Here is a 92581-nt window from a genome sequence, read left to right as displayed (position 1 = left end):
GACCGCACCCTGCCAGATCAAATCATCAGCTCAATTTACCCCTTGCAGCGCAGGGGCCATCCACAGATGACACCACCCCAACAGACATTGACCATCGAGATGGGCGAGGAAATGTTCCTTTCCGCCAAGCCAGAAACCTTGCTCGATGCGAAAAACGTCATCTGCCTGTGTCATAAGCCCGACTCCTCTCCGGATCGGAACGAGAGTGGGACAAACCTGTTCCAAAAACGCGTGGAGCAGCGCTCCTGGTCCCGCCGGCAACATCGACCTGATCAAGCGTCCGATCGAGGTGGCTCTTGATCGATCATTCGTCGCCTCGCTCATTTTCGCGCGGCTTGAGCGGTGCGAGCACCCAGAAAGTCAGGAGCACGAACAAGGTCATGGCGACCGCAACGTCATAGCTGCCAAGCCCGGCGGCGACCCCGACCGCGCCGGTGGCCCACAGACTTGCCGCGGTCGCCGTTCCCTTGACCGAGTTCTTCTGCTGCAGAATGGCGCCGCCACCCAGAAAGCCGATGCCGGCGATGACCCCCTCAAGGACGCGGGCGATCGCTGCCGGGTCATCGGCCATCATCGTCTCGACGGCCTGGACGAAGCCGCAGCTCGCCACCGCGACCAAGGGAAATGTGCGCAAACCCGCGCTGCGCTCCTCGCGTTCGCGATTCCAGCCGATCGGAATCGCCAGGCCATAAGCGACACCGAGGGCGACAAGATGCGGAATGAACGAGATTGGGTCGGTCATAAGGACGCAACGCGCCGCTGAGCAAAGCGATGCAACGGCCCTCAGATCTCCTGCCCGACCGCCCCCTTCCGCTACTTCAATTCATCGCCCGACATGATCTGCCTTGTGGTGATGATGTATGTCCGTTTCCCAGTCCGGGGGCGATCGATATTAAGATTCAGACGGATGAAGTCGTTACGGACATTCGCCTCCGTCCACACCAATCCACTTTACAAAGCGGTGATGCACAAGCTCGCCGAAAATGGCGGGGTCGCGCCCTATAACCTCTGCAATTGACTTAGCGGCGCTTCCTGCGCGAATGCCCTGCGGTCAATGGATCAGGCTTTGGCGGCGGCGTCCAACCCGCTGGCGGCGTCATGCGCTGCTGACTGGTGCCCAATCCCATTTTCCCCGGCTGCTGGCGAACGAGACCGGCCGTGTCCGCTTTCGCCGCATCGGCCGGCGTCGCGCCGCTCCGGATAAGTGAAAGCATGTCCCGCAACCGCCGGGCTTCCTCGAAGTCGAGTGCAGCGGCAGCAGCCTCCATCCTGAGGCGGATATTCTCGATGTCATCGCTCATCGGTTGGCACTCGGCGGAATGTCGCTTTCAGTCGGCACCGGTTTTTCCGTGCGGCGCGGCGACAGGCTTGGACTCTGGCGATTCTCTCTGACGGAGGAAGATGCTGAGCACGACCAGGACCGCGGTCGACAGGAATTCGCTTTGCCAATTCTGGAAAGATTCAAACCAGAGCTGCGCATTCGACAGATAGGCCATGGTCGACAGAACCGGCTCGCCATGACTTGCGGCTTCTGCCGCGGCCTCACGCGCGCTGAACAGCCAGTGCAGCACGAAAGACAGGGCGAACAGCATCAAAAGGGCAATGCCCAGCGAATGCGCGTAGAGCCAGCGCATCGCAACGCCTGCCTTCAGAATCGCCGGTGCGCCGGCCTTGCGCGATTGCGCGACCAGATCGGCATCGCGTGGCGGAGCGTCCGGATCCTTGGACTCGGCAGAGCCCTTCTGGAAGAGAATTGCCGTCAGCACGACATAGGCCGACATTTGCAGGAACTCGCTTTCCCAATTTTCAAAGACCGTCGAGATGAAATGCGGGTCGGTCGCATATTGCCCCAGGGTGATCGCAGCTTCACCATGGCGGACCAGATCCTCATTGGCGACACGCCAGCCCATGAACCAATGGCCGAGAAGGCTCGCCACGAACAGCACCATCAATGCGATCGTCAGGCCATTGTTGCGCCAGATTCTTGCCATTGCGCTAATATCCTCATGAGATGCCCTTACCGCTCCGAGAACGCGCCGGACGGGACAATGGTTCTTATCGAACCGGCCTTGGCGCCATTAGTCGTCCAAGCCGTATCATCGATCGAACGGGCGGTGCCATGGAGCTTGCGGAACGGAACAGGTCACTCTTCCGACGGGTTTAATCTCCGTGCAGGTTTTTCGACACGATCAAGGATGCGCCCCATGCCCGAACAGACCCGGGAGACATTTGCTTCACAGGACGAGCAAGCCAAGCCCCTGCCGCGGCGCGGCGCCGCCGGCGACGTGCGGCTCAACGAGAGTGATCCCGATCCGGGGACGCCTGGAGGACAGCAGCAGGTCGGGACCGCCCCGGGGTGAGCATCGTCCCGCCGGAAGATTGTTCGGAAGATCAGCGCATTATGGGAAGGACAGTCTGATGGATATCTCGAAAACGCCCGCCATCCAGCGCATCGCCCGCGTGCTCGCAGCGCAACATCTGAGCAGCAATGCCGAGGGTAACGAACCATCGGCGGCGCCCGACGTCGACGATGCGTGGCCGGACTATGAGGAAGATGCGATCGCGGTGCTCAAGACGTTACGCGAGCCCGACGAAGATATGGCGAAAGTCGGCGATGTGGCGGTCTGGGAGCGAATGATTGCCGCAGCCCTGGGATCCCCCTTGGACACGCCGGCCATATCGGCCAACGCGCCGCCGGAAGAGCCGACGGCGTAGGGCACAGGCAACCGCTCCGAATAAGGCAAGACCAAACTCGATAGCGATCGATTTCAGTATAAGAAAACGTTTGGCACTAGGAGATTCTGATAATAATTCTCACGAATTCTGCTCACTCATTTGACATCTTTTTTACTTTATCACCCGATGTACGTGGAACAAACAAGTCCAAGCCCTTGTTGAGCGATTGGTGCAATTAGGAGAGTCTCATGGCTGATTACAACACAACGGATCCCGTCGTGGAGAAACGCCGTGGCGGCGGCAGAACTATTGCGATCGTTCTGATCGTAATCGCGGCCATTGTCGGCGCACTGTTCGCTTCCGGATTCTGGAGCGCAGACGTGAAGAAGGAAGGCGCATTGCCGGAAGTTTCGGTCAAGGGTGGCGAATTGCCGACGGTCGATCTCGACTCGAAGGAAGTCGTGGTTGGCACGAAGAAAACGGACATCGAAGTTCCCAAACTCAAGACCGAAACCGAATCGATCGACGTGCCGACGGTCGCCGTGAAGGACAATGGCGAGAAATAAACCGCTTGCAGCTTGAATTGGAAAAGGGCCCCCACCACCCGGCGGTGGCCCTTTTCATTTTGGCAGAATTCGCGATCAGCCCCCTTCTAAGTTACCGCAACGGCAGATTTCATCACCCTCCTTGCGTCCTGGGCCGTTCGAACTCCCTTGAAAAGCGGACAATCTCAGATCTTCACAGACCCGAGCGGGTAAGCCGGGCACAAAAATTGGGGACAAATTGAACCAAAGGAGCGTGCGATGCGCTTTAGGGGAGCCGATTATGGTCGGACAGCGTTCAGGGTCGCCGGGTTGCGTGTTTGGCGACCCTGTTCAGCGCATATCTCGATCGAGACCACTCACGACGGTCAGGGCGCACTGGTATTCTTCATCGATATCAACCACCCCGTCGCAACGTTCGGAGGTGCTGATAGCGGAGCCGATCAGTGGAGACTCATCATGTCAGTTCGTAAGCAACATGCCTAAGCTGAAGGTCTTTCGCACGCCAATCGGATTCCACGACGCCTATATCGCTGCTGCGCTTGAAGCCTGGGGCGCGGACAGCAATCTGTTCGCGCGTGGCGTTGCCGAAATCGTCACGGATCCCAAGCTGACGGGCGAGCCGCTCGCGAAGCCCGGTGTCGTGATCAAGCGGTTGCGAGGCAGTGCCGCCGAGCACATGGCCGCACTCCCCCGCGAACCGCGCCGTCAGGCCGTCACTCACAGGCCGGCAAGCCAAGCTGTGAAGGGGTTCAAGACCGCGCCCAAGCCTAAGCCGCGACCGAGTCGGCAGAGCCTGGACAATGCGGAACAAGCATTGGAAGCGTTGGAAGCTCGACACGGAAAGGCATTGGAGAGGATCGCCAAGGAAGAAGCCCGCGTTGCAAAGGAACGCCGCTCGCTCGAGCAAGCGCATGCAGCCGAGATCGCCAAGTTCGACAAGGCCATCGCTGCCGCCCGCCGCCGCTACGATCATTCTATGATGAAATGGCGCGAATCGTGACGCCTGGGCACGAGCGCCGGTATTCGCGACTTGGACGGAGATGCCGAGCCGCGCCCTCGTGCTCGCTCTTGATCGACATCAAGACTCCGGCTGCGATTCAGTGTATGCAATCACCATCGGCGCCGCGGCTACCGCAAGCTGGCGCCGATTGACGGTAATTCTGTTGAGCCGCCGCTTGTCAGCTGGAGGCTCATCATGCCCCAAGAGAACCAGCACGACTATTACCTTCGCCGTGAACGCGAATGCCGCGAAGCAGCAGAGCGCGCTGCCGACCCCGCCATCCGACAGACACATCTGACTTTTGCTCAGAATTATGCCGATCGGATCGGAAGTCCGCAGCAGAAAGGGCCGCTCCGATGATCGGCGCGAGCCCTATCCGGGAAACCCGTGAAATCTTGATCACCCGTGCCCGGCACGCGATGCGGCAAGCAGAGGCTGAAACCCTGCCGAATCGCGCTCGAATCCATATCGATGCCGCGGAAACGTGGTTGCGATTGGCAGCGCGCAAGGTGAAGCACGAAAACCCTGCGCCAACAGAGCAAGAGGCGGCGTCGCTTTAAAAGCGCGTAGACGGACTCGCTCTACCAGCCCTCGCAGGATTCGAACCGGAGTTGCGCGTTCGACAGATGGGCTACCGTCGACGGAGCCGGCGGCCATGCGGATTAAAACCCAGCGCCGGACAGGAGACTCCTGCCACGGCGCGCCCACCGCACTGCGCGAATTCGAGACTTTCGGTGAACGGTCTTCATTATTCGACGCGATATTGAATGGGCTTGAATGATCCATTGTTAGACTGCGGCGCGGAACAGGCGGTCAGTCCGATGATGAGATCCTCTTCGGCGCGGAAAACGATGCGGTCCCCCGCCTTGCTGAGTGGGGCTTCCACGCGCAACTCGCCAGTCTCACCATCGATCGGGACGTTCATGAAACAGTTGAATGCGATGGGAATGTCGTCGGGCGTGATGCCATAGGGCGCCAACGCTTCAGCGAGATTGCCGAAGCAGCCATGGTGAGGATCATTGTCGCCATAGATGATCCGGAACGTGTCGCTTGAACAGGGAGTCAACAAAAAGTCGTGGCGGCCCACATCGTCGCGGGTGATGGTCAGCAGGACGTTGCTACGGTTGGAATAGAGCCTGTCGCCGGTCGTCAGGTAAATGCGGCTCGCATAATCCAGGGTCCGACCCGAAGATATGACTTCGCCGATGTCGCTGCGACGATAGGCGAGCAGATCCGCCACCTGCTCACCGAGCGGGTCGATAACCGACAGGATCTGGCCTCTGTCGAGAGTGAAGGCGGTGCCAGTGCGCGGCGCTATCTCATTGAGCATGGGTGGCTCCACGACCTGAAAACGGACAAACCCAATTGTCACCGACGGCACGCCCGGAGTATTGTCGCGCTTCCGATATCGAGCCGTGCCTCGCGAGCATGGGATTGGGTGTGCCGGCCAGCGCGACGTCGCGGTCGATGATGGTCCCACGCATCTTTTCGTAAAGACCCGACGCCCGCAATGTCTCGAATTGATTGTGCAGGTTGAATACGAGCGCGGGCCGTTCAAAGCGGCGCGCGGGACGGCTCGCGCGTGGATGCAGGCCAACGACGAAGAACGCTTCGCCACCGAAGCTCAGCGAGAAATGCGGATCGTCGGGATCGTCGCTCACGCGCGGATCCGCGTCCTGTCCCAGCCAGCCATCCTTGTCGGTGAGCGACTGGATGCGCTCCCAAAGGACCGTTTCGAAAGCTGCTTCATCCAGTTCGGAATCCTCTTCGAACAGGACGGCCAGCGACTGAAACAAAGTGGGTTTCCGCGAATAGCTGTGCGCGAGCTCCAGCAGATTTGGATAGATGCGCAAATCGTCCCAGGCCGAGCGCATGTCGCGTCCGATCACGATCCGCATCTGTCCCTTGCCGAGCGCCGATTTCGCACCGACGCAGGGAAAGGACGGATGTTTGATGAACTCTATGAAGCGTTTGGCGAGCGGGTGCTGACTGTCGTCTGTTGGTTTAAGCATGGGCGGGCAAACGGTCGGACGCACGCTAAGGTTTCACCAGTTGATCCAGGTTGTAACGATTTGGAAATTCGTTGCTTTCCCATCCGGCTGCACGGTGCGCTCCGGAACCTTTCAGGCCGATGGCTCATTCAGGCGGCAAGGAGATCAGGCCATGATGGATCGGAAACATTATGGGGCTTCGCCCTTAGCAGTGGGCCGATCGTGTTCATCGCGGTCATGATCTGGGTGATCTCGAACAACCGGCAAACGCGCGAGGCCCCGGTTTCGAATGACAGGAAGCATTGATCATGTCGCTGAGTGAAGCCGTCGCCGCTGCCCGCGATTTTCGGCAAAAACTGGATCCCGGCGATTTGATCGACCAGAGGTCTGCATTTTCGGCGAGCCATCTCGATCTCCTCATCGAGTGGGCCGCCACTTGTTCGAACGATCCGGCCGACGGCGCGGACCCGCTCCGCGACATCGACGTGACGCAGCTTGGCGATCCGGGCCTGGCGCATTTCTATTTCAGCGAACTGGATATCGATCCTGACCTGCAAAGCGAGACCGGACGGCGGCTCCGCGAGGAAATCGAACGACGCGGACTGACCCAAGAACAATTGGGAGCACTGATTGAGCGGACACGTCAGACGCTGGAGGCGACAAGAGCGCTTGAAGCAGCCGAACGTGACGCTCCGCCTCATTTCCCTGAGGACGTCGAGTTACCCCCACCAAGCTGACGCATTGCGGCGCCTCCAAGACGTACCAATTGGATATCTGTAATAAATTCGGTCCACGCGATCGGTGGAACCTGTGCCTAGAGCGGAAGGACGACGCCATCGGCGTCGGCAATAAACCCAGGTTAACACGATTCCACGCCTGACATTTGCGTCCCGTCGCATCGCAAAGCGTTGTGTGGTCACACTCGCGAGCAAGGGACAGGCGTTGGATAATTTTCTTTTTTCTTCGCCGGATACACCAGGTGATGCGCCATCGGCTCATGCTCTCATGTTACGACCTCATGGTGGGATCACGATCATCGAACGCGGCGTCTATCGCGGACCCAATCGATATAGCCGCCGTCCGATGGTGCGTATCCGGGTCGACCTGGGCGCACTTGAGGAGCGGCCGACCGATAGCCTGCCTGGCTTCGTGAACCGCCTCATGGCGATATTGCCTGGCCTTGGGCGCCATCATTGCAGCACCGGGCGCAGCGGCGGGTTCGTCGAACGGCTCAAGCAGGGAACCTGGCTCGGCCATGTCGCCGAACATGTGGCGATCGAGCTGCAGAGCCTTGCCGGTGCCGCAGTGACGCGCGGCAAGACCCGATCCGTAAGCGGGCTTAGCGGGGTCTATGACATCCTCTACGAATATCGCGACGAGCGCGCAGCGTTGCTTGCCGGTCTCCATGCGCTTCGGATCGTCAGCGCTCTCCTGCCCCCGGAACTGTCGCACTTGGCGGGTGAAAACCTCCTCCCGTCCACTGATGTCGGTATCGAGGCCGGGCTCGACACGGTCATCGCGGACATCCGGACTGCCCTGCGCAAGACCGCCTTTGGTCCCAGCACCCAGGCTCTTGTCGATACGGCGCAGAGACGCGGCATTCCGGTCCTGCGGCTTGACGACCGCAGCCTGATCCAACTCGGCTATGGGCGGCGTCAACGACGCATTCGGGCGAGCGTGACCGGGCAGACTTCGCACATCGCCGTCGAACTTGCCGGCGACAAGCAGTTGACCCGCCAATTGCTGCGCGACGCTGCGCTGCCCGTGCCGCGCGGCGCGGTTGCGCGCACGCTCGAGGATATCCGGCGCGAAGCTGCGCGCCTGAAGATGCCCCTCGTCGTGAAGCCGCTCAACGCCAATCACGGACGCGGAGTCACACTCAACATCACCGATGGCGAAGCACTTGCCGCCGCTTTCGAGACAGCGCGTGCGCATGCCTCACGCGTGATCGTCGAGGAGCAACTGCCGGGCGACGACTACCGGCTCCTGATCGTCGACGGAAAGATGGTGGCAGCGGCGCGCCGGATGCCAGCAGCCGTCATCGGTGACGGCACGCACGACATCGTCGCGCTGGTCGAACGCGAGAACGCGGATCCGCGGCGCGGATCGGGCCATGAGAATGTGCTGACCCGGCTGCGTCTCGATGCGAATGCCGAGGCCGTCCTTGCCGGTCAGGGGCTCACATCCACCTCGATCCCCAAAGCCGGGCACCGCGTCAGGATCCGCGACACCGCCAATCTTTCGGCCGGCGGCACGGCAGAAGACTGCACCGAATTGGTCCATCCCGACACGATCTTCGTCGCCGAGCAGGCAGCCGCGATCATCGGTCTCGATGTCGCCGGTATCGATTTCCTTTCGCCTGACATCACGCGTCCGGTCAGCGAAACCGGCGGCGGTATCGTCGAAGTGAATGCGGCACCCGGCTTGCGCATGCATCTAGCCCCGTCGCTCGGACAGGCACGCGATGTCGCCGCCCCCATCGTCAACCTGCTCTTTCCCCACGCCCGCGCGAGCCGTATCCCGATCGTGGCAATCACCGGCACGAACGGCAAATCGACGACTGCCCGCATGGTCGCCAGGATCTTGCGCGAGCAAGGCAAGACGGTTGGACTGACCACAACCAGCGGTGTCTATATCGGTGACCGGCTGGTGCGCCCCGGCGACGCCAGTGGTCCCAAAAGCGCGCATATGGTCCTCACCAATCCCACGGTCGATGCCGCGGTGCTCGAAACGGCGCGCGGCGGCATATTACGCGAGGGCCTCGGTTTCGACCGCTGCGACGTCGGTTGCGTACTCAACGTCACGGAGGACCATCTCGGCATCAAGGGTATCAACAATGTCGAGGATCTCGCCGATGTCAAATCGGTGGTCGTCGAAACCGTGTCACGACGCGGCTGCAGCGTGCTCAACGCCGATGATCCGCTAACCCGCCAAATGGCCCGACATGCCCGTGGCCGCCTGTGCTGGTTCGCGATGTCGGGGAAGGACATGTTCGTCGATGCCCATGTTCGGGAAGGTGGTATGGCGGTCGTGCGCGAAGCCGAAAGCGGGCATGATCATATTGTCCTCTACCGCGACGGTACGCGGCAGGTCGTCATCGACGCGTGCGACATTCCCGCGACCCAGAAGGGCGCGGCGGCCTTCAACACCGAAAACGCGCTGGCAGCGACCGCGATGGCAGCCGCGCTCGGTGTCGATCCGCCGACGATCGCCAGGGCGCTTGCGGGCTTTTCCACCACGTTCGCCGAGAGTCCGGGGCGGCTCAACATCGTCGATAGGCATGGGATTACCGTGATCGTCGATTATGCGCACAATCCTGCGGCGGTCACTGCGCTCGGCAGATATCTCGCAACCTTACGCCTGCCAGGCCGGAGGATAATCGGCACATTCAGCGTGCCGGGCGACCGGCGCGACGAGGACCTGGTCGGTATGGGCACGCTTGCCGCATCGATCTTCGACGAACTGGTCTTTCGCGAGACGCCGGACGGGCGCGGGCGGCCACGGGGCGAGATCAACGCGCTGATGTCGCGGGGTGCCTTTGCAGGCGGCCTGCCACCTGATCGCGTGCATCGCATCGTCGAAGAAGGCGAGGCTACACTCTTCAGCCTGGCGCTCGCGCGCGCCGGCGACGTCGTCGTGCTCAGTCCGACACAGATCAGCCTTGTCTGGAAGCTGGTCAACGGTTTCACACCCCAATGGGCAGACGCGATCGCGAGCGAGACATGCGATGACTGACGACCGCTGGTCGCTCATCGTCCACGGTGGCGCCCGGACCATCGCTTCGGACGGGCATGAAGCAAATCGCCAGGGTTGCCTCGCAGCCGTCCGGCGCGGCGCGGCGATCCTCCGACATGGCGGAAGCGCGCTCGACGCTGTCGAGCAGGCCGTACGGGCGCTCGAGGATGATGTGACGTTCAACGCGGGAAGCGGCTCGGTGCCGACCGCCATGGGCGGGATCGAAATGGACGCCGCGATCATGGACGGCACGACGCTTGATATCGGCGCGGTCGCAGCGCTCGTCAATGTCCGGAATCCGGTCAGCGTTGCGCGTCGACTGCTCGGCGAAGCAACCGTCCTGTTGGTGAGCGAGGGCGCACAGGCCTTCGCGCGCGCGCAGGGCATCGCGTTCCACGATGTGCCGGCCGCGATGCACGCCGATCCGCAGCACGATACCGTCGGATGTCTCGCGATGGACCGCCAGGGTGCACTGGCGGTCGCGACCTCGACCGGCGGTTTGCCCGGCCAGCGCTCCGGCCGCGTCGGCGACGCTCCGATTCCCGGTTGCGGCTTTTATGCCGATGATCATATCGGTGCCGTCGCTATCTCCGGCGATGGCGAAAGCATCCTGCGCGTGCTGCTGGCAGGGCGGGTTATCGACGAGCTCCAGCGGCACCCGCCATCCATGGCGGCGACCTCGGCCCTACTGCGCCTCGAAAGGGTCGGCGGCGAGGCCGGCATCATCGCGCTGGATACGACGGGACGGTTCGGCCTCGCGCACAACAGCGACCATTTCGCGGTCGCATTGGCGGCGAGTTGGCTGCCCGAGGCCCTTGCCGGCGTTCATCACGACGAATTCAAAGGATATATACTGCATGGCTGACACACCGGGTCCGCTCATCGTTATCGGCGGCCATGAAGACAAGGAAGGCGACCGGCTCGTCCTGAAGGAAGTGGCTTCCCGGCTGGGCAAAGGCGCGCTCGTCATCGCGACGGTCGCCAGTCACGAGCCTGAGGGCTATTTCCAGGCGTACAGACAAGCGTTCGCCCCGCTCGGCGTCACCGACCTGGTCGAACTCTATGTCAGCGAACGCGGTGAGACGCATTCCCCCGAAGCACGCGACATGCTGAGCAGGGCCGCCGGTATCTTCTTCACCGGCGGCGATCAGCTGCGTATCTCGAGCCAGATCGGCGATACGCCCATTGAAGATATGGTTCGCGAGATTCACCGCCGCGGCGGGCTGATCGCCGGCACATCGGCGGGAGCATCAGTCATGAGCGAGACGATGCTGGTTCGTGGTTCGAGCGCGGAATCGCATCGAATCGGTGACCTCAACATGGCGCCGGGGCTCGGCTTCATTCGGAATGTGATCATCGACCAGCATTTCGCGGAGCGTGGACGGATCGGCAGACTTCTGGGCGCCGTCGCGCAAAATCCGCGAGTGCTGGGAATCGGCATCGACGAGGATACTGCGATCATCGTGGACGACGGAAGTTTCAAGGTGGTCGGCTCCGGCGCAGTCTATGTCGTGGACGGGGCCGGCGTCACACATTCGAACGTCGCGGAAGCACGGCAGGAGGAGGCGCTGTCGATGTTCGGGGTCCAGCTCCACATTCTCACCGCGGGAAACCTGTTTGATATGGAAACGCGACGCCCGTCGCTTGACGAGTCCGCCAATGCCCGCCCAGGATCCTGACGCATGTTCCGGCGGCTCACTTTACCGATCGCCGCGACGCTCTGCTGGAGCAAAGGCAGCCGCGCGCCTGTGAGTTTGCATGACTGACATTGCCGACATCGAGCCAGCCTGGCTCACCCATCATCCCCTGCCCGTGCATGACGCGGGCACCGACAAGAATTCCCGTGGCCGGGTACTGCTCGTCGGCGGCGCCGAATTCGTGCCCGGCGCGCTACGCCTGACCGGCGAAGCGGCCTTACGCGCCGGCGCCGGCAAGCTGCAGATGGCGACGGTGAGTGCCGCGGCGACCGCGCTCGGCGTTCTTGTGCCCGAAGCAGCGATGATCGCGCTGCCCGCCGATGCGGAAGGCGAGATCGCACCGGCGGCGACCGATCGCCTGCTGCATCTGCTTGACCATTGCGACACATTGGTGGCCGGTCCGGGAATGGGCGTGACACGACGAACGGCCGAGCTGGTGGCCGGATTGCTCGCGCGACCGCGCGATGGCTTGACGGTGCTGCTCGACGCCGGCGCGATCTCTTGTGCGGGGGATCTTGCGGACGTCATCCGCGCGCATCGCGGCCGGGTGGTGATGACGCCGCACCATGGCGAGATGGCCGCGCTTCTCGAGCGCGAGATCGAGCAAGTGGCGGCCGATCCGGTGGCTGCAGCGCGGCAGGCCGCAATGAGATTTGGCGCCACAATCGTCCTTAAAGCCGATCGAACGGTGATCGCGTCACACGATGGCGGGCTGTTGCGATATGGCAGCGATTGCGTCGGACTCGCGACCGGTGGATCGGGCGACGTGCTTGCCGGCATCATCTCCGGCCTTCTGGCGCGTGGCGCTTCGCCATCGGTCGCGTCGGGCTGGGGCGTCTGGCTGCATGGAGAGGCCGGACGCGAATGCGCCCAATCGCTGGGACCAATCGGGTTTCTCGCTCGCGATTTGGTCGGCCATATCCCGCGACTGATGTACGAGCACTGACACACAGCGACATCCGGTCCGGATGTTGCCTTTTGCGACGACCGAGCCGCAGATCGTGTTTTCCGGAACAATCGCGGCGGCGAACGCAGCGGGCGACGCAGCAAAACTGATCAGGTGTCCGAACCTTCCGGTGCGGCCGATGGAACAAAGCGGCGCGCCCGGCGATGGCACCTCATGGCAACAACTCGGATCGGCGCCGTCATCAAGGCGAACATTGTGCTCTTCGGGGCACTGTTCGCCAATCTGGGTATCGCCGTCGCCAAATTCATCGCGGCAGGGATCACAGGCTCGTCCTCAATGTTATCCGAGGGCTTCCACTCGCTCGTCGACAGCGGCAATCAGATCCTGCTTCTCTATGGCCAGCATCAGGCGAGACGCCCGCCAGATGCGCGCCATCCCTTCGGCTATGGGCGCGAACTTTATTTCTGGGCGTTTGTCGTCGCGATCATGATCTTCGCACTTGGTGCGGGCATCTCGATCTATGAGGGCTGGGAGCATATCCGCCACCCCGAGCCGCTTCGCGATCCGAAGGTCAACTATGTGGTGCTGGGCCTGGCGTTGATATTGGAAGGTGCGTCCTGGGCGCTTGCGGTGAAGGAGTTCTCCCGTGCGAAGGGCACCACCGGGTGGTGGCGTGCACTCCGCGACTCGAAGGATCCGGCAAGCTTCATCATATTGTTCGAGGATAGTGCCGCCCTCGCCGGCCTGGTTGTGGCCGGCCTGGGTATCTGGGCTGCCCATGCCTGGGACGAGCCTCGTATCGATGGCATGGCTTCGGTCTTGATCGGTTTGATCCTGGCATGCGTTGCAGTGCTCCTGTCGCGCGAGGCCAAGGGATTGCTGATTGGCGAGCGCGCCGATCCTGCGGTGATCGCACGCGTGCGGGACACCGTGGCGGCACGGCCGGGTGTGACCGCGGTCAATCATGTACGCACCATCCATACCGCTCCGGATGCGGTGTTTGTCGCGCTCAGCGTCGATTTCGACGATGCGCTGACAATGGGCGAGGGTGAAGTCCTCATCGAGTCGATCGAGCGGGAGCTGAAGGCGGCATTGCCGCAGCTGTCCTCCATCTACATACGGCCCGAGAAGCGGTCGGACGCGGTGTTGGATTGAATTGTCGGCGATGCACGACAAACAAAATTTCCCACGACCTGCGATCCGCCCGCAAATCGTTCCGTGTCGATCGCATCAATCATACCGGCATCTCCACTGGCTGTTGAAATCCAACCGCTCGCCTTGGCGCGTTGTCGCGCAGAGAACCGGATAGGATCTCGATCGGACAACCCTGTCGGGCGCCCGGAGTTGCGCGGGATCGAATGAATTGATCTGCATCATCACGATTGACGAACAGGCGTGGCAACGCGCACGCAGTCCATCCGTTATGGTGAGGCTTGGACACTCGTTGCCGATGCCTGTCGAGCCCGAACGGAGGATGGTCGACCATGTTCACGGAACGCTTCCTCAGAGACAAACGCGGCGTGCGCCTCGAGCCCAGCGAACGCGCGCGGCTAGAAGCCGCAGTCAGGGAGGTTCAGACGCTCCAGCCACGCAAGACGATCGTGCGCGCCGGTGAGCCGCTTCAGCAGAGCATGCTGCTGGTCGACGGTTTCATGTCGCGCTATATCGACGACAGAAACGGGTTGCGCCAGCTGGTCGCAGTTCATGTTCCCGGCGACTTTGTCGACCTCCATGCCTTTCCATTGAAAATCCTCGACCATGATGTCGAGACCATGACTGCCGCGACCGTCGCGGTCATGCCGCATCATGCACTCGACCTGATCACGCGGGAGATGCCCGAGCTGGCACGCAAGCTGTGGTTCGCCACGCTCATCGACGCTGCGATCCACCGTGCCTGGTTGTTTCGCCTGGGGCGCCTGGATGCGATCGGACGCGTGGCCCATTTTCTGTGTGAGACCAATGCGCGCCTCGTCTCTGCGGGCCTCAGCGATGGCCGGCGGTTCGCGCTCGGCATTACCCAGAATGATCTCGCGGAAATCTGCGGGCTTACCAATGTCCATGTAAATCGCGTGCTGCGCCATCTTCGCGAGCATCGGCTATGCGTGTTCCGATCATCCTTGGTCGAGTTGATCGACGCCCGAGCGCTCGCGGTGCGCGGTCAGTTCAACCCATCCTATCTTTATATCGAAGATTGCCCATCCGACGACACGCTCACTGCTTCAAAGGCTCAGCCATGACCAAGCACTCCACCGTTCCTCAGCCACAGACCGAGCCGGGTACGGCCAGCGCGGAGGACGGCATGGTGATACTCGATGGCCCAAGCGGAGTCGCGGTGACCATGACCCCCGACGCCGCGGCGAAGACCGGGCACAGTCTGATCTCTGCGGCTGCTCTCGCCACGGAACAGGGGGTTGGACAATCCGAGTGATATGACATGGTACAGGAAAGGCCGCCCTTCGGGCGGCCTTTTGTCGATCCGGTTCGGCAGCATGATAAGCCGCGAGCTTTCGTTCAAGCTGGCGATGCCGCCTTGCCGGTTTTCGCCTTGGCAGTTGCAGCCCGCTTGGGCGCAGGGTTGGCTTTGGCCGTCCGCGGCTTCCGTGCTGTTTTAGCGCGAGAGGGCGTCGCGCGCCTGGCGGCCGACCGAGCTGATCCGGTGCGCCCGCTCTTGCCACGGGAAGACAGGAAGAGCGCAGAGATTCCAGCGATTGCGCCGAGTCCGACTGCAGCGCCGATGCCAATTGCGGTCCGGGTGTCCAGACCAATTCCATCGAGAAAACCGGCGAACGAGAAGCTCTCGGCTTCGTCGTCGCTGTCAACGCCGAAAGCGTCGATCGCAGGGCTGTGGGGCGGTTCCTCGATAGGATAGGGCGACTGGCTGGCTTCAGGAATAGGTGGCTGGTAGGTCATGGATTTTCCTTCGGAGTGAACGATACCCGGCCTCAACGCGCCACCCGCTCGCCGGGTTCACTCTCAAACCTGCCTCACCATCGGCCCGGAGCGCCTGGACGCAATATCGTGCGGCACAGTCCGATGTGCCTTGCCTTGGCCGGGTCGCCACTCAGGCCCGGGAGATCGACGCGATCTAGGCGTGCCGGCAAGGTTCCAATGCTGGTGGAGGCGTGCCTGCCCGATGCGGATATGATCGTCAGCATGCAGGTCGTACTCGTCGAGTCCTATCCTCAAGGGTGCATTGACGCGCTCGCAATGCCACACTGCCATCATGCGACAGACGACAGCGATTTTAACATTCGAAACCCGAGGTCAGGGCCTCGCCGAGATCACCCGCACGGTCGGCGACTGGGTGTGTGATCAACAGATGCGGGATGGCCTCCTGACACTGTTTTGCCGCCATACCTCCGCCTCGCTTCTGATCCAGGAGAATGCGGCCCCGGAGGTACGCAGCGATCTCGAGGCCTATTTCGCGCGCATCGCCCCGGAAAATGTCCGCCTCTACACACATGACGACGAAGGCCCCGACGACATGCCCGCGCATCTTCGCACCGCGCTTACCCAGGTCCAGCTGTCGATACCGCTGATCGCGGGCGCGCTGGCGCTCGGTACCTGGCAGGGCATCTATCTGTTCGAGCATCGCCGGCGACCGCACCGACGCGAGATCGCGCTGCATCTGATCGGCCAATAGGTCACCGCCATCTCAGGTCGCCTATGGGTGCGATGGCCCCGGCAACACGATGTCGGTCACGTCCACTGCCCGCGATGAGGCAGATCGAACGAAGCCCGGCGCTTGTCTTGCCCGCAGGCGCGACCGAAAGACCGATCTCCGTGGCCGGAGCTGAAGAACCACCGGCCGCCGCCTTCGGTTGCGGCCGGTGGCAAGTGATCAGATGCGAACCTTCAGCGAACCGAACCCCGACGAACGAGATTGACGATCGCGAGAAGAATGATCGCGCCAGCCAGCGAGGAGAGGAACGAATAAAGCGTGAGCGGAGCGTTGTTGATCGTACCGCCAGCGAAGATCAGCCCGGCGATAAAGGCGCCGACGATACCGACGACGATGTTCAGGATGATCCCCTGCTGGCCATCGGTTCGCATGATCATGCTCGCGAGCCAGCCAATGACCCCGCCTATAACTAGCCAAATAATCAGGCCCATGACTTCCTCCTGTGGTCGACGCCGAGATCGACGTACCGCCAATACCCCTCGTCCCACCTCATGGTTCCCGCAGCATTCGGATTTCAGCGAACGGCGGGCATCAGCCGTGCGCGCAAGGCAAGCGCGTCGCTCGTTGCCGCGCCGCCGGCGGTGTTGTCGAAGATGCACCACGACGGCGCCGCCAATTGAGCTTCGATTGCAACGGCGAGATCGTCGAGCCGCCCATCGTCATACGAGGACCGATAAATACGCGGCGATCCGTGCAGACGGCGATAGGCAAGGCCGCGCCATCCTCCCGGCCGGGCCGCAACAGGCACGCAGGCTGGATCGGCTGCGGCGCGCGCAACGCCAAGCCGATCGAGCGCACGATCAGCCGCATGCTCGAACCAGCTCGGATGGCGTGGCTCGCACACGAGCGATAGCGGGGTGAGGTCGTGGACCCTGCTTAGGAATTCTTCGACGAGAATGGCATCAAAGGCGAAGCTGGGTGGCAGCTGCAGCAGCAGAACGGAAAGCTTGTCGCCCAGTCCGCTGGTCTCGTCGAGGAAACGAGCCAGAGCATCGTCGCAGTCGACGAGCCGGCGTTCATGACTGATGACCCGCGGCATCTTCACCGCGAACCGAAATCCTGGCGGAACGCTGGCACCCCAGCGCACCCAGGTGGCCGCACGGTGCGCGCGATAGAAGGAAGAGTTGACCTCCACCCCGTCGAAGCGCTGCGCGTAGCGTTCGAGCGCGGTCCCCTCGTCCGGAAAGTGAAGCGCGTGTTCCCCTGAAATGCTCCAGCCCGCCGCGCCTATGATCATCGTCATCACGGTTCAACGCAGCGCTAGGCGAGGAGATGCCTTGGCGTGATGTTCGGTACGATTTTTAAGAATGGGCAATGTTACCGCCGGTCACAGCGGGAGCACCGTCAACGTCGGCCACCCGGCGATATGTCGAAAAATCAATCTCGATCAATACGATCGTCGGGAACGCCGGCAAACGCCAAACCGTTGTCCCCCCGCAGTCTCTCGCCTGCTCAACAGGGAAAACATGTCATGGCTCGCATAGCATATTTTACGATATCGGCGTCGGCCGTGCTGTCGCTGACCGCTTGTGGCCCGAAGGCCGATACGCCCGCGGCGAATGTCGCCAATGACACCGTCGTCGACGCGAACGAAACAACACCTACCGAGATCGCGCCGGGGCAGGCCTTCGCCAACACCGCAGCATCCAGCGATGCCTTCGAGATCGAGGCGTCGAAGCTTGCTGCGGAAAAGTCGGAAAGCTCCGCGGTCCAGGCTTTTGCACGGCAGATGATCGCCGCGCACACTGAGTCGACCACCAAGCTGAATTCGGCCGCGACGAGTGCGCGCCCCGCGATCACGCCCGATCCCGCGCTGACTGCCGAACAGCAGGAAACACTGACCGCGCTTCAGGTAAAATCGGGTGCCGATTTCGACACGGCCTATGCTGCCGGGCAGGTCATCGCACACCAAGCGACGCTCGATAGCCTTCGGGCCTATGCGAGCACCGGCGATGTTCCGCAACTCAGGGAATTCGCAGGGAGTATGACGCCCATCGTCGCGGCGCACCTCAACATGGCGAAGTCGCTCAAGCCCTGAGATCGCAAAGGACGGAACGATGAAGGAATACTCGCGCGACTATTGGGTCGAGCGTGCCAGACATTGCCGTGCTTTTGCCGCGGCACAGCCGAACGAGGCGGTGCACGCGCGCATGCTCAGCTTCGCCCGAAACTATGACGCGCTCGCCGAAGCCGCACAACCGGGCGCGGGCGACATGACCTATGAGGCGGAGACCGTACCCATGCCGGTCGGATCTTGTGAGGCGACAGCGACTCCATCGCGGTCGATCGGTATCGGCGATGCCCTGCTCCGGGGGAGGACGACCGCGCCGCAGCCGGAACGCTGCTCTAGGGCTCCGGCCCAGCGGCACTCTGGCCATCGACAGAACACTGAAACCAAGGGAGAATCTCATGGACGAACCTGATGTGCCCGGCCTGCCTGGCCGCAAGGACAGCACCCGGCCGGAAGCGGCCCAGGCTGTTGACCAGACGCGTAGCGATGCGTCAACCGGCCGCCAAGGACACGCACTGCCACAGTTCGCGCTCGATGCTGCCAATCGTCAGGTTGCGCGTTTGTCCGCAGCGCTGGCCGGGGCAGCGGATACGATCGACGAACTCGGGGGTGGGGTTGATCCTCCGCTGCCGGAAGCATTTAAAGGGTTCGCAGCCAACGCGTCCGGCACATTGCGCGACCTTGCGGATCGCGCCGGTGAGCAGGATGCGAGCCAATTCGTCCGGAACCTGCAGCGTATTGCCGCCAGCCATCCGGTCGCCACCGCGGGAATTGGGGCGGCGATCGGCGCCGTTCTGGGCCTGGTGCTCGTCCGCCTCGGCAGCACAAGAGACGGCGAGGACGCATCCCTGCCGACTTGAACAGACTGATATGTGCTCGAAGATCAGCTCCGTACATCAGCGTCCGTTGGTGACTGGGAGTGATCTTCGGGAGGTTTGACAGAAATAGGCGGCGCAGCGCGTCGAGTCACATGAACAACCGACGGGAAACGGCCCGTGCCGCCTCCCCCTCCAGCGAGACAGACTGTGAGTGAAACAAGGACAATCAGCGCTACGACAAGCGAGGCGGCGAGCGCGTTCGTGATGGCGCTGCGCGAAGCGTTGCGTGAGGGCACAATGCGGCAATGGGGACATTTCGCGCTTGGCGATCTCCAGGTCGAGATATTGGGCGAACTGGACTCGCTCTGGGCAATTGTGCGCCGGCCGCGTCGCGGCGGCGTCGCATTGCGGCTCGCGTTCTTGCCTGGCGGAATCCGGCACTGCAAGCCCCTCAAGAACAAGCCTGGCGAAAGGATGCGCCTTTCCGTCGAAAGCGCGCTGGGCCGGCATATCATCGCCATCTGCACCGACGGGCTCGACCTTCAGCGCCTGCGTGTCACCGTCTCGGTCATCCCCACCGCGCCGCTGCTGGTCCCATTCGCTCCGCGCGACCTTTACCCCCTTGATGCAAGGGACGATCCGCTGGGTGCAAAAGGAACCGTCGAAGCGGCGCAGCGCGGGATGAACAGCGGACTCATCTATTTTCGCCTCGATGAGCCTCAATTCGGCAGCGTACTCTATTTCCAAAACCTGACCGCGATGAACCCCTATTACCGAATGACGAAGACCAAGCCTGACGGCGCGGTGGGCGGTGAGTGGCCCGAACTCGGCTATCTGATACCGACGCCACCGCAGAACGGCATGCCTCCGGCCGATCCGGTGCCCGCGAACGAGGAGACCGTGATCTCCGACGCGATTATGATCTTCCGCGACATGTCGGCGCCCAACGAGCGCGAGAATGCACGCCACTTTATCCAGATGCTGGGCGCGGCCTATACCGCGCTTGACCTGCCAGTGCCGGATTATCGCGACTGGGTGGGACGCGCTGAACGAACGTTGCGCGACCTCGAGCACTCGCCCAAGGCGACGATCCGCCATTACGACAAGCTCTATGCGCACCCCTATACGGCATCCGAATATCCCGACAGCATGGTTCAGCTCGCCCTGCTCGCTCCGATCCGCGATTTCTGCACATGGCGGGGCAAGACCTCCCGGCTCGACGGCGCGTTCTCGAAAGGCCTTGATAAATTCTACGATGCGAAGCTCGGAACGCTGCGGCGCTATCTGCCCAATGTCGGCGACGACAAGGACGCGGACGCGGTCGATAGCTGGTATCTCTACCACCCGATGATGAACCTGGCGCACCTCGCGCTCGCAGGAGACGATCATGCGCGCGCGCTGCTCCTCAAGTCGATCGATTTCGGCATCAAGGCCGCGCATCATTTCAAGTATAAATGGCCGATCCAGTACAAGGTGACCGACTTCACGGTCATCACCGAAGTGGCGGGCGCCGACGATCGCGGCCAGACCGATGTCGGCGGCATATATGCATGGGTTATGCTCCAAGCCTATGAGCTTACGCGCGAGGTACGCTTCCTCCACGAAGCCCAGGCCGCCATCGATGCCGCCGAGGGCATGCGCTTCCATCTCAATTACCAGGCCAATCTCACTGCCTGGGGCGCCGCCGCGTGCCTTCGCCTTTGGCGTATCACCAATGTCGAACGCTATCGCGAGCAGAGCTACGCTTATCTCGCGAGCTTCTTCCACAATTGCGCGATCTGGGAATCCGAGATCGATCATGCCGCAAGCTACCGTAATTTTCTCGGCGTCACCTGTCTTCAGGACGCTCCCTATATGGCGGTCTACGAATGCTTCGACAGCTTCGCGGCATTCGAATGTTATCTGCGCGACAGCGGTCCCGAGCTCGAGCCCGCGGCCCGCATGCTGATCAGCGAATATTGCAAATATGCGCTGGATCGCGCCTGGTTCTTCTATCCCGACGCACTTCCCGCGGAAGCCGTGGCGGAGGAGCAGCGCAACGGGCATATCGACCGCACCCTCTCCTTCCCGCTTGAGGATCTTTATGTCGACGGCCAACCGGCCGGCCAAGTCGGGCAGGAAATCTATGGAGCGGGCGCCGCGATGGTCTTTGCCAGCCGCTCATATCATTTCGTCGACGATGCGCCGTTCCGGTTGTTTTGCGATCACTTCATCATGTCGAGCGAGCGCACCGGTGATCAGGCTCTGAGCCTCAAGCTTGACGGTGGCGAAACCTGCATCGCAGCGCTGAGCCTGATCCGGCTGCCGCGCAAGAAGCTCCCCGGTTTCACGCTGATGACCGCGGGCGGTGACATCTTGCGTCCGCGCAGCCGGAAGGCGGACCGGGTCGAATTTCGGCTGCCCGCCAATGGACGCGTCATCCTCAGCTGGAGCTGAGCGGAGGGAGATCGGCGCGCGTGATTCCGGGATGGCCCGACAAGTCGACATTGCCCGGGCTCACGATTCCGACCAACTCCTGTCGGCAGTTTGCAATCCGGGCTGAATCGCGTCAGGTGCTTCCGCCTGGCGCCTTGTCGCGTGCGTGACCGTCAGCCTCAGCTTCTTTCTTTTCATCTGTCGGCAGGGCACCGCCGCCGCCGATAGGATCGTCATCATAATCCTCACCGGGATTGCCACCACCCGCGCCCGAACCGCTTCCATGAACCGTTCCATCACGGTCGATATGCGCGCGTTTACCGCGCTCGCTTTCGTCATTTTGCATGTTCGTCTCCATTCAAGGGAAATCAGGCGAGCTTGAAGCCCTCCTTGTTCATCGCGAGGGTCACATGCCTGTTGCCCTTTTCACCCAGTGCCTGGTGCAGCGCGGGAAAGAGGACATCCTCTTCCTCACGGATGTGCTTTTCGAGATCGACGCGAAAGGCACGAACCTTGGCCAACCAGGCGGGACTGTCTTTGGGCAACTCGGTCAGCTCAAACAAATATTGCTTCACATAAGCATGGTCGTGGCTGAGCCCGTCGGCAGCCTCGGTCTGACCATGCTGGCGCATCGCCGGGTAGACCACATTCTCTTCCTGGAAAGCGTGTTTGCCCAGTGCGTGCTTCAACTGCATCAGCAGCATGCCGCGCCGGCGGACTTGGCTATCGTCGGTCCTTTCGATCGTGTCGAAAACCTTGAGTGTAAGGCCGTGCTCGGCCTTTAAGCCTTCCATCCAGTCGCCCGCAGTCGCGGTAAGCCCCTGGACGGCCAACTTGCGCCCCAGATTGGCCGCGAGCCCGGCAGCCGCGCCAAGCGCCGCGGCGCCGATCAATGCCCCCGAGCCACCGGTACCGGTCACCTTCAATTTTGTTGCCGTCGCCATGATCGCTGTCCTTGATCGTGTGTGTCCCCATGCAACGCGCGGGGCGGATCGCTGTTTCCCTTGAACTGTCAACCGATCGATCGACCCAGCTTGTCCCTGCGCGTGTCGATCGCGGGGAACCGCAGCACTCCGTCACCGCTTTGAAGGGGACGATGAAGGGATTCCCGACATGACCAGTTTGAAGGACGCGCATACCGAACAGCCATCACTTGAGGGCCGCAGGGCGATCGTCACTGGCGGCACCACCGGCATAGGGCGCGCGATCGCCGTCTTGCTGGCGAGCGAAGGCGTGAAGGTCTTCGTCTGCGGACGAACGCCCGAGCATCTCGATGATGCGCTCACGCGCATCCGGCAGGTTGGCGAAGGTGACGGCATCGCCGTCGATCTCGCCAAATCGGGCGATATCGACCGCTTCTACACCGCGGCGGACGCCTGTCTCGGCGGTCTCGATATCGCCGTGATCAACGCGGCCGTTCCCGCCGACGCACTGGGCGAGACCGAAGAGAGGGACACGCGCTACCAGATAGAAACCGACTTTACCGCCTACCTGATCGCCAGCCAGAAGGCCGCTGCACGGATGAAGCAGGGCAGCGACATCGTCCTGATCGGATCGATGTCAGCAGTCTCGCGCAAGGGCGGCTCGTCAATCTATGTCGCAGCCAAGTCCGGCATCCAGGGTTTCGCCAAATCGCTGCGCGAAGAGTTGGCCGAACAGGATATCAAGGTCGGGCTGATCGAGCCCGGCTTCACCGGTGCGGATTTCCAATATCCCGACTTTCCGCCTGAAAAGCAGATTGAGCTGATTAATGCCCACAGGATGCTGCGTGCCGAGGATATCGCGGTCGCCACGCATTTCATGCTCACACAGCCGCGGCGCGCAGCGATATCGCTGATGCGGGTCGAAACACGGCTGGAACATCCATGAGCGATTATGCCGTCGATCGGCTGGTCCTCCTTCCCGACGATATCGATCTTTCGCGCTCGCCACTCGTCGGCCATCTCGATGCCGAAACCTATGTGCTGGGCGCATTCAATCCGGCGCTGACACGCCTGGCGAACGGCAATCTTCTCATGATGGTCCGCGTCGCCGAGGCGCTACGCACTCCGGTGCATGACGGCCATGTCCACGCGATACGCTGGGCCGACGGCAAATATCTGCTCGACGCCTGGCCGCTCGAAGCCGTCGATACCGCAGACCCGCGCAAGTTCACCATCCCCGGTGGTGGATGGACGGTGATGGCGCTGACCTCCCTGTCCTGGCTGCTGCCTGTCGAACTGACTCCCGATGGGCTCGACATGATCGCGATCCATTACGATCGGGCGGTCGCGCCCTGCCACGTGGTGCAATGCTATGGTGTCGAGGATGCGCGCATCAGTCGGGTCGAAGGACATTACTGGATGACGACCTGCTCGGTCAGCCCCGAACGGCACTCGACCACATTGTACAGTTCCGACAACGCGCTCGACTGGCGATTCGAAGGGATCGTGCTCGATCACCAGAACAAGGACATGTTGATCTTCGAAGGCCTGATCGACGGCCAATATTGGGCGCAGACCCGGCCGCTCGGCTCGATCTATTTCGCCTATCCGCCCGGAAGCGAATGGCGTGCCGGCCCGTCGATCAACCTGGCGACCTCACCCGACGCGCTGCACTGGAAGCCGCATATTAATCCGGGCATCCGTCCCCATTCGGGCACGGTCGCGACTGCGCGCATGGGCGGCGGCACGCCGCCGATCCTGACGCCGGAGGGCTGGCTGTCGCTATGGCATGGCGTCGAACCCAAGGAAATCGTCGGCATCTACCGTACCTATTGGTCGCTGCTTGACCGCGATGATCCGAGCCGGGTCTTGCGCACCGACCATCGCGCCCTGCTCGAGCCTAATTCCGAACTCACCAAGCCGATCGAGCATCAGATGTATCTGCGCGATGTGGTATTCACGACCGGTATCGCCGATGCGGGCGATCATTATGTCGTCGCGTCGGGCGAGGCCGATCTGGCCTGCCGGATCACGCATGTTCCCAAATCGACCTTCGCGGCAGGTTGAACGCCGACGGCTCGATCAATGTCCCTCATCGCGGCCCGTTGGCCCGGATTGAACCGGTCGCTTCGACGGCAACTGATTTTATTGTGCGGCGCAGCAACGTTCCGGACGCGGTGCGCGTTTTCGAATTGCGATGCTCTCGTCGCAACCGGAGACATTGCATGACACGACGTGGTTCAACGATCATTCGATTGTCCGCGCTACGCGCCAAAGGACTGGCGGCGGTGGATGCCAGCCCGGATCATTTGAGCGACCTCGCCACCTTCGGCTCCAATCCGGGTGCGTTGCGCGCCCGCAGCTATGTTCCGAAAGATCTACCATCGGGTGCACCGCTTGTTGTGATCCTGCACGGCTGCACACAATCGGCGGCCGCCTATGATCGGGGCGCGGGCTGGTCGCAGCTCGCTGACGAACTGGGTCTGGCATTGCTGCTTCCCGAGCAGCAGCGCGCCAACAACGCGAACCTCTGCTTCAACTGGTTCTCGCCTGCGGACAGCCGCAGGGATATGGGCGAAGCCCTGTCGATTCGTCAGATGATCGCCGCGATGGTCGCGACACATGATATCGATCCCAACCGAATCTTCATCACCGGACTTTCGGCGGGCGGCGCGATGACCTCGGTGATGCTGGCGACCTATCCCGAACTGTTCGCGGGCGGCGCCATCATCGCCGGACTCCCATATGGTTGCACAACCTCTGTCGCCGATGCGTTCTCGCGCATGGCCGGGCAGGGATATCCTTCCGAAGCGCAACTTGCCTCACTGGTCCGCGAAGCCTCCGGACACAAGGGTCACTGGCCCGCCATTTCGGTCTGGCAAGGCACTGCCGATGCAACCGTGCATCCCTCCAATGGCGACAGGATCGTCGAACAATGGCGGCTGCTCCATGGCGTGGCAGCGGAACCGTCTTCGCTGAAACATGGCCGCGACCATGTCCGCCGATCATGGTCCAACAGCGACGGCATGACCGTCATCGAACAGATGACGATCATTGGAATGGGCCATGGCACGCCACTCGACACACGCGGTCCGGACGCTTGCGGAAAGCCCGGCCCCTTTATGCTCGAAGTCGGCATCTCTTCGACCCGGCAGATTGCCGCCTTCTGGGGGGTAGGCAATAGCTCCAAGCACAAGCCCGCCAGCCAGCCCCCGGTGCAGGATCCGAAGTTTGCCTTGCAGCCAGTGCCAACCATACACCTGCCGCGGCCGGAGATCGAACCACCGACGACGACGGAACCCGCCAGGTCACGAGAACCAGTGCGCGCGATCATCGAGGATGCACTACGCGCTGCAGGGCTGATGCGATGACCAGTTCTGGAAGGCGCGCGATGGTCAGACGAGTTGCCGCTCGCGCAACAGGGGCGTCTCATCGGGATCTCGCCCTGCAAACGCCCTGAAGGATAGCATCGGATCGCGGCTGTTGCCGGACGCGAGAACCTCTGTGCGGAACCGAATTGCCTGTTGGCGATCGAAAATGTCACCCGACGCGGTGAAGATCGAAAACGCGTCGGCATCCAGCATTTCCGACCAGAGATAGCTGTAATAGGCGCTTGCATAGCCGCCGTCGAAGACGTGCGTGAAATGAGTGAGCCCTTGGCGCGGCGCGATTGTCGCGGGCATGCCGAGTTCGCCGAGAATATCGGCGGCGCACTCGCTGGCTGCGCCAGCGATATCCTGCCGCCGATGAAGGCTGAGATCGATGATCGCGGATGCGAGAAATTCGACCGTCGCGAACCCTTGGCCGAAATCGTCGGCCCGTCCGATCGCCTCGATCAGCGCGAGAGGAAGCCCGAGCGTCGACAGCGTCTCGGGCGCAACGATCCAATGCTCCATAAACTTGCTGGGAAATTCGACGAAGTCGCGTGCGACTGCGGTCCCGGCCTGGCTCGGATAAATAACGTCGGACAGCAGCGCATGCAGCGCATGGCCGAATTCGTGGAAAAGCGTTCGCGCCTCGTCGATCGAAAGGCCGGTGTCGGAGCCCGGCGGCGCTTTCGCGAAATTGGCGACCAGATAGACGATCGGAAGCACCGCGCCGTCGAGCCGCTCCTGAACCCGAAGCGATCCCATCCAGGCTCCACCCCGTTTTTCGGCGCGCGCGAAATAATCGGTGAAGAGCAGTCCGAGTGACCGCCCATCGGCTTCGCTGACGGCCCAGGCGCTGACCTCCGCGTGCCAGCCGGCCAGGTCTTCGCTGCGTTCGAACCGAAGGCCGTAGAGCTTGCCGGCCGTTTCGAAGGCGGCGTCCCGGACGCGATCGAGCGTCAGATGTTCCTTCACCGCGCCGCCGTCGAGCGCGTATCGGTCGCGGCGGATGACTTCCGAATAATAGCGCCAGTCCCATGGCTGGATCGCGATATCATCGCCGGCTTCCATCGCCGCGCGGCCGAGTTCGGCCTCTTCCCCTTTTGCCTTTTCGATCGCCGGTGCCCAGACGCGCAACATCAGTGCCTCCGCGGCATCGGGCGTCGTCGCCATGCTATCGACCAGGACATAGTCGGCGAAGGTGGCATAGCCGAGCAGTTTCGCCCGCTCCGCGCGCAAGGCGAGCATCTCGTCGATGATCGGATTATTGTCGTAGGGACCGCCATCGCAGCGGCTCACAAAGGCGCGCCAGATCGTCTCGCGCAAATCGCGGCGCCGTGCGAAGGACAGGAAACCCTCCACGTCGCCGCGATCGAGCGTGATCAGAAATTTTCCGGCATGGCCGCGTCCCTCTGCGCGCCGCGCCGCAGCCACCCTCATCGGTTCGGGCAGGCCGTCCAGATCGGCATCGTCCAGATACAATTCCCAGCCGGCGGCGCAGGCTAGGACATTCTGGCCGAAGTGCGTCGATAGGGCGGAAAGCCGCTGGTCGATCGCCGCGAAACGCGCCTTGTCCGCTTCACCCAGCCTGGCGCCTCCATTCACGAAACCCCGGTGATAATCCTCAATCAATCGTTTTTGCGTCGTGTCCAACGCCGGGTCTTCGCGATTGCCCCACACCGCCTCGATGCGCCTGAAAAGCGCTATGTCGTGCGAAACCTCAGTGGCGTGACGGGTCAGCATGGATGCGATATCCAGCTCGACGGCCCTGATAATCTCATCACTTTGTGCCGAGGCAATCGTCCCGAAAATCCGGCGCACGCGCGCCAGGCGCGTACCCGAGCGTTCGAGCGCGGCGATCGTGTTCTCGAAAGTCGCAGGCTCGGGGTTGGCCGCGATCGCGGTGATATCGACCGCGGCTTCGGCAATAGCCTGCTCGAAAGCGGGTTTGAACTGCGTCGAATCGATCCGCCCGAAATCGGGCGCGCCGAGGCGAAGATCGCTCTCGTCGAGCAGCGGATCGGGTGCATTGGTCTGGTTCATGCGGCCACCACCTCATCCGTATGCACGTCAAACCCCACCAGTCGTGCCGGTCCGAATGTGGTGGTGAGCGCCGTGTCCGTGGCATCACGGCCGCGTGCCATGAGGATGCGGCCGATGCGCGGCCTGTTGTGGCGCGCGTCGAAACTGTACCATGCGCCGCCAAGATACACATCGAACCAAGCCGAGAAATCCATCGGAACATCGCTCACCGGCATGCCGATATCACCAAGATAGCCGGTGCAATAGCGCGCCGGGATATTCATGCATCGACACAGCGTGATCGCGAGATGCGCGAAGTCCCGGCACACGCCGGTCTGTTCCTGATGCGCGTCCCATGCCGTCTTGGTGGCACGCGCATGATGATAGCCGAACTCGATATGATTGTGGGTGAAGTCGGCGATGGCCTGGACACGCGCCCAGCCCGGCTCGACGGCGCCGAACAGCGCCCACGCCGTTTCGGACAGCCGGTCGGTTTCGCAATAACGACTGCCGAGCAGGAAGATCAGTACATCGTCGGGCAGGTCCTCGACCGCGTGCTGGATGGCATCGGGCGCCGCGATATCGGGCAATCCGTCATCCTCGATCGTGAAATCGCAGGCGAGACTGAGGCCGCCCGGCGGCACGGTCGCCCGCGTGCACACATTGCCGAACGCATCGAGATAGTCGTAGATCGGGATATCCGGAGATGCCGTAATGCGGTGCGGGGTCTTCAGGTCTTTGTGACGTGACGGATGAATGCTCAGCATCGCCATCATCGGCGTCGCGACCTCCGTATCATATCGGATCTCATAGCCTGCGCGAATCAGCATGTCTGGGGCTTTCGGGCGCCGGTTTCGGCGGTGGGAGAAATGGGAGCGGATGCCTCGACCCGGGTATCGACGGTCACCGTCATGTCGAGGAAGCTGCCGGGAAAGCCGATCCAGCTTCCGGAGATCGGGACTGCCTGGTAAATGTCGCGCGTGACCGCAACCCGGATCAATCCCCGGCTGCCGACGATGCCGTTGGTGGGGTCGAACTCGACCCAACCCGAACCCGGCAGATAGACCCGGACCCAGGCATGAGTGTTGCCGCCGCCGGTTCGATGGTCCGCGACAGTGGGGTTATAGACATATCCCGAGACGAACCGAGCGGCGAAGCCGAGCGCGCGTACCGCCTCGATCATGAGCATGGCATAGTCCCGGCAGGTGCCCTTGCGCCGGCTCAGCGTTTCGATCGGCGTCTGCGTGCCCTTTTCCGGGCGGGACACATAAGTGAAGTCTCGCTTGATCGTCTCGGTCATCGACGAAAGGAGCGCGAGCGTGTCGGTATAACCGTCGGGCTCCAGGAACCCCCGCGCCCATGTGTCGATCTCCCGCAACGGATCGAGATGCTGCCGCTCGATCGAGCGCAACAAATCGGGCATTTCTTCCGAGGAATAGGTGAAGGGATAAAGCCGCGCATAATCCTCGATATTGACATTCTGCACCTCGGCGGGGTCGTGGCGAACGACGACCCGGCTATCGAATATGAGTGTCTTTGCCCGGCGATCGAAGGTCGCGATCGCGACCGAATTGCCGAACACGTCCTGGAGCCAGCGCAGATCCGATGGCGGCGGATCGATGAGCAGGGAGGCGTCGAGAAGATGCTGGTCGTAACTCTCGCGCGGGCGCACCATGATCCTGTGTTCGCCGAACGCGACTGGCTGCCGATAGCTGTATCTGGTTACATGGGACAGGTTCAGCAGTGGCATTGGAGGTCCGTGCATGATGAGCGAAACGGGCGAGTCGCTCCTGTCGGCCGGCGATCCACCGGCCGTCACCGTCATCAACCCCGGCGGGCGCTCATCGTTCCTGCTGCTGGGCGATCATGCCGGAAATGCGATTCCCTCCGGGCTTCGATCGCTTGGTCTCGCCGAGGCCGATCTGCGGAAGCATATCGCGTGGGACATCGGTGTCGGCGCCTTGGGCGCTACACTTGCGGTCGCGCTCGATGCGCCTTTCATTCGCCAAACCTATTCGCGACTGGTCATCGACTGCAATCGCGACCCCGCCCGGCCCGATGCGATCATCGAAACGAGCGATGCGATTGCGATCCCCGGCAATGCGAATTGCGATGAAACCGAGCGGACCGCGCGATATACTGAAATCCATCGCCCCTATCATGACACCATCGCGACGGAACTTGCGCGAAGGGACAAGGATGGGCGCACCACGATCCTGATCGCCCTCCACAGCTTCACGCCGGTGATGGATAAGCGACGAAGGCCATGGCAGATAGGCATTCTCCACGCCGATGGCGACGCCAGATTTGCGCAAGAATTGCTCAGGCTTCTGGGCATGCAGGACGCCCTCGTCGTCGGCGACAACCAGCCCTACCGGATGGACTCGACCGATTACACGATCCCGCGCCATGCCTATGGCGCGTACCGCCGCTATGCCGAGATCGAGATTCGCCAGGATCTGCTGTCGACGCAAAAGCAATGGGCGGACTGGTGCACCTTGTTTGCCGAGGTCTTCGAAGCGGCAATATGAGGAGCCTATTGTCGTCTAAATTGTTCTCCTTATGCAAATAGGAGGCCTGAAATGCCGGCAACATACAAAGCGCAGAACGGTTCCGGCCCGACACCATTGGGCTCGATGAAGTCATCGCTGCCGGCGCTTCGGCCCGCAGCATCCAAGCGGAGATCCATATGACCGACCCAAGTACGTCTACGCCCCAAAAAAGCGCATCCAAAACCGCTTCGGACAGTACCGACAAAGAAACCTCGAATGCCGCAAAGCGTGTCGAAAAAGGCGATCCCAAGCCGAAGGACGTTAATCCGCTGGCGCCACCGGTCAATATTGAAGCGGGCAGCTGAGGATGTGCTGAACAGCGCCTGTTTCCGGTGATCGAGACCCGGCAAGGGCGAAGAGCAATCGGTTATTTCTTCTCTGCCAATTGAAGTCAGAATGGGGGCCTGGATTGTGCGGCGCAACATACGCCATGCCGTATGAACCACGACGCACGCGGCCATCGCATCCGGGAACTTTAGCCCGGCCTCCAAATTCAACCCTCTACCGTCCATAATGCGGTGACATCCCCCGAAAGGAGCTGCCATGCCCATGAAGCTCAACGGATCGTGCTGGTGCGGCAGCGTGCGGTTCTCAGCCGACAGCCATGCCCCCGTGCCGTTCATGCGCTGCTATTGTTCGATATGTCGCAAGACCGCCGGCGGCGGTGGATATGCGATCAATCTCCACGCCGACATGCGGACGCTGGAGGTCGAAGGCGCCACCAGCGTATTTCACGCGAAGCTCGACGACGGGCATGGCGGGTGCCGCGTCAGCACGGGCGAGCGGCATTTCTGCGCGCGATGCGCGAGCGCGCTATGGGTCTTCAGCCCGGAATATCCCGAGCTCGTCCATCCCTTCGCATCGGCGATCGATACCGAACTGCCGAAGCCGCCGTCGCTCGTCCATATGATGTTCTCGTCAAAGGCGACATGGGTCGAGCCGGAGATCGGCCCGCAGGATCAGTGTTTCGAGGAATACCCCGAAGACGCGCTTGAGGACTGGCATCGGGCGCATGGTCTCTGGATCGACTAGGCGTCCAGGACCGCGAAAAGCGACTGCTCAAGGATAAGGTGAGGATTTCAGCAGCCCGGCGAGATGGGCCGCATTGCTCGTGACGGCTCTGTCAGACCAATGAGGCAGCTGTTAGCAGGCGGGAATGACTCGCAGATCCAGGGCGAAGCCGCCTAGCCCGTTTCGCTGTTTCAACTCGTCACCCGAGGTGATCCGGCTCGTGGTGCTGATGTATGTCCGCTTCCCGCTTTCGTTGCGGAACGTCGAGGATCTGCTTTTCGAGCGTGGCATTGACCTTTGCCACGAGACGGTGCGCTACTGGTGGAACCGGTTCGGTCCGATGTTCGCCGGCGATATCCGCCGCCAGCGCGTCAGCCGGATGCGGGGCTTTCGCCACTGGCGATGGCACCTCGACGAGATGTACGTTAAGATCAACGGCGAGATGGTCTACCTCTGGCGGGCGGTCGATCACGAGGGCGAGGTGCTCGAGAGCTACGTCACCAAAACCCGCGATAAAGCCGCTGCGCTGACCTTCATGAAGAAGACCCTAAAACGGCACGGCAGCCCTGAGGCGATCACGACCGACGGGCTGCGATCATATGGTGCCGTTATGAGTGAGCTTGGAAACCGCCACAAACAAGAGATTGGAAGGTGGGCGAACAACCGGGTCGAAAATAGTCATTTGCCACTGCGCAGGAGGGTGCGGGCGATGCTCAGGTTTCGAAAAATGAAGAGCCTGCAGAAGTTCGCATCGGTCCATGCCAATCTCCACAACCACTTCAATCTGGAACGCCACCTCGTCGACCGACAAACCTACAAAGAGCGCCGCTCAGCTGCCCTTGCTGAGTGGCAAAACCTGGCGCCTTAGGCTGCCAGCTTCAAAGACCCAGCCCCGCCATGTGGAGAACGGTTCGCGTTAGACTGACAGCACCGCCAAACCCTTCAAAACGGGCCGAATTCTCAAGAATCGGCCCCCTGGGTGAGCGTTTTAAGGCAAGCGCCATCTCGTCGATCGGCAAACGTACAAAGAGCGCCGCTCAGCCGCATTGGCCGAGTGGCAAATCCTTGCGAGCTAGGCCGCCAAATTCAAAGACCGAGTTCCGCCAACTGGAGAGCGGTTCGCGTAAGGCTGACAGCACCTCAGCCGCTATTTCGGCAGCACCCATTTGATTGTGCGGCTGGATCGCGATTCGATCGGCATACCATATTGGTCTATCGCCGGCGTATAACGCGCGCGCCGCATGATCGTATCGCAGCTCGCGGCATCCAGATCCGCATTGCCGCTGGACTGGACGACCTTGCAATCAGTGGCGAAGCCAAGAACCGTGATCTTCCACTCGACACGTACACTGCCCTCCGCCCCCGCACGGATCGCAGCGACGGGATAATCCTCCGAGCCCAGCCAACGTGCAGGCGGCGGCGGTTGCGGCGCCTCATCCGCTTCCTGTGCCGCAACCGGCGGTGCCACGATCAGGGCGGCGAAAAGAAGATGTTTGGTGCGTCGGTGCATCAATTCTTTAAACACCGAATTTCGGCCTATCGTCAAATCGTTACGCTTCAAGACCGCCGCCGCCATTCCATATCGCTGTCCGTCGTCCGAGCACAAATTCCCACGCGCAGCAGGATCACGGATGCGAGCACTCAGTTCGTCAACGCGATGCCAAACCCACAGCCGGTGAGACGCGAGGCATTGCATCTCCTTGGCGAAGTCGCCGAGCGCCCGGGCAAAGATCTGCCGATATTGCCTGATGTCCAACCATGTACATGTGATCGCGATGTCATCCGATGAGGACGGACTGCGCACCTTCGCTGACATGCATCGACGCTTACCGGCTTCATCAATGCCCGGAACCGCCGGACCGGTCCTTTATGACAAGGCCATTCCGGCGCCATGGTGATGGACGAAGAGCATCTGGCACGTGCAGTGCGCCTGCCTATCACCGAACCCAGCCAAGCGCCCGCCGGAGTCAGCCGTGCACGAGCGCCAGGGCCGCCGCGAGCGGCCGTTCGTCCACCCAGGACGAAAGATCGAAATCCGCGTCGAGGAAGCCGTGGACGAGCAGGAATTTCTTCTGCTGTTCGAACAGCTCCAGCCGGTCGACATCGAGCGTCGGGTGCAGGGTGCGGTGGAAATCCTCGCCATAGGCGCTGATCACCGATTCGACGCTGCCGCGCGTCTCCGACTGGAGAAAGCCGCGCAGTTCGTCGACATTGTCCGCCGCCCAGTCGGCGGCGCGCAGCGTCGCGGCGAGGAAACGGACGAGATGATCGAAATGATTGTCGATCAGATCCTGGTGAACGGTGATCGGCCGCGGCGTGCCGTTATTAACGCGGAACCGGGGGTCGGGAAGCCTGTCGAGATCGATGCCAACGACGACACCCGCTTCACGCGCACCGTCGAGCGCCGCCGCGCCCTTGACGTAGACGGCGTCGACCCGTCCGTCGGCAAGCGCATCGATCGCCCAGATCCGGTCGAGCCTGTCGCGGCCCGGCTGGCTGTCGCGCCCGCTCCCGCCGATATTGCGGATCGTGCCCGGCACCTCGACGAAATCGACATCGTCGAAAGTCAGGCCAACCGAGGCCAGCGCACCCTTGTATCCGTGGAGCGACATGCCGCGCGTGATGCTCGTCCCGCGGACATGGCTGGGAATCTCATGTGCGGTCCAGGCCGGAAGCGCGAGCCGCTTGCCCTTGAGATCCGCGGCGCTCGATATGCCCGACTCCGGCCGGACAAGGATGACCTGGCTTTCCTCGATCCAGGTCAGCCCGACGAGACGCGTCGGCTCCCCCTGCGCGCGCGCCGCGATCGACAGCATGTTGCCGCCTTCGCGGATGAGCGTCGGCAGGCGATGGTCATAATGATGCCGGCCCAGTTCGGGCCCCGATTCCTGGAGCGTGCGCACCGGAATCCCTTCGGCTGCGAATTCATCCTCCAACCATCCGAGCTTGTACGCGATCCCCGTCGCGGTCGGCACAGGGCAGCGGGTGAACCAGATTTCCGACGGCGCCGATTGCGGGGATGGAGCGAGTTGCGTGGCCATGGGATCAATTCCTCTCGTTCAGCAGGCCCGAACAGGCCCTGCGTCCCTTTCCGCAAAGGCCATGCCAGTTCAGATCCCGCACGAATCCGCGGTTCGCAATGGGCGCGAACGCCGTGAGGCTGCACAGATCTGCGCATCGCTGTTGATATCTGCGTGGCGCGCGTGCGCGTCAGATCAGGTCGAAATTCTTGAGGTGAGTCCGGATCACGTTGCGGGTCACACCGAGCGCCGCCGCCGTCCGGATCTGGTTTCCGTCGCTTGCGCCATGCGCCGTGCGCACCGTCGCGGCGACGAGGCGATCCAGGAGGTCGGCCTGCTCTTCCTTCAAAAAGGCCGCGACCAGCGGCACCAGCCGGTCCTCCAGGCTCTTGCCGGCGGCATCATGCGACGGCGCGCTGTCCCATGATATGGCCGATGCCAGCCCTAGATCGGGAACCTCGATCAGGCCGTCGCGGCTGGTGAGCGTCGCGCGATGGATGGTATTTTCGAGCTCGCGGATATTGCCCGGCCAGGAATAGGCGAACAGGGCCTCCTCGGCGGTCGGGCTGAGGTCCAGCCGCTCGGCCTTGATGCGATCACCATAGATTTCGAGGAAATGGCGCGCGAGCGGAAGGATGTCGGCCCGCCGCTCGCGCAAAGGGAGCAAGGGCAGCGACACGACCTGGAGCCGATAGAAAAGATCCTCGCGAAACCGGCCGGCGGCGACGGCCTTGCCGAGGTCGATATTGGTGGCGGCGATCAGCCGGATGTCGAGCGGCACGGCCTGGCGCGAGCCGAGCCGGACGACCTCGCGCTCCTGAAGCACGCGCAGCAGCTTGACCTGAAGCGCGAGCGGCAGATCGCCGATCTCGTCGAGAAAGAGCGTGCCGCCATTGGCGGCCTCGAACCATCCGGCCCGCATGCCCGCGGCCCCGGTAAAGGCGCCCTTCTCATGCCCGAACAGTTCGGATTCGATCAGCGTCTCGGAAAAGGCGCCGCAGTTGATCGCGACGAAGGGTTGATGCGCGCGCTTGCTGAGGCGATGGACATAGCGCGCGACCAGCTCCTTGCCCGTGCCGGTCTCGCCGGTAACCAGGATCGTCGCATCGCTCGGCGCCGTCCGTTCGATCAGCGGTATCAGCGCACGCGAGCGCGGATCGGAAAAGACGAAGGCACGGGCGCGGATCGTCAGCGAGTTGGCGCCGTCGCGATCGAGCGACAGCACGCGTGGCGCGCCTGGCCAGCCCTCGCCCGTCCCTTTCATGCCCGTGTCCCTGTCGGGCGCATCGTTCGGCGCTGTTGCCGTCATATCGCCTCCGAAGCCTTGGATTCGGAATAGCAGATTCTTCTCAATCACTTTAGTAGAAAAAGCTTGGCAAGGGCAAAGCTGGCTTGTCGGCCGGGGTGCGCATTCCGTTTATTCGTCATTCCGGCGAAAGCCGGAATGACGTGATAGGTCAGCGGCGGCAGCCCATTACGCCACCTTGCGCGCGGTCCTGAGAGCGAGCGCGGCGTCGAGGGGGCGGCGGTCGACCCAGGCATCGATATCGACCGCATGTTCGAGAAAGCCGTGGAGACGGAGAAACTCCTCCTGGATCCGCAGCAGGTCGACCCGTTCGGCCGAGATGTCGGGGTGAAGCGAGCGGTGGAAATCGTTGCGATAGGCCTCGGCCACGCCCGCGGGCCCGGCCAATGTCTCGCGTTCGAGGATCGGCTTGAGCTCGGCGAGGTGCGTCGCCGCCCAATCGGCGGCGCGCAGCGTCTGGTACAGAAAGCGGACGACCAGATCGAAATGCGCCTCGATCAGATATTCGTCGACCACGATCGGCCTTGGCGTGCCATTGTTGATCCGCGCGAACCGGCTTGGATAGACGTCGAGATCGACGCCGACGACCAGGCCCAGGCGCTGCGCGGCCTCCGCCGCCGCCGCGCCCTTGACATAGACCGCGTCGACCCGGCCGTCCGCCAGCCGGTCCAGCCCCGCCCAGATCCGTTGCATGCCCTCGGGTATCTCGAAATCGACCCGTGGGGCGGGCACGTCGATGAAGCGCACGTCGCGCAGGTCGAGCCCGGCGAGCGCCAGCGCGTTCTTGATGCCGTGCAGCGACATGCCGCGCACGATGCTGTTGCCGCGCGTGTCCGCATAGGCGGGAAGTGCGACGCGCAGCCCCTTCAGGTCCCTGGGTTCGAAGATCTGCGACCCTGGCCGGACCATGATCGCCTGTCGCTCGTCGATCCAGGTCAGCCCGATGACCCGGGTCGGCGCACCGAGCGCGCGTGCGGCGAGCGCCTGGATATTGCCGCCTTCGCGAAACACCGCTTTCGATTGATGTGCGCCGTCGGGACGCACGATCCGCATCCGATCCTCGCGTTCCCACGCCACATCGATACCGTCGCGCGCGAATTCCTCGGTGAGCCATCCCAGCGACCAGGCGACACCCGACGCGGCGGGCACCGGACAGCGTGTGATCCAGATCCGCTCCAGCGGCTCTCCACCGCGCTCCGCCTTCGCCATGCTCTCCGATCCTTTCCGCGCGGTTCGCCGTCCGAATGGGTTCGTCGGCGCACCTTGAGTGTTTCGCCGCCCGCCGCTTATGGCTTGTCGGTATAGTCGAGCGCCGGCGCGCGGTCTCCGAGCAGGGGCTTGTAAACGAAGCCTGCGCCCCGGCTCTTCTCGAACTCGGCCTTTGCAGCGGCAAGCGTGTCGGGGCTGCGAAACAGTTCGGCGCCCGCCAGCGCCAGCGTCTTGGCCGCGACCACCGCGCCCTTCACGCCGATGCTCGTGCCGCTGGCCGACGCCGCCTGCCAGCTATGCGGCGGGGTGCCGCCGACCCAGGTCGCGGTGCTCAGGCTGCTGGTCGGCACGACCCAGGTGATGTCGCCGACATCCGACGATGCCGAGCTCTTGCGCCCGAAACTATAGGGCTCGATCCTGCCCGGATCCGATGGCGGCACCTTGCCGGGAAGGCTTGCCGCGATTGCCCGGGCATATTCGGCCTCTGCCGGCGAATAGCTGTAGCCGCCGACCTTTTCGAGATTGGCCTGGACGACGCGGCCGAGCGTGTCGTTGGGCAGATGCGCATAGCTGCCGCCGATGATCTCGACCGACACGGTGGTGCCGGTGGCCAGCGCCGCGCCCTCGGCCGCCTGCTTCACACGGCTCCAGACATCCTGGACCACCGCCGGGTCATAATGGCGGAAATAATAGAAGCTCTCCGCCTCGGCCGGCACGATATTGGGCTGATCGCCGCCATTGGTGATCGTGTAGTGGATCCGGGTTTCCTGCGGCACATGCTCGCGCAGGTAATTGACCGCGACATTGTGGATTTCGAGCGCGTCGAGCGCCGAGCGGCCACGCTCGGGCGCGGCGGCGGCATGCGATGCCACGCCGTGGAAACTGAATTTGGCGGTGAGCATCGACAGCATCGTGCCCTGCGATCCACTGTTGCTGCCGCTCGGGTGCCAGGTGAGCGCGGCGTCGACATCCTTGAACAGGCCGTCGCGCACGAAATAGACCTTGGCGAAACCGCCTTCCTCGGCGGGACTGCCGTAAAGCCGGATCGTGCCCTTGGTGCCGCTTTGCTCGAGCCATTTCTTGAGCGCAATCGCCGCGGTGACCGAGGCGGCGCCGAGCAGATTGTGACCACAGGCATGGCCGGCGATGCCGCCGGCCGATTTGCGTTCGGCGCTGCTGTCCTGCGACAGGCCGGGCAAGGCATCATATTCGGCGAGCAGCGCGATCACCGGCCCGCCCGACCCCGCCGTGGCGACGAAGGCGGTGGGAATGCCCGAGATGCCGGTCTCTATCCTGAACCCCGCATCCTTCAATTCCTTCTGGATGCGCGCCGTGCTCCTGCTTTCCTTGAAGCCGATCTCGGCGAGTTTCCAGACGTCCTGGGCGACCGATGACAGGCGCGGCGTGAGCGCATCGACCGATTGCTCGATCGCCCTGGTCTCCGCATCGCCAAGCGGCGCCGCGATCGCGGTACTTCCCCAGAAAGCGCCCAGCATCAGCGCGGCAATGGCACGGGTCGTTTTCATGTCCGATATCTCCAGTTCGCGAACCGCTTAGAAATGCGTGCTCAGATTGAGGCCGAAGGTGCGCGGCGCCGCGGTCGTCACGGTCTCGATCGATCCGCCGAGCACATTGCCGGCGGCCACGCGCGCGACCGTGTCGAACAGGTTGTTCACGAACAGATAGGCGCCCCAGCGTTCGGTCCGCACGCCGACTCGCAGGTTGGTCAGCGTATAATCGCCAAGGCGGCGATAGTTGATCGAGTTGGGACGGAAATCCGCATAGGATTTACCGACATGGCTGGCATCGGCACGCACCAGGCCCTGAAGATCGCCCGACAATGCCCATTCATATTGTGCCGACACGCCGAAGGTCGCGGCGGGAATGAAGGGCACCTTGTCGCCCGCACGCGCGGTGGTCGGTGCCGGGTTGATGCCGTCGGGCACCTGATCTTGGGTCAGTTTCGCATTGGTGAGCGCGATATTGCCGGTGAATTGCAGGCCTGCGAGTGGCCGCAGCGCCAGTTCGAACTCGCCGCCCTTGATATGCGCGGCACCGGCATTGCCGAGATAGACGAAGGTGCCGCTGTTGATGCTCACCTGCATGTCGGACCAGTCGGTGAAATAGCCCGACAGATTGGCGACGAGCGCGCCGTCGAGCAGGCTGGCCTTGATGCCGCCTTCATAGGTGACGAGCTTGTCGGGAGAATAGGCCAGCGCCTGGGCGAGGCCGAGCACCTGATTCACGCCGCCGGGGCGGTAGCCGTTCGCGACCTGCGCATAGAGCAGCAGATTGTCGGTCGGCGCGTAGCTGAGATTCGCCTTGTAGAGCCAGCCATTGTGGCTGCTGCGATAGACCGCGAACGGCGTCGGGCTGGTGCGCAATATGTCGAGCCCGATGATCGTGTCGCCGCCGACGACCTTCTGATAATCATAATAGCGGAACCCGCCGGTCAGCTTCAGCCCGTGCAGGAATTCATAGGATGCCTCGCCAAAGACCGCTTTCTGCTTGAGCGAGTCGGTGACGTTGCGCTGGAGCAGCGGCGCGGCGCCGTCGATCTGGCTGCCGTCGCTGGGCGAGGTCCGTCGCGCTTCCGACAGCACCCTGGAATCGCGATCCTGGTAGAAGCCGCCGATCGTCCATTGGAACGGCCCGCTGCCCGAGGATTGGAGGCGGATTTCGCTGGTCCAGTCCTTCACCGACTGGGGCTGGTAATAGATGACGGGCGTCAGGCTATCGACATAGGCGTCGAAGGCGGCGACGCCCTGCGGCGTCGCGCAGACCGCGGTGCTGAAATGCGTCCGGCAATTGGCGGCCGATCCCTTGAAGCTGCGGAAAAGATAAGTGGGGTCGCGCGTCACCAGCGTGTCGCGATCCTGATAGGCGGTGGTGAGGACAAGATTGGCGAAGCCCAGATCGGCATTGCCGGTCAGGCTGTAGAGTCGCTGCTTGTCCTCATAGGGCACCTGCGACCGGTTGACCGCATTGTACGGACCCGCGCTCGGCGACCAGGTGCTCGCTCCGCCCTTGCTATATTGCAGGTGCACCGCGCCATCGATGGTCAGCCAGCTCGCCGGAATGAATCGCACCAGCAGCCGCCCGCCATCGGTCTTTTCCGAATTGATGCCGGTGAGCCCAAGGCCCGGATTGTCGACCCAGCCATCGATGTCGCGGCGGAAATAGACGGCGCGCGCCGCCAGCACGTCGGAGACGATCGGGACGTTGACCGCCAGGTTGAGCTGATAGCCCTCGCCGCCGTCCTTGGTCGTGGTCGCGGTGACGTCGGCCTTGGCCTCGAAGTCGAAACCCGGCTTGCGATTGACGATGCGGATCGTGCCGCCGACCGAGCCCGCGCCGTAAAGCGTGCCCTGCGGACCGCGCAGCACCTCGACCCGCTCGATATCGAACAGTTTGAAATCGGACTGGCTGCCGCCCGGATCGCTGGTCGTACCCGGCGGTCCGGATACCGCCGTATCGTCGTAATAGATGCCGACCTGCGCATCCCCGGCACTGCGGATACCGCGCAGGGTGATGCGGCGCTGGCCCGGCCCCTGATCGGTGACGGTCAGGCTCGGGACCGCGCGGGTCAGGTCGTTCACCCCGTCGATGCTCGCCGCGCGCAATGTCGAGTCGCCGATCGCGGTGATGCTGGCGGGCGCGTCCTGCAGCCTGGTCTCGCGCTTGAGCGCGGTCACCACGATCGTGTCGTCGCCCGCACCGCTGTCGCCGGCGTCCGCCGTCTCCTGAGCCTGGGCGGACGCGGCGAAAAGCAGCGCGGACGAACCGGTCAGCAGGATATGCAGTAATGGACCCGATTTGCGCATTGGATACTCCTGGAATGGGTTGGTCGGCCGCGCAGGCGCTCGGCCTTGGTCGCTTTCGCGAGGTCGTCAGGACTGGAGGGCGAGCTCGCCGGCTGGCACTTCAACGGGGACGGCCTTCACCGCCTCCCGCGCGCGGCGCTCGACCTCTTGCTGGACCGCCGGAATGATCCATCGGCCGTAATCGACGGTGTCGTAGAGCGGATCGTACCCGCGGTTCAGAAAGGTCGTGACGCCGAGATCGACATAGTCGAGCAGTGCCGCAACCACCTGATCGGGGGTGCCGACCAGCGCGGTGGTGTCGCCATAAGCGCCGACGGCGCTCGCGGTCGGCATCCACAGGCAGCGATCATGCCGGTCGCCCCGCGCCGCGGCGGCAAGCAGCCGTTCCGACGCCACCGCCTTCTGCTTGCCGTGTCGTGGGCCGCCGGGGCGGAACATCGGGTTCGCCTCGATCCCCGCGAGGATCTCGCGCGCCCTGGCCCAGGCCAGTTCCTCGGTTGGCCCGAGGATCAGACGGACCGAAAGGCTGACGCGCGGCGGCGCCACCCCGGCCGCGGCGGCGGCGCTCCTGATCTTGCCGATATGCTCGCGCGCGTCGGCAAGCGGTTCCCCCCAGATGCCGTAGAGATCGGCATGTTTCACGCCGACATGGAAAGCCGCTTCCGACGCGCCGCCGAACGAGATCGGGACATGCGGCTTCTGCAGCGGCTTCACCGGCGAGAAGGCATCCTTGATCGTGAAATATCTGCCTTCGAAGCTGAACGGCTCCTCGGCGGTCCAGGTCTGGCGCACGATCTGGAGATATTCGTCGGTGCGCGCATAACGTTCGGCCTTGTCGTAGAGTTGATCGCCCTCCATCGGCTCGGCGCTGATGCCGGTGATGGCGTGGAGACGGATCCTGCCGCCAGTGGTGTGATCGAGCGTCGCGAAGGCGCGCGCGGCGGCGGTCGGCGCCCAGAGCGCGGGGCGATGCGCGATCATGAAGCCGAGCCGCTCGGTCTGTGCCGCCGCGAAGGCCGCGATCTGAAGGCTGTCCGCTCCGCCCGGCCCGCTCGCGATCAGGACCCGATCGAACCCCGCATTCTCGTGCGCGCGTGCATGGAAGCGAAGGAAATCGAGGTCGAAACCGCCACCACGGTCGCCATGGGTTTCTGACCATTGGCGCGGAAAGACCATGCCCACAAATTCGATCGCCATCGCATTGCCCCAGGGATGAGTTCAGTCACGCATCCCCTGCAGAGCAACAGCCGTGCCAAATGGAAGGAAGCGCGGAAAACCGGGGGCCACGTGTTTGCCGGGTGGTGTTGTGCGATCGCCGATTTGCGCAGTGAGCGGCCTGCGCTGGTGGAAAATCAGCGATGCGGCGTTGCAGGTCGGGAGTGTGCGCAAATCCTGTTGCCGTTATTGCGAGCGAAGCGTGGCAATCCAGCGATGCATCGACCGCTGGATTGCTTCGTCGCTACGCTCCTCGCAATGACAATAGCAGAGCGGAAGGAGTGCGGAGCGAGGCCGGCCCCTCAGGCCAGAACCAGTGACGGCTGGCTGACGGCCGGCGTCCAGAGGCTGGGCGAATCCGCCACCAGCGCGCGGGTATAGTTGTCGGTAGGGCGATCGAGGACAGCGTCGACGCTGCCCTGTTCGACGATGTGACCGGCGCGCAGCACGACGACGCGGTCGGCGATCGCGCGGACCACCGCCAGGTCGTGGGTGACGAACAGCAAGGTCAGGCCTTCCCGCGCAAGCCCCGCGAGCAGATCGAGGATCGCCGCCTGAACCGAGACGTCGAGCGCCGAGGTCACCTCGTCGCAGATCAGGATCTCCGGTTCGCAGATCAGCGCGCGGGCGATCGCCACGCGCTGCCGCTCGCCGCCCGAAAGCTCGCCCGGATAGCGCGCGGCGACGGTGGCAGGCAGAGCGACGCGATCGAGCGCGGCGGCGACGCGGCGCTCCGCCTCGCGTGCGCTCACCGCGAAGAAATGACGCGCCGTCCGGCCCAGTATCTGGCCGACCCGTTCGCGCGGATTGAGCGCGCGATAGGGATTCTGGAAGATGTACTGGATCCGCCGGCGCAGATCCCGGCTGCGCGTGCCGGTATCGAGTGCCCGATCGATGCCGTCGAACAGCAAGCGCCCGTCGATCGCCTCGCCAAAGCCGACGATCGCGCGCGCCAATGTGGTCTTGCCCGATCCGGACTCGCCGACCAGGGCGGTGCATTCCCCGCGCCAGAGCTCGAGATCGGCGCCGAACAGGATCTGCTGGCTGCCATAATAGGCAGTCGCTCCCCCGATCGACAGCAGGGGGGCATCGATCGCGTCGCGTTCAGCGGACGGCGGGGATGCAGCCGGCAGAACGAGCGGTGAATCGACCGGATGATGGCACGCCGCGCGATGCTCGCCCGCAACGGCCGAGAGCGACGGTTGCACCGCGCAATCCGCCGTCGCGAGGTCGCATCGCGGCGCGAAAGCACAGCCGGCGGCGCGTTCGGCGGGCGCCGGGGCATGCCCCGGGATTGCGGCAAGCGGCCGCCGGACGGCGACATCGGGAACCGACGACAGCAGGCCGCGGGAATAGGGATGCGCGGGCCGCCGGAAGAGATCGTCGCGCCGCGCGGTTTCGGCGACGCGGCCCGCATAAAGCACGACCAGCCGATCGACCAGATCGCGGACGACCGCGAGATCGTGCGAGACGTAGAGCGCGGCGATGCCCTGATCGCGGCACATCCGCCGGATCGTCGCGAGCACCTTTGCCTGGGTGGTCACGTCGAGCGCCGTGGTCGGCTCGTCGAGGACGATCAGCCGCGGCCGCAGGACGAACGCCATCGCCAGCAGCACGCGCTGCTGCTGGCCGCCGGACAGCTGATGCGGAAACCGTTTGAGGAAGGGTTCGTCGGCAGGCAGGCCGACATCGTGCGCGACCTGGACGATGCGTTCGCGGCGGGCCGCGCGATCGAGATCGGGTGCGTGGAGGCTCAGCAGTTCGTCGAGATGCGCGCCGATCCGCATCATCGGATTGAGCGCCGTCGCGGGATCCTGCGCGACATGCGCGACGAGCGGACCGCGCACCATGCGCCGTTCGGCTGGCGAAAGCGCCAATATCTCGCGCCCGCCGATCCACACCTCGCCATCGGTGACCCGCGTACCCTGCCGCGCATGGCCGAGCAGTGCGGTGGCGATGGTCGTCTTGCCCGAACCCGATTCACCGACAAGGCCGACGATCTCGCCCGCGGAAACCGAAAAGGAAATGCCGGTGACGATATCGATCCCGGGCGCCAGCGAGACCGCCAGGTCGCGGACGTCCAGCAAGGGAATGGGCGCGGGCGCCACGACTGCGATCGCGCCCGTCATGCTTCGTCGATCCGCGCCGTCGCGCGCGCGACGCCTTCGGCCAGCAGGTTGGTGCCCAGCGCGAACAGCGCGATAAGCACCACCGGCGCCAGCACCGCCCAGGGCTGGACCATCAGCCCCGCGCGATTCTCGTTGATCATCAGCCCCCAGTCGGCGGCGGGGGGTGCGACGCCATAGCCCAGGAAGCTCAGCCCCGAGAGCATCGCGATCGCCCAGGTCAGCATGATGCCGAGATGGACGAGCAAAGGCGTCGCGATGTTCGGCAGAATCTCCCGCGCCAATATGGTACGCCGCCGATACCCCATCATCCGCGCTGCCTCGACGAATTCCTGGCTGCCGATTCCCAGCGTCACACCACGCGCCAGGCGGATGACGCCGGGCACGAATGCGACCGAGACGGTCAGCACGATCAGCCAGGGTTCGCGCCCGAGCATCGAGACGACGAGCAGCACGAGAATGAGATCGGGAAAAGCCAGCACGACATCGGTCAGCCAGACGATCGCCTGATCGATCTTGCCGCGCGCAAGGCCCGCGAGCATGCCGACTGCCACGCCGGCAACAAGTGCGATCAGCGCGGCCGCAACGCTCATCCAGAGCACCGACCAGCCACCGTCGAGCACACGCGACCAGACGTCGCGCCCCAGATAGTCATGCCCGAGCCAGGCCCCGGCAGCCGGCGCGCCATAGGTCGGGCCGACCAGCGCGTCATGGGCATGCGGCGCCAGCCAGGGACCGACCAGCGCGAAGAGCAGCACGCCCGCAAGGATGGCGCCGCCGATCCGGATCTGGCGCTGGCCCGTCCATCGACCCCGTCGGTTCATACCGCACCACCCTTGAGCTTCCAGCCGGCACGGGCGCCGGGGCGAAGCGCCGGCGCATGGGCGGTGCGCATCTTCGGCGTGACGAACATGGTCGCGACGTCGGCGATCAGGTTCACGAGCACGACGGCGCTGGCGAGCAGCAAGGTGACGGCCTGGATCACCGGGATGTCACGCATCTCGATCGCGGCGTTGAGCGCGGCGCCGATGCCGGGATAGCTGAACACGACTTCGATGATGAGCGCCCCGCCCAGCAGCATGCGGGTTGTCATCGCGATGCCCTGGATCGTGGGGACGAGCGCGTTCGGCATGGCGTGACGCCAGAGTATCCGGCGCTCGGGCACGCCGCGCAGCCGGGCAGCCGTCACATAGTCGCTCTCGAGCACTTCGATCACGCTGGCGCGCACCAGCCGGACCAGGAAGGGCAGCACGGTGAGGATCAGCGTGGCGGCAGGCAGGATCAGATAGGCCGGCTGGAGGAACGGCGACACGCCGGGTTCGAGCAGTGAGACCGCTGGCAATATCGGCAGGACCGAGGTCGAGAAGATGATGATCAACCCGATCGCGAGGATGAAGCCGGGCAATGCCTTGAACAGGATGAGGCCGGTCATCGCATAGCGATCCGCCCGGCTGTCGCGGCGGGCGGCAAGCGAAGCGCCGACAAGCACCGAAAGCGGAACCGCGACGGCAAGCACGAGCGCCATCAGCGCGAACGAATTGGCGAAGCGCTCCGCGACGATCTGGCCGACCGCCACGCCGGAGTCGAGCGAGTCACCGAAATCTCCGGCGACTGCGCGCCCGATCCAGTTTGCATATTGCACGGCGATCGGCCGATCGAGCCCGAGCTGGCTTTGCAGCACGGCGATCGACTCCTCGGTCGCCTCGGGCCCCAATATCACCCGCGCGGGATCGGAAGGCAGGATCTGGGTCGCGCCGAAAACGATGATGCTGATCAGCAGGATCGTGGCCAGGCCACCCGCGAGCCGGGCCGCCAACCAGGGCAGCCAGCCGGGCAGTCTTGCGCGCCACCCACGATCGGCAACGGCCGCCGGTGCCTCCCGGGTGACTTCCACCGGCAGGACAATATCCGCCCCGCCGTCGACCACCGGCGCTTCCGGAACGATGGATGCGGGCGTCGATCCCATCACCCCCGCCGCCAGAAATCGTCGAACCGCCAGCCCGCGAACTGGGTCTGCTCGGCGGCGATCCCCCCGATCTTCGTGCTGGCGGCGGCGCGGACATGGGCGAAGCCCCAGATCAGCAGGCCGCCGCGATCATATTGGATCCGCTGCGCTTCGTGGATCAGCGGCTTGCGCTTCTCGACATCGGGCTCGGAAAGCGCTGCGTTGATCAGTGCGCCGAAACGCGGATCGTGGAAGTTGGTCCGGTTCGAGGTCGCGGTCGGTGCGTCGTAATGCAGCGCGCTCGGCAGGAAACCGCGCGAGGGGATTCCACCGGTGCTGATCGCGCGCTTGTTCTTGAGCGGCCCGTTGAAGCTTGCGGCGTCGAGTTTCTGGACCGCCAGCGTCACGCCCGCCCGCTTTGCCTGTTCGGCGAAGACGAGCGCGGCGGCGGAGCCGGCCTGGCTTGCGGTCAGTTCGAGCATCAAGCCGGCCTGGCCCGCCTGCTGGAGCAGCGAGCGTGCCTGGTCGGGATCGAACGCCCGCTGCGGAATCGACCGGTCATAGGTCGGATCGTGCGGCGCGTAGAGATCGTTGCCGACAGCACCCTCACCATGCAGTGCCCGCTTCACGAGATCGGCACGATCGGCGAGCAGGCGAAAAGCCTGACGCACGCGCACATCGCGGAAAACCGGATGCGCGACGTTCATGTCGAGCGACTGGACGTTGTTGGTGGGTGAGACGATCACCTTCACGCCCGGGCTGGCGCGCAGCAGCCGCGCCTGTTCGGGCGCGACGAGGTCCGCGACATCGATCTGGCCGGATTGCAGCGCATAGGCGCGCGAGGTGTCGTCGCCGAACTCGATGATCTCGAGCTCGTCGACATAGGGCTGGCCCGGTTTGAAGTAGTTTTCGAAGCGCGTGTAGGTCGATCGCTGGCCCGGCTGGAAGCTTTTGAGGCGGAACGGGCCCGCGCCGACGACATTGGTCACCGGATGATAGTCGGTCGGCACGATGCCGCCAAAGCTGATCCAGGTCTCCGGCAGGGCGACGAGCCCTTGCCCGTTCTTCGAATGGATCCTGACGGTCAGCGCGTCGAGCTTGTCGATCCGGTCGCGGTCGACATAGGCGACGAGCGCGGCATAGGGCGACGCGAGCGCCGGATCCGACAGCCGCCGTAGCGAGAAGATCACATCGTCGGCGCCAATCGTCTTGCCGTGATGGAATTCGAGCCCCTTGCGCAGCCTTATGGTCAGGCTCTGCCCGTCGGGCGCGATCTCGGATTCCTCGGCGAGCGCAAGACGCGGCGTGCATTCGTGCGTCCACTCCCAGAGCTTCGAATAGAGCGCCCAGCCGCGCATGGTTCCGGCGCCGATCGGCGCATGCGCGTCGAGATTGCCCGACTGGGTCGCCTCGATCGTGCCGACGCGGATGCGCCCGCCACGTTTCGGAACACCATCATCCTTGCCGTCCGACGGTGCATTCGCCGGGCCGCAACCGGGCAGCAGCAGCAATCCCGCACCCGCGACGCTGCCGCCGATGAGCAGTTCGCGCCGGCCGATCATGCGACCAGCCTTTCGCGTGCGTTCGGTGCCATCCGGCTGCCGACCTGATCGGGTTCGGCGGGACGGGCGACACGCAGTGCGGGAATCTCGAACCCATGGTCGAGATCGAGCAGCGGGAAAAGCAGGTCGGCGACACGGTGCGCCTCGGCGATCAGGGGGAAGCCGGACAGGATGAAGGCGCTCGTCCCATGCTCGGCATATTCGCGCAGCCGAGCCGCGACATTCTCTGCACTGCCCACCAAAGTCGTGCCCGACGAGGGGCCGAGCAGATCGAAGCCGAACCAGGCCGGCCCGGTCCAGACATTGGGATAGATTTCCAGGTCGCGCGCCGATGGCAGGCGGCCGGAACGGACGGTCTCCAGATTGCGCCTGACCTGCGGATCGGGGCTGGTGACCGTCGCCAATGTCTCACCCGGCGGCAGCCGCATCTCGATCGAACGGCGCGCATGTTCCACCGACGATCGCGACAACAGCCATTCGGCATGCGCCCAGGCTTCCTCCTCGGTTTCGCGCACGATCACCTGAAGCCGCGTGCCATAATCGAGCGTGCGCCCAACCTTCGCGGCCTCGGCCGCGACGCGCGCGAACTTCTCGCCGAGCAGCGGCGGCGTGTTGGCAAAGCTCAGATAGGTGTCGAGCAATTTGACCGAATGCGCGACGCCCGGCGCCGAGGTGCCCGCCCCCCAGAGCGGAACGCCCGTCGGCTGGTACGGCCCCGCCCACACGCCCATCGGCGAACCGCCTTCGTTCCTGGGCGCGAGCTTGACGAAATTGCCGTCATAACCCGATTTGTCGCCGGCATAGACGCGGCGGAACGCGTCCCAATATTCGAAGCTGAAATCATAGCGCTCGTCATGCGGATAATGCACGCCGAGCGCGGCGAGACCGGCATCGTTGCCGTTGACGACGTTGAACAACAGCCGCCCGTTCGAGAAATGATCGAAGCTCTGGGCATATTTGGCGAGGACGGCAGGCGACAGTTCACCCGGATGCTGCGCGACCAGGAAACGCATCCGCTCAGTCACCGGGATCATCGCCGCCGCGACCGCCAGGCTTTCAAACGCGCTGCTGCCGAGCAACGCGCCGTAAAAGCCCAGCCGATCGATCGTCGCCGCAAGCTGGGTCAGATGATCGAACCCCGTTTCCCATCGCCCCTCCGGCGCCCAGGGATAGGGACCGTCGGGGGCGGTGAGATACCAGAGCAGCTTGATCGGGCGAGTCATGGCGTCAGTCGAGATCGGTTGCGGGAAGCAGCCCCGCTGCGCGCGCTTCGTCGTAGCGCTTGCTCATCTTCCACTGCTGCCGCAGCACGCCGGGACCATAGGTGCGAGAGCCGCCGATCGCGGCCGCGCGGATCTGGATGTCGGCCCCTTCCTCGAGCAGCAGGATGAACTCTGCGAGGTCGCGAAGCCCCTTCCAGCCCCACACCGTGGCGCCGCCATTCGCCTCAATGATCGCCGGCGTGTGCGGGTTGATGTCGAGCGCAGCGAGGATGAAGTCCTGCTCGTCCTGGCGGCGGTCGATATAGACCGGCAGCTCGCGCGCCAGATGGAAACGCTGCACCGGCACATAGCTGATCGGCAGGCTGCGATGCGTCTGCGCCCAGGCCGCCAGGCTCGGCGAATGGACGTGGCTGAGCGAGGTGATCTCAGGCCGCGCATTGAAGACCTTCAGATAGCGCACGGCATTGGGACGCCCGCGATAGGTCGTTCCGTCGAGGCCGGTGATCGACACGCCCAGCGGCCGGTCGGCGTCGAAGGGGTGCTGGAGATTGACCGAGACGAGCTTGTCCTCGCCGGGAATGCGTTCGATGAACCCGACCGTCCCGTTCGCGGTGATGGTTCCGGTTTCGCGATAGGCGCGAAAAATCCGCTCGGCGTCCTGCCGGACGGATTCAGCGAAGGCCTCGGCGTGCGGACTGAGCGTTTCGTCGATCTTGGCTGCGGTCGCCATGCGCGTTCTCCTTTGAATGGCAGGGGCGCGGGCGCCCCGGCGTGATGCGCTGCTGATCAGCAATGTCTGTGCCAGAGCGCGAATTGCCGGATTGGCGGCGCGGATACGCTGCGCCGCCAGCGACTATTGATGAATTCGGGTCAGATCCGAGCACCGGACTGCGCAGATATGAGCAGCGTCAGAAACGCGCCGACAGCGTCACGCCATAGGTGCGCGGATCGCCGAGATAGCGTTTGAAACTGCCGTTCGAAGCCGGCAGCGTGTGGACCTTGTAATCCTTGTCGGTCACATTGTTGACGAAGACCGTCGCCGAATAGCGGCTCTCCGCCAGTTCGATCGTCACGCGGACATTGCCCAGCCAATAAGGCTGGACGTCGAACTCGGCGTTGTTCTGGGTCAGCGCGTTGAGGCGGAACAGCGAATTATACCGCCAGTCCGTGCCGAGCACGATCGCGTGATCGCCCAGCGGCACGCGATATTCACCCGAGACGAATGCGGTGACATGCGGCGCACGCGCGAACTCGTTGCCTTCGATCCGGACGCCATTGTTGACCAGATCGGTATAGCGGGTCTTGAGCAGGCCCAGATTGCCCGTCAGCCGCAGATTCTCGATCGGGGTCACCGCCAGTTCCAGTTCGGCGCCGCGCACCCAGCCCTGCGCGTCGCGCACTTGCGAGATCGTCTGCGCGGGCGTCGTCGGCGTCGCCGGGATCAGCGTCGTCACGGTCGTCTGGATATTCTTGTAATCGTAATAGAAACCGGTCGCGTTGAAGGTCACGCGATCGTCCCACCAGCTCGTCTTGATGCCCGCTTCGTAGGAATAGACGGTCTCGGGCTGGATCACATTGGGCAGGGTCGCGGGCGGCGCGATATTCCCCTGGAAATTGCCCGCACGATATCCCTTGGCGAAACGCGCGAAGATCAGCACGTCGTCGGTCGGGCGGTATTCGGGCTTCACCTCATAGCTCAGCCGCGACCATTTCCGCGTATCGTTCTGGGTGGCGAAGACGCGGAACGGCGTCGAGATCGACGAAGGCTGGAACCAGTTGGTGGTGTCGCTGAACGTGACGGGCGCGATCGCCTGGCGCGAGAGCAGATCGATCGAGAGCTTGTCGTGCGTGTAGCGCAGGCCACCGCTCAAGGTCAGCCGGTCGACGATCTCGAAGGACGCATTGGCGAAGGCCGCCAGGCTCGTCGTCTTCTGGGTATATTGGGTGTAATAATAGGAGAGCGGCCGATTGAGCGGCCCCGGCAGCGTGCCCGTCGCGCCGAATGAATTCAGCTTGTCGTGAAAATAATAGCCGCCGACGATCCAGCGGAACCGCGTGTCGCCGTTCGAGGTCAGCCGCACTTCCTGGCTGACCTGATCGACATTGGTCGCCGCATAGCTGCGTGAGATCTCGTTGGGGGTATAATCGCCATCGGTGAAATCAGTGCGGTCCGCGCTTTCGAGCGCGGTGATCGAGGTCAGCGTGGCCGCGCCGAGATCCCATTGCAGGTTCAGCGATCCGCCCCAGGCGTCGATCGCGTTCACCGCGTCGACATTGTAACGAACCTTCTTGCGATCGGTCGGGGTCGGATAGCCGAAGGCGTCCAATCCGCCAGCCGCCGTACCGATGGTCAGCACGGGATTGGAGCCGCCCTCATAATCGCGGAAATGCACGCTGAGCAGCGCGGTCAGCGTATCGCTGACGTCCGCCTTCACCTGGAGCCGGGCCGCAAAATCCCTGACGCCGCCGGCGGTCCGGTCGGTCACTTCATTGGTCGCGAAGCCGTCGCGACGATCGTAGAGAAAGGATGCGCGCGCCGAGATACCGTCGGCCACCGCGCCGCCAAAAGCGCCCTCGACGAGCCGCTGGTCGTAATTGCCGACGGTCACCCGCGCATAACCCTCGGCCTCGTCGGTCGGTTTGCGCGAAATGAAGGAAAAGGCGCCCCCGGTGGTGTTTTTCCCCCACAAAGTGCCCGCCGGCCCGCGCAGGATCTCGACCCGCTCGATATCGAACAGCGGGAAGCCCTGCAGCGAGAAATGATTCTGATAGACCTCGTCATTATAGATCGCGACGGGGGTGACGACGTTGCTGCTGACGTCGTTGGAGCCGATGCCGCGGATGAACCAGCGTGGCCGCTGTCGGCTCTCGGTGCCCCAGGCATTGGTGTTGGGCGCGATGCGCGAGACGTCGATCGCGGTCCGCAGTTCCAGCTTCGAAAGAAACGCCCCGCTCGCAGCGGTCACCGCCAGGGGAACGTCCTGAAGCTTTTCCTCACGCTTTTGCGCAGTCACCAGGATGACGTCGTCATTCGCACCCGCATCGGCGGCAGTGCCCTCGGCCGGCGCCGGGGCCGAAGCATCGTTCGCGAGCGCAGGTCCTGCAATCGCCATGGACAGCGAAAGAGATGCGACGACGATCGATGGAATACGGAAATTCAAAACTGAAGACATAATACCCCCTGCAAATAGTCCTGATGATCTCAAGCGGTTTCGCAGGCTGTTGAGCAATTATTATGCCAGATTAAATATCCCATATATCCGGATACTTAATTAACACGACTCAGTTTCACTGTACAATTTTGAACTATCTCTGTTGAGATAGGATCAACTACTCCTGTCACAGCCAGATCTTGTCGAAGCGCCAGGTCGGGAAGTGCGAATTCTCGGCCTCGACGCCACCGACCCGCGATGAAATGCCGTCGAGCGTGTTGGAAAAGCCCCAGATGATCATGCCGCCCCGCTCGTGCTGAATGCGTTGCGCAGCATGGACGATCGCCTTGCGCTTTTCGAGATCGGGCTGGGCCAGCGCCTCGGTGAACAGGCGGCCGAATTCGGGATCGCGAAAATGGGTCTTGTTGCTGGCCGATGTCGGCGCGTCGGTGTGCAGGCCCGTCGGCAACCAGGACAGGCCGAGCATGCCGGCACCCATTGCGCCGCCGCCGCTGAAGCTCCAGTCGAGCCGTTGCGGCCCGGTGAAGGTCGCATTGTCGACCTTCCTGACCACGATATCGACGCCGGCGCGCTTGGCCTGTTCGGCATAGACGAGCGCCGCGCTCGCCGAAGCCTGGCTGGCGACGAGTTCGACGCTCAACCGGTCGTGCCCGGCCGCCTTGAGCAGCGCGCGTGCGCGGTCGGGATCATAGGCGCGCTGCGCGATCGCATGATCGAAAGTGGGGTCATGCGGCGAATAGAGGTCGTTGGCGATCCGCCCCTCGCCCTGCAATGCGCGCTTCACCAGATCCTCGCGATCGGCGAGCAGGCGGAACGCCTCGCGGACGCGGGCATCGCGGAACGGCGGCGCCTCGACATTCATGTCGAAGGACTGCCAGCCATTGGTTTTGGAGATGAGCACGCGCGCACGCGGGTCGTTGCGCAGCAGCCCGACCTGTTCGGGCAGCAGCGCGTTCGCCATGTCGATCTGGCCGGCAAGCAGTGCTGCAACCCGCGTCGTCTGATCCTTGAACTCGATGATCTCGAGCTCGTCGGCATAGGGTTTTCCCGGCTTGAAGTAATTTTCGAAGCGCGTGAACAGGGCGCGCTGGCCGGGAACGAAATCCTTGACCGATTTGAGCTTATAGGGCCCCGCCCCGACCGGATTGGTCACCGGATGATAATCGGGCGGAACGATCCCGCCGAAATTGGTCCAGGTATCGGGCAGCGCGATGAACCCCCTGCCCTCGCGCACCGGAATGCGCACTGTCCGCTCGTCGAGCTTCACCAGCGCGTCGCGGTCGATCTGGTTGACGAGCGATCCGTAGGGAGAGGCGAGCGCCGGATCGGTCAGCCGGCGGATCGAGAAGATCACATCGTCGGCGGTGATCGTCTTGCCGTTATGGAATTCGAGCCCCTTGCGCAGCCGGACTGTCCATGCCGTCGCGTCGGGGGTCACTTCCGCTTCCTCGGCCAGCGCGAGATCGGGCGTCATCTGCGACGACCATTCCCACAGCTTGCTGTACAGCGCGAAGCCGCGGATCGTGCTGCCAAGCCCCACCGGCTTGTGCGCATCGAGATTGCCCGCGCGATCGCCGTCGACGATGCCAAGCCGCAGCCGTCCGCCACGCCGTGGCGTCACCCCCGGCCCGCCTGCGCCACCGGAACCGCCACAGGCGGCCAGCATCATCGTGCCGCCCGCCGCGATACCCCCGGCGAGAAGCGAACGGCGATCGATCGGGTTCATCGGCGGCATCTCCTATTCGGCGGCGATCTGGGTCGGCGCGCGGCGCCCGAGCCGGGGAATCTCGAAACCGTGATCGATATCGAGCAGCGGAAAGACGAGATCGGCGAAGCGATGCGCTTCCCCGATCAGCGGGAAACCCGAAAGGATGAAGGCGCCGCAGCCCTGCGCCTCATATTCCCGAAGCCGTGCCGCGACATTCTCGGCACTGCCGACCAATGTGGTGCCCGCCAGCGGCGAGAGGATGTTGAAGCCGAACAGACTCGGCCCGACCCAGACATTGGGATAGATTTCCAGATCCCTGGCGCGCGGCAGCCGCCCGGCGCGCACCGCATCGAGATTGGCCTGGATCTGCGGATCGGGGCTGCGATAGCTTTCGATCGTCTCGCCGCGCGGAAGCTGCATCTCGATCGACTGGCGCGCATAATCGATATGGGTGCGATCGAGCAGCCACTGGGCATAATCCCAGGCCTCTTCCTCGGTCTCGCGCACGATGATCTGGAGGCGCGTGCCAAAATCCAGCGTCCGCCCGATCGTCGTCGCCTCGGCAGCCACACGACGGAATTTGTCGCCCAGCAAGGGCGGCGTGTTGGCGAAGCTCAGATAGGTGTCGAGCAGCTTGATCGAATGCGCGACGCCCGCCCCCGAGGTGCCCGCGCCCCAGAGCGGCACGCCGCCCGGCTGAACCGGCCGGAGCGCCGCTTCGCGCACGCCGCGACGGCCCAGGCCATATTCGGCCGGCGCCGCCGCCAGCCTGATATATTTGCCGTCATAGCCGTCGCGCAGCCCGGTGTAGAAACGTCTGAACGCATCCCAATATTCGAAGCTGAAATCATAGCGCTCGTCATGCTCGTAATTGACGCCGAACACCGGCAGCACGGTGTCGTTGCCGTTGACGACGTTGAAGATCATGCGACCGCCCGAGAAGCGGTCCTGGGTCAGCGCGATCTGCGCGAGCTTCACCGGAGAGAGCAGCCCCGGATGGATCGCCGCCAGGAACCGCATCCTTTTGGTGATCCCGATCATCGCTGAAGAGACCGTCAGCACCTCGTCGCCAAGCCCGGTGCCCAGCAGCGCGCCGTAATAGCCGAGGTGATCGATCGTTGCGGCAAGTTGCTGGAGATGACGGAAGTCGGTGTTCCACCGCCCTTCGGGTTCCCAGGGGAACGGGCCGTCGGGCGCGGTCAGATACCAGAGAATCTTCATTGTGATCCGCCCTCCTCAGAACCGCACCGAGATTTGCGCCTGGATCGAACGCGGTGGCAGCGGCTGCAGAAATTCGCCGCCGGTCAACGCGTTCAGGAAATTATGCTGATCGGTGATGTTGACCGCGGTGATCGCCAGATCGAAGCGGGGCTGGCGATAATAGAGCGTCAGGTTCGCCTGATAGCCGTCGGGCACGACCACGCTCTGGCTGAGATTGGTGTAGAATTTGCCCGTATACCAGGCGGACAATTCCGCACCGAGCCCGTTCGACAGGCGGTAATCGACAAAGCCGTTCAATGAATATTTGGGCACGCCCGGCACGCCGTATCGCCCGCCGGTGCGCCCGATCAGCCGGTTGCTGTCGCCGAACACCGTCGCATTGTCTGCGAAGAAGCCGAAGGGCGAGAAACCCGCGGGCACAATGAAGCTGTTGACCGCGTTCAGATAGGTGAAGTTCAGCCCGGCGCCGAGATTGGGGAGCGGCTGATAGCGCAACGACGCCTCCACACCCCGGATCCGCACATTGGCGATGTTGCCGTTGGTATCGGGCGTGGTGTCGCGATACTGGACGAAGGCGCTGGCGGATGAGAAGAGCTTGCCGGGGATGAGGTCGAGCTTGATGCCCCCTTCGTAAAGCTCGCTCACGCTGTCGAAGGCGAGCGGATTGAGCTTGTTGCCCGGCCCCCAGACGTTGAACGCGCCGAACACGCCGGTATTGACCGCGATCGACCGGTCATAGGTGAAATAGAGCGTGCTGTTGGCGGTCGGCTTCACATAGATGCTCGCCTGATAGCTGGGCAGCGTATAGCTCTGCCGATCGCCGCGCACGTCGCCCGGATTGACCACGACCGGATTGTTGATCGATGCGTCGATCCGGGTGAGGTTCACGCCGAGATTGATGCCGACGACATCCGCGATCCGGACATTCTGCTGAGTGAACAGGCTCCACTGATTGAGATGCCCGTTCGACGTGTAGACCGCACCGGCCGGCGGGAAACCGCCGATTTCCGAATAATAGCCGTCGCCGGTCGGCACCATCGCGGGGAAGCGGATATAACCGAAATAAGGCGTGAGTTGCGGCACGCCCGCCGCGCCGATCCACGATCCCGAAGAATTCGGATCGGCCTGAGGCAGGCCGAACAGCGCGGACGGGGTCAGCGTGCTCGGATCGAGCGTCAGATCGAACGGATTATAGTTGAAATTGTTGTTGGCGGAGCGTGCGCTGTATTTCAGCCGGCGGATCGAGACGCCGCTGTTCGACTGGAGCTCCATCGGCAGGCCGAACAGGTCGCCGGTGATCTTGCCGCGGAATTCGAGGCGGGAGTCGATCAGCGTGCTGCGGTTCTTGTAGATGAACGAACCGACCGAATCATTGTTGTTGATCGAACGCTGGACATAGCCGCTCCACAGCAGGTTCCAGCGATCGGACAGATCGACCCCGACCTGAAGCTGCGAGATGTAGCGCTTGGCGCTGTTCTTGTCCTCGGGCCGGCCCGAACCGGTCGAGGCCGAGATCTCGCGAAGGCCGTTGCCCGGAATGGTCGGATCATAGACCCAGCCGACCACGCTGCCCGCGCCCGCCACCGTTGCGCTGGGCAGCGGCGTGGTCTGCACCGCACCGGGCACATATTGCGCCTGTGCGTTACGCGTGCGCAGCTGCCAGCCGACGGGCGCCGCGGTGGGATCGCTCGACGCGAAGACAGGCGACCAGATGCCGACGCCCGGCGAATTGATCAGCGGGGTCGCCCGTCCGCCATAATATTGCTTGCCGAAACTGTCGACGAGCGCCTGGGTCGGCCGGTTCCAGCCGCGCGTGATGTTGAAGTTGTAATAGTCGTCGAACGAACCGTTCCAGTCGACCCGGATGTTGTTCGCCGGCCGCCAGGAAAGCGCGCCGTAGAAGCTGTTATAATTATTCTCGACATTCGCATAATAGGTGCCGCCGCGCTGCCCCTTGATGCTGACGCGATAGGCGAGCTGCTCGTTGATCGGCCCGCCGGTGTCGAGCGTCAGGCTGAAATCCGAATAGCTGTTGTCGCCCGGCGCCCAGGTTCCGATCCCTGCCGTCACCTGTGTGCGCTGCCGATCGAAGAACGGCTTTTTCGTGAGATAATTGACATAGCCGCCGGTGCCGCTCGACGGCCCGAAGATCACCGAGGACGGCCCCGCGACGATGTCCGCCCCCTCATAGGCGTTGAGATTGAGGGGATGGTCATTGCCGTCCTTGTAGATGCGCTGCCCATTCTGGAAGACTTCGGCATTGATGCCGCGGATGCTGGGCGCCGCGCTATTGCCCTGTCCGCCGCCGCGGGTGATGCCGGGCGCATATTTGACGAAATCATCGGTGCTCCGGAGCACGTCGGTCGCAAGCTGGTCCGCCGTTATCTGCGACAGCGAGCGCGGGGTATCGAGAACACTCGCCTCCACGCCATAGATCGAGCTGGGCGGCCGCACCGGCACCACCGAGCTTTCGTCGCGCCGGCCGGTGACGATGATCGCATCGCGATCGGCACTGTCGGCCGCGTCCGCATCCGGCGCCACGACATCGGTCGCGTCCGGCGTTGCGGCGTGGAGCATCTGGGGAATGCCCAGCCAGATCGCGCTTCCCAGCAAAAGCGTCCGCAGCTTGATCGAATTCGTCAATGATGCACCCTTTCGGTTCCTGGAAAGGGAAGACGCGGCCCAGCCAAAGCATCGCCGGTCGCCGGAACCATATTTCCGGCGTCGTCAGTCCCCTTCATTGCGTCATGCCGGGTTATCCCGGCCATTCCGGCTTTATCTATGCAGCGATTGTGCCAATTGTCTCGCGCATTGAATTTCAACGATTTATCGTAAATTCATGCACGCCCGATCGCGATACTGTCGCACAATCAACATGCCAGTGGTGAATTCGGAACGCTTATTGTCCCAGGAACCGGCTTCGTCCTTCGGGTGAAAGCGGAAAATCGATCGGCACTTCATCGTTGAGCGCGTGATTGCCGATCATATGGAGCCGCCAGCGGATCGGATCGTGCGTCGTGTGCGCACGCGCGTTCCGCCAGAAGCGATCGAGATTATATTTGTCCTGGACCGCGCTGGCGCCGAGCAGGTCGAACAGCCCCGCTCCGATCTTCAGCGATGCGGCGTCGGACTGGACACGCGCATGCGCCACAGCCAGGATCGCTTCGGTGGTCAGTGCCTCATTCCCGGGATCGAGGAGCTGCCGGTCATACACCTCCGCCGCGTGGCGAAGGACGATCTCGGCGGCATGCACCGCCGCTGCGAACTCGCCGATCTGCTTGATCACATGGGGTTCGTCGCGAATGCGCTCCTCTCCGCTTTCGATCCAGGCGCGCGAATGGTTGCGCAGATAGTCGATCGCGGAATCGAGCGCGCCCCGGGCGATGCCGGTGTCGATCGCGGCATGCAGGATCTGCGGACGCGTCAGGCCGGCGCGCGTCTGGCCACGGCGCCCCGGGGCGAACAGGTCGGGCACGACGACATCCTCGAAGATCACGGTGCCGCTCATCGTCGACCGCTGGCCGAAGGCGCGCCAATCGTCGATGACGGTCACGCCCGGCGCGTCGCGCGCGACGATCGCGGAGGCCGGCATCGCATCGGGCGATACGCATCCCACCGAAAGCCAGTCGGCCAGATAGGATCCGGTCGAATAGAATTTTCGGCCATTGAGCAGATAGCCGCCCTCGGCGCGCGGCGTCAGCGTCGTCTTGAGCGCGAGCTTGTTCTTGCCGCCGACTTCGGCCAGCGCATTGGCGAAACGGTCGCCCGCCAGGATCCTGGGCGCGAAGAAACGGCGGGTTTCCTCCGATGGCGAGGCGAGGATGCCGGCGATCATGACATTGTGGAGCTGGAGCACCTGGCCGATGCTGCCATCGGCATGGCTGATGATCCGCACCGTTTCGACGATGGTCGAGATGGAAGCACCGAGCCCGCCAAATGCCTTGGGGACCGCGATGGCGGGTACGCCGCTGCCGAACAGCAGATCGAGCTGCTCGCGCGGCAATTCCCCCTCACGGGCCTTGTCGGCGGCGATGGGACGCAACGCATCGGCCACCCGATGGGCAGCGGCGATGGCGTCCGCCTCGCTCGCCAGCCGGACGGCGGATCTGCCTTCGGCCGCCTTCGCGACCGAGACGTCGGGATGGGCGGCGAGCGAAACACTGGCTGTCATGGATATCTCTTTCCAGATCGGGAATAGGGTCAGGCCGCGGCTTCGGCGGGCGCGATGCCGTGCGCGAGCAGGACCGGCTGAAGCGTCCTGGCCGGGCCGGCCGCCGCGGCTTCGCGGAAATGCGGCAGGACATGTTCGCCCAGCCGGTAGATTTCCTCGAGATGGGGATAGCCGTTGATGAAGAACATCGAGATGCCGAGATCCGCGAATTCGCGGATCTTGCGGATCACCGATTGATAGCCGCCGACAAAGGCGAAGCCCGGCGGGATGCCGACATAACCGAAACCGCCCCAGAGATTGGGCGCGATGAACAGATCCTCGAACCCGTTCACTTCGCGATCATTGTAGCGGCGATAGCGCGAGCGATTGGTGTCGGACATCTGCTCGCTGCGCGCGGCGGTCATCTGGACGGTGCCCGCGCGCACGCCGTCCTCGAACACACGCTTCGCCTCGGCAAAGGCCTCCTCGTCGGTCTCGCGCAGGATGACGTCGACCGACAGGCCGAAGCGGATCTCCTCTTCGCGGCCATGTTCGCGTGCCAATGCGCGGACTTCGGCGATATGGCCGGCGACGACGGCCGGATCCTCGGCCAGCATCAGATAATAGTCGGAATGCTTGGCGGCGAGCCGCTTGGCCGGCGCCGATGCGCCGGCGCTGCAGATCAGCGGGATCGCCGCCTTGCGAAGCGGCCCGCGCAATCCCATGCCGTTCGCCTGATAATATTTGCCCGCATAGTGGAAACTCTCATTGGCCCAGAAGCCCTTGACCACATCGAGGAATTCGATCGCGCGCTCATAGCGCTCGTCATGCGGCAGCGTGTCGCCGAGCGCATTCTGCATCGCGTCCGACCCGCCCTGGATGATGTTCCAGACCAGCCGGCCGCCGCTGCCGCGCTGGAAGCTCGCGGCCATCTGCGCCGCCTGCCACGGGCTGAAATGGCCGGGATGGAATGCGTCGACGAAGCGCAACCGCTTGGTTTCGCGTGCAAGCAGCGCGGACGAGATCCAGGGCTCGTCGCCGAACGGCGCGTTGACGAGCAAGGCGCCGGCAAAACCGTTCAGCTCGGCCGCCTTGGCGACCTGTGAGAGATAGTCGATATAGGTGAAATCGTCGCCGATCGCGAAGCGCGACACCGCGCCGGTGCTGTCCTCCGGCGAACGGTTCCAGTCACCGCGATTGCGGTTGTCGCCGGGGATGAACTGGGTCTCGCCATGGAGCGGCAGGCGAGAATAGAATTCGATCGTCATGGGGGCGGCTCCGTTGCGTTGCCGGAGCCTCAGCAGAAAACATGCCAAGTCCGCGCCGCCGCCGATTTCACGCTGCCGATCGAGTAGGGCTGGTCAAAATTGCGCAGCGAAGTGGCGGCAATTGAGCAGTGCGGCATCAACGATCACAGCCCTTCGCCGCCCGTCCAATGCTGGTTGGAGGATCGCCGCGCCAGGCGCCCCCCGGGGCAGTCGCGCGCCGATGTGGGCCGGATCGAGGAGGTGACACTCGCAGCCTATATGGCGGCGCCGCAGTTGATGGCGCTGAAAGAGCCCCAGCGCCGAGCGCGCTATCTCGCGTTGCGCCAACAGCGCGCCGCAGGCGAGGCATTCCTGACGCGCTCGATCAACGACCGCGCTGCAGACATCGGCTTTGTCCTGGATCGACTGGCGGTTCAACAGACCGGTGCGGCGCCAAATCTGCTATCGGGCCGTATCGACCTGTCGCGCATCGGCGTCTTCGGCATGTCGCTCGGCGGGCCGACCTCGGGCCAGTTCTGCCTGACCGACCCACGCTGCAAGGCCGGGCTCAACTATGATGGCGAGATCTGGGGAGCACAGCTCTCCGCCATGGATAAGCGGGTTCCCTTCATGTGGACCACAGGCGCGCATGAGGGACAGGACAAGGCCATGATGCTCGGCGTCGAATATCTTTTCCGGTCGGCATCTGCGCCGGTCGACTTCGTCGAGATCGACCATATGGACCATATGGATTTCAGCGATATCCCGTTCCTCTCGCCGCTGACCGACTATGCCACACGGCCGCTCGATACCCTTCTGCGCGGCCACTCGGCCATCGTTGATGGCCGACAGCGGTCGATCGATTATACGGTCCCCTTTTTGACCGCCGGCTGAAGGGACGAGATTCCGCGCTGCTCCACGGCCGGGGCGGCGCGAACGTTTCTCATCGCAGTCGCAACGGCGACCGGGTGGGCTCTTGAATCCGCCATGCATCATGTAATCCCGAATCTTCGGGAGCTTCTATCAAAGCTGTGTGGCACTGAGGGCTGACCGCTGCCATCGGCGCGGCGGCGCAATCTTCCGCCTATTGTCGCATATCCAGTTTCAGCGCCTTGGCCACGCGATCCCAGGGGACCAGTTTGAAATTCTGGTGCTGGGGCGGCGACACGTTGCGGCCATCCTGCGCCACCATCAGGCCATGCGCATAAATCCCGCCTGCAGAGGCGCTGACGACTTCGAGCCCGTCGGTCTCGGAAATGCCGTCAATGCCTTCGCCCGCATTGGCGCCGACCTGGAACGAACCGACATAGGCATTATCGCCCTCGCGCCGGAACACGGCATAGCTGTCATTGCCCTGGCTGGAGACGATGAGATAGCCGCGCGTCGCATCGAGCTTGTAGAGGCCCATGCCCTCCATATCGTCCTTGAGCGCGGGATTGTCCTTGACCGCGGCAAGCATCGTGCGGACCGCGCCGCCCTTGGGCTCGGCGCTCTGCCGCCAGATGCCGGCATCCTCCTCACCGACATAGAGCATGCCGGTCTCGTCGTCGGCGACGCAGCCTTCGACCTGGCTGGCGAACGCGAGATCGCGGACCAGCTTCGTGCGGACCTTGCCGACGGGCGTCGCGAGCAGTTCCCACTGACGCATCGCGCCGTCGCCCTGATTGACGAAGACATAAAGTTTGCCGGTCCTAGCGCTGCGATACATGCACAGCCCATAGGGATCGTCGAAACCGGTGGCCTGCACGCCATCGACGACATTGGTCAGTTGCCGCGTCGCGGGATCGAGCGTGTAGATCGAGATGCTGCGCTGGGTGCGGTTGCTCGACGTCACGAGCGTCACGGTCTTGCCGCCCAGCTTGAAGCCTTCGCGCAGATCGACATTGTTCATTCGCCCCTCGGGCAGGAACTGAAGCACCTTGCCCGACAGATCATAGACGTAGAGGCCCGATTGTTTCTGGGTACCGATGATGACGCTGCGCGACGGATCCCTGGCGTCGATCCAGATCGCGGGATCGTCGGCCGCATCGCCGCCGGTCTCGACAGGCGCGGTCTCGGCGGAGGGCAGGACGATCGGCATGCGCGGCGGCGCGGCCGGGGCCGCACGCTCGGCCAGCCCCGCGGCATCGAGCAACGCCTTCCACGGCACGATCTTGAAATTGGCGTTCTGCGGGGTGTTGTCATCATCGGCCGCGATCAGCATGCCGCCCGCGACGCTGAGGCTGCCTGCATCCTCGAGGCCGTCGATCGATGCACCGGCGGTCACCGCGACGGAACCGAGATAGGCGTGGTCGGCTTGCGGGTCATAGAGATTCAGCCGGTTCGCGGAAGCATCCGACACGACCAGCCGGCCATCCGCGGCAATCGCAACACCCTTGGCCTCTTCGGTGATATGGCCCAGGCGGACGATATCGACGATCTCGGGCTTGATCTCGGCTTCGGGCTCGACCGCGAAGCGCCAGACGCCGACGGCTTCCTGCGAAACATAGACCGAGCCGCGATCGTCTGCGGCGCAATATCCGGTTTCCGACCCCAGTGACATGCGCCGCGCGAGCCGGCCTTCCATGCCGCCCGAAGCATTTTCGTTGAGCGACCATTGCTCGATCGCGCCTTCGTCGCCCAGCAGGAACAGATAGAGCGTTTCGTCGCGGTGACTGCGTGCGAGGCACAGGCCCGCAACCGTCATTTCGGCTTTGATACCGGTCAGCGCGATCGGTGCGAGCGCGCCGCCCGTGGAGGCACGGAAGAGCAACGGCGCATTTTTCGGCCCGTCGAGTGCCACGATCAGCGTTCCGCGCGCATCCAAAGCGCGGATATTGCCGACGGCGCGCGACGCAACGCGCTGCCCGGTCATGTCGAAAACATCGATACCGCCCGATTCGGCGCCGGCAAGGATCAGCTTTCCCGCGGGATCGTCGAGCAGCACCGCGCCGTCCGCACCGGAGCCGAGCGTGGCCGCGGTTTCGGCGATGGCGGGCACGCTGGGGGGCGGGGCAGCGGTCTGCGCGTAAGCACAAGGTGCTGCTCCGCACAGCAAACCGGCTGTCGCGAACAGCCGCAGGCGCTTTGTCATTTCCCTCTCCCGATCGGTCCTTATACCGGGCAGAATGCCGGGACCGATGAGAAATGCAACATATTTTCCATATTGACCTCAATTCAGAATAGATATTCATAGGCGCATGACCATATCCCCGCTTCTCTCCGTCATGCTCGCAGCCGCCGAAACGGCCGGCAAAGGGCTGCTTGCCGATCAGGCCCGGATCTCCTCGCTCAATATCCGCAACAAGGCCGGCGTTGCCGACATGTTCAGCGAAGCGGACCTGCGCGCCGAGGAAACGGTGAAAGCCGCGCTGATGGCGCATGCGCCGACCTATGGCTTTCTGGGTGAGGAGGGCGGCCTCCAGCCCGGCAGCGACGCGTCGCACGTATGGATCGTCGACCCACTGGACGGCACCACCAACTTCCTCACCGGATCGCCGCTGTTCGCGGTCAACATCGCCCTCGCCCGCGATGGTGAGGTCATCGCCGGCGTCACCCACACGCCTGTGCTGAAAGAGACCTTCTGGGCGGAGGACGGCAAGGGAGCCTGGCTCAATGGCAAGGCGATCCATGTTTCGGCGCGCGCAACGATCGGCGAGTCCGTGCTTGCGGTCGGCATCCCTTTCGAGACCAAGCCCAATCACGAACAATTCTATGCCGAGATGGAGCGTCTCACCAATCGGGTTACCGGCATTCGCCGTATCGGTGCCGGCGCGATCGACATGGCATGGGTCGCCTGCGGGCGGCACGACGCCTATTGGGAACAGAGTGTCAGCGCCTGGGACATGGCGGCCGGCGTCGTGATCGTCCGCGAAGCCGGCGGGCTGGTGACCGATACGCTGGGCGGCACGCTCGATCTGATGGGCGGCACGGTGCTTGCGTCGACCCCGGCGATCCAGGCCGAACTGATCGAAGCTTTGGCGCGGGTCTAGAGTTTGATTCATCGATTGGCATGACGGTGGAGATTTAGCCGTTGGGAGAGTCCTCCCCCTGTCGCTCCAGCGAAAGCTGGAGCCCATGGGATCCGTCAACTTCCGCGATGCCCCGGCACCGCATAGGCTCCAGCTATCGCTGGAGCGACAGTGAAGGGGCAGGCTGATTTGCGCACCTTCACGGGCGTTCCACCCTGGTGGAAAAAACTCTAGAGGCGCACCCAGCGCGCTTCCCGATGCGAGGTGCGGATGGCGTCGGCGACCTGTTCCACCTTCAATGCATCGGCGAAGCTTTTGACGTTGCCGGAATCGCCCAGCACCGCATCGATCGCCGCCTTCACTTCGATGGTCTTGAGGTCGTTATAGCCGATCTGATGTCCCGAGGCCGGACAGAATGCGCCATAATCGCCATGGCCCGGCCCGGCCATGATCGTGGTGAAGCCGTTGTTGATGCCGGGTCCGGAGCGATAGAGCTGGAGTTCGTTGAACCGCTCCTGCGTGAAGGCGATCGAGCCCCTGGTGCCGCTGACTTCGAAGCCAAGGCCCATCTTGCGTCCGGTCGCGATCCAGCTTGCCGACAGCGTCCCCGTCGCCCCGCCGGCAAAGCGGACCAGCGCATCCATCTGGTCGTCGACCTGCACCGGCCGCTTGGTGCCGCCGGCGTCCCGGCGCATCGGATGGGCGGTGTGGAGCGTGCCGGAGACTTCGGCGATCTCGCCCAGCAGATGACGCGCCATTGCGATGATGTGGCTGCCGATATCCGCGAGCGCGCCGCCGGCCTGTTCGGGCTCGCACCGCCAGTTGAAGGGTGCATTGGCCGAGGCCATGAAATCCTCGGCATGGATGCCGCGGAACGCCGTCACCTCACCGATCTCCCCGCCGGCGATCAGATCGCGGGCCAGGGCGATCATCGGATTGTAGAGATAGGTGAAGCCCACTGCGGTCGGCAGGCCGGAGGCCGCGGCAGCATCGGCCATTGCCTGTGCTTCCGCGACCGTGGCGGCAAGCGGCTTCTCGCAATAGACCGGCTTGCCCGCCGCGAGCGCCGCAAGTGCGATCGGGGCGTGGAGGATATTGGGCGTCGCGATCGCGACCAGGTCGATCGCCGGGTCGGTCACTGCCTCGTGCCAGTCACCGGTAGAGCGTGCGAAACCGAGGGCGGCGGCTGCCTTTGCCGCCGTCGCCGCGTCACGATCGGCCTGGATTTCGAGCAGCGGCTCGACCGGCAGATCGAAGGCCCGCCCCGCCGCGGCGAATGCCATCGCATGCGCGCGCCCCATGAAGCCGCTGCCGATCAGCGCGATGCGGAGCGGAGGCTTGCTCATTCGCTCGCAACCTGGGCGTAGCGCGCACGCAGCCTCTCGACCGTCGTGCGTTTCACCGGCAGGCCGTCACGCAATTTGTACCAGGTCCCTTGGCTGATCCGATAGGTATCGAACAGGCCCTCCGCGGTGGTTCTCGGCAACCGGGCCTTCATCGCTTCGAACTCCTCCGGCAGGATCGCCACCATGTCGACGCGCATCACTTCTCAACTCCGTAATAGCTGCCGCCCTGCTCGACGCGGAGCCGCCGCTTCATTTCCTTGGGATCGATCGCCGCCTTCCAGCTCTCGCGCCCGTTGACGAGATCGGCGACCCTGACGGTGACCGGATCGAACACCGGCGAACCGATCACGTTGCGCACGCTCATCTCGACCTTCGGATCGGCACCGAAGGTGAAATCGAGTATGCCGAAATTCGCGCTACCCACCCAGGGGGTGCGCAGGCGGACTTCGGGCAGCTGATCGACGAACTTCGGGCTGAGCAACTGGGCGAGCCCGGAGCTGACCAGGTCGTAGAAATCATAGCCGCCCTTTTCGCTCCAAGGCACGCAATTGGCCTCGCCCATATGGACGTCGCCGGAAATGCCGAGGCAGCCCCCGATCCGGTTGTCGCGGATGAAATCGAGCAGTTCGTTCCGCTCGTCGAGATACATCGCCCAGCTGTCGCCGCCACGCTCGGCGCACGACCAGCCCGTACCCGAGACGAGCAGCTTGAAGACCGCCCTGGATGCCTTGAGCTCGCGTTTGAGCCACGCCTTTTGCGCTTGGCCGAGCATCGTCTTCGTGGGGCCGTTTGGCGCCGATGGCGCATCGCGGTGATAGCGCCCGTCCAGCATAAAGATGTCGACGGGGCCGAAGCTGTGGCGGAAGAATATCCCGGCTGTATCGGGCAGTCCCGATGCCGGATTGGCCCACCAGCGCTTGAACTGCCGAAGCGTCATCTGCTTGACCGGGTTGGTGCCGTCGGAATCATTATGGCCGAAATCGTGATCGTCCCAGATCGCGAGTTGCGGCACCGAACGCAGCAGCGGCTGCAGGCTGGCCACGCTGCGCTGGCGCGCATAAATGTCGCTGAACGCCGCCTCGGCATCGCTGTCGGCATAGATGTTGTCGCCCAGCCACAGGAACAGATCGGGCTCCATCGCCGCGATCGCATCGAATACCGGCTGTTGCGTATCGAGCTGGACGCGCGCGCATGATCCGAAGGCGATACGGATCGGGCGCGGGCCCGCCGGCGCGGTGCGCGTGTGGAATGGAATGGGCTGATGGCGGTCGGCAATGCCGTCGGTCCTGATGCGGTAATAATAGGTCGTGTCGGGCTTGAGGCCGTTCACCTCGACCCGGGTGACGAGATCGTCGGCCCCGGTCGCGGGCACCGCTGCGGTCGTCTTCGCATCGGTGAATGCTCGGTCGGTGGCATATTCGACCGCTACGCCGAACGTTCCGCTGGCCCGGCTCCACACCGTGAATCCGGTGGTCGAGGATGCGCCGATCATCGGCCCCTCGAGCAGTCGGGGATAGCCGGGCGCGACCGCTGCCATCACGCGACGGGGCAGTCCCGCAAGCATCGTCAGTGCGCTTGCGCCCCACAGGAATTTGCGTCGGTCCATCATTCTTCCTCAGTCGCGCAGGCGCGTATTCCAGAGTGTCGAGCTGAGCAGCACCGACACCAGCGACGCGCCGATCCAGAACCAGATCGCCGCGGTGAAATCATAATGGCGTACGCCATCGACCATGGTCATGCCGCCGTTGATCAACTTGCCGCTCACGGTCTCCTGGATCCCGGCGCCCAGATAGCTGAACACGCCGACCATCCCGAGCGCCGCGCCGGCGACCCGCTTGGGGCAGATATCGATCGCGAACAGCCCGCCGATCGAGGTGACGAGCCCGGTCATGCCGAGCCCGAACAGGATCATCGACAGTCCGGTCCACAGCACGCCGGTGGGGCCAAAGAAGAACAGCAACAGTCCGATGAGTTCGACGATACCGAACAGCAGATTGGCCGGTGGCCGCCGCGCGCCGAAGAATGTGTCGGAGATGAAGCCGAACGACACCGCGCCGGCGATGCCGGCAAGCGTGCTGATCGTCAGCATCGATCCGGCCTCGACGAGCGAATAGCCACGGATTTCCTGGAGATAGAGAATGCCCCAGCTGTTGATCGCGTAGCGCGTGACATAGACGAGCGCACTCGAGATCGCGAGGATCCACACCGCCGGGATCCTGAGGATGGTGAGCTGGGTCGCGAACACGCCGCTCGGCGGTGTCGCGGCGATCGCGGCCGCCTCGTCGGCGGTCGGTTCGTAGCGGTCGCCCTTCCAGTCGGCGACGGTGGGCAGGCCCATGGTGCGTGGACGATCGGCCATCGCGAAATAGGTGGCGACCGCCGCGACGAGTGTCGCGATCCCCGGACCCCAGAAACCCCAATGCCAGCCCAGCGCCGCGACCAGCGACGCGGTGACGAGGAAATTCAGGCCCTCTCCGATCGAATGCGCAGTCGACCAGATGCCGTAGAAGCGTCCGCGTTCCCTGTTCGAGAACCAGCTGGCCAGCGAAACCACGCAGGCCGGGGCGCCATAGCTCTGGAACCAGCCATTCAGCCCCCACACGATGGTCGCGACCGCGACCGTGGTGGAAAAGCCCATCACGACATTGCACAGCGCCGATATGACGAGCCCGACCGCCATGAACTTGCGGGCATTGGCATGGTCGGAGACGAAGCCGTTGATCAGCTTGCCCGCGGCATAGGAATAGAACAGGGCGGAGCCGATATTGCCGAGATCCTCGGGCGTGAAGATGCCGCCATCGATCAGCGGCTTCTTCACCACATTGATCGCCAGCCGACACATATAGCTGACCGCATAGCCCGCGGTGATCGCGATGATGATGCGCGTGCGGTGCCGCCGATAGGTGGCGTCGATATCGATATCGGTCCTGATCGGAAGGTCCGGCCCCGTCGCAAATGCCTTCAGCATGCTTGCTCTCCCGCTCGCCGCCGCTCTGGTGCCGGCATCCGAGCCTGTTGCGGCCTCCGGTTTTTCCGGAAGCGCGGTTTCACCCCATCGTCGGAATGACGAAGGCGCTGTCGCCGGCCCCGCCATCGGGCCAACGCTGGGTCACGGTCTTGACCTTGGTCCAGAAGCGGACGCCTTCCATGCCGTGCTGGTTGGTGTCGCCGAAGCCCGAGCGCTTCCAGCCGCCAAAGCTGTGATAGGCGACGGGAACCGGGATCGGCACGTTGATGCCGACCATGCCGACATTGACGCGATGCGCGAACTCACGCGCGGCATGGCCGTTGCGTGTGAAGATCGCGACGCCATTGCCATATTGATGATCGCTCGGCAGGCGGATCGCGTCCTCGAAGCTCTGCGCGCGGACGATCTGGAGGACCGGGCCGAAAATCTCTTCGCGGTACGCCTGCATATCGGGCGTGACATGGTCGAACAGGCTGGGGCCGATGAAGAAGCCTTGCTCATGCCCTTGCAGCGCGAAACCGCGACCGTCGACGACGAGCTCGGCACCTTCGTCGACGCCGGTCTGGATCCAGTTCTCGACGCGCTGCTTGTGCGCGGCGTTCACCACCGGGCCGTACTGCGCCTCGGCATCGGTCGAAACGCCAACCTTGAGTGCGGCGATCGCCGGGATCAGTTTCTCGCGCAGGATATCGGCGGTTCGGTCGCCCACCGGCACCACCACCGGCAATGCCATGCAGCGTTCGCCCGCCGAACCATATGCCGCACCACACAAGTCGCCGACGACCTGGTCCATGTCCGCGTCGGGCATCACGATTCCGTGATTCTTCGCGCCGCCCATCGCCTGGACGCGCTTTCCGGCGGCAACGCCGCGCGAATAGACATAATGCGCGATATCGGAACTGCCGACAAAGCTCACCGCGCCGATCGCGGGATGATCGAGGATCGCGTCCACCATCTCCTTGTCGCCATGGACGACCTGGAGAATCCCTTCGGGCAATCCGGCCTCGACCATCAGCTCCGCCAGGCGAACGGGCACGCTCGGGTCGCGCTCGCTGGGCTTCAGGATGAAGGCATTGCCGGCCGCGATTGCCGGGCCGAACATCCACATCGGGATCATTGCCGGGAAATTGAACGGCGTGATCCCAGCACCGATGCCGATCGGCTGGCGCATCGAATAAATGTCGATCCCCGGACCCGCGCCCTGGGTATATTCGCCCTTCAGCGCATGCGGGATACCCGTCGAGAATTCGATGACGTCGAGGCCGCGCTGGATATCGCCCCTGGCATCGGCGATCACCTTGCCATGCTCGGAGGCGAGCAGGCGCGCCAGCGCCTCTATCTCCCGCTCGATCAGGGCCTTGAAGTTGAACATCACGCGCGCACGGCGCTGCGGATTGGTCAGCGCCCAGCCGGGCTGTGCCTTTGCCGCCGCGGCGACCGCGGCATCGAGTTCGACCTGCGTGCCGAGCGAAACCCGGGCCTGCACCTCGCCCGTGCTCGGGTCGAACACGTCGCCGCTGCGCGCCGACGCGCCCCCCGCGAAGCCACCGGCGATGAAGTGGTCGATCTGTCTCACCATGCAGTTCCTTATTGGCGCACGATCCAGTCATGCGCGGGATCGTTGCGGAACACCCAGTTGCGCCGGGGCCCCGCCATCACATTCAGATAATAAAGGTCGTAGCCGTGCGGCGCGCCGACCGGGTGATAGCCGCGCGGCACCATCACCACGTCGCCATCCTCGACCGCCATCGTCTCGTCGATGTCGCGCGCGTCGGTATAGACGCGCTGGAAGGCGAAGCCCTGCGGCGGCGACAGGCGGTGATAATAGGTCTCCTCGAGAAAGGTCTCCTCGGGGAAGGCGTCCTGATCGTGCTTGTGCGGCGGATAGCTCGACCAGTTGCCGCCGGGCGTGATCACTTCGACGACGAGCAAACTCTCCGCCTGGTCGGTGTCGGCAAGGATGTTGCGGACGTGGCGCGTGTTGCTGCCTTTGCCGCGGACTTCGACCTGGTCGGACCGGATCACACGGACCAGCCCCGCACCCGTGCCGGGGGCGGTGCAGATCGCGACTTCGGCGACATCCGTCGCGCGGATCGCATAGTCGGTGCCGGCGGGCAGGTAGACCGAGGTCGCCGCGCCGTCGAACACGCTCTTGCGCCCACCCAGCGCTTCAAGGGTTTCGCCGCCCGCCTCGATCGAAACCGTTCCGGACAATATGACCAGGCACGCCTCGCGACCCTGCTCGCGGTGCGCATAACCCTGCCCCGCCGCCAGCTTGACGACGCGGAACCCGACATAGGTCCAGCCGGCACTTTCCGGCGTGACGTCCAGCACGGTTCCGTCGGCGGCGGGCGCACCCGAATGAACGAGAAGCGACATCAGGCGAGCTCCGCCTGTGTGGCGAGCCGCTTGAGCGTATCGAGTCCGAGCTGACTATAGTCGCGGGGATTGGCGACCGCCGGATCCTGCTCCGCCTCGATCACGATCCAGCCCGAATAGTCGATCTCCGCCAATGCACGCATGAAGGGAGCATAGTCATAGTCGCCGTCGCCAGGCGCGGTGAACATGCCGCCGACCACGCCGTTGAGGAAGCTGGTGCCGTTGGCGCGGAACATATCGTATTTGGCGGTGCGGACGTCCTTGCAATGGACGTGGGTCACCCGCTCGGGGCGCGCCCTGATCACATCGATCGGCTCGATCCCGCCGAACAGCGCATGACCGGTATCGAGCACCAGCCCGACATGATCCTGCGTCGCGTCGAAAAATCGATCGAGTTCGTCCTTCGTCTCGACGACGGTGCCGAGGTGATGATGATAGGCGAAGCGCATGCCGCGATCGTTGATATAGCGCGCGACGCTGTTCAGCCGTTCGCCGAACTGTTTCCAGTCGCCCGGCGCCAGCACCGGATGCGTATCGAGCCGGCTGCCATAGCGGTCGCAATGGACCGCGTTCGAGGTCTCGGCCAGAATGAACACTGACGAGTCCATATATTCGAGCAGGGCCAGGTGATCGGCCAGCGCCGCGATCTCGGCGTCCGCGTCGCGGATCAGCAGGTTCGACGAATACCAGCCGCCGACGATATCGAGGCCATAGCGTGCCATGATCGGCGCCAGCGTCTCGGGATCGCGCGGGAATTTATTGCCGAGTTCGACGCCATCGAAACCGATTTCCTTCACGTCGGTCAGCAACGCGTCGAGCGTGGTGTCGCCGCCCAGTTCGCGCATATCGTCGTTGCACCAGGCGATCGGGCTAACGCCCCAGCGGATGCTCATTCGCTCTCTCCGGTCAGCTTGTTTTCATAGGCACGGCGTGCGGCCTGAACCTCCGCGCGCGCCGAGACTTCAGGGACCGCCACGTCCCACCAATGGCCGCCGGCTTCGGTGACGATGGCGGGATCGGTATCGATGACGATCACGTAGCTTGTGTCCGATGCCGCCGCACGGACCAGCGCCGCTTCGAGGCCGGCGATGCCGTCGACCTTCTCAGCGGTTGCGCCAAGGCTGCGAGCATGGCGGGCAAAATCGATCTCGGGAAGCGTGTCGTGCCGGGTGTCGGCGAGCAGATTGTTGAACGGCCGTCCGCCGGTGCCCTGCTGCAGCCGGTTGATGCAGCCATAGCCGCGATTGTCGAGCAGGATGACGGTGATCTTGTGGCCGAGCATCACCGAGGTGGCGAGCTCGGAATTGAGCATCAGATAGCTGCCGTCGCCGACCATGACGTACACGTCGCGCGACGGGTCGGCCATCTTGACGCCCAGCCCACCGGCAATTTCATAACCCATGCACGAGAAGCCATATTCGACATGATAGCCGCCGGGGCGGTGCGAGCGCCAAAGCTTGTGCAACTCGCCGGGAAGGCCGCCAGCGGCGCAGACCACGGTGGCGTCGTCGCCGGCCTGGCGCCAGACCGCGCCGATGACCTGCGCGTCCGAAGGAAGCGCATCGCCGGTTACGGTCGCGGCATCCCAGGCCGCATTCCATTCGCCCATGGCTTCGGCATTCTGTTCGCGCCATGCGGTGCTTGTTTGCCAGTCACCGAGCGCTGCGGACAGCGCTTCGAGCGTGGCCCCGGCATCGCCTAGGACCGGCTCGGCCGCCTGTTTGCCGACATCATGCTGGACGATATTGACCTGGAACAGCCGCTTGCCCGCGAACAGGGTGCGCGAACCGGTGGTGAAATCCTGCAGGCGCGTGCCGATGCCGATGACGAGGTCCGCCGCCTCCGCCGCGCAGTTCGCCGCACTGGTGCCGGTCACGCCGATCGCGCCAAGCGCCTGCGGATGATCCCATGCCAGCGCGCCCTTGCCGCCCTGCGTCTCGGCGACGGGCATTCCGGTGCGCCCGGCCAGATCGGCGAGCAGATGCTCGGCGCGCGAATAGAGTACGCCGCCGCCCGCGACGATCAGCGGCGCCTCGGACGCGCGGATCGCGTCGACCAGGGCCGCAAGTTCGCATTCGTCGGGGCGGATGCGGCGCTGGCGCCATGTCCTCGCGGCGAAGAAGCTCAGGGGGTAATCGAACGCCTCTGCCTGCACGTCCTGGCACAGGCAGAGCGTCACCGGCCCGCACATGGCCGGATCGGTCAGCACCTGCATCGCCCGCGGCAACGCGTCCAGAATCTGCTCTGGCCGGGTGATACGATCGAAATAGCGCGAGACCGGCCTGAAACAGTCATTGGCGCTGACCGTCGCGTCCGCGAAATCCTCGATCTGCTGAAGCACCGGGTCGGGCCGGCGGCTGGCATAGACGTCGCCGGGCAGGAACAGCACCGGCAACCGGTTGACGTGCGCGAGCGCCGCCGCGGTCACCATATTGGTCGCGCCCGGCCCGATCGAGGTGGTGCACGCCATGACGCGCCGGCGTCGCATTTGCTTGGCGAAGGCGATCGCGGCATGTGCCATGCCCTGCTCGTTATGCGCACGCCAGGTCGGCAGCGCATCGCCAATTCCGGCCAGCGCCTCCCCCATGCCGGCGACATTGCCATGCCCGAATATCGCCCATACCCCGGCGAAACAGGAGATGGTCTCACCGTCGATCTCCACCGACTGCGCCGCCAGATATCGGCAAAGGGCCTGCGCCATCGTCAGGCGCACCGTCTTGGTCATCGTCAGGCCGCCGCTTCCTTGATGTGGCGCGCCGCGCGCCACGCATCCGCCAATATGCGAAGATTCTCCGCCAGCGCATCAACCGCCTTGTCGTCATCGATCTCGCCCGACAGCCAGCGCGTCGCGACGTCGTGGAAGATCGTGCGCCCGACCGCGAAACCCTTGACCAGCTGAAAGCCCGCCGCGGTGCTGATCCCGGCCAGCAATTCCTCCTGTGGCGCGGACAGGCCGAGCAGGACGATGCCGCGGCACAAGGGGTCATGGCGCAGGATCGCCGCCTCGATCGCGCTCCAGGTCGCCGCATCTTCGGCGGGCTCGAGCTTCCACCAGTCGGGATAGACGCCGAGCGCATAGATGTGGTCGATGACGCGCGCGATCGTGTCGCTGTCGACCGTGCCGTGCTTGGACGCGATGACCTCGAGCAGGAATTCGTGCCGCGTCGCACGGCAGGCGTCGAACAGGCGCAGGATCTGGCGATCCTGCCGCGCGATCATCTCGGGCTCGTCGTCCGGATGATAGAAGACGAGGCATTTGACGACATGGTTGATCGGCCATTCGCGGAGCGTCGCGGCGACATCGGGCGAGCCTTCGAACACGATCGGACGCGAGCCCGGCAACTCGATCGGGCGGCCGATCCAATAGGGCAGGTCCGCCGCCGCTTCGAGCGCACGCGCACCGAAACGTCCGTCGAGCAGCATCCCGTAACGCGGATCGCCGCCGGCGAGCCGCTCGACCGCCCTGAGCGCGAGATTCTTGAAATGCGCGACCTGATCGGCATCTCCGGTACCGAGATCTGCGATGAGATCGTCGAACTGGCTGCGATGATCCATCGCGAGCACGGTCAGTTCGCGATGCTCGCCATGCCGGTTGCTCGACCAGTGCAGCTGTTCGAGCACGGCGCTCTCGCGAAGGCGATGCGGCCATGTTCCGCGCAGGAAGACCTGCAGTTCCTCCCATGACGCCATTGCCGGCGCGCAGCCGTGGCGCGACACCACGATCGCGCCGCAGGCATTGGCGATCTCGCAGCATTTGGCGATCGGCATCCCGCGCAACCAACCGCGCAGGAACCCGGCCATGAACGCATCCCCTGCGCCGAGCACATTGAACACTTCGATCGGAAAGCCGCGCCCGACAATGCCGTCGCCCAGGTCGTCGGGCACGTCACCCGGGAATGCCACGCATCCAGCGGCGCCGCGCTTGCATACCAGCAACGCATCGCTGCTGGCGCGGATCGCGCGCAGCGCCGCAACGGTATCGGTGGTACCGCCAAGGATATGCACCTCTTCCTCGGTGCCGACGATCAGGTCGCAAAAAGGGAGCACGCGCTGGAGTTCCGCGGTGACCGCGGCGCTCGCGACAAAACGGTCCTCACCATTCGCCTTGGCCGCCAGCCCCCACAGGACCGGACGATAGTCGATGTCGAAGATCACGCGCCCGCCTTGCGCCTTCATCAGTTCGGCGGCCTTCATGCTTGCCGCGAACACACCCGGCCGGGACAGATGCGTGCCGTTGATCAGCAGCGCGCCGGCGCGCGCCACAAAGGCGGGATCCACATCGTCGGCGGCCAGCGCCATATCGGCGCAATTCTCGCGGTAGAAGATCAGCGGAAAAGTGTCGGGATCGCGAATGCCGAGGATCGCCAGCGCGGTCAGCCGGTCGGGATCGGTCACGACCCCCGTCGTCTCGACACCTTCGCGCTGCAACTCCTCGCGGATGAAACGGCCGAAATGATCGCCCCCGACCCGGGTCAGCAGTCCGGCATCGAGCCCGAGCCGCGATGCGCCGATGGCGGTATTGGTCGGGCTGCCGCCGATATATTTGGCAAAGCTCGCCATGTCTTCCAGCCGGCCGCCGATCTGCTCGCCATACAGGTCGATCCCGGCACGCCCCAGCGTGATGAGATCGAGCCGACGTTCGCCGTCTGATGCCCCAATGCTCTCAGCCATATGTTGTTCAGACCGCCTCTCCGTGGTCTGCAACATCTATTCCAACGAATTTCTGTTTGCAACAGATGTTTCAAAAAAATAAGCGTTTGGAACGTATGTTTTCCGGCTATCTGCCCTTGGCCCGGCGCTTCGCCGGCTGGCGGCTCGCTTCGAACGCGAAGTTGATGACCAGCGCCTGGGCAAGGCACATCGAGGCGGAGAGCGAACGGAATTTGCGCACCTCCGATTCGCGTACCTGAAGCACATGCTGCGCCGGTTTTGCGACCGGGCTGACCAGGCTGTCGCTGATCGCCAGAACCGTGTGCCCGCGCGCGCGCACCGCCTCGACGATCGCGACCGTCTCTTCCGAATAGGGTTGATAGCTGATCGCGATCAGCAGGTCGTTCTCGCCCATCGCCTGGACCTGCTGCATGCCCAGTCCGCCGACACCGTCGATGAAGATCGCGCGTTTCCCGGCCTGCAGCAGCGAATAGGCGATATAGGATGCGACCGGGAACGAGCGGCGAAAACCGACGACATGCACTGTCTCCGCCGCAGCGATCGCGTCGACCGCAGCCTTCATGTCCGCGCCGCTCACCGTCTGCACCAGATTCTGCAGCGCGAGCATATTGCCCTCGATGAACTCGGCAAGCAGCGCGGCGGGATCCGCGCCTTGGTTGTTCGCAGTCTCGCCGAGTTGGCGAACGCGTTCGGAATAGCCGAGCGCGGCGTTGTTGCTGAGCAGCCCGTCGCGGAACAGCCGCTGCATCTGGCTCGCGCCCTCGAAGCCGAAGCTCTGGGCGAAACGCACGATCGCCGAGGCCTGCACGCCGCAGCGCGCCGCGATCACCGCCAGCGTTTCGAGTGCGATGTCGTTCGGCTCGTCGAGAATATAGCGCGCGATCTGCTTGAGACGCTTGCTCAGCGTCTCGTAGCGCCGCACGATCTCGGCGCGTAATTGCTCGGCAGTCACCGGGGCAGTCGAAGCATCGGTCATCAGTGAAATTTCTCCCGGTGAAAAACCAGAATATCTGTTCGATTTTTGGAACGCAACTATCGCGCTCGTCGACGGCATGCGCTAAGGAACATATGTTCCATTTTTAGAGAGGATAGAATGCACGATATCGCCCTTATCGGCGCCGGCCGCATCGGCAAGATCCACGCGGCCAATGTCGTCGCCAATCCGCGCCTCCGCCTCGCCCGCATCGTCGATCCGATCGCGGATGCCGCCACTGCGCTCGCCGCTGGCCATGGTGCGCGGGTCTCTTCGATCGAGGACACGCTCGCCGATCCGGCGATCAAGGGCGTGATCGTCGCCAGCTCGACCGACACGCATCTCGATTACAGCCTGGCTGCGGCCGAAGCGGGCAAGGCGGTGTTCTGCGAAAAGCCGCTCGATCAGGATCTGGACCGCGCGCGCATGGCCGCAGAACGGCTCGAAGCGCTCGGGGCCAGGCTGTTCCTCGCCTTCAACCGCCGCTTCGATACCAATTTCGCCAGCCTGCAGGCGCGGCTCGCCGGCGGCGAAGTCGGCAACCTCGAGACGCTGCACATCATCAGCCACGACCCTGCCCCGCCCCCGATCGACTATGTCCGGGTCTCGGGAGGGATCTTCAAGGATATGGTGATCCACGATTTCGACATGGCGCGCTGGCTGCTCGCTGAAGAGATCACCGAGGTGTTCGCGTCGAGCTCGGTCCTTGTCGACCCGGCGATCGGCGAGGCGGGCGACGCCGATACCGCCAAGACCATCCTGCGCACGGCGTCGGGCAAGCTGTGCGTCATCTCGTCGAGCCGGCGCAGCGGCTATGGTTATGACCAGCGCATCGAGGCTTTCGGATCGAAGGGCATGATCCGCGCGCAGAACCAGCTCGAGACCACCGTCGAAACCTGGGGCGAAGCCGGCAGCACCGGCGACAGGCTGCAGAACTTCTTCCTCGATCGCTATGCGGTCGCATACGCTCGCGAAGGCGAGCATTTCGCCGACATCATCGACGGCACCGCCCGGCCGCTGATCGGCCATCGCGATGGCGTCTTCGCGCTCGCGCTGGCCGAGGCCGCCGCCAGGTCGGCGGCGACCGGCGAGCTGGTGCGGCTCTGACACGAAATGGGGCCGGGAATACCCGGCCCCTCAGGGATGATCGGCATGGAGGGAATGCAGGCCGGGGCTCGAAACCCCGGCCATTGTCAGGTCAATAGGTCAGCGACAGACCAACGCGCATCGAACGGCCGTATTTCTCGACTTCGCGGAAGCGAGATGGCGTCGCGAAATAATAATAGTCCTGCGCATCGGTCAGGTTGGTGCCTTCGACGAACACCTCCAGATACTTCATCGGGCGATAGCCGATCCGCGCGTCGACCGTGGTGATCTTGCCGAAATAGCCGTCCGAATTGCCGGTCGGATCGGCGACGTTGAGCCCCCCGTCGGTGTCGAGATAGCCGGAACGATACGAAAGCGCGACGCGTGCCGACAGGCCGTATTTCTCGTAATAAAGCTGTGCGCTGGCGATCCTCTTGGCCTGACCCACCAGCGGGGTATGGATCGTGCGGCCGGGCACCTTCAGCGTCGAGTCCGAGAGCGTCAGGTTCGCATTCACGCCGAAGCCGTCGAGCGGCGAAGGCAGGAAGGTCAGCGGCTTCTGGACCGCGAACTCGATGCCCTTGAGCGTCGCCTCGGTCCCGTTGCCGAATGAACTGACCGTCGCATTGGTCAGCGCGACGCCGCCGAACGTGCCGGTCTGATTGAGCGCGGTGGTGGCGAAGATCGGGTTCTTGATACGCTTGAAGAATACCGACACCGAGACGCCGCCTTCACCGGTGAAATAATATTCGAGGGCGGCGTCGAGGTTGAGCGAGCGCTGCGCCTTGAGCCCGGGATTGCCCTGGTTGACGGTGTTGGATGCGGTATCGACCGTGACCGTCGGCGCCAGGTTGACGAATGGCGGGCGTCCGATCGCGGTGGTGATCGCAGCGCGTGCCTGCAGGTTGCGGTTGAATTCGTACTTGGCGTTCACCCCCGGGAAGAAGTCGGTATACTGATAATGGCCGAAGGAATCGAAGTCGCTGGCCAAGGTGGTGACGCCGGCACGATAGATGATCGCCGCGGTGTCGCCCTCGGTCCGTTCGACACGCACACCCGGAATTACCGTGAGGCCATCGGCCTTGATCGTCGCCATCGCATAGGCGGCCATCACCTTCTCGTGGACCTTGTAGTCCGACGTCTTGGACTGTGCGACCTGATCGGCGGCGTTGACCGTAAACTGTGCGGGATTCGTGTTGTTGGCGAAGACAAATGCCTGTGCCGAGTTCATGTTGATGGTCGGCCCGAAGGTGAAGGCGCCGTCAAAGGTCGTCGCGATCGTCTGGTCGAGATCGGCGGCAAGGGTCCTTGTACCGGCGGTGCCCGACACGGCAGTAAAGGTGCGGCCGGTCTGATCCTGGAAACGGTCCCGGTTGAGATATTTGCCGCCGAACTTGAGCGAGCTCCCCACGCCCAGGCCGTCGACCGGAATCTTCAGGTCGATCCGGAACTGGTTGAGCGTCTCGCCCGCAACGCGTGAGACCTGCTTGTAGTTGTTGAGGCGGTAATTGGCCGGATTGAGCGCCGCCGCATTGGCGGTAAAGCTGTCGAGCAGGCCCGCACCGGTCACGAAGGTCGCGCCGAGCCCGGTCGATGCGGCGGCGCGATATTCGACCTCGTCGCGGACCGGATCCTTCTTGCTGGACTTGGCATAGGTATATTCGGCGCTCAGTTCGATGCCGCCGAAGTTGAACTCGCCGCCCGTCGAATAGGTCGTGGTCTTGGTGGTCTCCTGGCGTTTGCGAAGCAGGCGGCGCGCGGTCGTCGAATTGATCGTCCCGCCGGCCGTGCTCAGTGCCGAATAGCCCGGCGGCAGTGTGGTGGTGTCTGCGACATTGTTGTCACCGGGGAAGAAGAAGCGGAAGCGGTTGCGTATCTCGTTGTCGCCGAACTGCGAATACATGGCGCGTGCGAACAGCTTCACGTCGTCGGACGGGCGGAAATCGAAATTGGCGACGGCGCCTTTGCGGGTGCGGATCGCGGGATCGTAGATGCGCTGGTCGAGTTCGGCCGGCAGGTCGATGTTGTTGACGAGCTGGCGGCTCGTCGACAGCACGTCCTCGGAATAGGAGGGACGCTTCGAGTAGTTGCCCGCAACAACCAGGCCGAACTGGCGATTGTTGCCGAACGTGCCGCCGACCGAGACATCGCCTTCGCGCGCCCTCCGGTCGGTGTCCTGATAAAAGCCGCCAATGCCGCGGGCACTGGCGAAAAACGATTTCTTGTCGAATGCGGAGACGGTGTCGATATCGACCTGGCCGGCGATCGCATTGGCGTCGAGATCGGGCGTCAGTGTTTTGATGACCGTGACCGAGCCGATCAGCGCCGACGGGATGTCGTCGAGCTTGACGTTGCGACTTTCGGGCTCGGGTGCCGAGGCAGTCTGGCCGTTGAGCGTGACGTTGGCCAGGTTCGGCTCGATACCGCGAATAATGAGGTAGCGGCCTTCGCCCTTGTCGGTCGCGACCGAAACGCCGCTCAGGCGGCGAACGGCTTCGGCGACATTCTGGTCCGGCAACTTGCCGACATCGTTGGCGGACACGACCTCGCTGGTATTGTCGGCATCGCGCTTCTTGAGCAGCGAGGCGCGGTCGGATGCGCGCTGACCGGTGACGACGATCGTATCGGCCTCGGCCGCGTCTTGTTTTGCCGGTTCCTGGGCCGTTTCCTGTGCCATTGCCGGGCTCGCGATGGCGAGCGCCAATGCCCATGCGCTGATTCCGGCGAGAATTTGGCCGAATCCACGACCGGCAATTACCTTCTTCATGCTCTTCCTCCCCAAGCGCACCGGATGCAGTTGGACCTGACCCAGTTTTTCGGCAGGACTCACAATACGAACAGAAATTCCATATTGCAACAGAAATAGAATTTATCTTGCAGAAACCCGAAGCTCGCGCATTCCATTGTTCTCGCGCTGCGGGGTATGAATGCCATCCAGTCCGAGACCGTGGCGGCGTGGCCGCCGCTTCCCGCCGATTCGGATTCCGCGCAATGCCGGGCAGAGATCGCTGTGATCGGATCATATGGGCATCACCCAGGCACCGCCGATAGCGGGCCGGCAGAATAATATTCCATTCTATATAAATATGGAATAAACGTTGCGAATTCGGATCAGCGCTCCGCCGGAGGATATCATGAAGTTCCTATCTGTCGCCGCCGCCATCGCCACGATGCTGGCTTCGCCTGCGGCGGCCAGGCCACATACGCCCGCTCCGGCACTCAAGCTCGAGCGCGTCGTGATGATGATGCGCCACGGCATCCGTCCGCCAACAAAAGCCAATCCGGTTCCGGTGAACTACTCGGCGAACACATGGCCCAGTTGGCCCGTCGATTTCGGCTTGCTGACTCCGCGTGGCGCCGCGGGCGTGAAGCTGCTGGGCGCAGGCGATCGCGCATATTATGCGCGGCGTGGATTGTTCGACCGCGAATGCCCTGCCCCGGGCGCCGTGGTGCTCAAGGCCAGCGGCAAGCAGCGTGCGATCCGGACGGCCGAGAGCTGGGGAGAAGGCTTTATGCCGGGTTGCCGGGCCGACGTCTCCCACCCTCGGGATGGCGATCCCGATCCCATATTCCACGGCCTTGATGACACGCCGTCCTGGTTCGACGGCGCCCGCGCATATCGCGAAGCGCTCGCCACCGCGCCGGGAGGCAGCATTGCCGCGGAGAGCCGCGCCTATCGATCCGACCTGGAACTGCTGGCCCGTGTGCTCGACTGCACCCTGCCCACCTGCCCGTTGCTTCGGGATCCCAGCGAACTCGTCGCCGCCACGCACGATCGCCCGGGACTTGAAGGGCCCATCGATGTCGGATCGACTGCCAGCCAGACCTTCCTGCTCGAATATCTCGAAGGCATGCCGATGAAGGATGTCGGCTGGGGTCGCATTACGCGCGCCGAAATCGAACGGCTGCTGCGCTTCCACCCGCTCAAGTTCAAATATTCGAACAGCCCCGACTATGTCGCGCGCGTCGCTGCCGCACCGATCGCGATGGAGATATTGGAGGCACTTTCCTCACCGCGCGGCGCCAAACTCACATTGCTCGCCGGGCACGACACCAACATCGCCGATCTCGGCGGCTTCATGCGGGTCCGATGGGCGGTGCCGAGCTATCCCGCCGGCGACGTGCCGCCCGGAAGCGCGATGGGTTTCGAATTGCTGCGCGATGCCAGGGGCGCCCGCTATGTCCGGGCCTTCTACCGCGCACAAACGATGGACCAGTTGCGTTACCAGCGCGTTCTGACGGATCGGCAGGGTGCTTTCCGCCAATATCTCGCAATGCCCGGCTGCGGCAATTCGACACAGCCTCGTGCATGCTCCCTCGGCGCCTTCTCGCGCATGGTGCGCGAACGCGCGATCCTGCCGAAAGGATAAAAGGCAACGCCGCCTGGTTGCCCTGGCCGAGTGGCCGAACCCGACGACCTGGGTTGCCACCTTCAAGGACCGAACTCCGCATTATTGAGAGCGGTTCGTGCAGGACGGACACCACCGCTTATTGCCATATCGTGCCCGATTGGCTTTGGTGGGCCGAGAGGGATGGCCGTGGCGAAACCGGAGTCGCAGAAGTTCGAGACCGCACCGCGCAGCGACCGCTCGCGCGGCGCGATCGAACGCGTCTATCGCAGCCATTGGAGCGACCTGTGCCGCGCTATCGAACGTCAGTTCGGATCGGGCCCGCCCGAGCCCGAGGAAGCGGTGCAAAGCGCCTTCGAGAATTTCGCGAAACTCGAAGCGGCGGAAACGGTGAGCAATCCGCGGTCCTATCTGTTCATCGCGGCGCGCAACTTCGTGCTCGATCAGCGGCGCCGCGCGAAGGTGCGTCTGGCCGCCCGTGACGATGTCGAATTCTTCCAGTCGGGCGATACCCCTGCGAATCTGGATACCGAGCGCGTCTTTATCGCGAAGGAGCATCTGGCGATCGTCGGCGCGACGCTGGACAGGATGGAACCCAAGAGACGCGAAGTGATGACGCTGCATATCGTGCACGACCTCCGCTATGTCGAAATCGCCCGGCGCCTGGGCGTTTCGGAGACGCGCGTCCGCCAGTTGATGGCGTCGGCGCTGGCGCAGTGCACGCTCGCGATCAACGCCTCCGGCGAAAGCGAGGCCCTCTGATGGCGAGCGCGCTCGATCTCGACGATGCGGTGCTGACCCAGGCGGCCGAATGGTATGCGCTGTCGCTCGGCGACGACATCAGCGACACTGATCTCGATGCGCTCGACGCATGGCTCGCCGCCGATCCGCGCCACGCGCGCGCCTTCGACCTGACCGCTCGCACCGCGCTGCAACTGGGCGAAGGTGCGCTCTTCGCGAAGTTGAAGGCTCCCGCATCCGCTGATGAGGCCGCACCGGCGATGCCGGGCACCGCCAATGGCGGGCATGATCCGCTGGCGCATCTCGCGCCATCCCGGATCCAGGCCGGGCGCATCGTGTCGAAAGCGGCGCTGATCTGGGGTGGTGCCACGGCGCTTGCCGCGTCGCTGGCGCTCGCGATCGGGCTGGACATGGTCTCGAGCGCGCCCGCCGGTCCACCGGTCAGCACCGCCATCGCCGAGACGCGGGTGCTGACGCTGGCCGATGGCAGCCGCGTCACGCTGGGCCCGGCCAGCCGCATCGCCACCCGGATCGACGCGGACGAACGCAGCGTCACGCTGCTTGCTGGCGAGGCCTTTTTCGAAGTGGCGCATGATCGCGCCCGGCCCTTCCATGTCGAGGCGGGCGATGCGCGCATCCAGGTGGTCGGCACCAAGTTCGACGTGAACCGTTCGGGTGGCCGCGTGCATGTGTCCGTGCTCGAAGGCATCGTGAAGGTGCGCGAAGCCGCGCCCATGCTGGCCACCGCGTCGGTCCAGACGCTGAGGGCGGGCCAGGGCATCGAGACGCCCGATGCGCCCGCATCCTTCTTCAGCGCAGCGCCGCCCGCGCCGATCGCGGCCGAACATGTGCCAGCAGGCGAATGGCGCAGCGGTCGGCGCACCTATATCGACGCGCGGCTGGGCGATGTCGTCGCCGATCTCAATCGCTATTATGCGCCCGGCGTGTCGCTCGCCGATCCGGCGCTCGGCGAACTGCGCATCGCGATGGAGCTGCGGCCAGGCGATACCGAGGCCTTTTTCGGCGCGCTTCCGCTGGTGGCACCGGTCCGCATCGCGAAGAACAAGAGCGGGGCGGTTCGCGTCGAGCGGGCCCCTTGAGGATTTCATTGCAAAAAAGTTTCACCCGCCCCTTCGAACCATCCTCTCCGCCGCGTTGTTACCCATGAACCGTATGAAACGGCGTTGGGGACGGCTGGTCTTGAAGGGCGATTGCACACGATTTGCGATCATTGCCATGATGTCGGCATCGCCGCTGTCGCTCGCCGTCACGGCAGCGCCGGCGGAGGCCCAGCAACGCGCCTATGATATCGAAGCGCAGCCGCTGGCAAAGGCGGTGCTCGACTATTCGCGCCAGTCCGGCGTGTTCGTGCTCGCACCCATGGATCTGGTGAAGAACAAGCGGTCGCAGCGGGTGAAGGGGCGCTATGCCGCCGAGGATGCGCTGGCGCGGCTGCTGTCGGGGACCGGCCTGCGCGCCAGCCGTGGCAATAATGGCGGCCTGGCTCTGGTGCGGGCGAGCGGGCCGGGAAACGGCCCCGGCGCGGCGCGCTTCGGCGACCATGACGGCGAAGGTGCCGCCGACATCATCGTGACGGCGCAGCGCCGCGAACAGACCCTGCTCAAGGTCCCACAATCGCTTGCCGTCGTTCCGGGCCGGGCACTGGAACGGCAACAGTTCCGCAGCGTCATCGATTTCCAGCAGCTCGTCCCCGGCCTGAACGTCACGCAGTACAGCCCAGGCGAGGCACGCATCATCTTGCGCGGCATCAATGCCGGCTCGGTCGGGTCGAGCGTCACGGTCTATATGGACGATATCCCATTCGGCTCCAGCGGCAGCCTTTCGAACGCGGGCGATATGGCCGGCGATTTCGACACGTTCGACGTCGCCCGCGTCGAAGTGCTGCGCGGCCCGCAGGGCACGCTCTACGGATCGAACGCGCTTGGCGGCGTCATCAAATACATCACCGCCGCGCCGGACGTATCGCGCTTCGAAGCGCGCGTGCAGGCCGGTATCGAGGCATTGTCCGGCAGCGCCAGCATGGGCTGGTCGACCAATGCGATGGTCAATCTGCCGATCGGCGACGGGATCGCGCTGCGCGCGAGCGGTTTCCTCCGCCGGCAGCCCGGCTATATCGACAGCGTCGGGCGCGTCGCCAGCGACGTGAATTCCACCGACAGTTTCGGGGGCCGCGTCTCGCTGCTGCTGATGCCGACGGCGTCGCTGTCGATCCGACTATCGGCGCTCGCGCAACGGCTGGACAATGGCGCTCCCTATTGGTTCTTCGCCGATCCGGTGACGCTGAAGCCGTTCAATCCGGCGACGGGCGCGGCGGGCGGAGAGCGATTGCAGTTCGAGCTCTATCCGCAATGGAACCGGACCGATTATCGCATCTATAGCGGCACGATCGACTGGAATGCCGGCCCCGTCCGGCTGACCTCCATCACCAGCTACGCCACCCAGCGCCGTCCGAAACTGATGGATTATTCCTATTCGTCGGCGCGCGTCGCGATCAACACGCTCTATGCGCCCGACGCGCCGAACACGGTGGGCGTGGTGCTGCGCAACGATGTGTATGTCGACAAGTTCACCCAGGAAATCCGGCTCACCTCCGCCGATTCCGATGTCTTCGAATGGGTCGCCGGCGGTTATTATTCCGACGAAAGCACGTTGCTGTTCCAGCGCGCCCTGCCGTTCGAGATCGGGTCGCTGCGGCTGATCCCGCGCCAGGTGACGATCGGCGGCCAGCAGTTCGACGAAATCGCGCTGGCGACGATCGATGCCCGCTATCGCGAGCTGGCCGGCTTCGCGACGGGCACGCTCCATCTGGGCGATCGTTTCGATATCACCGCCGGTGGCCGCTACAGCCACAATCGCCAGCGATCCGACCAGAACGTGCTGCAGTTCGGGATCGGCGCCAACAGGCTCGGCAAATCCGCACAGGGCGTCTTCACCTGGTCGGTCTCGCCACGCTTCGAGCTGGGCGAGGACGCCGCGATCTATGCGCGCGTCGCCAAGGGCTATCGCCCCGGCGGCCCCAATGCGATCCCGTCCAGCCTGCCCGCCGGTTTTCCCACCGCATTCAAAGCGGATACGGTGATCAGCTATGAAGGGGGCATCCGCGCCGAGACGCGAGATCGCAGCGTCTCGATCGATGCATCCGCCTTTTACATCGATTGGCGCGACATCCTGATCCTGACGGTCTTCAACGGCGATTCGGGCGGCACCGGCATCAACGGCAATGGCGGGCGCGCGCGCAGCAAGGGTTTCGAACTGGCCGCGACCGTGCGCCCAGCGAACGGCTTCACTGTCGCCGTCAACGCCGCCTATACCGATGCCCGGCTGCGCGACGATGCCGTGCCGATTGCCGGCGGTCCCAATCTGACGGGCGGGCGCGCGGGCGACCGGTTGCCCGGCACGCCGGAATGGAAGCTTGCCGTTGCCGCCGATCATCAATGGTCGCTGTCGGGCGACGCCGACGCCTTTGTCGGCGGGACCGTCCAGCTCGCGAGCGACCAGCCCACATTGTTCAACGCAGCCCACCGCGCAGCCTTTGGCGCACAACCCATGCTCGATGGCTATGCCACGATAGACCTGCGCGCCGGCGTGAATTTCGGCAGATATTCTCTCACCACCTATGTCCGCAATCTCACCGACAGCGGCGGCATGGTTTCGGCGGTCGCCTTTCCGATCACCTATACGCCCGCGATCGGCGGTGCCGGTCGCCCCAGCTTCGCCGCCACCAGCATAGCACCGCGCACGATCGGCGCGTCGCTCAGCGCGTCATTTTAGCCATGAATACAGAACTTCAATTCAGATCGACCGAACGAAACGCGCATTTCGGGAAATCGACTGCCTATCGCGCTTCAACAGTGACCGAGGCGCCAAGAACATAAGCATCCACAACGCCACACCACCATAGGAAACCTGGGGGATTATCATGATAATTCGACGTAACCGGCTGCTTGCCGGAATAGCTCTCTGCGCCTGCCTCACGGCGACTCCGGCCTTCGCGCAGGACGCGAACGAAGGCACGAACGAGATCGTCGTTACCGCGCAGCGGCGCGAACAGACACTGCAGGAAGTGCCGCTGTCGCTGACGGTCGTCGGCGAGCAGCAGCTCGAGCGCCAGGCGGCGTTCAGCCTGGCCGACTATGCCAAGCTGGTCCCCGGCCTGAACCTGCAGGCGCAGGATGCGGGCCTGGTCCGCATCATTTTGCGCGGCACCAACACCGGATCGGTCGGCGCGACCGTCGCGACCTATATCGACGACATGCCGTTCGGATCGAGCGGAAGCCTTATCAACGCGGGCATCCTGGCCGCCGACTTCGATCCGTTCGACGTCGCGCGCCTCGAAGTGCTGCGCGGGCCGCAGGGCACGCTCTATGGCTCCAACTCGCTGGGTGGCGTGCTCAAATATGTGACCAACCTGCCCTCCACTGCCGCCTTCGAGGCGCGCGCGCAGGCGGGCGTCGAGTCGGTTTCGGGCGGTGATACGGGATTTTCGGGCAACGCGATGGTCAACGTGCCGTTGGGCGATAAACTGGCGATCCGCGCGAGCGGTTTCTATCGCGAGCGCCCGGGCTTCATCGATACGGTCGGCTTCAACGACAAGAATTCCAACGCGTCGAAAAGCTATGGCGGCCGCGTGTCGGCGCTGTTCGCGCCCACCGACAATTTCTCGATCCGCCTGCAATCGGTGCTCCAGAATATGGACGGCGGCATGCCGTCCTCGTTCGATCTCAATCTGGTCACGCACGCGCCCTATAACGCGGCGGCCGGCGCGGCGCAGACGGGCGATTTCACGCGCTTCGCACTGTATCCGGAGACCTACGACCTGCGCTACCGGCTGTTCGCCGGCACGCTCGAATGGGATTTCGGCGGCGCGACGCTCTCGTCGATCACAAGCTATTCGAAGCTGGTCTATCGGCCGGTGACCGACGCCAGCACCAATGCGCTGCGTCCGACGATCAACGCCTTCTACGCGCCGACCGCACCCAACACCGTGGGCTTCGTCTTCATCAACAATCAGCAGGTGAAGAAATTCACCCAGGAAGTCCGCCTGGCCTCCAGCGATTCCGACGTTTTCGAATGGACGGTCGGCGGCTATTACACGAAGGAAAAGACCCGACTTTTCCAGCGCTATATCCCCTTCCAGATCGCGACGCGCCAGTTGATGCCGACGCGGCTGACGGTCGGCGGCGTGACCTTCGAAGATTTCGTGATTTCCTACATCAACGCGAATTACGAGGAGCTTGCGGGCTTCGCGACGGGCACGCTGCACCTGGGTGACCGTTTCGATATCACCGCGGGCGGGCGCTATAGCCACAACAAGCAGGATTCCGAACAGGCGGTGATCCAGCTTGGCGTGGGTGCCGAGAACAGCGGCAACTCCTCTCAGGGCGTATTCACCTGGTCGATCTCGCCGCGGTTCGAGCTGAGCGACCACGCATCGGTCTATGCGCGCGCCGCCAAGGGGTTCCGCCCCGGCGGGCCCAACCTGATCCCCCTCGGTGCGCCCGCGAATTTCCCGTCCGAATTCCAGGCGGACACGATCGTCAGCTACGAGATCGGCCTGCGTGCGGAAACGGCGGATCGCAGCCTCACCTTCGACGGATCGATCTTCTATCTCGACTGGAAGAACATCCTGATCGCCACCACCGTCAACACCCCGACCGGCCCCGTCGGGGTCAACGGCAATGGGCAGAAGGCGCGAAACAAAGGCATCGAACTCGCCGTGACGGCGCGTCCGACGGCGGGGCTGACCTTTGCCCTCAACGGCGCCTATACCGATGCCAAGCTACGCAACGACACGGTGCCGGCATCGGGCGGCGCCAATCTGGTCGGCGGGCTGGCCGGTGACCGCCTGCCCTATGTGCCCGAATTCTCGGCGACCGCGGCGGTCGACTATGAATGGGAAATCTCGGCAGGCACAAAGGCTTATATCGGCGCAAATGTCCGCCTGGTCAGCGACCAGCCGGGCACGTTCAACGCCGTCTATCGCGCGACCTATGGCCGGACCCCGATCATCGACGGCTACACCACCGTCGATCTGCGCGCGGGTGTGAATTTCGAGCAGTTCAACCTGAGCCTGTTCGCGAACAACCTGACCAACGCGTACGGCCTCACCAGCCTCGGATCGTCGGCCACCACGGCCGCATCGGCCATCGGCGGATCGAACGTCGCGTACGGCACCGGCTCGGGCATCCGCCCCCGCACCATCGGCGCCTCGGTCGGCGTCTCGTTCTGATCGCTAAAGATCGGCGAATCCCAGGGAGGCGCCGATCCAGAAGCCGGGCACTAGGGGTAGTGCCCGGCTTCGCCAGGCCGAGGACAGCGGCAGCCGTAAAAGGGAATGTGGAATGACGAAAGTGACTGGCTGGCGGCGCTTTGGCCGTTGGATGAAACGGATAGCACTGGGCCTTATCGCGCTGTTGATCCTGCTCATCATCGTGGGATCGATCTACGAGGCGCTGGGGCGCAGGAACGCCAAGGCGAACTATCCACCGCGCGGAAAGATGGTCGATATCGGCGGGCGCCGGATGCACATCGACTGCCGCGGCACGGGATCGCCGACCGTCATTTTCGAATCCGGGCTGGGCACCGGCGGGACGCTCGACTGGACGCTGGTCCACGACAAGATCGCCAGCTTCACCCGGGCCTGCGCCTATGACCGGGCGGGGATCATGTGGAGCGATGCCAAGGATACGCCGCAGCGCGCCGCAGCGGTGGCCGACGATCTTCATGCGACGCTGAAGGGCGCCGGAATCACCGACCCGCTGGTGCTCGTCGGACATTCGATCGGTGGGCCGTATATCCGGACCTATGTCGGGCGATATGGCGATCAGGTCGCCGGGATGGTCTTCGTCGACGGCTCGTACCCGGATCAGGTCGCACGGCTCGGAAAAGTGACGGGCATCGACGTCCATCCGAAACGGGCATCGTTGCTGATGCACAGCGCGTCGGCGCTGTCATGGACGGGCATCGTGCGGTTCATGATGTCGGACGCGGCCGAAGGGAAGTTGCCGAAAGACGCGGCTGACCGGCTGGGCGCCTATGCCAGCAAATCGGTGAAGGGCGCGACATCGGAGCTCGATGGCTTCGATCGCACGATGGACGATGCGCGCGCGGTTCGCAGTTTCGGAAACCGGCCGGTGATCGCACTGACCGCGCTGGCCCCCTTTAAGCCCGAGGAATTGAAGAGCGCGGGGATGACACCGGAGCAGGGCGCACGCTTCAAGCAGGAATGGAAGACGATGCATGCCGAGCAGGCCGCGCTTTCGACGCGTGGCCGTCAACAGATCGTGACCGATGCCGGGCACTATATCCAGGTCGATCGCCCCGACACCGTGATCTCCGCGGTCCGCGAGGTGGTGGGTGATGTGCGGGCAGAGAGACGCTGATGATCCGGAAGCCGGGCACTGAGGGGACGTGCCCGGCTTCGCCCCGGCTGAACGCCTTACTTATATCGGATCGGCAGCCGCGGCACCGAGGTCCACGGCGATGCGGATCGGCAGCAGCATGTCGCGCGGCGGCGGCCCCGCGAGCCGGTGTCCGACGATCAGCGCGCGGAGATCGGCATTGGGCTCGGGATGCGCGAAGGACGCGAAATCGATCCGTTCCACCGTGCCGTCGGGAGCGATCCAGACTTTGACCTCCAAGGGTGGTGTCGGCTGGTCCTCCACCGGGCGCGTGCGATCGAGATAGGTGCGGAAGCGCACCCCCGCCTCGCTATCGGCCTTCAGCCATTGGGTGATCGCGGCGGTGGCGCCCTCCGCATAGCGCACCCATTCGGCCGGTGCCGCGGACGGCGACACCGGCTGGGCGGAAACGGGCGCGGTCGTGGCGAGCCCTGCCCCGACCAACGCCGCCAGCCATCGCGTCAGCCATGCGAAAAGGGCCGGCGCACAAAGATCCTTGCGGCGCCGCATCACCGCGCCTGAGCGGGCGCCGGCTGCTGCTGGGGCAGCCGTTCGCGCTCGAACGTGATCGTCTGGATACGGGCATCGAGGCCGCGCACCACGTCCGCGGTGAGGTCGTTGGCGAAATTCCCGCCGAGCGCCGCGTTGCGATCGAACAGCAGGCCGCATTTCTTCTGGCCATAGACCTGGGCGATGACCGGTTGCGCTTCGTTCGAGATCCGCTCGAGCGCCTTGGCACGCGTCGCTTCGATCTCGCGGCTGTTATGGGCCGCCAATTGCTGAAGCGCCTGCCAGCGGGTCGCAAGCGCTTCGCGCCGCGGCTTGGTCTGCGCGGTGTCGGGCTGGCCTTCGAGCGCCTTGGCTTCGGTTTCAAGCGGACCGCGCTGCCTGGCGATCTCGGCCTGCACAGCCTGGGTCAGATCCTGGAGCCGCGCCGAGGCCGCCTTGCCGACCGCGGCATTGGCGAACACGGCTTCGCGCGAGAGCAGGCACATGCCCGCGACCACCGGACCGCCCAGCGGCTGCGCATTGGGAGCGGGCTGCGCCGACGCAATCGATGCGATCGGCAGGAGAAGAGCGGCGGAAACGAGCAAACGCGTGATCATGAGCGAACTTTCTTCGAATATGTGGACGGCGCCGGGGCATCGGCCCCGGCGGTTTCTGTCGGTGCCGCCGAAGCACGCGTCGGTGACTCCTGCATGACATCGCCGTGCGATGCGTGCCGGACGAGCAGCGCCTGGAAGCGTTCGAGCGAGGCCAGATGGAAATGCACGAGCGGCAGCCAGCCCTTACGGTGCCAGTCGATCACGACATCGTCGGCGAGCGCACCGAACCTGTCGGCATCGATGATCTGGAAACCGTCGAGGCCGAGGGTTCGTCCGTCGGGCAGCGTCGCGTCCGCCCGGCGGTCGATCAGCAGATCATGGGCCTTCAACGCCTCGGCAAAAGCCCGCGTCGCGGTGACGTCGGCCTGGAAGGCGTCGCAAAAGGCGAGCGCCTGTCCGGTCAATGCGGAGGGCTTGCCGTCATCGAACAGCGGCGCGCCTTCCGTCCCGGATCGTACGACCCGATCCGCCCCCGCATCGATCGCCAATGCGAAGCCGTCCGGGTTGACCGTGGCGATGAAACCGAAGGGATAGCGGCGCACATAGGCGGGCACATAGGCGTCGCCCGTCCAGCGGCCGCCCTCGACGAACAGATTGCGCCGTTCGAGCCCCAGCACGGCGACCGGCTGCGCATCGTCGCCGGCGAACACCACCGGATAGCTGCGGGCGGCGGCCGCCAGTTCGCCGATCACGATCGGCACATAGGGGGCATCGGCCGCGAACGACGCATCGCCGTCCCTGAGCCGCCAGGCGGCATGTGCGTTCGAACTGAGCGGCTGCGGATCACGATAGAAGAGCGGCAGGCTGGATGCGGCTTGCGCAGCCGACGGGTCGGGGGTTGGGGACGTCATGGATACTCCGAAGGAAAAAGGATGCGCGGCCGCCCCGGGGGCCGCCGCGCGGATCGTCACTCGCCAAAGCCGAGGAAACGGACGTTGAGGATCGTCGGAAGCTCGTTGCGTATCTGCGGCCGGCTGCGCTCGGCCAGCGCCGCCGCCTGGTTCGCGACAGCGCTCGCCGCCGACGAAGCCGCGGTCAGCGCGCCGGTGTCCACGACGATCGCCTGCGGAATGCCGACGGCTTCGCCCTGCACTTCGATATTGGCGGCATTGAGCACCTGCAGCGCCGCCAGATTGACGTTGCCCGACACGCGGATGCCCGCTTCGCCCGCATCGATCGTGCCGAGCGGCGCGATCAGATCGACGTCGCCGGGTGGAATCTCCGGGATCGGATTGAGCGTCGCGATGCCGGCGCCGGTGTTCTGCGTCGGCGGCGACAAGGTGACATTGCCATATGCGTCATACACCCG

Annotated in this window: 81 protein-coding genes (1 of these 81 running past the window's edge); 33 read left to right on the top strand and 48 right to left on the bottom strand. The window is 64.0% G+C overall.

Features of this window, described 5'->3' with window-relative positions; genetic code table 11:
• Nucleotides 1–300 (top strand): hypothetical protein (locus AC3WN8_RS13430; protein WP_492669935.1); only part of this gene is annotated, 300 nt, incomplete at its 5' end.
• Nucleotides 301–304: 4 nt separating this feature from the next.
• On the opposite strand, the gene AC3WN8_RS13425 is transcribed toward AC3WN8_RS13430, so the two are convergent.
• The 3 genes from AC3WN8_RS13425 to AC3WN8_RS13415 all read right to left on the bottom strand — a co-directional run bounded on the left by AC3WN8_RS13425 (nucleotide 305) and on the right by AC3WN8_RS13415 (nucleotide 1991).
• A complete protein-coding gene (locus AC3WN8_RS13425; protein ID WP_492669934.1) occupies nucleotides 305–742 on the bottom strand; it encodes an MgtC/SapB family protein in 438 nt (145 codons plus the stop codon).
• 277 nt (nucleotides 743–1019) lie between these two features.
• Nucleotides 1020–1301, bottom strand: coding sequence for a UvrB/UvrC motif-containing protein (locus tag AC3WN8_RS13420; protein ID WP_492669933.1), 282 nt, complete (start codon nucleotides 1299–1301; stop codon nucleotides 1020–1022).
• A 27-nt stretch (nucleotides 1302–1328) separates the two neighbouring features.
• Nucleotides 1329–1991, bottom strand: a complete 663-nt coding sequence (locus AC3WN8_RS13415; protein ID WP_492669932.1) for a DUF6766 family protein — start codon at nucleotides 1989–1991, stop codon at nucleotides 1329–1331.
• 427 nt (nucleotides 1992–2418) lie between these two features.
• On the opposite strand from AC3WN8_RS13415, the gene AC3WN8_RS13410 reads away from it, so the two are divergent.
• The 4 genes from AC3WN8_RS13410 to AC3WN8_RS13395 all read left to right on the top strand — a co-directional run bounded on the left by AC3WN8_RS13410 (nucleotide 2419) and on the right by AC3WN8_RS13395 (nucleotide 4781).
• Nucleotides 2419–2715 (top strand): hypothetical protein, encoded by a 297-nt coding sequence (locus tag AC3WN8_RS13410; protein WP_492669931.1) that lies wholly within the window; start codon nucleotides 2419–2421, stop codon nucleotides 2713–2715.
• 209 nt (nucleotides 2716–2924) lie between these two features.
• Nucleotides 2925–3242, top strand: a complete 318-nt coding sequence (locus AC3WN8_RS13405; protein ID WP_492669930.1) for a hypothetical protein — start codon at nucleotides 2925–2927, stop codon at nucleotides 3240–3242.
• Between the two features lie 454 nt (nucleotides 3243–3696).
• Complete coding sequence (locus tag AC3WN8_RS13400; protein WP_492669929.1) at nucleotides 3697–4221, top strand: hypothetical protein; 525 nt, start codon at nucleotides 3697–3699, stop codon at nucleotides 4219–4221.
• Nucleotides 4222–4577: 356 nt separating this feature from the next.
• Nucleotides 4578–4781, top strand: coding sequence for a hypothetical protein (locus AC3WN8_RS13395; protein WP_492669928.1), 204 nt, complete (start codon nucleotides 4578–4580; stop codon nucleotides 4779–4781).
• A 188-nt stretch (nucleotides 4782–4969) separates the two neighbouring features.
• On the opposite strand, the gene AC3WN8_RS13390 is transcribed toward AC3WN8_RS13395, so the two are convergent.
• Both AC3WN8_RS13390 and gntA read right to left on the bottom strand, forming a co-directional pair.
• Entirely contained in the window at nucleotides 4970–5551 is a 582-nt protein-coding gene (locus AC3WN8_RS13390) for a DUF1989 domain-containing protein (RefSeq protein ID WP_492669942.1), read from the bottom strand.
• Nucleotides 5541–6233 (bottom strand): guanitoxin biosynthesis heme-dependent pre-guanitoxin N-hydroxylase GntA, encoded by a 693-nt coding sequence (gene gntA / locus AC3WN8_RS13385; RefSeq protein WP_492669941.1) that lies wholly within the window; start codon nucleotides 6231–6233, stop codon nucleotides 5541–5543. Before gntA ends, AC3WN8_RS13390 begins: the two co-directional genes overlap by 11 nt.
• Before the next feature lie 287 nt (nucleotides 6234–6520).
• Between gntA and AC3WN8_RS13380 the strand changes: the two genes are divergently transcribed.
• From AC3WN8_RS13380 to AC3WN8_RS13350, 7 genes are all read left to right on the top strand, one after another.
• On the top strand, nucleotides 6521–6949 hold the full coding sequence (locus AC3WN8_RS13380; protein ID WP_492669927.1) for a hypothetical protein: 429 nt from the start codon (nucleotides 6521–6523) through the stop codon (nucleotides 6947–6949).
• 268 nt (nucleotides 6950–7217) lie between these two features.
• Nucleotides 7218–9947, top strand: a complete 2730-nt coding sequence (gene cphA, locus AC3WN8_RS13375) for a cyanophycin synthetase (protein WP_492669926.1) — start codon at nucleotides 7218–7220, stop codon at nucleotides 9945–9947.
• Nucleotides 9940–10812, top strand: coding sequence for an isoaspartyl peptidase/L-asparaginase family protein (locus tag AC3WN8_RS13370; RefSeq protein ID WP_492669925.1), 873 nt, complete (start codon nucleotides 9940–9942; stop codon nucleotides 10810–10812). The genes cphA and AC3WN8_RS13370 overlap by 8 nt, the downstream gene beginning before the upstream one ends.
• The gene (locus AC3WN8_RS13365) at nucleotides 10805–11626 is read left to right on the top strand and encodes a cyanophycinase (RefSeq protein ID WP_492669924.1); all 822 of its coding nucleotides are present in this window, start codon (nucleotides 10805–10807) and stop codon (nucleotides 11624–11626) included. Before AC3WN8_RS13370 ends, AC3WN8_RS13365 begins: the two co-directional genes overlap by 8 nt.
• Nucleotides 11627–11705: 79 nt before the next feature.
• Nucleotides 11706–12590, top strand: a complete 885-nt coding sequence (locus AC3WN8_RS13360; protein ID WP_492669923.1) for an NAD(P)H-hydrate dehydratase — start codon at nucleotides 11706–11708, stop codon at nucleotides 12588–12590.
• A gap of 174 nt (nucleotides 12591–12764) precedes the next feature.
• Nucleotides 12765–13706: a cation diffusion facilitator family transporter gene (locus AC3WN8_RS13355; protein ID WP_492669940.1), complete on the top strand. Its 942-nt coding sequence runs from the start codon at nucleotides 12765–12767 to the stop codon at nucleotides 13704–13706.
• A gap of 329 nt (nucleotides 13707–14035) precedes the next feature.
• Nucleotides 14036–14788 carry a Crp/Fnr family transcriptional regulator gene (locus AC3WN8_RS13350; protein ID WP_492669922.1) on the top strand — a complete coding sequence of 251 codons (753 nt, stop codon included), beginning with the start codon at nucleotides 14036–14038 and terminating at the stop codon, nucleotides 14786–14788.
• Nucleotides 14789–15062: 274 nt separating this feature from the next.
• Here AC3WN8_RS13350 and AC3WN8_RS13345 read toward each other — a convergent pair whose 3' ends face one another.
• A complete protein-coding gene (locus AC3WN8_RS13345) occupies nucleotides 15063–15461 on the bottom strand; it encodes a hypothetical protein (RefSeq protein ID WP_492669921.1) in 399 nt (132 codons plus the stop codon).
• Between the two features lie 313 nt (nucleotides 15462–15774).
• Between AC3WN8_RS13345 and AC3WN8_RS13340 the strand changes: the two genes are divergently transcribed.
• On the top strand, nucleotides 15775–16194 hold the full coding sequence (locus AC3WN8_RS13340) for a secondary thiamine-phosphate synthase enzyme YjbQ (protein ID WP_492669939.1): 420 nt from the start codon (nucleotides 15775–15777) through the stop codon (nucleotides 16192–16194).
• Nucleotides 16195–16406: 212 nt separating this feature from the next.
• Here AC3WN8_RS13340 and AC3WN8_RS13335 read toward each other — a convergent pair whose 3' ends face one another.
• Both AC3WN8_RS13335 and AC3WN8_RS13330 read right to left on the bottom strand, forming a co-directional pair.
• Entirely contained in the window at nucleotides 16407–16664 is a 258-nt protein-coding gene (locus AC3WN8_RS13335) for a GlsB/YeaQ/YmgE family stress response membrane protein (RefSeq protein ID WP_492669920.1), read from the bottom strand.
• 83 nt (nucleotides 16665–16747) lie between these two features.
• Nucleotides 16748–17476, bottom strand: a complete 729-nt coding sequence (locus tag AC3WN8_RS13330) for a DUF72 domain-containing protein (protein ID WP_492669919.1) — start codon at nucleotides 17474–17476, stop codon at nucleotides 16748–16750.
• Between the two features lie 42 nt (nucleotides 17477–17518).
• On the opposite strand from AC3WN8_RS13330, the gene AC3WN8_RS13325 reads away from it, so the two are divergent.
• The 4 genes from AC3WN8_RS13325 (at nucleotide 17519) to AC3WN8_RS13310 (ending at nucleotide 21498) form a co-directional block, all read left to right on the top strand.
• Nucleotides 17519–18271 (top strand): DUF4142 domain-containing protein, encoded by a 753-nt coding sequence (locus tag AC3WN8_RS13325; RefSeq protein ID WP_492669938.1) that lies wholly within the window; start codon nucleotides 17519–17521, stop codon nucleotides 18269–18271.
• A gap of 19 nt (nucleotides 18272–18290) precedes the next feature.
• Nucleotides 18291–18656 (top strand): hypothetical protein, encoded by a 366-nt coding sequence (locus AC3WN8_RS13320; RefSeq protein WP_492669918.1) that lies wholly within the window; start codon nucleotides 18291–18293, stop codon nucleotides 18654–18656.
• Nucleotides 18643–19104, top strand: a complete 462-nt coding sequence (locus AC3WN8_RS13315; protein WP_492669917.1) for a hypothetical protein — start codon at nucleotides 18643–18645, stop codon at nucleotides 19102–19104. The genes AC3WN8_RS13320 and AC3WN8_RS13315 overlap by 14 nt, the downstream gene beginning before the upstream one ends.
• A 165-nt stretch (nucleotides 19105–19269) precedes the next feature.
• Nucleotides 19270–21498: a hypothetical protein gene (locus tag AC3WN8_RS13310; protein WP_492669916.1), complete on the top strand. Its 2229-nt coding sequence runs from the start codon at nucleotides 19270–19272 to the stop codon at nucleotides 21496–21498.
• Nucleotides 21499–21610: 112 nt separating this feature from the next.
• On the opposite strand, the gene AC3WN8_RS13305 is transcribed toward AC3WN8_RS13310, so the two are convergent.
• A complete protein-coding gene (locus AC3WN8_RS13305; protein ID WP_492669915.1) occupies nucleotides 21611–21823 on the bottom strand; it encodes a hypothetical protein in 213 nt (70 codons plus the stop codon).
• Between the two features lie 22 nt (nucleotides 21824–21845).
• Nucleotides 21846–22421, bottom strand: a complete 576-nt coding sequence (locus AC3WN8_RS13300; RefSeq protein WP_492669914.1) for a hemerythrin domain-containing protein — start codon at nucleotides 22419–22421, stop codon at nucleotides 21846–21848.
• A 169-nt stretch (nucleotides 22422–22590) separates the two neighbouring features.
• Here AC3WN8_RS13300 and AC3WN8_RS13295 point away from each other — a divergent pair, with 169 nt between their 5' ends.
• Genes AC3WN8_RS13295 through AC3WN8_RS13285 form a run of 3 tightly spaced genes read left to right on the top strand, consistent with a single transcriptional unit; the run spans nucleotide 22591 to nucleotide 25771 of the window.
• Nucleotides 22591–23346 (top strand): SDR family oxidoreductase, encoded by a 756-nt coding sequence (locus tag AC3WN8_RS13295; RefSeq protein ID WP_492669913.1) that lies wholly within the window; start codon nucleotides 22591–22593, stop codon nucleotides 23344–23346.
• On the top strand, nucleotides 23343–24467 hold the full coding sequence (locus tag AC3WN8_RS13290) for a glycoside hydrolase family 130 protein (protein ID WP_492669912.1): 1125 nt from the start codon (nucleotides 23343–23345) through the stop codon (nucleotides 24465–24467). Before AC3WN8_RS13295 ends, AC3WN8_RS13290 begins: the two co-directional genes overlap by 4 nt.
• Entirely contained in the window at nucleotides 24464–25771 is a 1308-nt protein-coding gene (locus tag AC3WN8_RS13285; protein WP_492669911.1) for an extracellular catalytic domain type 1 short-chain-length polyhydroxyalkanoate depolymerase, read from the top strand. The genes AC3WN8_RS13290 and AC3WN8_RS13285 overlap by 4 nt, the downstream gene beginning before the upstream one ends.
• A 24-nt stretch (nucleotides 25772–25795) precedes the next feature.
• On the opposite strand, the gene AC3WN8_RS13280 is transcribed toward AC3WN8_RS13285, so the two are convergent.
• From AC3WN8_RS13280 to AC3WN8_RS13270, 3 genes are read right to left on the bottom strand one after another with little or no spacing between them, the layout of a single operon-like run.
• Nucleotides 25796–27811 (bottom strand): M3 family metallopeptidase, encoded by a 2016-nt coding sequence (locus AC3WN8_RS13280; protein ID WP_492669910.1) that lies wholly within the window; start codon nucleotides 27809–27811, stop codon nucleotides 25796–25798.
• Complete coding sequence (locus AC3WN8_RS13275) at nucleotides 27808–28620, bottom strand: transglutaminase-like domain-containing protein (protein ID WP_492669909.1); 813 nt, start codon at nucleotides 28618–28620, stop codon at nucleotides 27808–27810. The genes AC3WN8_RS13280 and AC3WN8_RS13275 overlap by 4 nt, the downstream gene beginning before the upstream one ends.
• The gene (locus AC3WN8_RS13270) at nucleotides 28614–29540 is read right to left on the bottom strand and encodes a transglutaminase family protein (protein ID WP_492669908.1); all 927 of its coding nucleotides are present in this window, start codon (nucleotides 29538–29540) and stop codon (nucleotides 28614–28616) included. The genes AC3WN8_RS13275 and AC3WN8_RS13270 overlap by 7 nt, the downstream gene beginning before the upstream one ends.
• Before the next feature lie 13 nt (nucleotides 29541–29553).
• Here AC3WN8_RS13270 and AC3WN8_RS13265 point away from each other — a divergent pair, with 13 nt between their 5' ends.
• The 4 genes from AC3WN8_RS13265 (at nucleotide 29554) to AC3WN8_RS13250 (ending at nucleotide 32221) form a co-directional block, all read left to right on the top strand.
• Nucleotides 29554–30321, top strand: a complete 768-nt coding sequence (locus tag AC3WN8_RS13265; RefSeq protein WP_492669907.1) for an N-formylglutamate amidohydrolase — start codon at nucleotides 29554–29556, stop codon at nucleotides 30319–30321.
• 158 nt (nucleotides 30322–30479) lie between these two features.
• Entirely contained in the window at nucleotides 30480–30647 is a 168-nt protein-coding gene (locus AC3WN8_RS13260) for a hypothetical protein (protein ID WP_492669906.1), read from the top strand.
• A gap of 238 nt (nucleotides 30648–30885) precedes the next feature.
• A complete protein-coding gene (locus AC3WN8_RS13255; RefSeq protein WP_492669905.1) occupies nucleotides 30886–31374 on the top strand; it encodes a GFA family protein in 489 nt (162 codons plus the stop codon).
• A gap of 124 nt (nucleotides 31375–31498) precedes the next feature.
• Complete coding sequence (locus AC3WN8_RS13250; protein WP_492669904.1) at nucleotides 31499–32221, top strand: IS6 family transposase; 723 nt, start codon at nucleotides 31499–31501, stop codon at nucleotides 32219–32221.
• A 279-nt stretch (nucleotides 32222–32500) separates the two neighbouring features.
• On the opposite strand, the gene AC3WN8_RS13245 is transcribed toward AC3WN8_RS13250, so the two are convergent.
• The 19 genes from AC3WN8_RS13245 to AC3WN8_RS13155 all read right to left on the bottom strand — a co-directional run bounded on the left by AC3WN8_RS13245 (nucleotide 32501) and on the right by AC3WN8_RS13155 (nucleotide 60303).
• Complete coding sequence (locus AC3WN8_RS13245) at nucleotides 32501–33169, bottom strand: energy transducer TonB (protein WP_492669903.1); 669 nt, start codon at nucleotides 33167–33169, stop codon at nucleotides 32501–32503.
• A 151-nt stretch (nucleotides 33170–33320) separates the two neighbouring features.
• The gene (locus AC3WN8_RS13240; protein WP_492669902.1) at nucleotides 33321–34394 is read right to left on the bottom strand and encodes an ABC transporter substrate-binding protein; all 1074 of its coding nucleotides are present in this window, start codon (nucleotides 34392–34394) and stop codon (nucleotides 33321–33323) included.
• 169 nt (nucleotides 34395–34563) lie between these two features.
• The gene (locus AC3WN8_RS13235) at nucleotides 34564–35682 is read right to left on the bottom strand and encodes a sigma-54 interaction domain-containing protein (RefSeq protein ID WP_492669901.1); all 1119 of its coding nucleotides are present in this window, start codon (nucleotides 35680–35682) and stop codon (nucleotides 34564–34566) included.
• A 165-nt stretch (nucleotides 35683–35847) separates the two neighbouring features.
• Nucleotides 35848–36888, bottom strand: a complete 1041-nt coding sequence (locus tag AC3WN8_RS13230) for an ABC transporter substrate-binding protein (RefSeq protein WP_492669900.1) — start codon at nucleotides 36886–36888, stop codon at nucleotides 35848–35850.
• Nucleotides 36889–36965: 77 nt separating this feature from the next.
• Nucleotides 36966–38414 carry an amidohydrolase gene (locus AC3WN8_RS13225; RefSeq protein ID WP_492669899.1) on the bottom strand — a complete coding sequence of 483 codons (1449 nt, stop codon included), beginning with the start codon at nucleotides 38412–38414 and terminating at the stop codon, nucleotides 36966–36968.
• Nucleotides 38415–38441: 27 nt separating this feature from the next.
• Nucleotides 38442–40712, bottom strand: coding sequence for a TonB-dependent receptor (locus AC3WN8_RS13220; protein WP_492669898.1), 2271 nt, complete (start codon nucleotides 40710–40712; stop codon nucleotides 38442–38444).
• 66 nt (nucleotides 40713–40778) lie between these two features.
• Nucleotides 40779–41909: an LLM class flavin-dependent oxidoreductase gene (locus AC3WN8_RS13215; RefSeq protein WP_492669897.1), complete on the bottom strand. Its 1131-nt coding sequence runs from the start codon at nucleotides 41907–41909 to the stop codon at nucleotides 40779–40781.
• 320 nt (nucleotides 41910–42229) lie between these two features.
• Nucleotides 42230–44056 carry a dipeptide ABC transporter ATP-binding protein gene (locus AC3WN8_RS13210; protein WP_492669896.1) on the bottom strand — a complete coding sequence of 609 codons (1827 nt, stop codon included), beginning with the start codon at nucleotides 44054–44056 and terminating at the stop codon, nucleotides 42230–42232.
• Nucleotides 44053–44877 carry an ABC transporter permease gene (locus tag AC3WN8_RS13205; RefSeq protein WP_492669895.1) on the bottom strand — a complete coding sequence of 275 codons (825 nt, stop codon included), beginning with the start codon at nucleotides 44875–44877 and terminating at the stop codon, nucleotides 44053–44055. The genes AC3WN8_RS13210 and AC3WN8_RS13205 overlap by 4 nt, the downstream gene beginning before the upstream one ends.
• Nucleotides 44874–46019, bottom strand: coding sequence for an ABC transporter permease (locus AC3WN8_RS13200; RefSeq protein WP_492669894.1), 1146 nt, complete (start codon nucleotides 46017–46019; stop codon nucleotides 44874–44876). Before AC3WN8_RS13200 ends, AC3WN8_RS13205 begins: the two co-directional genes overlap by 4 nt.
• A complete protein-coding gene (locus AC3WN8_RS13195) occupies nucleotides 46019–47560 on the bottom strand; it encodes an ABC transporter substrate-binding protein (RefSeq protein WP_492669893.1) in 1542 nt (513 codons plus the stop codon). The genes AC3WN8_RS13200 and AC3WN8_RS13195 overlap by 1 nt, the downstream gene beginning before the upstream one ends.
• Entirely contained in the window at nucleotides 47557–48783 is a 1227-nt protein-coding gene (locus tag AC3WN8_RS13190) for an LLM class flavin-dependent oxidoreductase (protein WP_492669892.1), read from the bottom strand. Before AC3WN8_RS13190 ends, AC3WN8_RS13195 begins: the two co-directional genes overlap by 4 nt.
• Nucleotides 48784–48787: 4 nt before the next feature.
• A complete protein-coding gene (locus AC3WN8_RS13185; protein WP_492669891.1) occupies nucleotides 48788–49513 on the bottom strand; it encodes a class II aldolase/adducin family protein in 726 nt (241 codons plus the stop codon).
• Between the two features lie 178 nt (nucleotides 49514–49691).
• A complete protein-coding gene (locus AC3WN8_RS13180; RefSeq protein WP_492669890.1) occupies nucleotides 49692–51956 on the bottom strand; it encodes a TonB-dependent receptor in 2265 nt (754 codons plus the stop codon).
• 166 nt (nucleotides 51957–52122) lie between these two features.
• Complete coding sequence (locus AC3WN8_RS13175; RefSeq protein ID WP_492669889.1) at nucleotides 52123–53682, bottom strand: ABC transporter substrate-binding protein; 1560 nt, start codon at nucleotides 53680–53682, stop codon at nucleotides 52123–52125.
• Nucleotides 53683–53694: 12 nt separating this feature from the next.
• Entirely contained in the window at nucleotides 53695–54885 is a 1191-nt protein-coding gene (locus AC3WN8_RS13170; RefSeq protein WP_492669888.1) for an LLM class flavin-dependent oxidoreductase, read from the bottom strand.
• Between the two features lie 15 nt (nucleotides 54886–54900).
• Nucleotides 54901–57528: a TonB-dependent receptor gene (locus tag AC3WN8_RS13165; RefSeq protein WP_492669887.1), complete on the bottom strand. Its 2628-nt coding sequence runs from the start codon at nucleotides 57526–57528 to the stop codon at nucleotides 54901–54903.
• 256 nt (nucleotides 57529–57784) lie between these two features.
• Nucleotides 57785–59056, bottom strand: coding sequence for an acyl-CoA dehydrogenase family protein (locus tag AC3WN8_RS13160; RefSeq protein ID WP_492669886.1), 1272 nt, complete (start codon nucleotides 59054–59056; stop codon nucleotides 57785–57787).
• A gap of 29 nt (nucleotides 59057–59085) precedes the next feature.
• Entirely contained in the window at nucleotides 59086–60303 is a 1218-nt protein-coding gene (locus AC3WN8_RS13155; protein WP_492669885.1) for an LLM class flavin-dependent oxidoreductase, read from the bottom strand.
• Between the two features lie 240 nt (nucleotides 60304–60543).
• Here AC3WN8_RS13155 and AC3WN8_RS13150 point away from each other — a divergent pair, with 240 nt between their 5' ends.
• Nucleotides 60544–61176 carry an alpha/beta hydrolase gene (locus tag AC3WN8_RS13150; protein ID WP_492669884.1) on the top strand — a complete coding sequence of 211 codons (633 nt, stop codon included), beginning with the start codon at nucleotides 60544–60546 and terminating at the stop codon, nucleotides 61174–61176.
• 190 nt (nucleotides 61177–61366) lie between these two features.
• Here the strand turns inward: AC3WN8_RS13150 and AC3WN8_RS13145 are convergent, their stop codons facing one another.
• Entirely contained in the window at nucleotides 61367–63355 is a 1989-nt protein-coding gene (locus AC3WN8_RS13145; protein ID WP_492669883.1) for a phytase, read from the bottom strand.
• 106 nt (nucleotides 63356–63461) lie between these two features.
• Between AC3WN8_RS13145 and AC3WN8_RS13140 the strand changes: the two genes are divergently transcribed.
• Nucleotides 63462–64253: an inositol monophosphatase family protein gene (locus AC3WN8_RS13140; protein ID WP_492669882.1), complete on the top strand. Its 792-nt coding sequence runs from the start codon at nucleotides 63462–63464 to the stop codon at nucleotides 64251–64253.
• Between the two features lie 209 nt (nucleotides 64254–64462).
• Here the strand turns inward: AC3WN8_RS13140 and AC3WN8_RS13135 are convergent, their stop codons facing one another.
• The 10 genes from AC3WN8_RS13135 to AC3WN8_RS13090 form a co-directional block, all read right to left on the bottom strand.
• The gene (locus AC3WN8_RS13135) at nucleotides 64463–65578 is read right to left on the bottom strand and encodes a Gfo/Idh/MocA family oxidoreductase (protein ID WP_492669881.1); all 1116 of its coding nucleotides are present in this window, start codon (nucleotides 65576–65578) and stop codon (nucleotides 64463–64465) included.
• Complete coding sequence (locus AC3WN8_RS13130; RefSeq protein WP_492669880.1) at nucleotides 65575–65775, bottom strand: hypothetical protein; 201 nt, start codon at nucleotides 65773–65775, stop codon at nucleotides 65575–65577. The genes AC3WN8_RS13135 and AC3WN8_RS13130 overlap by 4 nt, the downstream gene beginning before the upstream one ends.
• Nucleotides 65775–67184, bottom strand: a complete 1410-nt coding sequence (locus AC3WN8_RS13125; protein WP_492669879.1) for an alkaline phosphatase D family protein — start codon at nucleotides 67182–67184, stop codon at nucleotides 65775–65777. Before AC3WN8_RS13125 ends, AC3WN8_RS13130 begins: the two co-directional genes overlap by 1 nt.
• Nucleotides 67185–67193: 9 nt before the next feature.
• Nucleotides 67194–68546 (bottom strand): MFS transporter, encoded by a 1353-nt coding sequence (locus AC3WN8_RS13120; protein ID WP_492669878.1) that lies wholly within the window; start codon nucleotides 68544–68546, stop codon nucleotides 67194–67196.
• 79 nt (nucleotides 68547–68625) lie between these two features.
• Nucleotides 68626–70122: a CoA-acylating methylmalonate-semialdehyde dehydrogenase gene (locus AC3WN8_RS13115; protein ID WP_492669877.1), complete on the bottom strand. Its 1497-nt coding sequence runs from the start codon at nucleotides 70120–70122 to the stop codon at nucleotides 68626–68628.
• 11 nt (nucleotides 70123–70133) lie between these two features.
• Entirely contained in the window at nucleotides 70134–70925 is a 792-nt protein-coding gene (iolB, locus tag AC3WN8_RS13110; RefSeq protein WP_492669876.1) for a 5-deoxy-glucuronate isomerase, read from the bottom strand.
• Nucleotides 70925–71818, bottom strand: a complete 894-nt coding sequence (gene iolE, locus AC3WN8_RS13105; protein ID WP_492669875.1) for a myo-inosose-2 dehydratase — start codon at nucleotides 71816–71818, stop codon at nucleotides 70925–70927. The genes iolB and iolE overlap by 1 nt, the downstream gene beginning before the upstream one ends.
• Entirely contained in the window at nucleotides 71815–73650 is a 1836-nt protein-coding gene (iolD, locus tag AC3WN8_RS13100) for a 3D-(3,5/4)-trihydroxycyclohexane-1,2-dione acylhydrolase (decyclizing) (protein WP_492669874.1), read from the bottom strand. The genes iolE and iolD overlap by 4 nt, the downstream gene beginning before the upstream one ends.
• Nucleotides 73651–73652: 2 nt before the next feature.
• Nucleotides 73653–75596, bottom strand: a complete 1944-nt coding sequence (locus AC3WN8_RS13095) for a bifunctional 5-dehydro-2-deoxygluconokinase/5-dehydro-2-deoxyphosphogluconate aldolase (RefSeq protein ID WP_492669873.1) — start codon at nucleotides 75594–75596, stop codon at nucleotides 73653–73655.
• A gap of 106 nt (nucleotides 75597–75702) precedes the next feature.
• A complete protein-coding gene (locus tag AC3WN8_RS13090; RefSeq protein ID WP_492669872.1) occupies nucleotides 75703–76572 on the bottom strand; it encodes a MurR/RpiR family transcriptional regulator in 870 nt (289 codons plus the stop codon).
• 117 nt (nucleotides 76573–76689) lie between these two features.
• Between AC3WN8_RS13090 and iolG the strand changes: the two genes are divergently transcribed.
• Nucleotides 76690–77676: an inositol 2-dehydrogenase gene (gene iolG, locus AC3WN8_RS13085; protein ID WP_492669871.1), complete on the top strand. Its 987-nt coding sequence runs from the start codon at nucleotides 76690–76692 to the stop codon at nucleotides 77674–77676.
• Between the two features lie 91 nt (nucleotides 77677–77767).
• On the opposite strand, the gene AC3WN8_RS13080 is transcribed toward iolG, so the two are convergent.
• Nucleotides 77768–80422 (bottom strand): TonB-dependent receptor, encoded by a 2655-nt coding sequence (locus AC3WN8_RS13080; RefSeq protein WP_492669870.1) that lies wholly within the window; start codon nucleotides 80420–80422, stop codon nucleotides 77768–77770.
• 367 nt (nucleotides 80423–80789) lie between these two features.
• On the opposite strand from AC3WN8_RS13080, the gene AC3WN8_RS13075 reads away from it, so the two are divergent.
• From AC3WN8_RS13075 to AC3WN8_RS13050, 6 genes are all read left to right on the top strand, one after another.
• Nucleotides 80790–82025, top strand: a complete 1236-nt coding sequence (locus tag AC3WN8_RS13075) for a histidine-type phosphatase (RefSeq protein ID WP_492669869.1) — start codon at nucleotides 80790–80792, stop codon at nucleotides 82023–82025.
• A gap of 168 nt (nucleotides 82026–82193) precedes the next feature.
• Nucleotides 82194–82766, top strand: a complete 573-nt coding sequence (locus AC3WN8_RS13070) for an RNA polymerase sigma factor (RefSeq protein ID WP_492669868.1) — start codon at nucleotides 82194–82196, stop codon at nucleotides 82764–82766.
• Nucleotides 82766–83845, top strand: a complete 1080-nt coding sequence (locus AC3WN8_RS13065; protein WP_492669867.1) for a FecR family protein — start codon at nucleotides 82766–82768, stop codon at nucleotides 83843–83845. Before AC3WN8_RS13070 ends, AC3WN8_RS13065 begins: the two co-directional genes overlap by 1 nt.
• Nucleotides 83846–83981: 136 nt before the next feature.
• Nucleotides 83982–86537: a TonB-dependent receptor gene (locus AC3WN8_RS13060; RefSeq protein ID WP_492669866.1), complete on the top strand. Its 2556-nt coding sequence runs from the start codon at nucleotides 83982–83984 to the stop codon at nucleotides 86535–86537.
• A 148-nt stretch (nucleotides 86538–86685) separates the two neighbouring features.
• Complete coding sequence (locus AC3WN8_RS13055) at nucleotides 86686–88995, top strand: TonB-dependent receptor (RefSeq protein ID WP_492669865.1); 2310 nt, start codon at nucleotides 86686–86688, stop codon at nucleotides 88993–88995.
• 112 nt (nucleotides 88996–89107) lie between these two features.
• Nucleotides 89108–90148 (top strand): alpha/beta hydrolase, encoded by a 1041-nt coding sequence (locus AC3WN8_RS13050; protein ID WP_492669864.1) that lies wholly within the window; start codon nucleotides 89108–89110, stop codon nucleotides 90146–90148.
• 60 nt (nucleotides 90149–90208) lie between these two features.
• Here the strand turns inward: AC3WN8_RS13050 and AC3WN8_RS13045 are convergent, their stop codons facing one another.
• The 4 genes in view from AC3WN8_RS13045 to AC3WN8_RS13030 are tightly spaced (at most 56 nt apart) and all read right to left on the bottom strand, a layout consistent with a single transcriptional unit that may run on beyond the window.
• Nucleotides 90209–90676 carry a hypothetical protein gene (locus AC3WN8_RS13045; protein WP_492669863.1) on the bottom strand — a complete coding sequence of 156 codons (468 nt, stop codon included), beginning with the start codon at nucleotides 90674–90676 and terminating at the stop codon, nucleotides 90209–90211.
• The gene (locus AC3WN8_RS13040; protein ID WP_492669862.1) at nucleotides 90676–91272 is read right to left on the bottom strand and encodes an OmpH family outer membrane protein; all 597 of its coding nucleotides are present in this window, start codon (nucleotides 91270–91272) and stop codon (nucleotides 90676–90678) included. Before AC3WN8_RS13040 ends, AC3WN8_RS13045 begins: the two co-directional genes overlap by 1 nt.
• Nucleotides 91269–92123, bottom strand: coding sequence for a SapC family protein (locus tag AC3WN8_RS13035; protein ID WP_492669861.1), 855 nt, complete (start codon nucleotides 92121–92123; stop codon nucleotides 91269–91271). Before AC3WN8_RS13035 ends, AC3WN8_RS13040 begins: the two co-directional genes overlap by 4 nt.
• Before the next feature lie 56 nt (nucleotides 92124–92179).
• Nucleotides 92180–92581, bottom strand: the 3' portion of a protein-coding gene (locus AC3WN8_RS13030) for a filamentous hemagglutinin family protein (protein ID WP_492669860.1). It continues 13173 nt past the right edge of the window; the window shows 402 of its 13575 coding nt (coding positions 13174–13575); its start codon lies off the right edge, out of view; it ends in the stop codon at nucleotides 92180–92182.

It is taken from the genome of Sphingobium sp. FW305-3-2-15-F-TSA7 (assembly GCF_058787155.1).
The sequence above is the reverse complement of the archived record's forward strand: the minus strand, read 5'-3'. Positions and strand labels throughout refer to the sequence as shown.

Excerpts from the sequence above, each read along its gene's own strand:
- AC3WN8_RS13425 (WP_492669934.1), bottom strand. The coding sequence starts at position 742 with ATGACCGACCCAATCTCGTTCATTCCGCATCTTGTCGCCCTCGGTGTC.
- AC3WN8_RS13420 (WP_492669933.1), bottom strand. The coding sequence starts at position 1,301 with ATGAGCGATGACATCGAGAATATCCGCCTCAGGATGGAGGCTGCTGCC.
- AC3WN8_RS13415 (WP_492669932.1), bottom strand. The coding sequence starts at position 1,991 with ATGGCAAGAATCTGGCGCAACAATGGCCTGACGATCGCATTGATGGTG.
- AC3WN8_RS13410 (WP_492669931.1), top strand. The coding sequence starts at position 2,419 with ATGGATATCTCGAAAACGCCCGCCATCCAGCGCATCGCCCGCGTGCTC.
- AC3WN8_RS13405 (WP_492669930.1), top strand. The coding sequence starts at position 2,925 with ATGGCTGATTACAACACAACGGATCCCGTCGTGGAGAAACGCCGTGGC.
- AC3WN8_RS13400 (WP_492669929.1), top strand. The coding sequence starts at position 3,697 with ATGCCTAAGCTGAAGGTCTTTCGCACGCCAATCGGATTCCACGACGCC.
- AC3WN8_RS13395 (WP_492669928.1), top strand. The coding sequence starts at position 4,578 with ATGATCGGCGCGAGCCCTATCCGGGAAACCCGTGAAATCTTGATCACC.
- AC3WN8_RS13390 (WP_492669942.1), bottom strand. The coding sequence starts at position 5,551 with ATGCTCAATGAGATAGCGCCGCGCACTGGCACCGCCTTCACTCTCGAC.
- gntA (WP_492669941.1), bottom strand. The coding sequence starts at position 6,233 with ATGCTTAAACCAACAGACGACAGTCAGCACCCGCTCGCCAAACGCTTC.
- AC3WN8_RS13380 (WP_492669927.1), top strand. The coding sequence starts at position 6,521 with ATGTCGCTGAGTGAAGCCGTCGCCGCTGCCCGCGATTTTCGGCAAAAA.
- cphA (WP_492669926.1), top strand. The coding sequence starts at position 7,218 with ATGTTACGACCTCATGGTGGGATCACGATCATCGAACGCGGCGTCTAT.
- AC3WN8_RS13370 (WP_492669925.1), top strand. The coding sequence starts at position 9,940 with ATGACTGACGACCGCTGGTCGCTCATCGTCCACGGTGGCGCCCGGACC.
- AC3WN8_RS13365 (WP_492669924.1), top strand. The coding sequence starts at position 10,805 with ATGGCTGACACACCGGGTCCGCTCATCGTTATCGGCGGCCATGAAGAC.
- AC3WN8_RS13360 (WP_492669923.1), top strand. The coding sequence starts at position 11,706 with ATGACTGACATTGCCGACATCGAGCCAGCCTGGCTCACCCATCATCCC.
- AC3WN8_RS13355 (WP_492669940.1), top strand. The coding sequence starts at position 12,765 with ATGGCAACAACTCGGATCGGCGCCGTCATCAAGGCGAACATTGTGCTC.
- AC3WN8_RS13350 (WP_492669922.1), top strand. The coding sequence starts at position 14,036 with ATGTTCACGGAACGCTTCCTCAGAGACAAACGCGGCGTGCGCCTCGAG.
- AC3WN8_RS13345 (WP_492669921.1), bottom strand. The coding sequence starts at position 15,461 with ATGACCTACCAGCCACCTATTCCTGAAGCCAGCCAGTCGCCCTATCCT.
- AC3WN8_RS13340 (WP_492669939.1), top strand. The coding sequence starts at position 15,775 with ATGCGACAGACGACAGCGATTTTAACATTCGAAACCCGAGGTCAGGGC.
- AC3WN8_RS13335 (WP_492669920.1), bottom strand. The coding sequence starts at position 16,664 with ATGGGCCTGATTATTTGGCTAGTTATAGGCGGGGTCATTGGCTGGCTC.
- AC3WN8_RS13330 (WP_492669919.1), bottom strand. The coding sequence starts at position 17,476 with ATGACGATGATCATAGGCGCGGCGGGCTGGAGCATTTCAGGGGAACAC.
- AC3WN8_RS13325 (WP_492669938.1), top strand. The coding sequence starts at position 17,519 with ATGTTCGGTACGATTTTTAAGAATGGGCAATGTTACCGCCGGTCACAG.
- AC3WN8_RS13320 (WP_492669918.1), top strand. The coding sequence starts at position 18,291 with ATGAAGGAATACTCGCGCGACTATTGGGTCGAGCGTGCCAGACATTGC.
- AC3WN8_RS13315 (WP_492669917.1), top strand. The coding sequence starts at position 18,643 with ATGGACGAACCTGATGTGCCCGGCCTGCCTGGCCGCAAGGACAGCACC.
- AC3WN8_RS13305 (WP_492669915.1), bottom strand. The coding sequence starts at position 21,823 with ATGCAAAATGACGAAAGCGAGCGCGGTAAACGCGCGCATATCGACCGT.
- AC3WN8_RS13300 (WP_492669914.1), bottom strand. The coding sequence starts at position 22,421 with ATGGCGACGGCAACAAAATTGAAGGTGACCGGTACCGGTGGCTCGGGG.
- AC3WN8_RS13295 (WP_492669913.1), top strand. The coding sequence starts at position 22,591 with ATGACCAGTTTGAAGGACGCGCATACCGAACAGCCATCACTTGAGGGC.
- AC3WN8_RS13290 (WP_492669912.1), top strand. The coding sequence starts at position 23,343 with ATGAGCGATTATGCCGTCGATCGGCTGGTCCTCCTTCCCGACGATATC.
- AC3WN8_RS13280 (WP_492669910.1), bottom strand. The coding sequence starts at position 27,811 with ATGAACCAGACCAATGCACCCGATCCGCTGCTCGACGAGAGCGATCTT.
- AC3WN8_RS13275 (WP_492669909.1), bottom strand. The coding sequence starts at position 28,620 with ATGCTGATTCGCGCAGGCTATGAGATCCGATATGATACGGAGGTCGCG.
- AC3WN8_RS13270 (WP_492669908.1), bottom strand. The coding sequence starts at position 29,540 with ATGCCACTGCTGAACCTGTCCCATGTAACCAGATACAGCTATCGGCAG.
- AC3WN8_RS13265 (WP_492669907.1), top strand. The coding sequence starts at position 29,554 with ATGATGAGCGAAACGGGCGAGTCGCTCCTGTCGGCCGGCGATCCACCG.
- AC3WN8_RS13260 (WP_492669906.1), top strand. The coding sequence starts at position 30,480 with ATGACCGACCCAAGTACGTCTACGCCCCAAAAAAGCGCATCCAAAACC.
- AC3WN8_RS13255 (WP_492669905.1), top strand. The coding sequence starts at position 30,886 with ATGCCCATGAAGCTCAACGGATCGTGCTGGTGCGGCAGCGTGCGGTTC.
- AC3WN8_RS13250 (WP_492669904.1), top strand. The coding sequence starts at position 31,499 with ATGACTCGCAGATCCAGGGCGAAGCCGCCTAGCCCGTTTCGCTGTTTC.
- AC3WN8_RS13245 (WP_492669903.1), bottom strand. The coding sequence starts at position 33,169 with ATGTCAGCGAAGGTGCGCAGTCCGTCCTCATCGGATGACATCGCGATC.
- AC3WN8_RS13240 (WP_492669902.1), bottom strand. The coding sequence starts at position 34,394 with ATGGCCACGCAACTCGCTCCATCCCCGCAATCGGCGCCGTCGGAAATC.
- AC3WN8_RS13235 (WP_492669901.1), bottom strand. The coding sequence starts at position 35,682 with ATGACGGCAACAGCGCCGAACGATGCGCCCGACAGGGACACGGGCATG.
- AC3WN8_RS13230 (WP_492669900.1), bottom strand. The coding sequence starts at position 36,888 with ATGGCGAAGGCGGAGCGCGGTGGAGAGCCGCTGGAGCGGATCTGGATC.
- AC3WN8_RS13225 (WP_492669899.1), bottom strand. The coding sequence starts at position 38,414 with ATGAAAACGACCCGTGCCATTGCCGCGCTGATGCTGGGCGCTTTCTGG.
- AC3WN8_RS13220 (WP_492669898.1), bottom strand. The coding sequence starts at position 40,712 with ATGCGCAAATCGGGTCCATTACTGCATATCCTGCTGACCGGTTCGTCC.
- AC3WN8_RS13215 (WP_492669897.1), bottom strand. The coding sequence starts at position 41,909 with ATGGCGATCGAATTTGTGGGCATGGTCTTTCCGCGCCAATGGTCAGAA.
- AC3WN8_RS13210 (WP_492669896.1), bottom strand. The coding sequence starts at position 44,056 with ATGACGGGCGCGATCGCAGTCGTGGCGCCCGCGCCCATTCCCTTGCTG.
- AC3WN8_RS13205 (WP_492669895.1), bottom strand. The coding sequence starts at position 44,877 with ATGAACCGACGGGGTCGATGGACGGGCCAGCGCCAGATCCGGATCGGC.
- AC3WN8_RS13200 (WP_492669894.1), bottom strand. The coding sequence starts at position 46,019 with ATGGGATCGACGCCCGCATCCATCGTTCCGGAAGCGCCGGTGGTCGAC.
- AC3WN8_RS13195 (WP_492669893.1), bottom strand. The coding sequence starts at position 47,560 with ATGATCGGCCGGCGCGAACTGCTCATCGGCGGCAGCGTCGCGGGTGCG.
- AC3WN8_RS13190 (WP_492669892.1), bottom strand. The coding sequence starts at position 48,783 with ATGACTCGCCCGATCAAGCTGCTCTGGTATCTCACCGCCCCCGACGGT.
- AC3WN8_RS13185 (WP_492669891.1), bottom strand. The coding sequence starts at position 49,513 with ATGGCGACCGCAGCCAAGATCGACGAAACGCTCAGTCCGCACGCCGAG.
- AC3WN8_RS13180 (WP_492669890.1), bottom strand. The coding sequence starts at position 51,956 with ATGTCTTCAGTTTTGAATTTCCGTATTCCATCGATCGTCGTCGCATCT.
- AC3WN8_RS13175 (WP_492669889.1), bottom strand. The coding sequence starts at position 53,682 with ATGAACCCGATCGATCGCCGTTCGCTTCTCGCCGGGGGTATCGCGGCG.
- AC3WN8_RS13170 (WP_492669888.1), bottom strand. The coding sequence starts at position 54,885 with ATGAAGATTCTCTGGTATCTGACCGCGCCCGACGGCCCGTTCCCCTGG.
- AC3WN8_RS13160 (WP_492669886.1), bottom strand. The coding sequence starts at position 59,056 with ATGACAGCCAGTGTTTCGCTCGCCGCCCATCCCGACGTCTCGGTCGCG.
- AC3WN8_RS13155 (WP_492669885.1), bottom strand. The coding sequence starts at position 60,303 with ATGACGATCGAATTCTATTCTCGCCTGCCGCTCCATGGCGAGACCCAG.
- AC3WN8_RS13145 (WP_492669883.1), bottom strand. The coding sequence starts at position 63,355 with ATGACAAAGCGCCTGCGGCTGTTCGCGACAGCCGGTTTGCTGTGCGGA.
- AC3WN8_RS13140 (WP_492669882.1), top strand. The coding sequence starts at position 63,462 with ATGACCATATCCCCGCTTCTCTCCGTCATGCTCGCAGCCGCCGAAACG.
- AC3WN8_RS13135 (WP_492669881.1), bottom strand. The coding sequence starts at position 65,578 with ATGAGCAAGCCTCCGCTCCGCATCGCGCTGATCGGCAGCGGCTTCATG.
- AC3WN8_RS13130 (WP_492669880.1), bottom strand. The coding sequence starts at position 65,775 with ATGCGCGTCGACATGGTGGCGATCCTGCCGGAGGAGTTCGAAGCGATG.
- AC3WN8_RS13125 (WP_492669879.1), bottom strand. The coding sequence starts at position 67,184 with ATGGACCGACGCAAATTCCTGTGGGGCGCAAGCGCACTGACGATGCTT.
- AC3WN8_RS13120 (WP_492669878.1), bottom strand. The coding sequence starts at position 68,546 with ATGCTGAAGGCATTTGCGACGGGGCCGGACCTTCCGATCAGGACCGAT.
- iolB (WP_492669876.1), bottom strand. The coding sequence starts at position 70,925 with ATGTCGCTTCTCGTTCATTCGGGTGCGCCCGCCGCCGACGGAACCGTG.
- iolE (WP_492669875.1), bottom strand. The coding sequence starts at position 71,818 with ATGAGCATCCGCTGGGGCGTTAGCCCGATCGCCTGGTGCAACGACGAT.
- iolD (WP_492669874.1), bottom strand. The coding sequence starts at position 73,650 with ATGACCAAGACGGTGCGCCTGACGATGGCGCAGGCCCTTTGCCGATAT.
- AC3WN8_RS13095 (WP_492669873.1), bottom strand. The coding sequence starts at position 75,596 with ATGGCTGAGAGCATTGGGGCATCAGACGGCGAACGTCGGCTCGATCTC.
- AC3WN8_RS13090 (WP_492669872.1), bottom strand. The coding sequence starts at position 76,572 with ATGACCGATGCTTCGACTGCCCCGGTGACTGCCGAGCAATTACGCGCC.
- iolG (WP_492669871.1), top strand. The coding sequence starts at position 76,690 with ATGCACGATATCGCCCTTATCGGCGCCGGCCGCATCGGCAAGATCCAC.
- AC3WN8_RS13080 (WP_492669870.1), bottom strand. The coding sequence starts at position 80,422 with ATGAAGAAGGTAATTGCCGGTCGTGGATTCGGCCAAATTCTCGCCGGA.
- AC3WN8_RS13075 (WP_492669869.1), top strand. The coding sequence starts at position 80,790 with ATGAAGTTCCTATCTGTCGCCGCCGCCATCGCCACGATGCTGGCTTCG.
- AC3WN8_RS13065 (WP_492669867.1), top strand. The coding sequence starts at position 82,766 with ATGGCGAGCGCGCTCGATCTCGACGATGCGGTGCTGACCCAGGCGGCC.
- AC3WN8_RS13060 (WP_492669866.1), top strand. The coding sequence starts at position 83,982 with ATGATGTCGGCATCGCCGCTGTCGCTCGCCGTCACGGCAGCGCCGGCG.
- AC3WN8_RS13055 (WP_492669865.1), top strand. The coding sequence starts at position 86,686 with ATGATAATTCGACGTAACCGGCTGCTTGCCGGAATAGCTCTCTGCGCC.
- AC3WN8_RS13050 (WP_492669864.1), top strand. The coding sequence starts at position 89,108 with ATGACGAAAGTGACTGGCTGGCGGCGCTTTGGCCGTTGGATGAAACGG.
- AC3WN8_RS13045 (WP_492669863.1), bottom strand. The coding sequence starts at position 90,676 with ATGCGGCGCCGCAAGGATCTTTGTGCGCCGGCCCTTTTCGCATGGCTG.
- AC3WN8_RS13040 (WP_492669862.1), bottom strand. The coding sequence starts at position 91,272 with ATGATCACGCGTTTGCTCGTTTCCGCCGCTCTTCTCCTGCCGATCGCA.
- AC3WN8_RS13035 (WP_492669861.1), bottom strand. The coding sequence starts at position 92,123 with ATGACGTCCCCAACCCCCGACCCGTCGGCTGCGCAAGCCGCATCCAGC.